We start from the raw sequence: 108,851 nt of genomic DNA, 5'->3' as shown, positions 1-108,851 counted from the left end.
TAGTACTGCAACGGCAGTTGGCGGTGTTGTGGTAGATCATCCCGGTGGTGGTCGATGTGGTGATGGATCAGCTGGACCGGGTGCACGAGCGGATCGCGGGCCGGTTCGGACGGTCTGAACCGCGGAATCGGGCTAGGGAGTACGTATCGGGCCTGGTCGCAGGGTTGGAGCGGAAGAACGGCTGGACGCTGGCCGAGCAGGCCGGGGAGGTGTCCCCGGATGGGATGCAGCGGCTGCTGCGCTGGGCGGACTGGGACATCGACGGGGTCCGGGACGACGTTCGCGACTATGTCATCGAGCACCTCGGCGAGCCCGGTGGCGTGCTGATCGTGGACGACACCGGGTTCCTGAAGAAGGGCACGCGCTCGGCCGGGGTGCAGCGGCAGTACTCGGGAACAGCCGGTCGGATCGAGAACTGCCAGATCGGCACGTTTCTTGCCTATGCCTCGTCTCGTGGGCATGCGCTGATCGACCGGGAGCTGTATCTGCCCGAGCCGTGGATCGCCGACCAGGACCGGTGCCGGCGGGCAGCGATCCCGGAGGGCACCGAGTTCGAGACCAAGCCGCGTCAAGCCATGGCGATGCTGGCGCGGGCGTTCGCCGCGAAGGTGCCGTTCGCGTGGATCACTGCTGATGAGGCGTATGGGCAGGTCAAGTACCTGCGGTTGTGGCTGGAAGCCCACGATGCCGCGCACGTGCTGGCCACCAAGGTCAACGACACCCTGGTCACCACCGGCGGTGGCGAGGCCCGAGCCGATGAGCTGATCGCGGAGTTGCCCGCTCGGGCGTGGCGGCGGTTGTCGGTCGGGGCCGGGGCACACGGGCCACGAGAGTATGACTGGGCGCGGGTGCCGATCCGGATCGGCTGGCAGGCCGGGCGCGGGCACTGGCTGCTCGCCCGCCGCTCGCTCTCGGACCCGACCGAGATCGCCTACTACGTCTGCTACGGACCCCGCCGCTCCACCCTGCTGGATCTGGCCTGGATCGCCGGAGCTCGCTGGCGGATCGAGGAGTGCTTCCAGCAAGCCAAGAACGAAGCTGGACTCGATCAATATCAGGTCCGGTCCTGGCGAGCGTGGTATGCCCACATCACCCTGTCGATGCTCGCCCACGCCTGGCTCGCCGTCTCCCGATCCCTCGCCACAAAAGGGGAGCTGACGTCGCTGAGCCGGGCATGATCGGGTTCACGCTACCGGAGATCCGGCGCCTGCTCACCAAGTTGGTCTTGCGTGTCACCGACACCGCTCACCACGTCTGGGCCTGGTCCCGCTGGCGCCGCCGACGACAACACCAAGCCCGGCTCAGCCACTACAAACGCCGCGGCCACCCACTCACCTAACTGCCGTTGCAGTACTAGCCTAGCCGCCGAACACCAACGGCAACGCCACGGCGGCGATGATCAGGGTGACCCCGCTCAGCAGGTCCGAGCGGATCCGGATGAGGCGCGCCGCGAACCGCCCGATCAGCAGCCCGCCCAGTGACAACACCGCGGTCATGACCCCGAAGACGGCGGCCGAGAACCACGGCGAGAGCCCGAGAATCCCCAGGCTCGCGCCGGCGAGCAGATTGTCCAGGCTCAGCGTCAACGGGATGCCGAACAGCGCCCACGGGTGGTCCAGCTCGTCCGGCTCGGGGTTACGGACGGCCGAGATCACGAGGTAGAGACCGTACGCGCCGAGCGCGGCCGCGCCCACCCACTCGGCGACGTCCCCGACGGACTCCCCGATCTCGCGACCGATCAACAGCCCGGCCAGCGGCATGATCGCGTCCCAGAGCCCGAAGGTCAGCGCGACCTGCAGGGCGCGCTTCAGGCCGAATGGGACGGTGCCGAGCGCGATCGAGACCCGGAAGTTGTCGAGACTCAGCACGAAACCGAGCACCAGCACTTCCCAGATCATGGCGACATCGCTGCCCGGTGACGACCGACTCCGGCAGTAGCGGCTGTGTCCCGGCGACCCTCCGCCATAGTTGCCGATAATAGCTCAGAACATCCACGAGACAAACGGGTCAAATTGAATATCGGAATTGCATGATGGTAATCCTCCCTTTCGCCAATCGAACATCGAAAAAGGTCCGGCTGTTCCGCGTGGACGCGGTTTCCGGGAGAGGCGTCAGCGATTCCTCGCCAACCCGGAGTGTGCGAGTCCGGTGCGCTCGAGCTTGTGCCACGGCAACTGGGCGCCCGCCACCGCGGTCACGAGGGACTGGATCACCACCAGGTACATCAGCTGCCGGTAGACGAGCTGCTGGAACGGCAGGACGAGCAACGGACGCAGACGCTCGCCGTCGAGCTTGAACGCGAGCACACCCGGCACCAGCTGGAGCAGCAGGAAACCGAACCACGTCACCGCGAGCTCTGCGGCATCCGCCGTGAACAGCCCGAAGAACGCCACAATGTCGATGACCGGCGCGAGCACCTGCATCAGCACCTGGAACAGCAGCAGGTACGGCAGGCCACGCCGCCCCAGCTTGCCCGCCGCGCCGCGTTCCACCACGGCTCGCCGGTGTTTCCACGCGGCCTGCAGCGTTCCGTAGCACCAGCGGTAGCGCTGCTTCCAGAGCTGCCCGACCGTCGCGGGCGCCTCTGTCCAGGCCACCGCCCTCTCCTCGTAGACGGCTCGCCACCCGGCCCGCTCCAGCGACATGGTGAGATCGGTGTCCTCGGCGAGGGTGTCGTGGGAGATTCCGCCGACATTCAGCACGGCCGAGCGCCGCCAGGCGCCGATCGCGCCCGGCACGGTCGGCATGCACTGGAGGACGTCGTACACGCGGCGATCGAGGTTGAAGCCGAGCACGTACTCGATGTGCTGCCACCGGCCGAGCAGTCCCTTCCGGTTACCGACCTTGGCGTTGCCCGACACCACACCGATGCTCGGGTCCGTGAAGTGCGCGACGAGCCACCCCACGGCGTCGCGGTCCAGGATCGTGTCGCCGTCGACCATGACCACGATCTCCGAGCGGGCCGCGGCAAGGCCCGCGTTCAACGCCGCCGCCTTACCCGCGTTTTCGCCCCGGATGAGCCGGATGCGGGGATGCAGCCGGCGAAGCCGCCGCACCACCTCCACCGTCCGGTCCGTGGAACCGTCGTCGACGACGATCACCTCCGCCGGGTAGCGGGACTCGAGTGCGGACCGCACGGTGGCCGCGATGCCCGCCTCCTCGTTGTAGGCCGGGACGATCACGGTGACCGGTTCGCCGGTCGGCCCGGAGAGCCGCCGGCGCCGAACCCGCCGCACGTGGATGGGGGTGACGATCAGTACTACCAGCGTGCGAAGGATCGCCAGCGCCCCGGCGACCACGAGAAGCATCCGGAGCGCGCCCGCGAGCCACCCGGCGGCCTGCACCGACCAGCCGAGCAGCAGTCCGGTGACCCGCTCCAGGACACCGGCCGGGTTGGTCGCACCGGACACACCGAACGCGCCGCCGACGGAGTCGACCCGCCAGCCCCTTTCCGCCAGCGACCCCAGCAGGCGATCGAGTGCGGTGACGGTCTGCACGCCCGCGGAATCGTGCATCAGGAGCACGGCACCGCGATCGTCGGGGGGTGTGGAGTTGGCGACAATCGCCTCGGCGCCCGGTTGCCGCACGTCCCGCGAGTCGAGATCGGCGACCACGACCTGCCTGCCGTGGTTGCCCGCGCGGAGCATCGCCTTCCACGCCCCGGAGTCCAGCGAGCCGGTGGTCGTGTAGGGCAACTGCACGAGGTTCGTCGTGATCCCCGCGGCACCGGCCAGCACCAGGTCGGTGGCCTGCAGTTCGAGCTGGACCCGGGTGTCACCGGCCTCCCGCAGGTCCATCCGGGTCATCGTGCGGTTACCGATCTCGTGCCCCTCGGCCAGGATCCGCCTGACCAGCTCGGGGTGCCGCGCCGCATGCGCCCCGGTCACGAAGAACGTGGCGCGCACCCGGTGTTCGGCGAGTACGCGCAGGATCCGGGGTGTCCAGCGCGGATCCGGCCCGTCGACGAAGGTCAGCGCGATGGTGCGCGCGGGCAGGTGCCGCACGGTTGGCTCACGAGGGTCGACGACCGAACCGCCGGAGTACACGGACTCGGGCACGAACTCGCGGGACCCCGCCGTCCGGCTCTCTCCGTTGTCGAGCTGACCGGAGACCAGGATGTTCACCGTGAGCAACGCGCTGATGCCGGACAGCAGGAGGCCGAGTAACAGCCAGTGCGCGCGGGGGGATTTCGCAGGTTTGCGGCGGCGGGACACTGCCGCGCCTCAGCGTTGTTGCCCTGGCCTGTCAGGACGTGTGCGCGTTGGTTGGGTCGGCCGCGCCGGGACCTCCGCCGTGGTGACCAGCACCGACAGGACGGGCGGGTTCTGGATGGTGGTGCGGATGTCATTCGCCGTCCCGGCAGGCTCCGCCGGTGCGAGCGGCGGATGGGGGCGGCTCGACGCAGGCAGCGGTGCGGAGGCCGAGGTGACGGGCGAGGCGGGCGCGCTGGGCGGGCGGGGAACGGAGGGTTGCGGTCGCGTCACCAGGGGCGGTCTGCTGTCCGCACCGAACATCGCGGCGATGAGCAGGAATACGCCGCAGGTGAACACGAAGCTCGTGAACAGGGCGAACCGACGGACCAGGCGCCGCCTGCGGCCGGTGGCGTCGACGAAGACCGGGCGGTCGCCGCGGCGCGGCAGGCCGAATCCGGGGCCCAGGAAGATCGGTGTCGTCTCGGCTGCGCTCAGCGCGGAGGCGCGGGAGCCATGCGTCCGGGGCAGTGCCCGGTTGCGGGTGGGCGCCCGTCGTTGACCCGTCCGCGCGTGGCGGCCGTGCCTGGGCCGTGCTGGGCTGGTTCTCCTCGTCGCGGCTCTGCGGCTGTCGAGGCGATGGCCAGGCAATTCACTACTCCCGGTGGTTGAGTCGGACGTCTTCACCCACAAGGCACTCACTCATTGGGGCCAGATGGGCACAGTACGATAACCATGCGGTCACTATTGAGACAAGAGTGACTGATGGGAAGCATGTGGGTTACTTAACGACTGAGTAGGTAAGGGAAATCTTGCGATCGTTCGCTCGCCGGATTGGCAGGCTGTTCCTGATCACGGCGGTGTCACTGGTGTTCGTCGCGTGCGCGACCACCGTGTACCTCGACTTCTCGTTGCAGCGCGTGCCTGCTTTCATGAATTACTCCGGACGGCCCAGTGAGGCCGAGGGCACCAACTGGTTACTGATCGGCACCGACAGCCGGGAGGGATTGTCCGCGGCGCAGCGGCGACACCTCAACACCGGCAGCGAGGCCGATGCGGGCGGAACCCGTACCGACACGATCATGGTGCTGCACATCCCGTCCGGAGCGGCGCCGCCCAGCCTGATCAGCCTGCCCCGCGACTCACTGGTTCCGATCCACGGCCACGGCCAGAACAAGCTCAACGCGGCGTACGCCCTCGGCGGTCCGACATTGCTTTCCAGAACGGTGCAGGACATGACCGGCCTGCACATCGATCACTATCTGGAAATCGGTTTCGGCGGATTCGCCGGAATGGTCGACGCCGTTGGCGGCGTGCGGGTGTGCCTCGCCGAACACGTGTGGGACCCGAAGATCAACCTCGATCTCCCCCGCGGCTGCCAGGAACTCGACGGCGCCAGAGCGCTCGGGTACATGCGCACCCGCGCGTTCGCCGATGGCGACCTGGAGCGAGCCGACCACCAGCAGGATTTCCTGTCGGCCCTGATCTCGAAATGCGCCAGCCGTGCGGTCCTGCTCAACCCGGTCAAACTTGTCCCGCTGACGGGACAGGCCCTGTCCAGCACCTCGTTCTCCGACGGCGACCATCTGCAGCACCTCGCCCAGCTGGCCCTCGCGTTACGAGACCCGGGCGAGGGCGGCCTGATCACCAGGACGGTGCCGGTGAACGGCTCGTCGACGGTGCCCGGCATCGGCTCCGTTCTGTTGTGGGACAAGGAGAGGGCGAACGCCCTCTTCGCGCGGCTGCGCGCCGAGTGAGGCCGCGGGCCAGCGGCGGAGCCTGTTGAGCTGGGCGGGCGGATCGCGTTGCGCAGGGTCGGTCGGTACGCCGCCCTCACGGCGTCTTGGAGACCCCGCGACGCCGGACGCGGTCCGCGACCGTCGAGAGCGCACGCGAACCCGAGTTCCCGTGCCGGCAGCGAGCTTCCGGTTGCCAGGCCGGTCGCAGCGGCGGGGTGTTGTCAGGAAGCGGTTCCCAGACCTCGCATCGAGCACGGCGACCTGATGGCGATCCTCGTTCACGAGGTCGCGGCCCTGCCCGAACGGTATCTCCCGCCCGCACGCGCCGGCCAGCAGGAATACGTCGCCGAACTCGTCCATCTGCTCCGCCGGGCGAACCCCGAGGTGGACGAAGCGGGCGGCAGGCTCCGCATCCACGGCGCCCTCGCCCTGGTCAACGAATTCACCCGGACCCGCCGCTACGCCGGCAGGCCACACCTCGTCGACGAACTCTCGGCGATCGCACTCGATCTCTGCGGCACAGCGCGCTGACGCGCTGGCGGCGCCCGCACGGTGGTCGCGCGGGCGCCGCAAGGCCGTCTCTGCAGCGGCGGTGACTACCGCTTCGGGGCCTCTTCGGAGTGTTCGAGCACAGTGGACTTCGCCCTCACGGCGGCAGCCGCGGTGGTGGCCGCCCAGTTGCGCGGGGCGACGCGGGCGATGCCGAATGCGACGAGGGCGCCGACGAGCAGGCAGAAACCCAGGACGTAGAGCCCGCTCGCGGCGTGTCCCTCGGTGGCGACGAATCCGACGATCACCGGGCCGACGACACCGCCGAAACTGCCCATCAGATTGATCATCCCGCTGGCCTGGCCCGCCTGTTCGGGAGCGATGTACTGCAGGGCCCATGCCCACCACGGTCCGAACGCCGCGTACACACCGATTCCGGTGACGACCATGAGCGTCAGCTGGACGCCCAGCGTGGCAGGCAGGAACTGCTGCAACAGCAGCGCGACGCCACCGACGGCCAGTGGCGGAATGACGAACCAGGACTTCGGGCGCGTCGAACGATCGGCGGCCCGCGAGTTCAACAGCATGGCCGCGCCGGCGATGGCGAATGGAATGACGGACAGGAGCCCGACCGCGCCGATTCCCCGTGAGGACAGCTGCCCGACCACGGTGGGCAGCCACAGGCCGAAGCTGTAGAAACCGGTCAACCACAGGAAGTACACGAGGCAGCAGGCCCAGACGGCCGGTGACCTCAACACCGTCCAGAACGAGGCGGCCTCGGCGCCGGTTGCGCGCTCGGCACGGGTCGCGAGGATGTGGTCACGTTCGGCGTCGGACAGCCTGGCGTCCTGTTCCGGCGAGTCCTTCAGGTACCGCAACACCACGAACGCCAGCACGAACGCGGGCAGGCCCTGCACCACGAACATGACACGCCAATCCCAGGTCTCGATCAGCCAGCCCGCCGAAGGGACCATGATGATCGACGACGCGGGGAGCGCGAAGAGCGAGAGACCTGCCGCACGAGCTCGCTCCCGCAGCGGGAACCAGACGACGAACATGACCGCGAACGCCGGCCAGACCACGCCCTCGGACAGGCCCATCAGGAACCGCCAGACGATCATCGCCGTGGTGGAGCCGGAGAGTGCCTGTCCGATCGAGACGACACCCCAGCAGAACAGTGCGCCTGCGATGACCTTGGTCGGGCCGATCTTTCCCGCGAGCCAGCCGCCGGGGACCTGAGTGAGGATGTAGCCCCAGAAGAACGCCGACAGCACCACGCCGATCGTCGTCGCGGCGAGGTGGAGGTCGGCGCTGATCGCGGGTGCGGCGACGCTGATGTTCGCCCGCTCCGCGAAGGCGACCAGGTAAACGAGGAAGAGCAGCAGACCTGTTCGCCGCCAGCGGGCGGCCGGCGGTGTCGTCGACGTTGACGAGTTGCTCACGGGAACCTCTTTTCGATCGGTTGCCGGTGGAGGAGGCCGGTTCGGAGGGAATGTTCAGTCGGGCGCGGTCCAGCCCGCGGCCATGAGCTGATCACGGATGGTGCGCTTGACGATCTTTCCGTAGCCGGACTTGGGCAGCTCCCGCCAGCGGATGAACTGGCGGGGCAGCTTGTACCGGGCCAGCTTGGGTTCGAGCCAGTCGCGCAGCTCGGCGTCGCCGGTGTCGTGACCGGGCTGGCGCACCCAGACCGCGACCCCGATCTCGCCCCATTTCGGGTGTGGCATGCCGAGCACCGCGGCCTCGGCGACCGCGGGGTGAGCGACGAGCTTCTCCTCGATGTCGCGGGGGTGCACATTGGACCCGCCCGAGATGTACATGTCCGATGCGCGCCCGGTGATGTAGAGGTAGCCGTGCTCATCGACGGCCCCGAGGTCGCCGGTGTGGAACCAGCCGCCGTCGAACGCGGCCGCCGTCGCCTCCTCGTTGCGCAGATAGCCTGCGCACACGGCGGGGCCGGCCACGCAGATCTCCCCGATCTCGCCCGGCCCGAGCTCGGTCCGGTCGGCGTCGAGGATGGCGATCTGCATGCCGGTCCGGGGCCGGCCACAGGTTCCGATCTCGAACTCGGGTGGCTGGGGCCTGCCGTGGTCGGCAGGCGTGAGGACGGTGATGTTGCCGGTGACCTCTCCCAGGCCGTAATACTGCACGAGAACCGGTCCGAGGACGTCCAGCGCGTGGTCGCGGTCGGCGTTGAGCATCGGGGCACCCGCGTAGATCACGTGCCGTAGCGAGGAGTGGTCGAACTTGTCGGCCGAGGGGTCCCCGGCGAGCATCTTCAGAATGGTCGGGACGGTGAACATGTTGGTCACCCGCTCCCGCTCGACCAGCTCCCACACCTCCTCCGGCCGCAGCCCCGGGCCCTCCGGAAGGACCGTCGCCGCGCCGCGGGCGACCTGGGGCAGGAGATGCACGCCCGCGCCGTGCGACAGCGGAGCCACAGCGAGCGAGACATCGGTCTCGGACAGGCCGGGCATCAGATCCGCGGCGTGGTTGGTGGTGACGAACCCGAGCTGGTCGTGGGTCAGGATCGCGGCCTTGGGCGACCCGCTGGTGCCGGAGGTGAAGAAGTACCACGCATGATCGCCCACGTAGACCGTTTCCGGAGCGGGTGACGCGGCAGGCAGCGCGGCGACGGTATCGGCGGAGGCCTCAGCTCCGAGCCACAGCACGCCGCCCGGCAATCCCGTCACGTCGCGCACGGCCTCCACGTGCGCTTCCACGTCCGCCGCGGCGATCATGGTGACCGGCCGGCACACGTCGGCGATCACCGCGACATCCGCCGGGGTGAGCCTCACGTTGGTGGGCGCCACCGCCGCGCCCGCGCGCCAGATCCCGTACAGGGACTGGATGTACTCGGGATGGTTGTGGCCGTGCAGCAGGACGCAGTCGCCGCGGCTCACGCCCCGGCGCCGAAGCTCGGCGCACACCCGGTCGGCGGCCTCATCGAGCATGCGCCAGGTCCACCGGGTCCGGCCGTGCACCACCGCGGTGGCCTCGGGCAGTCGGCGCGCGGTCTGCGCGAGCATTTCCGCCACGTTGACGGCACGAGTCGGGGTGTTCATCGGCCGGCCTCCAGGACGGTCGCGTAATTGGCGACGGCGGCGCCGCCCATGTTGAACACGGCAGCCCGTCGCGCCCGGGGCAGCTGCATCCCGCCCGCCTCACCGACGAGCTGCATCGCGGCGAGCACGTGCTGGGACACCCCGGTGGCCCCGATGGGATGCCCCTTCGCCTTGAGCCCACCGGACACGTTCACCGGGAACGCGCCGTCACGGTCGGTACGACCTTCGGCGGGCAGCAGGCTTCCCTTGCCCGGTTCGGCGAGCCCGAAGGCCTCGTACTGCAGGAGCTCGGCGACGGTGAAGCAGTCGTGTGTCTCGAGCAGATCGAGCTCGGCCAGACCGACATCCGCCTCGCGCAGCGCGCCGCGGAAGGCGGCGGCGGCCGCGTCGAACGCGAGCGGATCCGGCCGCGAGGTGAGCGGCATGGGGTCGTTGGCCTGCGCCCGCCCTCGCACCGCGACCGCCCGGCGGGCGGCGCGCGCCACGTCGGCCGTGGTCACCACGATGGCGGCGGCACCGTCGGAGACCATGGAGCAGTCGGTGCGCAGGAGCGGATCGGCGACGACCGGGTTGCGTTCCGATGCGGTCACGCAGAACTCGTAGCCGAGGTCGCGTCGCAAGTGGGCGTAGGGATTGTCCACGCCGTTGCGGTGGTTCTTGGCGGCGATGCGGGCGAGCGCGTCACGGGGGTCGCCGTAGCGCCGGGCGTACTCGCGGGCCAGCCAGGCGAACACGGCGGGAAAGCTGCCGTATCGCCCTTCGGTGGGCAGGTAGGCGGCGCCGAGGAGGACGTCGGTGACTGTCGCAGCGGGGGCACGGGTCATCTTCTCGGCCCCGACGACGAGTACCGCGCGGGCCCGGCCGGCCTCGATCATGTCGAGCGCGGCGTAGAGCGCGGCGCTGCCCGTGGCGCACGCGTTCTCGGAACGCACGGCGGGGACACCGGCGAGCTCGGGCGTGCCGGTGCCGACGAGTGCGGCCTCGAACCGCTGGTTGGTCGTGTCGGTGCCGTAGACCCCGACGGAGACGGCATCGATGTCGTCGGGCGTGAGCCCGGAGTCCTCGACGGCGGCGGCGCTGACCTCGGCCATCAGCGACTCCACGTCCGGTTGCTCGGACTTGCCGAACCGCGTGTGCGCCCAGCCGGTCAAATGCGGGTGCTGTGTCATGGAAACCTCCAGGTGGGGGCGGGAGTTCAGAGCCTGATTCCGCCGTTGACATCGAGCACGGCGCCGGTCATGAACGACGAAGCCGGCGACCACAGGTACAGCACGGACTCGGCGATGTCCTCGGGGCTGGCCAGCCTGCCGACCAGCGAACGTTCGACGAACATCGCGTGGACGTCCGGGTCGTCGCCGATCATCCCGGTGGCGGTGGTTCCCGGGGCCACACAGTTGACCCGGACCTTGCGCGGTGCGAGCTCCCGGGCCGCACCCTTGGTCAGGCTGATGACGGCGGCCTTGGAGGCGCCGTAGACCGGTCCACCGATGTAGCCACCGCCGGTGTAGGCGGCCACGGACGCGCAGAGCACGATCGAGGCGTCCGGCGCGAGGTGGGGCGCCGCCGCCTGGATCGTGTTGACCGCCCCCATGATGTTGATCATCAGGCAGCGCTGCGCGTCCTCCTGGCGCACCTCGAGCAGCGGGGCCGGCAGCGTGATGCCCGCCGGAACGAAGACGCTCGTCACCGGCCCGCGTTCGGCGGCCAGCGCGAAGCCCTTCTCCAGGCTCGTGGGATCCAGTACGTCGGCACACTGGTACCGCGCGCCCGGAAAGGCTTTACCGACCTGTGGAGCCTCCTCGGGCAGGTCGAGCACGGTCATCGCGGCGACGCGGGAAGCGGCGAGGCCTACGGCGGCGAGCCCGATTCCGCGGGCTCCTCCCACGATCACGGCCGACCCGGCCGGTGTGCTCGTCTGGTCACTCATGTCAGCGCACTCCTTCGTGCAGTGGTTTTGCGTTTTCCGGCCGGGGTCACAGGTCGAGGACGAGGCGCGGGGTGAGTGACCGCGAGCAGCACGGGGTCATCACTTCGTTGCTCACGCGCTCCTGCGGGCTCAGATAGGAGTCGCGGTGGTCGGGAACGCCGTCGAGGACGACCGTCTCGCAGGTACCGCAGGTCCCTTCGCGGCACGAGGTCGGGACCGCGATGCCCGCCGCGGCGAGCGCGTCGACGATCGTCTGCCCCGCGGCCACGCCGACGACCATCTCCGAGTAGTCACAGACGACCTCGAAGGCGGTGTTCCGCCCGTCGAGCACGTTCTCGGCGGCGCGGAACCGCTCGACGTGCAGCGTCCCGTCCGGCCACGCGGTGCAGTACTCCTCGACGGCGCCGATCAGCGGAGCCGGTCCGCAGCAGTAGACCGCGACCCCGTCCCGGGGTTCGCCCAGCGCCGCCGCGAGGTCGATGTGCCCGTACTCGTCCTGTGGACGCACGGTGACGCGGTCGCCGTAGGGCGCGAGCTCGTCGAGGAACGCCATCGAAGCGCGGGTGCGTCCGCCGTACACGAGACTCCACGGACGGTTCCGCGCCGCGCAGCGCGCGATCATCGGCAACATCGGCGTGATGCCGATGCCGCCCGCGACGAAGACGTACTCGGCCGCGTCGACGAGGGGGAAGTTGTTACGGGGTCCCCGGCAGCGGATCTTGTCGCCGACCTGGACGCGGTCATGGACGTGCACCGAGCCGCCGCGGCCGTCGGCTTCCCGCAGGACGCCGATGCGCCAGGCGTCCGGCTTCTCCGGGTCGCCGCACAACGAGTACTGGCGCACGAGATCCGGCTCCAGCACGAGATCCAGGTGGGCCCCGGGCGTCCATGCGGGCAGCCGCTCCCCTTTCGCCGGCTCGAGTTCCACGACGGCGACATCGTCGGCGACGATGTCCTTGGTGGCGACGACAGTGACGAGTTCGCGCGGCTCGCCGGTGGGCCCGGCTGGGTTGGCGATCATGACTCCTCCGCTGAGATCGCTCAGGCCGTGGCGGCGGGACGGCGTTCCGCGGCCTGTTCGCGGGTACGGCCCGGCCGCCGCCGGCTGGTGTCGACGACGACGACGTCCCCCTCGACCGACACGGCGTAGCCCTCGAGGACCAGTGGCCCCTCCTGACGGCCGCCGTCCGGGCCGGCCACGTCCTGGGGCGAGCCGGGGACGACGTCCACCTCGTACTTGCGCACCCTCGCGTTGCGGGGGTCGTAGAACGACACACCGGTGCGGATGTCGAATTCCCACGCGTGCCAGGGACAGCGCAGCGAACGCTGCCGCTCGTAGTCGATCGGCTTGTCCGGGCTTTCGGCCGACGAGACGCCGAAGACGGTCCCGTGCTCGCAGAGCGGCGCGCCGGCGTGGGGGCATCTGTTCAACAGGGCGTAGTACTCGCCGTCGAGGTTGAAGATGCCCACCGAGCGGCCTTCCAGCTCGACGATCTTCCGCTCGCCCGGCGCGATGTCCGTGGCGTTGGCGACGATGTAGCGGGTCACGCGCCGTCCTCCAGGCCGAAGAAGCGCACGGCGTTGCCGCGCAGGATCTTGTCCTTCAGTTCCGCCGGGAACGAGGGCGGGAAGACCGCGTTCGGCGCGTCGAAGTCGAAGTGCGGATAGTCGGAGGCGAACAGCACGTTGTCGGCGCCGAACTCCTCGATGTACTCCTCCAAGTGGGCGGGCTTGTCGGGCTCGTCGATCGGCTGGGTCGAGACCCAGACGTGGTCGGCGAGGTACTCCGAGGGTTTGCGCTGCAGATCGGGCACCTCGCTGCGCAACGTCTCCCAGTGGTAGTCCAGGCGCTGCAGCAACGGCACGAAGTGCGCGACATTCCCCTCCACGAACATGATCCGCAGCTCCGGGTAACGGTCGAACGTCCCGGACAGCACCAGGCTGAGGAGCTGCGACTGGAAGCTCTGCACCTGCCCGACGTGGTACTCGGTGTGGTAGGACGCCCAACCGGTGCCGGTGCTGGGATTTCCGCCGCCCTGCGAGAGATGGACCTGCATCGGCAGCCCGTTGTCGATCATCGCCTCGTAGATCGGCCAGTACCGCCGGCTGCCGAGCGGATCGCGGGTCTTGCTGAGCCCCAGGACCGCGACCACCCCGGGATGCGAACCCAGCCGGTCGATCTCCGCGGTCGCGAGGTCGGGACTTTCGAAGGCGACCGAGATCGCGGCACGCAACCGGGGCTCCGGCCGCACGAGGTGCTCGAGCTGCCAGTCGTTCACCGCACGGGTGAGGGCGTCGGCGAGCTCGGGACGCAGTGCCTGGGATGCCGGATTCAGGGCCTGCCCGCCGGGCGAGATGCATTGCAGGACACCGAGTTGGACGTCGTAGAGATCCAGCAACTGCTTGCGAATCAGGTCGAGATCGGAGCCGGGGAAACCGGTTTCCGGCCAGGTGTCGGCCCGCATGGCGCCGCCGTAGAGCTGCGGGTACTCGCCGAGGTTGAACAGGCCGTTGGTGGTGCGGACCCCGTACTCGCGCACGATCTCCCGCCAGCGACGCGGAAGGTACGCGGTCAGCGCGTCCGCCGGCGGCACCGGATGGATGTCGACGTCGGCGATGCCGGTGGTCACCCTCGGAACCGGCAGGTCCACTGTGTACGGCCGCTCCTGCAATGTGGTCATCGTGGTCACCTTTCCGTCGGTTCAGAGGTCCGAGGGGACGCTGAGGCCGTAGAGGTCGAAGGCGTTGGCGCGCCGGATCCGGTCGATCAGCGCGGGATCCGAGCTGCCGTTCTCGATCTCGCGCGGCGCGGAGTGATGGCGGTGCGGGTAATCGCTGGAGTAGACGAGCATGTCCTGCGAGCCCAGCCGGTCGACGAGGCGATCAAGCGCTCCCGGCTGCTCGAAGCCGTCGGAGGGGGCGGTGGTGAAGCGGACGTGACGGCGGATCAGGTCGGAAGGCCGCTCGGTCAGCCACGGCACATCGGGCCGGTAGCTCTTCCAGAGCTTGTCGAACTTCCACAGGAACGGCGGAACCCAGCCGAACCCGAGCTCGCTGACCACGATCCGGGTCGAGGGGAACTTCTGCAGCACGCCCTCGGAGACGATCGAGGCGAGCTGTGCTTCGAGGTTGGACTGCTGCCCGACGTACCACTCCAGGTAGGTGCTGGGCCAGCCGACCGAGGTCGGCGCTTGCCGGAACACCCCGCCGATGTGCAGGGCCACCGGCAGACCGTGACGCTCGGCGGCTTCCCAGATCGGCCAGTTGATCTGCCTCCCGTAGGGCAGCTCGGACTGGCCGAGCAGCAGCACCTGGGCGAACCTGCCGTCGGCCGCGCACCGGTCGATCTCCTCGGCCGCCGCGTCGGGGGTGCCCTGCGGTACGGCGATCGAGGCCCGGAGCCGGTCGTCGGCGTCCAGCCACTCCCGCGCGATCCAGTCGTTGAGAGCGCGGGCGTGGGCGATCTCCCGGCGCGGCTGGTGGATCTGCTGGACGCCGTAGAGACAGTTCAGCACGGCGAAGTCGGGTCCGCCGTCGGTGAAGACGTCCGCGACGAGTGCGTCGACGGCGGTGCCGGCGCGCCCGTCCGGACCGGGCGTGGCCCCGGGTCGCTCCGCGATCGGTGAGGCGGGCGGGTGGTAGCCGGGCTCGTAGTACGGAGCCAGCTGCGCGACCAGTTGATCGGCCCAGTAGTCGTCCAGGTAGGGCAGCAGGTTCCTGGCCGAAGGAAGGACGGCGTGGACATCACAGTCCACGACGGCCGCCCTACGGCCCTCTGGCACGGAACGGTTCGTGCCTGCACCGCCGGTCGTCATGGCGGGAGCACCCATGGAGTTCTCCGTTCGTCGTTGAAGCAGCTCCTCAGCGCCACCGACGGTGCGAGGCCAGGCCAAACCCCGTCAATCAACCGACGCGAATGCCCAGTTCGTAGTTCCATAATGTGGAGCTTGACAAGCTCGTGGCACCACTCTTAGCTTTCGCCTGTGATAATGCAGCAGAATTCGTTCCATAACATGGAACGACAAGGTCGGCGGGCAGGCGCGGAGGCACTGCAGGGATCGCAGAGCGTGCGGCGTGCACTCGATCTGCTCTCGCTCATCGCAGCCTGGGAGCGACGCGGCGGATTGTCCGTGGCCGCGGTGGCCGAGGAGACCGGCCTCGCCAAATCCACGACTCATCGGTTGCTCTCCGAACTGCTGCAAGCCGGCTACCTCGAGCAAGGTCCCGACCGGCGTTACCGGATCGGCCCCGAGGCCTACGTCGTGGGCGTCGCCGCCGAACCGCGCTACGGCGTCCAGCAGCAGTCACTCGCGGCCGCCACCCGGTTGGCGGCCGTCTCGGAAGACGTCGCCTTCGTCTCGATCCGCCGCAGGCACCACCATGTCTGCGTCTACCGGGAGGAGGGGCGGTGGCCGATCCGCAGCCACGTGCTCCAGGTCGGCGACCGGTTGCCGCTGGGAGTCGGCGCCGCCGGCCTGGCGTTCCTGGCCGCGATGGAACCGGACGAGGCCGCCGCGATCGTCGAGGCCAACGAAACCGAGATCGAGCAGGGGTACCGGCCGCTGTCCGCCTCGGTGATCCTGGAGCTCGTCGCCGACGCCCGGGCACGCGGCGGCGTCGCGATCAACCGCGGGATGGTCGTCGACGACTCCGTCGGCATCAGCATGGCGGTGCCGGCTCGTGCTGGTCAGCCGGTCGTGGCCCTGGGCATCGCGACCATCGCGTCCCGGATGGAAGCCGAACGGGAGAAATGGCTGGAGTCCTTGCTACGGCGGGAAACCGACCACCTCGCCGGACGAAAGAGGAGCCGATGACCCCGGCCGCCGAGAGCGGGCCCGAGTCGCTCGCGTGGCTGCGCGGCGCGGTACGCGACGACACCGCGGTCCGCGACCGGTTGACCGACCGCCTCGCCTACGCCCACGACGCGTCACATTTCCGCCTGACACCGCGCGCGGTCGTCATGGCGTCGACCGCCGGAGAAGTGGGCCGCGTGTTCACCGCGGCCGGCGAAGCCGGTGTGCCCGTGGCCTTCCGCTCCGGCGGGACGAGTCTGTCCGGACAGGCCGGCACCGACGGGGTTCTGATCGATACGCGGCGGCATTTCCGCGACATCGAGGTGCTCGACGACGGTGCCCGCGTCCGGGTCGGTCCCGGAGCGACCGTCCGCCAGGTCAACGCGCGACTGGCCCGGTGGGGCCGCAAGCTGGGCCCCGATCCCGCCAGCGAAGTGGCCTGCACGGTCGGCGGCGTCGTCGCCAACAACTCCAGCGGGATGGCCTGCGGCACCTGGGCGAACAGCTACGCCACCCTGGAATCCCTGCGGCTGGTGCTACCGAGCGGCACGGAGCTGGACACGGGGGCGCCCGACGCCGACGAGCAGCTGCGGGCCCGGGAACCGGAGCTGCACGCCGGCCTGCTGCGGCTGCGGGACCGGCTTCGCGGCGACTCCGTGCTCCGAGACCGGGTGGCGCGGCAGTTCTCCATGAAGAACACGATGGGCTACGGGCTGAACTCGTTTCTCGACCACGACAGCGCGAGCGACATCCTCGCCCACCTGGTGGTCGGCAGCGAAGGCACGCTCGCGTTCGTGTCGTCGATCGTCCTGCGCACGGTTCCCCTGCTCGGGCACGCGCGCACCGGACTCCTCGTGTTCGAGGACCTGGCGGCCGCCACCGCCGCGTTGCCCGAGCTCGTGGCGACCGGGCCGGCCACCGTCGAACTGCTCGACGCCACCTCGCTGCGCGTCGGCCAGCGCGCCGACCGCGCCGACGCGACGCTCAAGGCCCTCGCGGTCGACCGGCACGCGGCCCTCCTCGTCGAATACCAGGCCGATACCGCGGCCGAAGCCGACGGCCTCGTGGACGCCGCGCAGGGAACGCTCGGGCTGATCCCGACGATCGTTCCGGCGGCGCTGTCGGCCGATCCCGCGCAACGCGCCGCGCACTGGCACGTCCGCAAGGGGCTCTACGCGATGGTGGCCGAGGCGCGGCCCGCCGGGACGACCGCACTGCTGGAGGACATCGTCGTACCGGTCCCCGAACTCCTGCCGACGTGTGAGGCGCTGACCGCACTGTTCGACCGGCACGACTACCGCGACAGCGTGATCTTCGGACACGCGAAGGACGGCAACATCCACTTCATGCTGACCGAGCGGCTCGGCGACGGCGTTCCGCTCGACCGGTTCGCGCGGTTCACCGACGACATGGTGGACCTCGTTCTCGGCCGGGGTGGCTCGCTGAAGGCCGAGCACGGGACGGGACGCATGATGGCGCCGTTCGTCCGCCGCCAGTACGGCGACGAGCTGTACGAGATGATGCGCGAGGTCAAGCGCCTGTGCGATCCGCGCGGGCTGCTCAACCCGGGTGTCGTGCTCTCCGACGACGCCGACGCCCACCTGCGGGCCCTGAAGTCGGCACCGCCCGTGGAGGACGAAGTCGACCGGTGTGTCGAATGCGGGTTCTGCGAACCCGTCTGCCCCAGCCGTGACCTGACCACCACGCCGCGCCAGCGCATCGTGCTGCGCCGCGAGATCGAGCGCGCCCGCCGCGACGGCGACCGGGAGACGTACGAGGCGCTGGTGGCCGAGTACGACTACGACGCGACACAGACCTGCGCCGTGGACGGGATGTGTCAGACCACGTGCCCCGTCACGATCAACACCGGCGACCTCGTCAGGCGGTTGCGCGCCGAGCAGACCGGACGAGTCGCGGACAGCGCCTGGGCCGCGGCGGCTCGCCACTGGGACCTCGGCACCCGCACGGCCGCCCGGGCCCTCGACGCCGCCGCCCGCCTGCCTCTCCCCCTGGTCACCAAGGCCAACCACGCCGCCCGTTCCCTCGCCGGGCCCGACACGGTGCCGCTGTGGTCGCCCGAACTGCCCGGAGGTGGCCAGCGCCGTCGCATCGTGCGTGACCCGGACCGATCACCGTCGGCCATCCTGTTCTCCTCGTGCACCGGCACGATGTTCGGCAGCGCGGGGCTCGGCTCGGCCGAGGCTCTGCAGCGACTGTGCGAACGCGCCGGGCTCGCCCTCGGCACGCCGGACGATCTGCCGCAACTGTGCTGCGGCACCCCCTGGAAATCGAAGGGACTCACCCGCGGCTACGACACGATGGCCGCCAAGGTGCTCCCCGCGCTCTGGGACGCGTCCCGGCAGGGAGAGCTTCCCGTGGTGTCCGATGCCGCGTCCTGCACCGAAGGGCTGCGCCACCTGGTCGCCAACGCCGGCGAGCCCTACCGGCGGCTCCAGGTGGTCGACGCCGTCGAGTTCACCGCGACCACGCTGCTGCCCCTCCTCACCGTCACCGCCAAGGCCGGGTCCGTCGCGCTGCACCCCACGTGCTCGGCGACGAGGCTCGGCATCGACACTCACCTGCGCTCCGTCGCGGCCGCGGTGGCCGGAAACGTCGTCGTACCAGACGAATGGAACTGCTGCGGCTTCGCGGGCGACCGAGGGCTGCTCCATCCCGAGCTCACGGCGTCGGCGACCGCCCGGCAGGCGGCGGAACTGGCGGAGGGCGCCGGACAGTCCGGCGGTCACGACGCCCACGTCTCTTGCAACCGGACGTGCGAGCTCGGCATGACCCGCGCCACCGGTCACACCTACGAGCACCTCATCGAACTCGTCGAACGAGCCACCCGGCCGGACACCGAATGACGCGCAGCGCACGACCGCGGGCCAGACCGCAGTGAAGGCCACCTTCACTGCGTTGAACGCAGGCAAGGTGGCCTTCACTGCGGGCACGACGGGCTCACCAGCCTCCGCGCAGGACGAGGAGCCGCACCTGTAACTCGAGGGTGAACCGCTCCACCGCGTCGTCGAGGTCCACCCCGCAGAGCTGCTCGATGCGCTGCAGCCGGTACCGGAAGGTGTTGCGGTGCACGCACAAGGCAGCGGCCGCTCTGGTGGCGTCACAGCCGGCGTCGAACCAGCTCAACAGCGTGTCCAGGTACTCGGCGTTGCGGGGCGACTCGTTGCGGCGCAGCACGTCGAGCGCGCCGTTGAGCAGCCCCGGGTATTCGGTGGCCAGGCCGGCCAGCTCGGCGATCACCACATGGGAACGGAGTCCCGCCAGGTCGGCCGTGGCCGCCGACGGACGCGCGGCCAGCACCGCCACGGCCTGCCTGAGCAGGCGGCCTTCGGCCCGGGCCTCGTCACCGGTTGCCACCGCCCGGCTGAAGCAGGCCACCAGCGGCGCCCCGGCCGGTGTCGCGGCGCGCCGGCGCAACCGCTCGGCGAACACCGACGAGCCGGAACCGGGCGAGTGCGGGACCAGCACGTACGCCACTGCGCCGAGGACGGCCGTGGCCGCGCTCGGGTTCAGCATCCGCGCGCAGCGCGCCAGCAACCGTTCGATGTCGGGGGTGACACCGCGGGCCGCGCCGGCTCCCCTGGTCTGCCCTTCGCCGTGCGCGCTGAGGCTGATCAGACACCAGTGCGCGGCAGCGGGCCGGCCGAGTCGCTCGGTCAGCGCCTCCAGTGAGCCCGTTCCGGTCAGCAGCCCGCGCAGCAGTTCGGCACGGACCATGTCCTCGTCGTCGGGCCCGGCCTGTTCGTCGAGGAACCACGCGGCGGCAGCGGCCGCGACGTCGCCGAGCACGCGCGGCGCGCCATCGGGAGTGTCCGCGCCGGGCGCCAGCACCACGTAACCGGCGACGAGGTCACCGACCAGAATCGGAGCGACGAGCCGGGAGCCGGCGCCCTCCACCTCGATTCTCGTGACGTTCCGCCTGTACCCGTCGACGAAAAGCTGTTCCCGCAGCGGCTCAGGGGCGCGCCGGGCCAGGATCGTCCTGCTGGTCAGATCGTCCACGGTGTCCCCGCAGGCGAACGCGAGCACGCGCAGGCAGGCGTCGGTGAGCACGACCGCGCCGTCGAGCGCGAGCGCCGCGCCCTCGGCGAGTTCGTACAGGCCACCGGCGGTGGGTGTCGCTCCCCGCACTCCGAACCGGGCGGCGGACACGAGGGAACGGGCGAGCGCTGCGACCTCCTCCCAGCCGACCCGGCCGGCGACGGCCAGTACCGGCACCCCCGCCCGGTCCGCCGCCAGGCCCACATCGAGCTCCGCGGGAAGGCAGCCGCTGCGCACCACGACCGCGCAGGCCTCGGCCCTGCCCGCCTCCGCCAGGACCTCGGCGAGCTCGTCGCCGGTCGGGTGGGGCGAGGTCACCAGCAGCAGCTGGTGGCGGCCAGGTGCCCGATCCGCTTCCCAGGTCATGACCCCTGCCAGCGGCCGGTCGATTCCCGTGGCCGGTGCCACCACCATGAGCCAGCCACGGCGGGCCCCGATGAGCTGCCGCAACCGCACCGGCCCGGACGCACCCGCGGCGGGAAGCGGAGGAATTCCGGCGACAGCCGGTTCGCTCGCCAGGTTGTCCACGACCGTCATCGAGCCACCTCACCTTCCCTGCTACGGGACCGGAAACCGCGATGGAGCAAGGGTAGGTACCGCGCCCGGTGCCGTCAGTGGGCTCAGAGCACCGTGACGCCCGCGGGACCGTGCGATGAGCACCGAGTGAACCGTGCGGTAACAGGTCGTGGCACGGCCGGTGCGGCTCAGCCGAGGGCCCGCAGCCGGGGCAGCAGGTCCTTCCCCGCCAGCTCGAGGAACCGGGCCTGGTCACCGCCGGGCGCGTGCAGCACCAGGTCCGTGAACCCGGCGTCCACATAGGGGCGGACCCGCTCGGCGACCTCGTCCGGGTCCGTGGAGACGATCCACCGGCCGGCGATCTGCTCGATCGGCAGCTCGTCGGCGACCCTCTCCATGTCGACGGGGTCGGAGATGCCGTGCTTCTGCTCGGGGGTCAACGACAACGGAGCCCAGAACCTCGTGTTCTCGGCGGCCGCCCTCGGATCGGTGTCGTAGGACAGCTTGATCTCGATCGAGCGCACCACGTCGCCCGGCTTGCGGCCGGCCTGCCCGGCGCCGGAATCGACCGCGGGCTGGAGCTTCTCCGTGTAGAGGTCCATGCCCTTGCCGCTGGTGCAGATGAAACCGTCCGCCACTCTCCCCGCGTACTTCGCCACCAACGGCCCACCCGCCGCCACGTAGACCGGGACCGGCAGCGGCGGCCGGTCGTAGACCGTCGCGTTCTCCGTCCGGTAGTAGTCTCCTTCGAAGGTCACCCGCTCCTCTGTCCACAACAGACGGATCAGCTCGACGGCCTCGCGGAGCCGGGCGAACCGCTCCCGGAACTCCGGCCACTCGAGCTTCGCGACCGCGACCTCGTTGAGCGCCTCGCCCGTGCCGAGGCCCAGCACGACCCGCCCCGGGTACAGCGCGCCGAGGGTACCGAAGGCCTGAGCCACCACCGCGGGGTTGTAGCGGAAGGTCGCGGTCAGCACGCTGGTGCCCAGCCGGATCCGCTCCGTGCGCTCCCCCACCGCGGCGAGCCAGGCCATCGAGAACGGCGCGTGCCCGCCCCGGTGCCGCCACGGCTGATAGTGGTCGCTGACCATGACCGAGTCGAACCCTTGCCGTTCGGCCAGCACGGCCAGTTCGACCAGCTCGCGCGGCCCGAACTGCTCCGCCGAGGCCTTGTAGCCCACCGTGATGTGCGCGTTGGCGCCGTGTTTTCCGTTCATGTCCGCGAGTCAACCGGCCCGCCGGGGCCGGGTCATCGTGCTCGGTGGCCGAAAGCGGAGCGCCCGCGCTGTGCGGCTCGTCAGGCGGGATCGTCCCACTGGACGTCGACGGCGCGTGCCGCCAGGTGCACGGCCAGCCGGTCGTCGGGCTCGTCGAGGTCCGCGGGCAGCAGCTGCGCGACCCGTTCCATGCGCTGCATCACGGTGTTGCGATGGACGCCGAGCACGGTCGCGGCGGCCTTGGCCGAGGACTGGCAGTCCAGGTAGCACCGCAGAGTCCGCACGAGCTCGCCGGACGGATCGGCGTCCTGCAGCGGCGCGAGCAGGTCGGCCGCGGCACCACGCAGCGGGGCCGAGCCGTACCAGCCCGCGAGCAGCCTCCTGGTGCTCACGGCGTCGATGTGCTCGACGGTGGCGGGGCGGCGGGTCGTGCGGGCGAGCAGTACGGCCTGCCGTGCCTGGTCCGCGGACCGGCCGATGCCCGCCGTGCCCGCGTGCGCGCCACCCACCCCGGCGCACAGCCGCAGCCCGGGATGCTCCGCCTCCGCCGCCGCGAGCGCCGCGGCGACCCGCTTGGTCAGCGGCCCCGGGTCCCCGGCATCGGCCTCCGCCTCGGTCGTCGACCAGAACACCCAGCCCTCGGCCCGTTCCACGAGTGCCACGCTCAGGCCATGCTCGGCCAGGTGTTCCTCCAGTTCGGTTCCGAGCGCGGAGAGCCGGACCGAGGAGGGGGCGTGCGACACCTGCACCTGCACGGCGGTGTGCCAGCCGGCAAGGCGCCAGCCGAGGGCGCTCGCCCGCTCGGCCGTACGGCGGCCCAGATCGCCGGGCTGTTCGAGGATCTCGTTGAGCAACAGCGACCGGCGCCGGTTCTCCCGCTCCGACCTCACGGCGTCGCCCGCCACGTGCACGGCGAAGGACAGCGCCGCGATCGCCACCGCCTGCCGGACGGGTTCGAGCAGCACCCCCGCCGCCGATCCGGGCAGGCGCACCGCGATCCAGTAGACCGCGAGCCCCGCGGGGTCGACCTGCACCGGTTGCAGGAGAATGTCCGCTTCGCCCGCGCGAACCGTCACGGCGACCGGGTGCGGGCCGCCCAGCTCGTCGGCGGCCGGGTGCGTCCCGAGCAGTGCGTGCACCGCCGGATCGCCCGCGACGAACCGCGACTCCGCGTCGACGAGCGCGACGGGCTCTCCGAGTGTCGCCGCGAGCGAGGAGGTGAGCGCGTTCGCGTTGGCGGGCGGGCGCTGGAATCGGCGGGCCGCGTCGCCCAGCACCCTCAGCCCCGCGATCTCCGGGGCGCGGACGTACGGGTCGAAGGCGGCCACGACGCCGGCCGGGCCGATGTCGTCGACGCCGATGAGCGGCAGGGCGAACCGGTCCGCCAGCCGGCGGGTGACGAACGGAACCTGGCGGGAGGTCCTGGCGGCGATGATGCCCGACAGTCCCGCGCTGCCTGCCCGCCGGATGGCGAGATCCATGGCGAGGTCGTCGAGGGCGAGCTGCTCACGTCCGAACACCACGACGCTGCCCGCAGCGAGCTCGGAGATCTCGTGGACGGTGGAGCCGACGACGACCACGCGGACGGGCCGCCGCAGGCCTGACTCACCACCGAGCACCTCGTAGCGTTGCAGCAGGCCGAGGTCCAGCAGTTGCCCGAGGGTGACCGACGGCGAGGCCATCACGGCTCCACCGCTGCGACGTCGGCGAGTTCGAGCAACGGCCCCACGGCGGTCACCTGGAGACGTGCGGCAGGCACGGGCACGTAGGTCATCAGCGCCTCCCTCACCGGAGTCTCCCGCAGCTTCCGCGGATCCGCGCCCGCACGCAACGCGGCGTCCAGCGCCAGCATGCGTGCGCGGGTCACCGAGTCCTGCCCTCCACCGGTGCCCTGCCAGAAGATCCGGTCGACGGAGCCCGCCGCCTCGGCGGCCGCGGCGCCGAACGCGGCGGCGAGATCGCCGTCCTCGGGCCTGATCGGCGCGATGCCAGGGAGGGCGGGCAGGTCGTCCGGCGCCTCGCCGACGAGCACGACCGGTAGCTCGTCCGGCCCTCCTCCCGCGCGGGCGAGCGCCGCGTGCAGCCGTCCTGTGAAGGCGGCGTCGCGCCGCTGGATCACGGTCAGCCTGGGCGCCCTCAGCCCCGTCCGGACGCCGTCGATCTCGCGCGGGAGCCCGGAATCCGGCAGCAGGCCGTCGATCGTGGTTCCGACCACCGCCCGGTCGGCGGTCACCTCGACGACGATCGCCGACGGCACGCCCGCCAACCGCGCCGCCCCGTGGAGCAGCCCGCCGAGGGCGGCCCCGCGCCATGCCGTCGCGTGCCGGTACCCGTCGAGCGCGGGCAGCACCGTGCCGTCACCCCGGACCAGATACAGGGCCGCGCCAGGGGCGTGACCGCGGACCGACGCGCTCAGCTCGTCGATGTGCGCGCGGGCAGCGCGGGCCAGCGCCGCGTCCAGTACCGCCGTGTTCTCGCGCTCCAGCAGCCCGAGCGCCTCCGTCTCCGCGCCGCGGACCACGGGGACGTCCGGCCCGAGTTCCTCGGCGATCACCGCGGCGGCCAGCTGTTCGTGCTCGGGGTTCTCGAGCGCGTTCACCCCGGTGAGCGCGATCGCGTCGACCTTTCCCGCACACGTCCGCGCGAACGCCGCCACCGCGGGCACGTCCAGCGGCGCCGCGACCCGCCCGTCGTACTCGTGTCCACCGCCCACCATCGCCACCGGTCCGGCGAGACTCGCCCGCTCGGTGGTCCAGCCGGCCAGCGGCGGCACAGCGGTCGCGGCGGGCGCGCCGATGCGCAAGACGCCGACGCGTGCCCGCCGGGCCGACCCGGCGAGCGTCAGGTCCGGCAGGATCGCCACCACCCGGTCCGTCGACGCCGTGCCGGCACCACGGCGGAACAACGCGTCGAGCACGCGCGCGGGCGAGTCGCCTCGCCGGCCCCGGTGGACGGCGACGAGCCGGCCTTCCCCGTCGACGGCCACCGCGCGGGCTCGGACACCGTCGACACCCACCCGCAGCCGGGTTTCCGCAGGCCTCGTCATCGTGGACCGGCCGAGACCAGGGTGGCCGTGCCGTCGAACCGAACCGGATCGACGGCGTAGCCGAACGCGCGCGGTCCCACCAGGTCCAGCCCGGCCGGCGTGTGCCAGCGTTCGTCGACGGGGCTGGTGATGACATGGACATCCTGACCGAGTGCGAGGTCGGTGGTCTGCAACAGGATGCCCGTGTCGGCGTCCGCCAGGGAGATCAGGTCCGGCACGGTCGCCAGCACCGTGCCGGACCTGCTGACGATCAGGTTCTCGTTCTGGAAGTCGATCCGCACGAAGTCTTCCGACGTGTTCAGGGAGACCACTCCACGTGGCCAGCCGTCGGTGGAATGCTGCACGAGCTCGGCCACCGTCGCCGTGCACACCATGCGGCCGCCGCACGCGTGCAGGAACGGCGCGTACCCCTCGTCGCTTCCCGGCGTGACGGCGGCGAGCGCCGCGCCGATCCTGGCGCAGTCGCTGATGGATCCGTCGACCCCGAGCCGGGCGCAGTCTCCCGCGGTCACCCCGTACGCGCTGGCGAGCGCGACCAGTCCGAGACCGGGCATCACGGCGCGAAGCAGCTCGCTGAGCACAGCGCTGTCACCGCTGCTGAACTCCACCTGGGCACCCGTGCAGCCGACCAGGGTGACCGGCGGCACCGGGTGCCCCAGCAACCTCAACAGGGTCATGTCGATCGAGGGAAGCGTGCGCCGCATCAGGTCGGCGTCCAGGCAGGGCAGCCCGAGCCGGGCCGCGACGGCCAGAGGCACGGCCACGTTGGCGCTGCCGAGCTGCACCGGCAGCACCGCGGCGCACTCCCGCCCGGCCCTCGCCTCCACCGCCGCACGCAGGGCCTCCGCCTCGTGGACGCTGTGCGCCTTCTCCAGCAGGGCATACGGCGCGCCCGCGGAGACCACGGGCAGCACGAGAGCATCGGGGGCGAGAGCCTCGGCCCGCACGAGCGGAACGGGCCCGTACTGGCGGACGGCCGCGGTCAGCAGCTGCCCTCCCAGGTGGGGGTCACCGCCGCCCCCGCTGCCGAAATGCACGGCCCCGCGCACGATGTCGCCGATCGCGCTCTCGGTCACCCGCTCCATCCGGGAACCCTAACCGCCACCGCCGAAGGTCGCGTACAACCTGGCGAAGGTGCGGGCCGCGGTGACCAGCTCGGCGACCGGGACATGCTCGTCGGCGGCGTGCGCCACGGTCATCGAGCCCGGCCCGTACACGACGGCCGGGATGCCGAGCTGGTTGCGGAGGAACCGCGCGTCCGTCCCCAGATACAGCCCCCGGACCGGGGCCTGACCTGCCGCCTTCCGCACCTCGGACACGAACGGGTGCGCGGCGTCCAGCTCCGACCCCTCGGCGAAGGCGAGAACGTCGATGTCGTAGTCGAAGTCCCCCTCGGCGTCGATCGACTCGGTCAGGGTCCGCAGCGCCTCCTCACGCGTCTGGCCCGGCAGCACCCTGCGATCCGCCCGCAGCCGGCACTCTGAGGCCACGATGTTGGCCGCGGTTCCACCGCGAACGATGCCGACGTTGCAGGTGGGCGCGCCGAGCAGCGGATGCGCCTCCACACCGAAGTCGGCCAGGTGCAACGCGGACACCAGCCGCGCCGCGTCGGCGACCGCGGAGTGCCCGGCGGCGGGGTCACTGCCGTGCGCGGCCCGCCCGCGTACGACGATCTCCACCAGCAGCGAACCACGCTCGGCCACGCACACCTGCAACTCGCTGGGCTCGGGCACGACCGCCGCGTCGGCCCGCACGAGCCCCGCGGCGACCAGTGCCTCGGTACCCACCCGGCTGCCGGTCTCCTCGTCGGCCACGAGGTGGAACACGAGGTTCGCCGCGGGAACCACACCGGCGTCACCGCAGGCCCGCACCCCCTCCAGCGCGGCGGCGATCCCGCCTTTCATGTCGCAGGCTCCCCTGCCGTAGAGCAACCCGTCGCGTACGTGCCCGGCGAACGGGGGCACCGACCATTCCGACTCGACCACCGGAACGACATCGACATGCCCGTTGACCAGCAGGGTGGGTCCGTCGCCGGAACCGATGCGGGCCAGCACCGACGGCCTGCCCGGCTCGGGCTCCACGATATCGACCTCGGCACCCAGCTCGCGCAGCACCGCCCGCAGCGGCTCGACCACGGGCCGTTCGTCCCCGGGGGGATTGCGGGTGTCGCAGCGGATCAGCTCGGCCGCCAGCTCCGTCACCCGCCCGGCGTCGACGGCCGCGGCGGCCGCCTCGGCGCTCATACCCGCTCCCCGGCGCGCGAGGTGAGCCCGGCCAGCGCCTTGTCGTCGAGGAACCCCAGTGGCGCGAGTCCCTCGGCGAAGCGCAACAACGCGGGCCGGAACGCGACGACCTCGGCGAACAGGCCGGCGGCCTCCTCGTACCGCCCGGCACGCGCGAGGAGCACCGCGCGCCAGAAGTCGGCTTCTCGGTTCTCCGGACCGATGACCTCGGCCGCCTGCGCGAGCTCGCGCAGCCGCTCCTCCAGCTCGTCCGGTCCGACCCCCTCGAAGGGGCCGAGAGCCAGGCCCCGCGCGAACATCACCCCGCCGACGGCCGCGAACGCGCGGGCACGGGGCAGCAGCCGGGACAGCTCGGCGAGCGGATCCGCGTGGTCGTCGACACGCAGGTCGACGACCACTTCCGTCCACGGGGTCGTGCTGCGCCTGCCCGAGACCACCAGCAACGCTGCCGACTGTCTGCCGCGCACGTCGCCTCCCCGGGCCTCCGCGGCGTGCAGTCCAGCGAGGATCCGGTCGGCGAGGTCACCGTCCGCGGACTCGAACGCCGCGAGCGCGGCACGGCACACGTCCGGGCCGGCGAGCATGTTGCCCTGCACTGTCACCTGCTCGCCCCGGGCGCTGCCTGCGTGGGGCGCGCAGGACGCGCCCGTGTGCGTGCCGACCCGGCCCTGTGCGTCGACAACGCCGAGCTGGCGATAAGCGCAGTCCGGGTCCCCCTCCACCAGAACGTCCACAGTGGTGGGAGCGGAAGCCCCCGCTCGCAACAGCTCCAGGCCATGCGGCCCGTGACCCACGTTCACGAAGGCCTGGGTGGCGACCGCGCCGACACCCGCCTCCGCCCAGGGCAGCAACGCGCCGACCCCGAAGAAGTGGGTCTGCGTGCCGACGCCGAGTTCCCCGGTGCCGGGATCCCGCGCGACGATCGAGTAGGTCACGAGGCCGCTCCCGTGACCGTCGCGATGTTTCCGCGCAGGATCTCCGCGACGCGGTCGGGCTCCTCCAGCATCGGCAGGTGACCGACCCCGGCGAGGGTCGTGGCGGTGCCCCCTGTGGTCTCGGCCAGTTCCCGCGACATCGCGGGCGGACAGGTGACGTCCTCGGTGCCCGCCACCGCCACGACGGGGATGCCGGTGGCAGCGACCTTGCCGGCGAGATGCCGGATGTCGGCCCCGAAGGCCCCGTGGAGGATCTCGGCGATCACCGCTTCCGAACGAGCGCCGACCGCCTCTGCCATCACCTGCAGCACTCGCGCGGACCCGCGATGAGCTGACCCCACGACCTGTGGGACGAGGTCGGCGAAGTAGCCGGCGGTTCCCTTGGCCCGCAGCTCGGCGACCATCGCGTCGATCTGCTCGGCGGGCACCCCGGTGCCGAGCGTCGAGCCGAACGTCGTCACGCTGAGCACCCGCTGCGGGTACAGCGCGGCCAGCGCCACGGAGATCGTGCCGCCGAGCGAACCGCCGCCCAGATGCACCCGGTCCAGCCCGAGGCCGTCGAGGACCGCGAGCACGTCCGGCACATACCCCTCCTCCACGGTGAACGGGCCCTCCGCCACGGAGCCGCCGTGCCCGCGAAGGTCGACGGCCACGACGGGCCGGTCGAGGCGAGCGGCGACATCGGTCCAGACCACTGCGGCGGAGTTGATGGGATGGAGGAGCACGAGCGGATCGCCGTGCCGGGCGTCGGTGGTGCGCAACACCGAGAGCCGGCCCGCAGGCCCGTCGACGCTGAAACCTTCCAGCGCCATCGTCATTCCGTCCCGTACTTCGGCATCACCTTGTCGGCGACGCTGGCGTGCATGTGCCAGATCCGCCACTCCGGCTTCCCGTTGCCGTCGTCGCGCCGGTAGAACTCGGTCGCCCGGAACGGCGTCTGGGCCGGCTCCGACAGCCCGCCATCGGGGGTCGGCAGCACCATCTCCGCCACTCCCTCGGCCGTCAGCAGCGCCACGTCGCCGAAGATCTGCACGTCCGGGTCGGCGACGTCCTTGATCGCGGTGATGTTCACGCCCAGCTTCTGCGCGTTGACCCACAGCCGGTGCTTGTCCATGACGCCGTGGTAGGTGTGGCCGTTGGTGTTGAACTGGTGGTAGCCGTCCCCGGAAGGGAAGTACGGCAGCATCGAGTCGGCGACCAGCCCGACGTTCGACTCGTACCAGCCACGGTGAACGGCGAGGATCTGTTCGAGGTCAGTGCTCATGTCGTGCCCTTTCATTTGCAGTAGGTGAACTCACTGGTCAGCTCGCCGACGGCGGCGAGGGTCTCGTCCGCTCCTTCGGCGACCACGGTGGCGATGGAGACGTTGTCGGCACCGGCGTCGAGGTACTCCGTGAGGCGGGACCGCGCCGCCTCCTGGTCACCGACGACGCCGAAGATGTCGAGCCACTCGTCCGGCATCTCGGCGGCGACGACCTCCGGGCCGCCGCGGGAGAGCATGTCCGCGAGCTGTTCGTTGGCACCGACGGCGCCGAACAACGGCGCGGGACCCGTCGCGGCGAGATAGAAGGCCAGCACCGCCTTGAGCGCGTCCCTCGCGGCGGCCACCTGGCTCGGGTCCCTCGTGACGTTGGCGGCGGCCAGCACGCTGATCGTGATGCGCTCCGTGCGCCCCGCCGCAGCGGCGGCGGCGTCCAGTTTCCGCCGCGCGGCACGCACGTACTCCACCGGCGCGAGCGCGCTGACCAGCAGGCCGTCCGCGAGCCGTCCGGTCAGCTCAAGGCCCTTGTCCCCGAGCACCCCGGTGAACAGCGGCACGGGCTCGGGAACCGAGTGCGTGAGTGCGACCTGCCGGAAGCTGGCGAACCGCCCCTCGTCGTCGACCGTCTCCCCACGGAGCAACGCCCTGACACCGGTCAGCGTTTCGCGCAGGGCGCTCATCGGGGACTTCTGGGTCAGCCCCATCTGTGCCGTCCATCCGGGAACACCGTGCCCGATGCCCGGCATCAGCCTGCCGGGGTAAGCCCGCGCCAGCGTCGCGATCTCCATGGCGAGCAGCGCCGGATGGCGGACCACCGAGGAGACGACGCCGATACCCACCGGAATCCTCGTGGTGGCACCGAGAGCGATCGCGGCACCGGCGACCCCGCCGAGGAAGAAGTAATCCTCCGGGAGCCACAACTCGCCGTACCCCGCGGACTCCGCGTCCGCGGCGAGCTTGCCGATCTGTTCTGGCGGTGTGGTGCTGCCGAGCAACACCCCCAGCCGGCTTCGGACGGGGTAGGTCATGAGAGAGACTCCTGTCGTGTGGGGTGGCCTGGTGAACCCCCGGGAATCCGGACTGGCCTGCACCCAACGTTAGGAATCAGCCCCGTTTCCTCGCATCGGTCACGACGACGAACCTGCGAACGGACCACTGTGCACGGTGCACCCGTACGTGGCGTCGACGGACAAGACCTACGTCGATCGCGAAGCCGCCTTGCGCAAGCGTTCCTCGGCGATCCGGCGCGCGGCCTGGCCAGGGGTCACGGAGTCGGCGGCAGCCGTGCGGAGGATCTCGCCCACGAACCCGGTCAGCTTTCCGATGCGCGACCTGGCCTGTGCGAGCGTGCCGCCTGCACGCTCGACGGCGACTTGGACGAGACCTCCGGCGTTCGCCACGTAGTCGGGCACCCAGACGATGCCGCGGGCGGCCAGCCGGGGCTCGACGCCGGGGTCCGCGAGCTGGTTGTTCGCGGCGCCGCAGACGATCCGCGCGGTGATGGCCTCGGCGGAACCGGACGTCAGCGTGGCTCCGAGTGCGCAGGGCGCGTACACGTCGACGTCCGAGTCGAGCACGGACTCGGTGTGCACGATCCCGGGGTGCCTTTGGAGCAGTCTCGTCCGTGCCTCGCCGTCGGGTTCGCTGAACAGCACGGAGGCACCGTCCTCGAGCAGGAGGCCCACCAGCTGGGAACCGACCTTGCCCGCTCCCTCGACACCGACCCGGACGCCGTTCAGATCCCCTTGTCCCGTCGAATGTTCGACGGCCGCGCGCAGGCTCGCGAAGACGCCGTACGCGGTGGAGTACCCGCTGTCCCCCAGCCCGCCGGCCGCCTCGGTGCGTGCGACGACGTGCTCGGTGCTTCTGCTGATCACGTCCATGTCCTGCGACGTCGTCCCGACATCACAGGCCGTGATGTAGCGGCCGTCGAACGAGCCGACGAACCGGCCGTAGGCCTCCAGCAGCCGGGGCGTTCTGGCGGTCGCTGGATCGCCGATGACCACCGCCTTGCCGCCGCCGAGGTCGAGGCCTGCCACCGCTGCCTTGTACGTCATCCCCTCGCTGAGCCTGCGCGCGTCCTCGAGCGCGCTCTCGACATCCGGGTAGGGCCGGAACCGGGTTCCGCCCAGCGCGGGGCCGAGCGTGGTGTCGTGGATGGCGATGATGGCGCGCAATCCGCTGCGCTGGTCGTGACAGTAGCGGATCTCCTCGTGGGTGGCGGACTCGATCCGCGTGATCGACATGTCCTCGGGCGAGGTCGTGGCTGTCATGAAGGCCTCCGTTGGGAGTTTCAGGGCTGCGCCGGTCCGGTTGCGGCGGGTGCGCCGGCGATCTGTCGCAGGAGGGTCGCCGCGCGGTCGCGGAACACGGCCACGTTGCGGAGCTTGATGTCCTCGTAGCCGCGGACGACATCGGGCAGCTCGGCGAGCTCGACGACCAGGTCGACGTTGTGTTCGTCGAGAGTGGACAGTGCCTGATCCATCAGCTCCCGGTACTCCTCGACGAGGCGCCGTTCCACGCGGCGGACCCGGGCATAGCCGAACGGGTCGAGCCGCGTGCCGCGAAGCCTGCGGGCGGCACGCAGCGCGCGGAACGCGGGACCGGACGTGCGGGTGAGCCGGATCTTGCGCGTGACACCGAGTGCGCGCAGGACTGGTGGGTACAGCAGCACCGAGACCTTGGCGTCGGGGCCGAACTCGGCATCGCGGCGCGCTTTCTCCACGGTGTCGAGGTGCAGCCGGGCGACCTCGTACTCGTCCTTGTAGGCGAGGAGCTTGTGCAGGCCGCGTGCGTAGGCCAGGCCGATCCGCTCTCCGGCGCGCGGCCCGGCCACCCGCGTCGCCCGCTGCAGCACCCGGTCGACCTCGTCGGCATAGCGGCGGGCGTGGGCACGGTCCTGGTAGCCGGTCAGGTCGGCGACCCGGGTCGCAAGTGCGTCCGCCAGCTCGCCGCGTGCCGCGGTGCTCTCGACGATGGCCCTCGAGGAAGCGTCGACCTCGACGGTCGCCTGTTCGGATGGTGTGACCGCGGCGGCCACCGCTTCGGCGTCGAGGACCGCGGCGCGGCCCCAGCGGAAGGCCGCGAGAGTGGTGTCCACCCCGGCGCCGTTGAGGCGGATCGCCTGCTCGATCGCCTCGGCGGCGATCGGAATGCACCCGTGCTGATAGGCGGCACCGATGAGCAGCATGTTCGTGGGCATGTGATCTCCGAACAGGAGTTCCGCCAGCCGCTGTGCGTCGAGGTAGAGGTTGCGTTCGTGCCGGGTGGCTTCGGCGATGCGGTTCACGGCGTCGTCCGGCGACCCGGGCAGAGCCACCCGGTTGGTGACCATCGCCGCCGTCGGCACCAGCGAGGTGCTCACCACCGCGATCGTGCGGTCCGGGGACGCGGTGGCGAGGTTGCTCTCGTCGGCCGCGCCGAGGAGGTCCAGCCCCAGGAGGACGTCGACCGTGCCCCGGGCCGCGCGGACGGACCCGCGGATGGGTTCCTTGGCGATCCGCACGTCCGACACCACGGGTCCGCCCTTCTGCGCCAGCCCGGTCTGGTCGAGGCCGGCGGCGAACAGGCCGTCGAGGTGGGCGGCCATCTGCAGGATCTGGGACACGGTCACGACACCGGTGCCGCCGATTCCGGGCATCCGAATCAGAACGCCCTCCTTGCCGAACCGCTGCTCGGGTTCCAGCAGCCGTACCGGAAGCTCGGGAACCACCCGCGACACGGGACTTCGGGGCTCGACGAGCAGGAACGAAGGGCAATCGCCCTTCAGGCAGGAGAAATCGGAGTTGCAGGACGCTTGATGGATGCGGGTTTTGCGGCCGAAGGCGGTCTCGACGGGCTGGACCGACAGGCAGGTCGACACGTCGCCGCAGTCGCCACAGCCCTCGCAGACCCGTTCGTTGATCACCACCTTCTCCGCGGGGGTGGGCAGCCGGCCGCGTTTGCGCAGCCGGCGTTCCTCGGCCGCACACCGGTCGTCGTGGATCAGCACCGTGACACCGTCGAGCTCGGCGAGTTCACGTTCAGCGGCGGCGAAGTCGTCGCGGTGGCGGACGGTCGCGATCGGATCGAGCCGGACACCGCGGTAGCGGGCGGGGTCGTCCGTCGTCACCACGACGCGCCGGACCCCCTCGGCGGCCAGCAACCGGGTGAGCTCGGGAACGGCGAGCCGGCCTTCGGCGCGCTGGCCGCCGGTCATCGCGACAGCGTCGTTGTAGAGCAGTTTGTAGGTGATCGTGACTCCGGCCGCGACCGCCGCACGGATCGCCAGGGAGCCCGAGTGGTGGAACGTGCCGTCACCGAGGTTCTGCACGAAATGGCGGTCGTCGGTGAACGGCGCCAGCCCGATCCACTGCGCGCCCTCACCCCCCATCTGGGTCAGCCCGATCTGCCTGCCTCGTCCGCTCTGGTCGAGGGCGATCATCGTGTGGCAGCCGATGCCGACGCCGACCAGCGTTTCGTCGTCGGTGCGGGTGGACGTGTTGTGCGGGCAGCCCGAACAGAAGTAGGGCGTGCGCGCGGCAGAGACGGTCGGCAACGCGATGCGCGCGCGCCGCCGCCGCATCGCGGCGAGGCGGGAGTGCGCACTCGGGGGAAGCGCGTCCGGTCCGGCGACGGTGGTCACGCGCGTGCTCAGGGCCCGTGCCACATCCTCGGCGCCGAGGGTCCCCCGCGCGGGCAGCAGAGGCCGGTCGCGCTCGTCACGGCGCCCGACGACGCGCGGCGCGTCGGGCCGCCGGTACAACGCGTCCTTGAGCTGGCCTTCCAGGAACGGCGTCTTGTCCTCGACGACGAGCACCTCCTCCAGTCCGGAGGTCAGCTCGGCCAGCGCGCCGGCGTCGACCGGGAACGGCATCGCCAGCCGGATCAGCCGCACTCCAAGTGCCTCCAGTTCCGGCTCCCCCAGCCCGAGGTCGTCGAGCGCACGCTGGACGACGGCGTACCCGGTGCCCGACGCCAGCACTCCCAGCCGGGCTCGGCGCGCGGTGAACGTGACCTGGTTGAGCCCCGTTTCCCGGGCGTAGGCCCGCGCGAGGTCGAGCCGGCGGGTGAGCATGTCGTGCTCCGCGTCGAGCGATGCGGGGCCCACGAGCGTCGGTGGAGCATCCCTGCCCGTGTTCGGCGGGTGCGGAATTCCGTGCCGCAGCGCGTCGACGCTGATGGTGGCCGAGGCGTCCGCGACATCGGCGACGATCTTCAGTCCGCTCCACAGGCCTGTCGCGCGGGACATCGCGACCGCATGCAGGCCCAGCTCGACGATCTCCGGGATCGTGCCCGGCGCCAGCAGCGGCATGGACAGGCTCTGCGCCATCGGCTCACACGAGCTCGGCACCGTCGACGACTTGCTCGCCGGGTCGTCGCCGATCCACGCCACCGCACCGCCGAGCGCGGCCGTGCCGGCCACGTTGCCATGCCTGATGGCATCCGCCGCACGGTCGAGGCCGGGATTCTTGCCGTACCAGAAGCCGGTGACGCCGTCGTAGCGCCGGCCCGGCAGCTGCCCGAGCAACTGGGTGCCTGCGACCGCGGTCGCGGCGAGCTCTTCGTTGACCCCCGGACGGAACACCACGCCGGCCGGGTCGAGGAATCGCTTCGCGCGTCCCATTTCCAGGTCCACTCCCCCCAGAGGTGAGCCCTGGTACCCCGACACGAAGACGCGCGTGTTCAGGCCCCGCGCGTCGTCGAGCCGCCGTTGTTCGAGTGCCAGCCGGATCAGCGCCTGGACTCCGGAGAGCAGGACACGACCGTTCTCGGCGACGTACTTGTCGTCGAGGCTCACCTCAGCACGCGCAGTGCTCACTTCGGACTCCGTCCTCACGCCGTGGTGGTTGGTCGATCGATCACACCCGGAGCAGCGGCGGAGACGCAAGCAATCAGCTAGCGATCCAGCAAACCATGCAAAGAAATTGACAACAGAGGCCTCGTCATTGAACATCTTTGCGTACGCGCCGCGGAGCGGCCGGAAGGAGATCGACGCGATGGTCGAGGTGGACGACGCCGATCGTCAGCTACTGAAGCTGCTGCAGGAGGACGGGCGGCGGAGCTACTCGGAGATGGCGCCGATACTGGGGCTGTCGGTCGCCGCCGTCAAACGGCGCGTCGACCGGCTCCGCGAGAACGGCGTGATCACGGGCTTCACGGTGCAGATCGACCACGCCAAGCTGGGCATGGGCGTGGAGGCCTTCACCGAGGTGCGCTACGTCGGCACGACCAAGGTGAACGAGATCGTCGCGACCACCGCGAAGATGCCCGAGGTGCAAGCCATTCACACCATCGCCGGTGACCCCGACGCCCTGATCCAGGTCCGCGTCCGCGACATCGCGCACCTCCAGGAGGTGATCGACACCCTTCGCCGCACCGGGACCGTCACGGGCACCAAGACCCTGATGGTCCTCGGTTCCTGGGTACGCCGAGGCTGAACTCGCTCGCGCCTGAGCCCCGGCACCCTAGTACAGGTGATGCTTGTAATGGTCGTCGATGACGTCGTGAAGGCCACCGGCGACGAGCTCCCCGAGGTTCTCCGCCATCTTCCGAGCGTTCTCGGCGATGGTCATCGTGTAGAAGTCACCGCCCAATGTCACGGCGTCGGCCAATTCCCGCCGGTCGCCTTCCCACAGCTTCGAGCGGATGACCGCCTTGCCGCATTGCCCGAACACTTCGCGGATGCGGACGATGGTCGCCAGCACGGCTGGTTTCCCGTCCGCGCCCAGCATGTCGAGCAGTTCCGGATCGTCTGTGATGAACGCGTCGCCGTTGACGCGGATCACCTCTCGAAGGCCCGGAACGAAGAACACGAGGCCGACCGCCGGATTGTGGCTGATGTTCTCGAAGGTCTCGGCGAGCTTGTTTCCGGGCCGGTCCGGTATCGCAAGCGTGAACTCATCGAGAATCCTGACCGAGCCGGGAGGATCTCCCTTGGGGCTGGCGTCCAGCCACCCGTCGGCACCGACGGTCGCCATACAGAAGAACGGGCTGTGGGCGATGAACCGAGCCGTGAACTCTCCCAGCTTCGGTTCCTTCTTCTCCGCGATGAACCGCTCCGGATATCCGATCACCTCACGGACTCGCTCCATCGTGATCGGCGAGTACGAGTCTGCGGCTGTACGGGGCGGGCTCGGCGGGTAGTCAGGGGTTCGGACCGCGTGCATCTCGGCTCTCCTTGGGTTGACCTGACCGGGAAAGAGGGACACGACATGGACGACAGCGACTAGAGATCGAGCACGAGCCGCGGTGTCCGTGCACGCGAGACACAGATGAACATCCGGTCACCGGCGGCACGGTCGTTCTCGGCGAGAATCTCGTCGCGATGGTCGGGCACGCCCTCCAGCACGGCGGTCTCACAGGAGCCGCAGAGCCCGGATCGGCACGACGCCGCCGACCGGATTCCCGCCTCCTCCAGTGCCGTGAGGATGCTCCGGCCGGCCGGTACCTCCACGGTCCTGCCCGAAGCCGCACACACCACGTCGAAGGGCTTGTCCTCGGTGCGCACCCGCGGACGCGGTTTGAAGCGTTCGACGTGCACGGAACCCGCGGGCCAGTGCGCGGTGGCCTCGTTGAGGGCGGAGATCAGCGACTCGGGGCCACAGGCGAAGATCTTCAGGTCCGGCCGGACCTGTGCGACGACCTCGGCCAGCGGTATGCGCCCGACCGTGTCCGAGGGGTAGGCACGCACACGCGAACCGAACTCGCGAAGCTCGTCGAGGAACGGCATCGAATCCGCGGTGTGACCACCGTAGAGCAGCTGCCACTCCGCGCCCCAGTACTGCGCTTGCCGCACCATCGGCAGGATGGGCGTGATCCCGATACCGCCGGCGATGAACAGGTAGGCCGCGGCCCGCCGGAAGCCGAAGTTGCTGCGCGGCCCCTTGAGCAGCAGTGGCTGTCCTGGACGCAGGAACGCGTGCACGTACTCCGATCCACCGCGGCTGGTCCGTTCTCGCCGGACACCCAGCTGGTAGCTCGATCGGTCTTCGATCGGGCCGCACAAGGAATACTGCCGCTCGATCCCGGTCGGCAGGATCAGGTCGACGTGCGCTCCCGGCTCCCACCGGGGAAGCAGTTCCCCCGTGCGCGACCGGAGCCGCAGTGAGACCACGCCTTCCGCCTCCCACCGGAGCTGGGAGACGACCACCGGAAGCTCGGAGGAGGCCGACGAGTGCGGTTCGGGGATTCCAGCTGTCAGTTCACTGAGCTGCGTCATCAGATGCTCGCTTCGTTAACAGTGTTACTGGATAGGCCCGGGAGTGTAGTGATAACATCGTTAACGTGTCAACGGAGGCGAAACGCCGCGGGCGAGACGGGGTGGCCGCGCTGCGCGCCGACCGGGTGGTGCGGGAGGCTCTCGAGCTGGTCGACGCGGGTGGCCTGGAATCGCTCACGATGCGCCGGCTGGCCACGAGCCTCGGCGCCCACCTTCCGACGATCTACCGCCTGTTCGACAACAAGGACGCACTCATCGACGAGCTGGCCGAGGCGATTCTCGGCAGGGCCTTGACGAACGCCGGCCCCGACACCCCTGATTGGACGGACCGGGTCCGAAACCTCGCCACGGGACTACGGTCGGCTTTGCTCTCACAGCGCGACGGCGCTCGCATCGTCGGAGGCAACTACGCCGCGAAGCGAAACAACCTGACGTACATCGACACTCTTGTCGGTTGCATGCAGGACGCCGGTTTCACCCGGGAACGTGCGCTGTGGGCCACCAGTTCGGTTTTCTGCTTCGTACTGGGCGAGGCACTCGAACAGCAGGGCGCCTCCGGTGGCGAGGCCGGCACCCTCACCGATGTCCTTCGCGCGGACGAGCATCCGCATCTGCGGGCAAGCCCGGCTGAACGCCTGCTCGACTTCGACGCGCGATTCGACTTCGGACTGGAACTCCTGCTGGACGGGATGCGCTCGCAGCTGAAGGCCGCCAAGGCGGCGACGAACAGGACCGCGCCCCGCAAGGATCGCGGCCGGGTACGCACCCGGCGATAGTCCACTACGGACCGTCGACGCCACGGGGACCAGTGTCGACCGGCGTGTGCGCGGTGCACAAGCGCGGGTGTCCCACGTTGGCGCTTCCGTCAATGCGCCGGAAGTGTCGCAGATCATACGTTCGCAACCGCGCCGGCATCGCATGGACAGGTGCCAGGTCGAAACCCAGCGTGTTCTGACCTATTCGACGAAAGGCGAGCACATGCGACCTGATCTCCCGACGAGCGACAGTTCTGATCGACCCGTTTCCACGCAGCAGCCGGCCTCGCTCGAACGCGGCGCGATCGGCGCGACTGGTGTGGCGATCATGGTGCTGGCGGGCACGGCACCGCTCACCAGTCTCAGCTCCAACATCGCGATCAGCCTCGGCGTGGGTGTCGGCACGAGCACCGTCCTCGTGATCGTCCTCATCGCCGTACTGCTGGCACTCTTCGCCACGGCGTACACCGCACTGAGCAGGATCGTGGTGGATGCTGGAGCCTACTACGCCTATATCTCGCACGGACTCGGTCGCACGATCGGTGCCGCTGGCGCCATCATCGCTACCATCCTGTACAACGTCGCCGCCGCGGCATTCGCCGCGATGGGTGGACACTTCATCGCGATCGGCCTGGCCACCTATGCCGGTGTCGACCTGCCGTGGTGGTGCTACACGGTGCTCATCCTGGCGCTCGTCGCAACGCTGTCACTCCGCGGAATCGCGACCCTCGCCCGCTTCACCAGCGTCATCTGCGCGGCGCAGTTCGCACTCTTCGTCATGCTGATCATGGCGGTTCTCGTGCGGAACCCTGGCGGGTTCTCGCTCGAGGTCCTCTCGCCCGGAGGTCTTGCAAGCGAAGGGGTCTACCTGTCGATCGCCCTGCTTCTCCTGATCTTCACCGGCTACGAATCGGCGGCGGCGTACGGAGAGGAGGGGAAGAAGCCATCGCGACTCGTTTCCCGAGCGACCTATCTGGTGCTGTTCACCTTGACGGTGGCCTACGCCGCGGGCACCTGGGCGGTCACGGCCGCGGTCGACGATGTCGGGGCCGCCGCTCGCGCCAACCCCGATACGCTCCTCGGCACGGTGTTCGTCACCTACCTCGGACGTTGGTCCGGCCCGGTGCTCTATTTCGTTGTCGCGGCAAGTCTCGTCGGGGCGGCGATCTCCATGCACGCGGTGGCGACGCGGTACATGTTCTCGTTGGGGCGCTCGTCCCTTCTCCCCCGCTCACTGTCCCGGACGCACGGCCCGAAGCACTCCCCTCGCGTAAGCATCGGCACGCAGATCGCCCTGTCGATGCTGATTCTCGCACCGTTCGTGCTGACCGGAACGTCGGTGTTCGCGGGGCTGTTGCCCGCGGTCGCCGGTCACAACTCTCTCGGCATCGTGCTGCTGATGACGGCGGTCTGCGTCAGCGTGATCGTCGCCGCTACCCGAGGACGGCTGAACGGCTCGCTGTGGGCGACTCGTATCGCACCATCGATCGCCGGGCTGGCGCTCATCGGCTGCGAGGTACTGATCGTTCTCAATTTCAGCAGCGTTACCGGCACTGAGGAGCCCTGGGTCAACTTCCTTCCGCTCCTGCTCGTCGCCGGCGCGGCATACGGCGCCTGGCGCCAGCGCACCCTGGCGAAAGACGCGGACACGGCGTGATCGAGGTGACGCCATGTGGAACGTGGTCGTACCGCTGAAGGAGCTGGACCGCGCGAAAAGCCGGCTGCGCCGAGGTGGTCTCGACGCGAAGGCCTACGCGCGGGCCTTCGCCCTCGACACCGTGGCCGCCGTCAGGGCCTGCGCAGGCATCGGCGAGCTCCTGGTGGTCACCGACGACACGGAGCTACGGCGGGTTCTCCGCCCGTTGGGCTGTCACTTCTGCGCCCAAGGCTCCCTTCCCGGCCTCAACGCAGCGGTTCGCCTCGGCCGGGACCGCCTGCGGCAGCTGTCCGACGACGGTCCGTGCGCCGTACTCGTGGGTGATCTACCCGCGCTACGGCCGGGGGAGCTCGACGACGCGCTTCGCGCCGCCGCGGAGACCGGCGGGCAAGCGTTCGTCGCTGACACCGCCGGTAGCGGAACGACCCTTCTCGCCGCGGCGAACCCCGTCCTGCTGAACCCCGCCTTCGGCAGGGATTCGGCAGCGCTGCACGAGAAGGCGGGCGCGGTGCGGCTGGCCGGCGAGTATCCCTCGCTCAGGCTCGACGTCGACACTGCCGCCGGGCTGGAGTCGGCCGCCGCCTACGGCCTCGGCGTGCACACCACTCGGCTGTGGCGGCGAAGGCCCGTTCCACGATGAGCAGGACGCTCCGGTCACCGACGCGAAAGGACCATTTCGTGCACACCGCGTCGCAGGGCACCTCGCGCCTGCCGACCCCGCCCTCGTCCTCCGCGCTGCGTCGCGCACTCAACGGCACCACGAACGGCGTCGCACTGGACGTCACCGAGTCCGCGGTGTTGTTGCACGCCCCGGGGAGAGGACCTGGAGTCGCTGCTGGCCGTCACCTACAGCCGCAGGGTGTTCATCCCGTTGACCCCGGCTCTGCCGGGACCGCTGTCACTACTGCACGCGCTGGCCAGGTGTGCGGAACCTGGTACGGCGCGGTGGCCCGGACGGCGGGTGATCCGCCCCGGCCCCGTGCCGCCCCCGTGACGAGGGCGACCTTGCCTGCAGGCGCCCGGTCACCGCCGGGCCTCAGGGTGCAGGTCGAGCGACGGGTCGGTGGCGTAGTCGACGATCTGCGTGAGCGCGATGGCGTTGTTGTCGCGCGCCATGTAGTAGTGCAGCCGGGCGTCGGCGACGACCCCGAGTCGCCCATCGGGCAGGTAGCCCGCGATGGGCCCCTCGACGAAGGCCAGCATCGTGGTTCCCTCCGGCGCGATCGGCTGGTGGACGGCGCCGGCGACCTCGCAGGTGTAGGTTCCGGCCCGGCCCGGGTCGTCCTCGTGGTAGTGGAACCCTCCGTCCAGGATGTACGCCTGCACGTTGCCCATGTGCCAGTGCGGGGTGGCCCGCACTCCCGGGTCCACCCGCAGAATCAGCGTGAAGCCACCGGTCACGAGGTTGACGTAGAGCAATTTGAAGCGTGTCCCGGGCATGAGCCAGTCCGTCCACGGGATGTCGTGGGGATCGACGAACTCTTTCCGGGCACCCTTCGGGGTGTTGCCCGGGTTCGTCATCCAGAACGCAGGGCCGGCAGGAGCTGGGACCGTGCTGGTCATGAAGTCGTTCCTCTTTCTGTCTGAACGGGGCGGATCGGGGGCTCTGTGCTCAGGTGAGAACGACGCCGCCGTCGACCGAGATGGTCTGACCGGTCACGTTCCCGGCCCGATCGGAGAGCAGGAACGCGACCATGTCGGCAATGTCCTCAGTGGTCTGTGGCCTGCCCATCGGAACGAGCGACTCCACGAACCCCATGAAGATCTGCTCGGCGGATGACCCGGCGTGGGCGGGGTCGTTCTCCAGCAGCCACTCGCTGGTCTTCTGCCACATGTCGGTCCAGATCAGACCCGGCATCACCGCGTTGGCGCGAAGGCCGGTCGGCGCACCGACCCGGGACACGACATGGGTCAGTTCGATCACCGCGGCTTTGGAGGGACCGTAGTCGGCCAGAACGTCCATGCCGAGCCGGGCACCGATCGAGGCGATGTTGACGATCGCCCCTGGCCTGCCTGCGCGGCGTCGACACAGCTCCTGGCACGTCAGGAAGGTGCCCCGGGTGTTCACCGCGAAGGTCTGGTCCCACTGCCGCGCGGTCAGTTCGCCGAACGGCACGAACTTTCCGACACCCGCGACGTTGGCCAGCAGGCTGACCTCGCCAAGCTGGGCCTCGGCGGTTTCGAACGCAGCACGAACCGAGGCGTGCTCCGAGACGTCGCACACGGTGTGCGCGAGCCTGGCGCCGTCCGTCGCGAGCTGTGCCGTGACGTCCGCCAGCCGCTCGGCATCGACGTCGGTCAGCAGTACCGCATGGTCCTCGGCGAGACGGGCCGCGATCGCGGAGCCCAGTCCACCGGCCGCACCCGTGACCAGCGCGACGCTCACGGCAGGACCTTGTCGATCTCCGGAGCGAGCAGCTCCGCCGCCCGCTCGGCGGTGATGACGTCGGCCGGGTCCGGCTTGGTGATCTCGCGGGAGGCGCCGTCCTCGTACACGTGCTCCCCGATCAGCCGGCCCCGCTCGTCGTACGGCCAGACAAACGCGAGCGTGCGCTTGAGCAGGTACATCTCGGACGGATCGTCTCCGGCGCGCACGTTGCCGAAGGCGCTCTCACCGAGCATGGGCGCCGGAACGAAGGCGTTGAACACGACCTCGCCGGAGAAGCCGTGGTCGTTGACCGCGATGTCCTGCTCGGCCACCCACATGACCAGCGCGTTGGCCGCGACCAGTGATTCGTAGAACGCCGTCACCTCGGCCATCCCGTCCAGCACGAGGGACTGGCCGCCCTCGTGGAGCCGGTACTGCGGATGCTCGACGGTCATGTCCGGCGCCAGCAGTTCCCGGTAGCGCCCGGACACCTCCAGCAGGCCATGACGCCGGTAGTTCTTCAAGATCGCCCGGTGGCGCGGGTTCTCGATGTCCGCGAGCTGTTTCTCCAGCCCGGCGAACATCGTCACGAACTCCTGCTCGTATCGGCTCATATCGCGGTGCCTCCGTCGTTGGTGGTGCCCTCGAGGCTGGTCCCCGCAGTCCCCGGCGTCCAGGACACATCGCCGCCACAGCATTAACCATCCCGTTATCACTGCTGGCCTCAGCGATCGGTTGGCGATGACGTGCCACACTGGCCACGGGAGGAGTCACCGTGGACCTGAACCTGCATCTCGTGCGCTACCTCGCGGCCGTGGTTGACGAAGGTCACTTCGGCCGGGCAGCCGCCAAGCTCTTCGTCAGCGGTCCGGCACTGAGCAAGCAGATTCGGACTCTCGAGCGCAAGCTCGGTGCCGAACTCGTCGACCGCAGCGCACACCCTGTCGTTCCCACCGAAGCGGGCCGGCGCTTCCTCCCGGAGGCGCGCGCGGCACTGGCCGCGGCCGACCGGGCCGTCGCCGCCATCGAGGCCTACCGTCGCGATCTCCACGGCGTCCTGCGGCTTGGGTTCATGAGCGCGGCGACCGGCACGCACACCCGGAGAATCCTCGACCTGCTGCAACGCGGCGCCCCCGCCGTGACCGTCCAGCTCATGCAGCTGGCTTGGCACGAACAGGCGACCGCGGTCCGCGACAGAACCGTCGACGCCGCGCTCGTGCGTCCGCCGATCGCGGACGCCGACGGATTACAGCTCGATCCGATCCGCCGCGAGCCCCGTGTCGTGGCGCTCCCGGTCGATCACCCGCTGGCGGCACGCGCCAGCGTCGTCCTGGCCGAACTCGACGGCGAACCCCATGTCACGGACGACAGGAGCGACGAGCAATGGGTGCGATGGTGGGCCTGCGACCCGCGCCCGAGCGGAGAACCGGTCCGCTACGGACCCACCGTGCACACGATGGACGAGCTCCTCGAGGTGGTCGCACGCGGCGAAGCGATCGCGATCACCGGTGGTTCCGTCGTCGACAGCTACCGTCACCCCGGCGTCGTCTTCGTCCCCGTCGTCGATGTCGAACCCTGCCCGGTCTCGCTCTGCACCCGCGACGGCGAGCAGTCCGCGCTGATAGCCGCGTTGCGCAGCACCACCCGCGCCGTGCGGGAGGCGTTCGCGGCCACCACCGAGGCATGATCCGATCACGGCACAGCCGCGGCGGAAAAAGCCGGCACGTGCGTTGCGCGGACTCCCGCTGGGCCGCCGACCGCGCAGCCGGGTCCACGCACGGCGAGTGACCGAACTCCTTAGCGCCGGTCCCGGCCGAGCAATCCGTCCACGATCAGGTCCGCGAGCTCGCGCGCGGTGCGTTCCTGGCTTTCCCGGGTGACCGGCTGGGCCCGGCCGAGCCGATGTGCCAGGGGCAGTTGTACCAGGCCGGCGACCGGGCTGATCACGGCGAAGAAGAGCACATCCAGGGGCACGGCGGGCATGCGGCGCGCCGCCATGAGGCGTTCGAGAGCCGGGACCAGCGGCTCCAGCGTCGGCGCCACGTACTTCTCGTACAGGTAGTCCAGGCGCTCGGACTCACGGGCGAACTCGTCGGCAAGCAAGCGGCCGAGCAGCGGCGCCTCGACGGCGGCCTGGTAGAAGTGGCCGATCACAGCGCGAACCCGCTCGGCGTCGTCCACGTCGGCTTCGAGCAGCCGCTGCCGCTCCCGCTGGTCGGTTTCGAGCATCGAATCCACCACCGCCCGCCAGAAGTTGGCTTTGGACCCGTAGCGGTCGTTGATGAAGTTGTGGCTGACGCCCAGGCGTCTCGCGAGCTCTCTCGCCGAGGTTCGGTCGTAGCCGAGTTCGGCGAAGGCCTCCATCCCCCGCCGGAGAATCTCGGCTTCGGTGGGCACCGGGCGCGCGCTCGCTCCGGGACGTCCCGGCCCGCGCGCCGCCCTGGTCAGCGGCTCCTCCACCGTCATGCGCTCATTCTCCCCACGACTCCGGATCTCGTCCCACCTGGATGACAAAATTTGACACGCGTCAGAATAACCCTAACCTGACAGGTGTCAGGAACTAGGTGGATGGAGCTGGCATGACCCAGGCAACGCTCGGCGCGAGACCGAGGGAATGGCCGACCGCCCGCAGCTCGAGGCAGGGCATCCTCGCCCAGTTCGGAGACGGTCGCGCCGACCTGGCGGGCTGGGCGCTCACCACCGGAGATCCGCTCGCGGACGCCGTCGTCGAGGAACTCCACTCCAGCGGCCATGAGGCGCGCGCGAAGCTGCACCACGGCATCGAGCACGGCCTCGCGAGCGTCGACGATCCCCCTCCCGGCGTCGCCGCGTTGCTCGAGCAGACCGAGACCGCGCCCGCCTACGTCGACGACACGCTCCTCGACGAGGCCTCGCTCCCCTTCTTCAGCGCTCCGCCACCCGTTCACATCGTCAGCCTGGCCGCCGGCGCGCTGGTACGTACCTATCAGTCGCCGTCGATGGCGACCGTCCTCGCGATGACCGGGCGCCTGGTGGACGGAGTCCCCCGGCGGCTGCGGGAGACCGGGCGATGGGTCAACACCGCGATGCTCCCCGGCTCGCTGCGGCGCGGCAACGCCGGATATGTCGCCACACTGCAGGTCCGCATGATGCACGCGCACATGCGCAGGCTCGCGCGCCGCCGCGGATACGACGAGGCGGCCTACGGTGTGCCGGTCAACCAGGTCGACCTGGCTCGCACGTGGATGGATTTCACGCTGGCCAGCTACCGCGCCGAGGAGATCATGGGTTTCCCGCGCACCTCCGCGGAGCTCGCGTCGCTCTACCGGTACTGGTCGTATGTCGGGCACCTGCTGGGAGTGGATCCCCGGCTCATCGAAGGCATCAGCGGCCACGACGACGCCCAGCGGGTCGACGATCTCATGCAGGCGGTGACCGGGCCGGCCATCCCGGAAACCGCGGTCCTCGCCGCGGCGACCCTGGAGACCATCGCGGGAACGCTGAACGAGGTGGCCCGCGTCCCGCACGGCATGGCTCGGCAGGCTTTGCGCGCGCTGGCCCGCCGTTTTCACGGCAACACCGTTCTGGACGAACTCGGGCTGCCCGGGGGTGCCGTCACCGACGCACTGCTCTCGCCGGCGTTCCACGCCATCAGAATCCGGCGCAACCGGTTGCGCCGCGACCGGCCGCCTGGCGGAAAGCCCAGCAGACCAACATGGCCGCCGCGCGCGAACTGGCCGGGGACGCCGAGGAACCGCAGACCTACGAGCACGCCACCAGGCCCGGTCTCGAACTCTGACTCACCATACGACGACAGCAGGAGGAACAATGGCGAAGACCACGCCGGACATCCCGGTTCCCGATCTCACCGGCAAGCTCGCGGTGGTCACCGGAGCGAGTGACGGCGTCGGCCTCGGCCTCGCGACCCGGCTCGCCGCGGCGGGCGCGGAGGTCGTCATGCCGGTCCGCAACCCCCGCAAGGGCGAGGCCGCGCTCGCGACGATCCGCCGGCAGCACCCCGGTGCCGAGCTCTCCCTGCGGGAGCTGGATCTGTCCTCGCTGGCGTCCGTCGCCGCGGTGGCCGATCAGCTGACCGAGGAGGGGCGGCCGATCCACCTCCTGGTGAACAACGCCGGAGTCATGACGCCGCCCGACCGGCAGACCACAAAGGACGGTTTCGAGCTGCAGTTCGGCACCAACCATCTCGGGCATTTCGCCCTGGTTGCCCGGCTTCTTCCGCTCCTGCGCGCGGGGAAGGCCCGGGTGACCTCGCAGATCAGCATCGCCGCCAACCAGCACTCCATCAACTGGGACGATCTCCAGTGGGAACGGAAGTACAACGGCAACGGGGCCTACAGCCAGTCGAAGATCGCGTTCGGCCTGTTCGGTCTCGAGCTCGAGCGGCGCAGCCGCGACGGCGGCTGGGGCATCACGAGCAACCTTTCCCATCCCGGGGTGACGCCCACGAACCTTCTCGCCGCGCGCCCGGAGGTCGGCCGCAGCCGCGACACGACACTCGGTCGGTTCATCCGCGCGCTGTCCGCGCGCGGCATCCTGTTCGGGACGGTGGGGTCGGCACTGCTGCCCGCGCTCTATGCCGCGACCTCGCCCAGCGCCGAAGGCGGCCGTCTTTACGGCCCCAGCGGCCTCGGTCACCTGTCCGGCCCGCCGGCCGAACAGAAGCTGTACTCACGCCTGCGCAGTGAAGACGACGCGCGCCGAATCTGGAAAGTCTCCGAGGATCTCGTCGGCTGCCATTTCCCGACGGTGTGAACCCGACGCCGCTCTCGTCCGCCCGGCGCTTCCAGCCGGAGCTTCGCGTCCACTGTGTCCGATCCCTCGTCCTGGGGTCCAACGCGCCGTCGTCACGGCTCGGTTCTCATTGGCCGAAGGCGATTTCACTCGCCCGGGCGACCGGGCAACGCCCCGCGCCAGCCGAAAGTTGATCACTAATAGTCGCCGCGCCGGCAGCGAAAATGGCGTTCTCACCCGCTCCAGCTACCCGAACCGGATGACGAGTCGCATTCTCCGTGCCCGGTGGGTGCCATGTCCGACGACTGAGGGAGATCAACCGGTTGACTATGCCGAGTTGATCTTGCGAGCTCCACCATGTTGTCTGAACCTATACATGCGACAGTGCGAGGCGCGGCCAGAACGCCGGGCTTCTGCGTTGTCCACCGAGGCATCACGCGGTCGGAGACGACCGGGATGCCGATCAGGAAACGAAGAATCACTGAGGAGACCTACATGCGTAAGACCCTTGCCCGCACCGCTACCGCCGCCGTGATCGGCGTGGCCGCGCTGGGGCTTGGTGGCGGAGTGGCTTCGGCCGACCTGGTGACGCCGCCCGAGGTTCCGTCCAACCCGACCGGCGCCGACTACGTCAACGCCTGGAACGAGTCCGGTACGCACCTCGGCGCGGGAGTGTTCGGCGCGGTCAGCTCGGCCTGGGCCGGTGCGATCCCGTCGATCGTGCAGGGTGCGCTGGGCTCCGTCCCGGCGTAGCGAGAACCGGTAGCGTCGCACACACATTCCTTCTTCGGTTCAACGGGCTGGGTGGGTTGTCACGGGACGGGGAGGTCCGGGCAACCCACCCACTCGCTACGTGTCCCGTCTCCGCGATCCCCCGGCGCGCCGCGTCACGACCGCTCGGGGACGATCACGAGCTTGCCCTTGATCCCGCCGTCCTTGACCGCCTGGAGCGCGTCGCCGGTCTTGCTCAGCGGGAACACCGCGTCGACCGGGATCGTGAGCCTGCCTTCGACGTAGAGCTGGAGCATCTCCTCCATCGTCGAGCGCATGAGCGCCGGCGTGCGGTCGCGGTAGTCGCTGCTCTGCAGGCCCAGCACCGCGATGTTCTTCACCAGCAGGTGCCCCGGCTTGATCGGGTTCTGCGTTCCGGCCGCGAAGCCGACGATCACCACGCGACCCTCCCACGCGGTGGCCCGCACGATCTGGCTGAAGACGTCACCGCCGACCATCTCCAGCGTGACGTCCACGCCGTGGCCGTCGGTCACGCGCAGCAAATCGTCCCGCAGTGTCGTGACGTCGGAGATCAGCGCGACGTCGGCGCCCTGGGCCCGAGCCAGCTCCGCGCGCTCCTCGTCGCGGGCGAGCGCGATCACCCTCGCGCCGAGCGCCTTCGCGAGCTGCACACCGGCCGAACCGACACCGCCGCCCGCCCCGGTGACGAGCACCCACTCCCCGGCCCGCAGCCGCGCTCTGCGCACCAGCCCGAAGTGGGCAGTGCTGTAGACGAGGCCGAACGCGGCGGCCTCCTCGAACGAGATCGCGTCCGGGATCTCCACCACCAGTTCCTCGGGCACGAGCAACCGCTCGGTGAAAGCCCCGTACTCGACGAGCGTGAGCACCCGCTGCCCCACGGTCAGCCGCTCGACCCCCTCGCCGACCGCGACAACGGTGCCCGCCGCCTCCTTGCCGGGGCTGAACGGCCGCTCCGGCAGGTTCTGGTACGTGCCCTCGACCACGAGGATGTCGGGGAAGTTGACCCCGGCGGCCGCGACCTCGACGACGACCTCTCCTGGCCCCGGCTCGGGATCGGGTACCTCGGCGACGGTGAGGCCGCTCGGCGGGCCGAACTCGGTGACCTGTACTGCGCGCACGGACTGTCCTTTCAGGATTCGGTTGACCAGAGCCGCCCGGCCTCGGTGGGCAGCGGTTCCAGCGCGGGATAGCCGAGCGCGCATGGTTCGCCACGCAACGCCGGATCGACCGGACTGCGCAGGGTGCCGACGTCGAAGCCGGGCCCGGTGAGCCGCTCGGGCCGGTCCGGCTCCACCAGCCCGGCCTCGACCGCCTCGTCGAACGTCGCGACCACGGTGGTGCAGACGTCCTCGCCGTCGAACACCTTGCGCCAGTGCTCGGCGGGGTGGGCACCGATGCGCTCGGCGACAGCGTCGATCACGGCCCGCTCCTGCCCCTCGTCGGCGGCGAAGCGCGGCGGCAGGTCGATGAGCTCCACCAGGCGGTCCCAGAACTTCTGCTCCAAGGCCGCGACGGCGACGTGTCGTCCGTCCGAAGTGGAGTAGACGTGGTAGCGCGGGCTGCCTCCGGTGAGCAGTTCGGCGCTCGGCTCCGGCCAGCGTCCGCTGCCCTGGTGGGTCGCGAAGTAGCCGTAGGCGAGCACCTGGAGGTTGTGCGCCATCGAGACGTCGAGGTGCGAACCCTCGCCGGTGAGGTCCCGCTGCCGCAGGGCGAGCAGGATGTTCACCACCGCAGGGTAGGTGCCGCCCGCGATGTCGGCGAGGACGGACACGGGCAGCTGCGGCGCGCCCGTGCCGTCGGTGACCACGCCGAGGAGCCCGGACTCGGCCAGGTAGTTCAGGTCGTGCCCTGCCCTGGCCGCGTGGGGGCCGCGCTGGCCGTACCCGGTGATCGAGCAGTAGACGACGCCCGGGTTCAGCGCGCGGACCTGGTCGTAGCCGAGGCCGAGGCGCTCGGCCACGCCCGGCCGGAACTGCTCCATCACCACGTCGGCGCGGGCCGCGAGCGCGAGCACGCGGTCACGGTCGGCCGGGTCCTTGAGGTCCGCGGCGAACGCCCGCTTGCCGCGGTTGAGCACGGCGTAGTTCGCGCTCGCCTCACCGAGTTTCGGCTGGTAGGAACGCATCTCGTCACCCGGGCCGGGCCGCTCGATCTTGATCACGTCGGCACCGGCCTCCGCGAGCAGGAGCGTGCCGAGCGGCCCCGGCAGCAGCGTCGAGAGGTCGAGCACGCGCACGCCGGCGAGCGGCCGCCGGTCGGCGGTCGTTGTCATGTCGTGCCCCTCAGTCCCCGCTCGCCGAGGTGACGAGCTCCCGGAGCTTGAACTTCTGGATCTTGCCGCTCTGCGTCACCGGCAGCTCGTCGAGCAGCACGAGCCGTTCCGGCAGATAGTGCTTCGACAGTCCCTGCGCGAGCAGGTGGTCGCACAGCCCCGGCAGGTCCAGCGTCGCGCCCTCGCGCAACACGAGCACCGCGCACGCCCGCTCACCGAGCCGCTCGTCGGGGTAGGCCACCACCGCCGCGTTGAGCACGTCGGGGTGGTCGAAGAGCAGCGTCTCGACGTCCGTGACCGGGATGTTCTCCCCGCCGCGGATGATGATGTCCTTGCTCCGCCCGCGCAGCGAGAGCCAGCCGTGCTCGTCGAGGCTCGCGGTGTCGCCTGTCCTGAACCACAGTCCGGGAAGGAACGCCGCGTCCGTCGCATCCGGACGGTCGTAGTAGCCGAGCGTCATGCTGGGGCCCTTCACCAGCAGTTCACCGGTCACACCCGGTGGTACGTCCTTGCCCTGCGCGTCCACCACCCGAGCCGCCGAGCCCGCGAACACCGAGCCGTCGGTGAGCTGGATGGCGTCGGGTTCCTTGGGAGTGCAGGAGATCGTGATCCCGCATTCCGTCATCCCCCAGGCCGGGGCGATGTAGGCGCCGAACGCCGCGCCCGCCTTGGCCGGGAGCGTCCTCGGCACGGGCGAGCCCGCGATCACGAGGCATTCCAGCGGGCAGTCGGGGTCGCCCACGAGGTCGGTGCGCATCATGTCCTGGAGGAACGTCGGGGCGCCGAAGAACGCGGTGATGCGTTCCTCGCGGATCACCTCGGCGCCCCACGTCGGGTCCCACCGGTCGACGTGCACGCCGGTGCCCGCGAGGTGGACGGTGAACAGCACGCCCCACATGAAGCCGGTGTGGTGGCCGACCGGCGAGGCGACGAGCTGCACCATCGGGTCGCCGAACGTCGAGTGCCCGAGGTGGTCGGCAAGGGCCTGCGCGTCGTGCAGCAGCGTGTCGTGGTTGTGCATCGCGCCCTTGGGCTCTCCCGTGGTGCCCGAGGTGAAGCCGAGGTAGCAGATCTCGCCGGGGTCCGGCGGTTCGATCTCGCGAGACTCGACCTCGGCGAGCGACGACCAGAGCACCTCGCCGTCCCCGAGGCCGGCGGGGTCGTCGTCGAGGACCACCACGGTCTCCAGGTGCGGCAGCTCGGCGCGCAGCGTGCGGGAGAGCCCGAGGTGGTCGGTGCTGCGCCACGACCGGGGAATCACGAGTACTTTCGCCTTGCTGCGCCGCAGGATCGCCGCCGCCTGCCGCTCGCCGTAGGACACGGGGATCCCGGCGTAGATCGCGCCGAGTTCGTTGATGCCGAACAACAGTGCGGCGTACTCGATCCAGTTCGGCAGCATCAGCACCACCGCGTCACCGCGGCCGACGCCGAGGCTCGCGAGCGCGGCCGCGGCGTGGTGCGCGGCCGCGTCCAGCTCGCGGTAGCTCTGCCGCGCCACGGGCTTGCCGGTGCGGTACCCGACGAGCGCGGTGCGCTCGGGGTACCGGTCGGCGACGTCGGTGAGGACGGAGCGCAGGGTGCGGTTCTGCCACAAGCCGGCGGCGCGGAACGCCTCGGCGTCGGCGTCGGTGAGCGGTGTGTGCTGGCCGCCCAGCAGCTCGGCGAGTGAGGAGCTCATGCTTGTCCTTTCGCGGAACCGGCGAGGTCGAGGGCTCCGGCCCGGCGTGCCGACGCGGTGTCGGTCGCCGCCCGCAGCGACACCGCGTCGCGCAGGAGCCGCTCGACGGGGTACTCGGTGAGGTAGCCGTAGCCACCGTGGGACTGCACCGCCCTCGCGGCGGCGTCGACCGCCGACTCGCACGCGGTGTCCAGCACGGCCGCGGCCTGCCACGGCGTCGCGGGGGTGCCCTGGCACACCTGCCGCAGCAGCACCGCGGCCGCGCCGGACGAGGCGAACAGCGAGTCCCTGACGGTGGGCAACGCGGTGAGCGGGCCGCCGAACTGCTGCCGCGTGGCGCTGTAGCCGAGCGCGGCCCCGGCGGCGGCGTCGGCGATCCCGGCCGCGACCGCCGCGGCGCCGAGCCACAGGCGCACCCTGGCCCCGGCGACGTCACCGTCCAGCGCCCTGCCCGCGCCCACGAGCTCGACGGAGCGGGTGAGCGCACCGTCGAGACCGGTGCGGCGCAGGGGCCGGTAGGTCAGCGAGTCCGGTTCGTACAGGCGTGCTCCATCACCGGTGAGCACGACGACGTGCGGGGTCTCCCCCGCGGCGTCCACGCGCGCGCCCTCGGTGACCGCGATGGCGATCTCCCCGGTGTGGACGCGGGCCCGCAGCTCCGGATTCCCGACCAGCAGTTCCGCCGCGGCGTGCGCCTGCACGGCGGCCCAGCCGAGTGCGGCGTGCCACCGGCCGAGCCGGGCGAAGGCGGTGGCCGCGAGCACGTCGTCGGCCCCTCCCCCGCCCAGTTCCTCGGCGACCCCGAGCGTCCACACGCCGAGCCCGGCGAGTTGCCGCCGCAGCGCGGCGACCTCGGCGGGCCGGTCGTCACCGACCGATGTGTCCACATCGGACATCAGCGCGTCGAGCATCGCGACCAGGTCGGCCTGTTCCTCCGAGTGGGCCGGGCTCATTTCCAGAACCTGTCGGGGTCGGGCTTGCGGCGCTCGGCGAACGACGCGCTCACCTCGTGGGCCTCCTGCGTGGTGAGGTAGACGCTCAGCAGCTGGTCGTGCGCCATGCGCGCCTGGCCGGAGACGCCGTTGTGCTTGCCGGAGAACGCGGCCTTGAGGCCGCCGAGCGCCAGCGGGCTGCGGGTGGTCAGCTCGCGTGCCACCTCGGCCGCCCGCTCGCGCAGCTGCGCGGCCGGGACGACCTCGTTGACCAGTCCCATCTCCAGCGCTTCCTTGGCGGAGTACTTGCGGTTGAGGTACCACATCTCCTTGGCGCGCTTGCGGCCGATCGTGTCCTCGAGGTACCAGCTGCCGTACCCGGCGTCGAAGCTGCCGACCATCGGGCCGACCTGGCGGAACACGGCGTTGTCCGCCGCGATCGAGAGGTCGCACACGGTGTGCAGCACGTTTCCCCCACCCACGGCGAAGCCGTTGACCGCCGCGACGATCGGCTTCGGGATGGTGTCGATGGCCTGGTACACGTCGATGATCGGCAGCACCTGCGACTGGTCCAGCGAGGTGCTCTCCTCGTGCTCGCCGCCGATGCAGAAGAACTTCTCGCCCGTGCCCGTGAGCACCGCGGCCCGCAGGGCGGGGTCGAGCCGGAACCGCTGGAGCGCGTCGGAGAGCTCGAGGCACGTCTCGTGGCGGAACTTGTTCCCCGCGTCCGGCCGGTTGATCGCGATCGTCACCACCGGGCCGTCGCGGTCGACGGTGATGTCCGTGTAGCTCGTCACTGAGCGTTCCCCTTCCCCGTGCGGAATCCCTGGCCGTTCTTGTTGCCGTGGTAGCCGGCGGCCACCATCTGCTGGAGCAGCGGCGGCGGCGCGAACCTCGGGTCGAGCGTCGCGTCGTAGGCGCTGCGCGTGGCGTGCTCGTGCACGTCGAGCCCGATCAGGTCGAGCAGCTCCAGCGGGCCCAGCTTGTAGCCGAGGCCGAGCCTGATCGCGGTGTCGATGTCCTCCGCGCTCGCGAGCTCGGCGTCGTACTCGGCGATGACGTCGTTGAGGTACGGCATGAGCAGGTGGTTGACGAGGAACCCCGGCCGGTCCTTGACCACCACCGGGTCCTTGCCGATGGCCTCGACGAACGCCACGAGCCGGTCGACGACCCCCGGACCGCTCTGCAGCGCCCGCACCACCTCGACGACCTTCATGAGCGGAGCCGGGTTGAAGAAGTGCAGCCCCGCGAACCGCTCCGGGTTCGACACGGCTCCGGCGAGGTCGGTCACCGACAGCGCCGAGGTGTTGGTGACGATCAGCGCGTCCTCGGCGACCACGGCGGCGACCCTGCCCAGCAGTTCCCGTTTGACGTCGGCGCGCTCGGTGACGGCCTCGATCACCAGGTCGCTGCCGGCCAGTGCGGTGACGTCGGTGACCGGGTGGACGCGCGCCAGCACGGCGTCGCGGCCGGACTCGGTGAGCTTGCCCCGCTGGACGCCGCCGTCGAGGAAGGACCGCAGGCGGTCAAGCCCGGCGTCGGCGCGGGCCTGGTCGGCCTCCAGCACGGTGACCTCCCGGCCGGAGGCCGCCACGACCTGCACGATCCCGGCGCCCATCGTGCCGAAGCCCAGCACTGCCACGTTGTGGATGTCGGACATGGGTCTCTCCTCAGGAACCGAACAGGCGGTTGTCGTCGTAGGTGTAGAAGCCGCGCCCGGTCTTGCGGCCGAGATCGCCCGCCGCGACCATCCGGTCGACCATGGGCGGCGGGAAGAACTTCGGGTCGCGCAGCTGCTCGTAGAGCCTCGTCGCCACCTGCTGGTGGATGTCGAGCCCCACCACGTCGAGCAGCTTGAACGGGCCCATCGGGTGCCCGAGCGCACCGGTGACGGCCGCGTCGATCGACTCCTTGGTGCCCAGGCCGTTCTCCAGCGCCTGGATGCAGCTGTTCTCCCACGGAATGAGGAAGCGGTTGACGATGAAGCCCGGCCGGTCCTTGGTGACCACGGTGGTCTTGCCGACGGAGGCGAGGAACTCGATCGTCGCCTCGTGCGCCCAGCTCGCCGTGTGCCTGCCGTCGGCCACCTCGACGAGCTTCATCAGCGGTGCCGGATTGCAGTAGTGCGTGCCGACGACGCGCTCGGGCAGCGCCGAGCCCGCCGCGATGCCGGTCACCGACAGCGTCGAGGTGTTGGTGTGGAAGAGCGTGTCCTTGCCGACGATGTCGTCGAGCCTGCCGAAGAGGTCGCGCTTGGCGGCGAGGTCCTCGAAGATCGCCTCGATCACCACGCCCGCACCCGCGAGGTCCTTCAGCTCCGTGGTGCCCTCGACGCGGGCCGAGGCCTCCGCGGCCTGCTCCTCGGTGAGCTTGCCGAGCTTCGCGCTCTTGGCGAGGAAGCCGCGCACGGTGTCCACACCGCGGGCGACGCGCGCGTCGTCGAGGTCGTGGATGAGGGTCCGATAGCCTGCCCGCACCGTCACGGTGGCGATGCCGGACCCCATGGTCCCGGCACCGAGCACCGCGACGGTGCGCTCCTGCGAAGTCACGTCGTTGTCTCCGTTCTCTGTGCTTGGGCGTCCTTATCGGACGGTCTGGCCGCCGTCGAGCACGATGTGCTCGCCGGTCATGAAGTCCGACTCCGGGCCGGCGAGCAGCAGCAGCCACGGCTTGATCTCGCCGGTCTCACCCATCCGTCTCGCCGGGATCGCCTTGAGCACCTTCTCGGTCGCCGCGGCGTCGGCGCGCATGTCGGCGTTGAGGTCGGTGGCGAAGTAGCCGGGTGCGATGGCGTTGACCTGGATGCCGTAGCGGGCCCACTCGATCGCCATCGACCTGGTGAACGCGAGCACCCCGGCCTTGGACGCCGAGTAGGCGGCGTGGTGGGCGACGCCCTGCAACGCGAAGTTCGACGCGATGTTGACGACCTTGCCGGACTTCTGCGCCACGAAGTGCCTGCCCACCGCACGGGTCGCCAGGTAGACGCCGCGCAGGTTGGTGGCGATCACGCGGTCCCACTCGCCGGGTTCCTGGTCCAGCAGCGGTGTGGTGGCCACGATCCCCGAGTTGTTCACCAGGATGTCGACCTGCCCGAACCGCTCCACCGTCGCCTCGGCCATGCGCTCAACGGCGGCCGCGTCGGTGATGTCGGTGGGGCAGGCGAGCGCCTCGCGGCCCGCCTCCCGCTGCTCGGCCACGAACCGGTCCAATTCCGTCGCCGTACGGGCGGCCACGGTGACCCGGGCTCCCGCCTCGGCCAGCGCCTCGGCCATGGCCCGGCCCAGGCCGCGGCCGGCTCCGGTGACGATGGCGACTTTGCCCGTCAGCGAGGTCATGCCTGCTCTCCTACCTTCCGTGCGGTGTCGCGCGCGATCAGCAACCGCTGCACCTCGTTGGTGCCGTCATAGATCTGGGTGACCTTCGCGTCGCGCAGGCAGCGCTCGACGCCGAGATCGGCGAGGTCGCCGTAGGGGCCGAGGATGCGCATGGCCTCGCGGGCGGTGTCGAAGCCGAGATCGGTGCAGCTCTGCTTCATGATGCCGATCTGCCCGGCATCCGGCGCACTGGAGCGGTCGACCTCGCGGGCCACGGTGAACAGCAACAGCCGGCCCTGCAGGATCTTCCCGCGCAGGGTCGCCAGCGCGAACGCGGCCTCGTCGGGCAGCTTGGCGCCGTGGATCCGCGTCAGCGCCCGCAGTGTGCGCCCATAGGCGGCACGCGCGAGACCGACGCCCTGCGCCGCCGCGCTGATCCGCGATTTGATCACGGAGTTCATCACGATGCGCCAGCCGCCACCCTCCTCGCCGAGGCGGTGGTCGGCGGGGATGTGAACCCCGTCGAAGAACAGCTCCGCGGTGCTCGACCCGTGCATGCCCATTTTGGACAGTGGCGTGCCGCGGCCGAGCCCGGCCCACCCGCCGTCGAGCACGAACGCGGTGATGCCCTTGCGGCCGAGCGAGCGGTCGACGGTGGCGAAGCAGATGATCACGTCGGCGCGGTCGCCGGTGGTGATGAACGTCTTCGACCCGCGCAGCGTGTAGCCGCCGTCGGCGGGCTCGGCGACGGAGCGCAGGCTCGCGACGTCGCTGCCCGCTCCCGGTTCGGTGATGCCCAGTGCGCCGTAGGCGGTGCCGGCGAGCAGGCCGGGGAGGTAGCGCTGCGCGAGCTCCTCGGACCCGGCCATCATGATCGGGTACGCGCCGTGCATCTGCGTCATGTAGACGAGGCTCGTGGCCGCGCAGCCCGCCGTGATCTCCTCCATCGCCGCGGCGTAGGCGACGTTGGTGTCCTCCGTGCCGCCGAACCGCCTGGGGAAGATCAGCCCGGCGAGCCCGGCCCGCGCGAGCGCCTGGTAGCTCTCGTGCACGAACTCGTGGGTGCGGTCGGCCCCGGCCGCCCGTGGCGCGACCTCGTGGGCCACGACGTCGCGGACCTCGGCGCGCACCCGCAGCTCCCGCTCGTCGAGTAGCGCGTCGGCCGCCGACTCGTCGAGGCTCTCGTGGTGCGCGAGGTAGGCCTTGGGGTCGAGGTCGATGTCCAGCGGTGCCGTGTTCATGCGAGCCCCTCGAACTTCGGTGCGCGCTTCTCCTTGAAGGCGGCCACACCCTCGGTGGACTCGCTGCCGCCGATGGCGAGCGCGGCGAGCCCGGTCTCCAGCGCCAGCCCGGCGTCGAGCGGCATGTCCCGGCCGCGGTCGACGGCGTCGAGGATCGCGCGGCACGCCTCCGGGCCGCGGGCGGTGATCGTCTCCGCGATGCCCAGCGCCGCCGCCAGCAGCTCGTCCGGCTCGGTCGGCGGTGTCACGGCGAGGCCGAGCTGGTAGGCGCGCTCGGCGTCGATGCGCTCGCCGGTCAGCATCACGTGCCTGGCGACGTACGGCCCGACGACCTTCGCGAGCCGCTGCGTCCCGCCGTAGCCGGGAATGAGCCCGAGGCCGGACTCGGGCAGGCCGAACGCCGCCCTGCGCGACACCACGGCGAACGAGCACGCGAGCACCAGCTCGAACCCGCCGCCCAGCGCGAGCCCGTTCACGGCCGCGATGACGGGCACCGGGCTGCGCTCGATGCGGCGGATCACCTCCTGCCCCGCGCGCATGACCACGTGGGCCGCCTCGGCGTCGAGCGTCGCCAGCTCGTCGAGGTCGGCCCCGGCGCTGAAGGCCTTCTGTCCCGAGCCGGTCAGCACGATGGCCCGCGTGCGGCCGTCCGCACCGAGCGCGGCGATCTCGTCACCGAGCGCGCGCAGCAGTGCGGCGTTCAGCGCGTTGTGTACCTGCGGCCGCTCGATCCGGACGACGGCCACGGCTGCGTCGCCGGGCCTGCCGACGGTCACGAACTCTTCACTCACCGACCCTCACCTCGGTCCCATCTTGCACGGCGCCGCCGGCGACGAGCGCGTCGATGTCCTCGCCCGTGAACCCGAACTCCCCCAGCACCTCCCGGGTGTGCGCGCCCAGTGCCGGAAAACGCACGTTGCGTGGTTCCGGGATGGACGCGAAGCGGAACGGACTGTGCACGCTGTGCATCGCTCCTTCCGTTCCCGGCACGGGAAGCAGGCAGCCACGGGCCACCACCTGGGGATCTTCGACCACTTCGGACAGTCGCTGCACCAGCGAGCACGGGATCCCGGCCTCACCGAAGATCTTCAGCCACTCGGCGGCCGTCCGGTCGGCGAGCTTCTCGGTCACCGCCGCGACCAGCCGCTCGCGGTGGGCCCTCCGCCCCGCGTTGTCCGCGAGTGCGGGATCGGCTCCCAGCTCGGCAAGCCCGATGATGTCGCAGAAGCGCCGCCACATCGGGTCGTTGCCGATCGCGATCGCGAGATCACGATCCGCGGTGGGGAACGACTGGTACACGGCCAGCACGGAGTCGGTGCCGCCGCTCGGGGCGGGCTCGGGCTCGCCGGCGAGGTAGGCCGCGATGCGCGGTGCCATCACGGCGAGGTCCGAGTCGAGCAGGGACACGTCGATGAGCTCGCCGGCGCCGTGCTCCCGCTGCCGTACCACCGCGGCGCTCACCGCGAGCGCGGCGCACATCCCGGTGATCACGTCGGAGAGCGCCGACGACACCCGCTGCGGGGAGCCGCCCTTCGCGCCGGTGACCGACATGATCCCCGAGCGGGCCTGCGCGGCGAGGTCGTAGCCCGGCAGCGCGTGGTCGGGCCCGTCGAGGCCGAAGCCCGACATCGCGCAGTAGATGAGTCGCGGGAACTCGGCACGGAGCGTGTCGTGGTCGATGCCGAGCGACTTCAGCTTGCCGGGGTTGAGGTTCTCCATGAACACGTCCGCCGACCCGATCAGCCTGCGCAACGTGGCGAGCCCCTCGGGCTCCCGCAGGTTGATCACGACCGAGCGCTTGTTGCGGTTCGCCGAGGCGAACCACGCGGAGGTGTCCTGCACGAACGGAGGGCCCCACGACCGGGTGTCGTCACCGACACCCGGCCGCTCGACCTTGATCACGTCCGCACCCAGGTCGGCCAGGTACATCGATGCCGTGGGACCTGCGTAGGAGGTCGTCATGTCGATGACCTTCAGCCCCGCGAGCGGCCCTGCGACGGGCCCCCGCTGATCCTGGTCGTTCATTACCACGTCCTCATATTGTTGGACATTAGCCTGTTCGTCAAGCCGTGTTCACGACGCGGGACTCGGTTCACGCCGGGCGTCGTCCTCCTTGCCGCTCTCCGCGATGTCGTCGCGATAGGACTCGCGGGCGACGTACACGGCGCCGAACGTCAGCACCCCGCCGACGACGATGTAGAGCGACAGCGGCCACGCGCTGCCCGCGGCCGAGAAGAGGGCGGCCGAGACGAACGGCACCGGCCCACTCATGATCATGCCGCCGACCTGGTAGCCGATCGCGGAACCGCTGTAGCGAAGGCGGGTCTCGAACAGCTCCGGCACGAAGCTCGCCAGCGTCGAGTACGTCAGCGAGTGGGCGATAGGCAACGCGATCATCATCGCGGCGATGATCGCGATGGTGCTACCGGTGTCGATGAGCCAGAAGAACGGGAACCCGGCCAGAGCCGTGATCACACAGCCCACCAGCAGCACCGGCCTGCGGCCGTACCGGTCGGCGAGGATCGCCGCGACGGGAATGGTGAAGATCTGCACGAACGAGGCGATGCAGACGGCCAGCAGCACCGTGCCCCTCGTGATGCCCTCCTGCTGGGAGCCGTAGCTCAGGGCGAACACCGTGGCCATGTAGAAGGGAATGTTCGCCGCGGCCATCGAGAAGATGGCGATGAGAATTCCCTTCCACGACTTGCGGATGACCTCGCCCGCGGGGAACCGCGACTGCTCCCCCTTGTCCTGAACGGACTGGAACGCCGGCGACTCGGAGATCTTCATCCGGATGTAGAGACCGAGCAGCACGAGCACCACGCTGGCGAGGAACGGAATGCGCCAGCCCCACGTCATCATGGCGTCCTCCGGCAGCTGCTCCACCAGGTAGAACGACGCCGTGGCGAGCACGAGACCCGCGGGCACACCGCACTGCGGCCAGCTCCCGTAGAAGGCGCGCTTGCCCGGCGGGGCGTGCTCGACGGCCATGAGCACCGCGCCGCTCCACTCGCCACCGATCGCGACACCCTGCAGCAGCCGCGAGAGCACCAGCAGCAGTGGCGCCCAGATTCCGATCTGCGCGTAGGTGGGCAGCACGCCGACCATCGCGGTGCCCACGCCCATCAGCACGAGGCTCAGCACGAGCATCGTCTTGCGGCCGAGCCGGTCGCCGAAGTGCCCGAACAGCACGCCGCCGAGCGGACGCGCCGCGAACGCGACACCGAACGTCGCGAACGAGGCGAGCGTGCCGGCGAGCGGGTCGAGTGCCGGGAAGAAGATCTTGTTGAAGATCAGGGCCGAGGCGGTGCCGAAGATGAAGAAGTCGAAGAACTCGATCACGGTGCCGATGAAGCTCGCGAATGCGATCTTGCCGATGGACACCGGAGGAGCCGAGGCCCGGTTAGCCATGCTGCTGTCTCCTGAGTAGGTCGCCCATGCGCCCGGAACGACGCGTCTTTGCGATGGGAGCAACCGTAAGCCAGAAAGTCCGCTTGTTCAAGGTCCAACTTTTGAAAGTCGGCTGGCCCCCTTGTGATCGCGTTTGCGCACGTCAAAGCGCCCGTCGCGCGAGGCACGACGGGCGCGAACTGCCGGATTCAGCGCTTCACGTGGGCGGCGAGGTGTTTGCGCAGGTACGTCAGGTGCTTGACGATCGCGTCCTCGGCGGCGTCGGGATCCTGTGCGGCGATGGCGTCCACAATGGCCTTGTGCTGCCGCACGGTGGCCCGGCCGACATCCGGCGAGAGATCGAGGTAGTGCACCGGCTCCGTCTCGTGGTGCAGCGCGGAGACGAACGAGGCCAGTACGCGGTTGCCGGACGCCTGCGCGATCAGCGAGTGGAACTGCTCGTCGAGCTTGGGCACCTCGGGATCGTCGACCGACGCCGACTTCTGCCTCCGCACGATGTCGCGGAGTCGCTCGAGATCCTCGGCGCTGCGGTTGGCCGCGGCGAGCCGGACGGCCGGCACCTCCAGATGCTGCCTGACCTCGGCGACCTCCGTGAACTCGATACTGCCCAGCGTCAGCAGGTTGTGCACGCTGTCGATCACCGCGGTACCGAGCGAGTGATGGTCGATCAACTGCACGAAGTTGCCCCCGCGCGAGCCCGGCACCTTGTAGATCAGGCCCTGCGTGGTCAGCGACCGCAGCGCCTCGCGCACGGTGGTCCTGCTGACGTTGAACTGCCGCGCGAGCTCCACCTCGGGCGGCAGCAGGTCGCCGGTCTTGAGCTCACCGGACAGGATCGCGACGCGGATGCGCTCCTCCACCTGCTCACGCGGGCGCAGCACCTTCTGGCCGATCACCCGGCTCTGCTGGGTGTCCCGAAGCTCTACCACTACGCACCTGCCTGTGGAGTAGGTTCTTGATCGAGCCGAGTATAGCGGTTCATTGTTGGACAATGTCACGGCTACGCACCGGCGTGGCGGGAGGCCGGCGCGCCGCGGGCGCGCCGAACGTCGGGTCGAGGCGACTCACCCGCTTGCGGCCTATGCTCGGGACGTGTCCTCGCTCGACCGGTCGCCATCCTTCACGTTGCGGCAGCTCACGGCGTTCGTGGCGGTCGCCGAGACCGGCACGATCAGCGCCGCCGCCGAGCGCATGCTCGTCTCGCAGTCCGCGGTGTCGCTCGCGATCAACGACCTCGAGAAGGCACTGGGTGCCCAGCTGTGCGTACGGAGGCGGGCGCACGGGGTACAGCTGACCCCCACCGGCGAAGCCATGCTGGTGCGTGCGCGCCTGCTGCTGCAGCAGGCCGCGGAGATGCAGGCCGAGTCTGCCAACAGCTCCGGAGAGCTGACCGGGCCGCTGTCGCTCGGCTGCTACCCGACCGTCGGGCCGACGATCCTGCCGCCCCTGCTCGCCAGGTTCACCGAGCGGCATCCCGGCGTCACGATCCGCTTCCGGGAGGCGATGGCCGACGAGCTCGCGCACAAGCTCGACAGCGGCGAGCTCGACGCCGCGATCGTGTACGACCTCGAGCTCCCGTCGTCATGGCAGAGCACGACGCTGCTGACCCGTCACCCCGCGCTGGTCGTCGCCCGCGACCACCCGCTGGCCGACAGTCCCGGGCCGGTCACGCTCAAGGACCTCGCGAGCGAGCCGATGGTGCTGTTCGACACCAACCCGAGCGCCAACCACGCGATGCAGGTGTGCGCGGCGGCCGGGTTCACGCCGAGGATCGGCTACCGCTCCGCGAACTTCGAGACGGTCCGCGCGTTCGTCGGCTGGGGGCTCGGCTGGACGATCATGCTGCAGCAGCCGCAGGTGAACACCACCTACGGCGGGCTCGAGGTCGTGTCCCGGCCGATCGACGATCCGGTGCTCGAACCGGTGCGGCTGCTGATCGCCTGGAAGCAGGACGTGATGCTCAGCCGGGTCACCCGGGAGTTCATCCGGTTCGTCGTGCACGCGACCGAGGAGCCCATTCCGTAGTTCTGCTCATATAGTTCCCTCGGTTTCTGTGCTTTTTCAGAGGTTCTCCAGCGGCGATGCTGAGTCGGCAGTCACCACAGAGACCGAAGGACTCCACCGATGCCCGCGTCGTTGCCGCCGCCCGTCTTCTTCGCACCCGACTACGACGAGTTCGCCCGCTGGGTGCGCGACTTCGCCGCACCGTTCGCCGACGGGTACCTCGCCCGCGCCCACGGTGAGGAGTTCCCATGGGACCTCGCCGGGAAGATGGCGGCACAGGGCCTCCTCGGGCTCGGTGTCTCGGAGAAGCTCGGAGGGCAGGGCCGCATCGGCGACGAGCTGACCAAGGTCCACCTCGGCATCGCGCACGAGGAGCTCGCGTACGCGGACTTCTACCTGTCGCAGCTCGCCTACACCGACAACCTCACGGGCCCGCTGCTGGAGCGCTTCCTCGCACCGGAGGTGGCCGAGCAGTGGGTGCCGGGCATCGTGGAGGGCAAGCACGTCGTGGCGCTCGGCCTGACCGAGCCGGGCAGCGGCTCGGACGCGATGGCGATGCGGATGCGGGCCGAGCGCGCCGACGGCGGCTGGACGCTCTCCGGCGAGAAGACCTCCATCACGTTCGCCCCGCACGCCAAGGCGATGATCACCTTCGCCAAGGTCCGCGGGGAGGCCAAGGAGACCAGCGGCGTCACGGCCTTCCTGGTGCCGCTGGACGGGCCGGGCGTGAGCATGCAGAAGTTCCACGACCCAGGGTGGAAGCCGCTTGGCCGGGCCGGTGTGTTCCTGGACGACGTTTTCGTGCCCGACGAGTACGTACTCGGCGGGGTGGGCAACGGTTTCCGCCTCGTGATGGCGGAGTTCGACTACACGCGTTCGGTGATCGGCCTGATGTCCACCGGGGTCGCCCGCAAGGCACTCGATCTCACCATCGAGCACGTCACGAGCCGGCACGCGTTCGGCCGCCCGGTCGCCGCGAACCAGGGCGTGTCGTTCCCGATCGCCGAGCACGCGACCCAGCTGGAGGCCGCGCGCTGGCTCACCTACCGGGCACTGTCACTGGCCGACGCGGGCAGGCCGTTCACCAAGGAGGCGGCCATGACCAAGCTCATGGCCACCGACGTGTCGCTGCAGACCATCCGCGACTGCATCGTGCTGCACGGCCACCTCGGCTACTCCGAGGAGCTTCCTCTGCAGGCGATGCTGCGCGACGTGTCCGGCCTGGAGATCGGCGAGGGCACGCCGCAGATCCAGAAGGTGGTCATCGGCCGGGCGCTGCTGGGCCGCGAGGTGTCGAGGTGAGCGGGGCGCTGCGGGGCGTGCGGGTGGTCGACCTGACGCAGGCGCTGTCCGGACCGTTCTGCACGTCGCTGCTGGCCGACCACGGCGCGGACGTCGTGAAGGTCGAATCGCCGCGCGGTGACTTCCTGCGCAACACCGGGCCGTTCGCGGCCGACGACGAACACCGGCCGTACGGCGGGGTCTTCGGCTCGGCCAACCGCAACAAGCGCGGCATCGTCCTCGATCTGAAGACGGCCGAGGCGCGCGAGGTGCTGCTTCGGCTGGTCGACACGGCGGACGTGCTGGTGGAGAACTTCAGCGCCGGGGTGATGGAGCGGCTCGGGCTCGGCTACGACACGCTCGCCGCGCGCAACCCTCGCCTGGTGTACACCTCCATCCGCGGTTTCGGCGACGCCGTGGGAGGCAAGAGCCCCTACCGCGACTGGCCCGCGTTCGACATCGTGGCGCAGGCCATGGGCGGGCTGATGAGCATCACGGGCCCGGACGCGGACACTCCCGTGCGCGCCGGCTCCGGCCTCGGGGACACCGTTCCCGGGCTGTTCGCGGCATTCGGCACGATCGCCGCCCTGCGCGAGGCCGAGCGAACCGGCAAGGGCCAGTACGTCGACGTGGCCATGGTGGACAGTGTTCTGGCGGTGTCCGAAGTGGTCGTCAACACCTACGCCACCGCCGGAGTCTCCCCCAGGCCGATCGGCAACCAGCTGCAGGGCTTCGCGCCGTTCGACACGGTCCGCGCCAAGGACGGCAAGGTGACGCTCGGCGCTCCTCACCGGCCACAGTGGACAAAGCTCTGCGACGTCATGGGCAGGCCGGAGCTGGTGACCGACGAGCGTTTCGCCACCGACCACGCCCGGTGGGTCAACCGCGACGCGGTCTACAAGATCGTCAACGCGTGGACCGAACGACACACCGTGGCCGAGCTCGTCGAGCTGCTGGGCGGCAAGGTGCCGCTGGCACCGATCATGGACGCCGAGGCGATCTTCGCCGACCCGCACTTCGCCGCCCGCGACATGCTGCCGACCGTCGAGCAGCCCGGCACGGGCAGGCGGGTCGCCGTCACCGGTGTGCCCGTGAAGCTGTCCGGCACACCCGGCGAAGTCACCCGGCGCGCGCCGCTGCTCGGCGAGCACACCGAGGAGGTCCTGCGAGAGGCCGGATTCGACGACGCCGCCATCGACTCGCTGTGCGCCGCGGGCGCCACCATCCGCAGAGGGGAAGCCGAATGAAGATCGTCAAAGTCGAGGCGCTACCGGTGTCCACACCGCTGAAGCGGCCCTTCCTCATGCCGGGCACCAGGATCACCCACATCCACAGCGTCCTGCTCAAGCTCACCACCGACGACGGGCTCGTCGGCTTCGGTGACGGTGGCGACACCTCGACGTGGTACCGGGGCGAGACGCAGGACTCCATCATCGCCATGATCTGCGACCACATCGCGCCCCGGTTCCTGCTCGGCGCCGACCCACGCGACATCGAGCGGATCGTCGGCCGGCTGGACACCTTCGTCCGGGACAACAACCAGGCCAAGGCACTGGTGGACTTCGCGCTGCACGACCTCAAGGGCAAGGCGCTCGGGGTGCCGGTCTACCAGCTGCTCGGCGGCAAGTGCGCGGAAGCCTCGGAACAGGGGTGGGTGGCCTCGGCCGGCCCGGTGGACCAGGTCGTCCGCGAGGCCGTCATCGCACACGAGCAGGGTTACTCGCTGATCAAGCTCAAGTCCGACGGCAACGCCGACCACGACGTCGACAACGTGCGCGAGGTCCGCGCCGCGCTGGGCGACTCCGCGCGGATCGTCGTCGACGCCAACGGCTTCTGGAACTACGAGCAGGCCCTGCGGACCATGCGCAGGCTCGACCGCTACGACATGTACTGCATCGAGCAGCCGGTGCCGTACTGGGACATCGAGGGAATGGCCCGCCTGCGTGCCCGCATCGACACCCCGGTCTTCGCCGACGAGTCCGCGCAGGAGCTGCACGATCTCAAGGAGATCATCGACCGGCGCGCCGCGGACGGATTGTTCATCAAGATGCAGAAGGCCGGTGGCCTGCTGAAGGCGCAGCGCTGGCTGACCCTGGCACGGCTCGCCGACCTGGCCGTGATGAGCGGCTGCATGATCGGCTCGGGGCTGGAGGCGAGCCCCTCGGCGCACCTGATGATCGCGAACCAGTGGGCGTCGCAGTTCACCCACGAGAACCTCGGCCCGCTGATCATCCACGGCCAGTGGGAGAACGACAAGGAGCCGATCGAGCACGACATCGCCAGGAACGTCCCGGTGTTCCGCGACGGCAAGCTCTATCCGAACGAGGGCCCCGGGTTCGGGATCGAGCTGAACGAGGAGTTCATCGCCGCGCACGGCACGCCCGGCAAACCAGCCCGCACGGTCCGATGACGGGCCCGCTCGCGGGGCTGCGGGTGGTCGAGCTCGCCGGGCTCGGCCCCGCCCCGTTCGCCGCGATGTTCCTCGCCGACCTGGGCGCCGACGTGGTCCGGGTGGAGCGGCCCCACGCCGGGTTCACCATGCCGATCGACCCGCGATTCGACACGCTGCAACGGGGAAAGCGCACGATCGAGGTCGACCTGAAGCACCCTGGCGGCCCGGCCGCCGTGCTCGCGCTCGCCGCGCACGCGGACGTCCTCCTGGAGGGATACCGGCCCGGCGTGGCGGAACGGCTCGGGATCGGGCCGGACGACTGCCTGTCCCGCAACCCGCGGCTGATCTACGGCCGGATGACCGGCTGGGGCCAGAACGGCCCGCTCGCGCAGCGTGCCGGGCACGACCCGACGTACCAGGCGATCACCGGTTCACTGCACGCCATCGGACGCGCGGGTGGACCGCCGCAGCTGCCACTCAGCCTGGTCGGCGACTTCGGCGGCGGAGCGATGTACCTGGTGGCGGGTGTACTCGCGGCCCTGCACGAGATCACGCGCTCCGGTCGCGGCCAGGTAGTGGACGCGGCGATCGTCGACGGCGTCGCGCACCTGATGGCCAGCCCGTACTCGCTGCTGGCCGGCGGCGCGTGGAACGACGAGCGCGGCACGAACCTGATCGACAGTGGAGCCCCGTTCGTCGACGTCTACGAGACGGCCGACGGCAGACACGTCGCCGTCGCCGCGCTGGAGCCGCCGTTCTACGCTCAGCTGCTCGGCCTCCTGGGCCTGTCCGATGAGGACCTTCCCGGACAGTGGGACCGCGCGGGCTGGCCATGCCTGCGCGCCCGGCTCGCCGAGGTGTTCGCGACCCGCACCCGTGACGAGTGGGCACAGGTCTTCGACGGCACCGACGCCTGCGCCGCACCGGTCCTGTCGATGCGCGAGGCACCGCGTCACGAGCACCTGGCCGCACGGGGAACCTTCATCGAGCGCGACGGGAACGTCGAACCGGCGCCGGCGCCCCGATTCAGCCGCACCCCGGCCGGCTTCCCTCCCCCACCGGCGGCACCTGGCGACACCGACCCGGCGACGGTGCTGTCCGACTGGCAGGTTCCCGAGGCGGCGAGCCTGCTGGCAGGCGGCGCGATCGCGACACCGGACTGACCGGTCCCGAGACCACCTTCATTGACAAGGGAGTTAGTGATGGCTGCTACCGACACCCGCGATGTGATCGGGTCCGTTCGCGGCGCCCATACCGATGAGCTGAACCTGATCCCCGGCCTCCCGCAGGAACCAAGGAGTTGATGATGGCCTTCCTCGACGAGGCCCGCTGGCAGGGCAAGATCTTCGACGGCCGGTGGCGCGCGGGTGGCGCCGGCGAGACCAAGGTCGTCGAACCGGCCACCGGAGGCACGCTCGGCAGTGTGGGCGTGGCCGACGTCGGTGACCTCGCCGACGCGGTGGCCGCTGCCGTCGACGGGCAGCGCCGCTGGGCGTCGCTGCCGCACACGGAACGCGCCGCCGTGCTGCGGAGGGCGGGTGCGCTGTGGGAACAGCACGCCGACGAGATCGAGACCTGGCTCATGCGCGAGTCGGGCTCCCTGCGGGCGAAGGCCCAGCTGGAGACCCACATCGCGGCGCAGGAGTGTTACCAGTCGGCCGCGCTCCCCGCACACCCTCTCGGCGAGGTCATCCCGAGCGAGGCGCCGAGGTGGAGCTACTCCAAGCGCGTGCCCGCCGGCGTGGTCGGAGTGATCTCCCCGTTCAACTTCCCGCTCGTGCTGGCCATCCGGTCGGTCGCGCCGGCGCTCGCCCTGGGCAACGCCGTCGTGCTGAAGCCGGACCCGCGCACCGCCGTCTCCGGCGGGGTGACGCTGGCCAGGGTGTTCGAGGAGGCCGGCCTGCCCGAGGGGGTGCTCTCGGTCCTGCCGGGCGGCGCGGAGGTGGGCGGGGCGCTGGTGGACGAGCCGCGCGTACCGGTCATCTCGTTCACCGGCTCCACGGCCGCGGGCCGCGCGGTCGGCGCGGCCGCGTCGCGCCGGCTCAAGAAGGTCCACCTCGAACTCGGGGGCAACTCGGCGATCATCGTGCTGGAGGACGCCGATCTGGAGGCCACGGCGTCAGCCGGTGCCGCCGGGTCGTTCCTGCACCAGGGCCAGGTGTGCATGACCACCGGCAGGCACCTGGTGCACGAGTCCCGCTACGACGAGTACGTCGCCAAGCTGGCGGCCAAGGCCGACGCCCTGCCGGTGGGCGACCCGATGACCGGCCAGGTCGCGCTCGGACCGATCATCGACCGGAACCAGCTCGACAGGATCCACGCTCTGGTCACCGCGTCGGTCGAGGCCGGCGCGCGGCTGGCCGCGGGCGGGACCCACGAGGGCCTGTTCTACCGGCCGACCGTGCTGGCCGACGTGCCGACCACCGCGCCGGCGTACGCGCACGAGGTGTTCGGTCCCGTCGCACCCGTGGTCCCGTTCTCCACGGTGGCCGAGGCGGTCGCGCTGGCCGCCGACTCCGAGTACGGCCTGTCACTCGGCATCTTCACCCGTGACGTCGGCAAGGGGCTCGAGCTCGCCGAGGCCGTGCCCACCGGGATCGCCCACGTCAACGACCAGACCGTCGGCGACGAGCCGAACATCCCGTTCGGCGGCTTCGGCGCCTCCGGCAACGGCACCCGCTTCGGCGGGCTCGCGCACAACATCGACGCGTTCACCGAGACCCGGTGGATCACCGCTCGCCGGGACGTCGCCGGCTATCCCTTCTAGAACCTTCTCCCCCAAGGAACAACCGTCATGACTCTCACCGACGAGAAGCACGGCGCCGCGCGCCGCAAGGACGTCCGCCGGGTGGTGGTGTCGAGCTACCTCGGCAGCACGATCGAGTTCTACGACTTCATCCTCTACGCCACCGCGTCGTCGGTGGTGTTCGGCCCGGTGTTCTTCACCAACCTCAGCCCCGGGGTCGCTCTCATCGCCTCCTACGCCACGTTCGCGATCGGCTATCTCTCCCGCCCACTGGGCGGCATCCTGTTCGGCCACTTCGGCGACCGGATCGGGCGCAAACGGATGCTGATCCTGTCCATGACCATCATGGGCGTCGCGTCTTTCCTCGTGGGACTGGTGCCTGCCATCCCGACGTGGGGTGCCCTGATGCTCATCGTGTTGCGCGCCGCGCAGGGCATCGCGGTCGGCGGCGAGTGGGGCGGCGCCGCGCTGATGTCCCTCGAACACGCCGATGGCCGCAACCGCGGGCTCGCGGCGGCGTTCGCCAACGCGGGCGGCCCCACCGGCGCGCTGCTGGGCACGGTCGCCCTGTCGCTCGCCGCACTGCTGCCGAAGGAGGATTTCCTGTCCTGGGGCTGGCGAATCCCCTTCCTGCTGTCCGTCGTGCTGCTGGTGATCGGCCTGTTCGTGCGGGCGAGGGTGTCGGAGAGCCCGCTGTTCGAGCAGGCGCTGGCCCAACGCGAGGCGCAGCGCACCGAGAAGAACCGCATGCCGCTCGTGCGGATCCTGCGCAGGCCGAAGAACCTGCTGCTGGCCGGGCTCGTGGTCACCGGCGGGTTCGTCATCCAGGCGCTGTTCTCGACGTTCGGCGTCAACTACGCCGCGGCTCACGGCGTGAGCGAGTCCATGGGGCTCAGCGCGTTCGCGATCAGCCAGTTCCTCGCGATCTTCGCCATCCTCGGCGCGGCGTGGCTCTCGGACCGCATCGGCAGGCGGCCGGTCATGCGCTTCGGGCTCATCGGCATGATCGTGCTCGCGTACCCGGCGTTCCTGTTGATCGGGTCGGGCAACGCCGTGCTGGTCGTCACGGGCTTCGTGCTGTCGTTGTCGCTGTGCCAGTCACTGACCTTCGGGCCGATGGCCGCGTTCGTCTCGGAGCAGTTCGGCACCGGCGCCCGCTACACCGGCGCCTCGCTGGGCTACCAGATCGGCAGCCTGCTCGGCGCCGGGTTCACCCCGGTGATCGTGGCGTCGCTGGCCGCCGCGGCGGGCGGATCGCCCGGATACGTCATCGGCTACCTCGTGGCGATGTGCGTGGTCAGCCTGGTGACGCTGGCCTTCGTGGCGGAGACCAAGGACAACGACCTGGGCAGGGCGTGAGGATGAGCACCTACTACCGCCCCGAGAAGTACCCGGCGTCGGACGTCCCCTGCACCGACGAGGTCCTGCCCGTGGTGATCGCGGGCGCAGGCCCCGTCGGTATGGCGGTCGCGCTGGGACTGGCCCGCCGCGGCGTTCCGGTGACGCTGCTCGAGGCGGCCGACCAGGTCTCCTTCGGCAGCCGGGCCATCTGCGTCTCCCGGCACAGCCTCGAAGTGGCCCACCGGCTCGGCTTCGGCGAGCGGCTGGAGAAGATCGTGCTGCCGTGGGTGGGAGGCCGGAGCTTTCACCGGGACACCGAAGTACTGCGGTTCGCGATGCCGTACGCGGCGCATGCCGTCCGGCCGCCCATGGTCAACGTGTCACAGTCCGAACTGGAACAGGTGATGGTCGAGGCCATCGAGGACCAGCCGCTGATCTCGCTGTACTGGGGAGCCGAGGTCGTCGCGTGCGGGCAGGACGACGAGGAGGTCCGGCTCGACGTCTCGACCGCGGCGGGTACCCGGCGGCTGCGCGCCCGGTGGGTGGTCGCCGCGGACGGCGGCCGCAGCCGGCTGCGGTCCCTGCTCGGCCTGCGGATGACGGGCACGAGCTACGAGGGAAGTTACGTCATCGCCGACATCCATTGGCCATCGGCGCTGCCTGCGGAGCGCCTGGTGTGGTTCGACGCGCCGAGCAACCCCGGGTCGACGATCATCATGCACCGGCAGCCCAGGGACATCTGGCGAATCGACTACCAGGTCGACGCCGCCGCCGACGCGGAAGCCGAGACGGAGGAACGACGCATCCGCGACCGGATCACCCGGCATCTGGAGTGGCTCGACAACGACGTGCCGTGGACGTTGGAGTGGCACGGCTTCTACCGGGCGCACGCATTGGCGCTGCCGGACTTCGCGCACGGCCGGGTGGTCTTCGCCGGAGACGCGGCACACCTCGTTCCGATCTTCGGGGTGCGCGGCCTCAACTCGGGCATGGAGGACGCGGAAACCCTGGCCTGGCAGCTCGCCGCCGTCGTACACGGCTCAGCGGACGCCGAGTTGCTGGAGGCCTATTCGGCGGAGCGGCACGACGCGTGGCAGCAGAACGTCGCCAACGCCGGGAAGTCGACCATGATCATGTCGCCGGGAGGCCACGGCTACCGGATGACCCGGGACGCGGTACTGGTGCTGGCGGAGCGTCGTCCCGAGTTCGCCGGTCTGCTCAATCCCCGGCAGTCCAGCGCCACCCACGCCCACCGTTCACCGCTGACCTGGCCCACCGAGCCGGGCGTGTCCGGGTTGCTTCCGGGAGATCCGCTGGAGGACCGGCGGGTGCGGGTACTCGCCGAGAGCGGCGTCCGGGTGTCGTCCCTCTCCGCCGAGCGGGGATCCGGCTTCACGGTGCTGGCCGCCGGGGTGAACGCCGAACGGGCGGAACAGGTGGCGTGGTGGGCCGAACGGCTCGCCACGGAGCTGGCTCCCGAACCGGTCCGCGCGGTGGTCGCGCCTGCCGCCGGGACGGCGGTCACCCCGACCGGCGAGCTGCGAGTGCTCGACGATCCGGACGGCGACCTCGCCACCGCACTCGGCTCCCGTGCCGGGGAGGTGTTCGTGATCCGGCCCGACGGGCTGGTGCTGTGCCGGGTGACCGACCCCGGCCGGCTGGCCGACATCGTTGGCCACCTCGTCGCGGGGACACGCCGGAGCGGCCGGCCTTCCACGGTTCCTCCGCAGCCCGTGGAGGTGGACGACCGGGAGCGTAACTGGCTCGCGCTCTCCAGCGCCCTGGACGAGGTCGGCGCGGACGACCGCGAGGGATTCCTGACCCGCCTGGCGCTGCTGCTGGGTGAACACCGCGGCGAGTTGTTCGAGGAGGCGATCGCCGGGGCCCGGCTCTCGGGACGGGCCCCGTAGCACCGACGGCGGAACCTCGCCGGCTCCGCCGTCAACGCCGCGACCGGAGCCCGGCCCGGCTTCTCGCTAAGGCGTGCCGGCCCGCTCGCCCCGATCCACGTGGTAGTCGGCCAGGTCGGCCTGTCGCGTCGCGGTCCAGTAGTCGACGACACGGAACGGTGTCGTCGACACCACCCGCCCGTGCGCGTTGCGGTACCAGTTCTCCATCCCGCGGTGCGACCAGATCATCCGCGAGTGCGCAGCATCCACAGCGGACTTGAACTTGTCGTAGATCTCCTCCCGCACCTCGGCGGCGGCGATGCCGCCGTCGACCAGCTGGCACAACAGATCCATGATGTAGTTGACCTGGCACTCGGCCATCGTGATGTGGCTGCCGCCGTGCCCGAGGATGGTGTTCGGGCCGGAGGTGAGGAACAGGTTGGGAAACCCGGGAACCGTGATGCCCAGGTACGCCGCGGCGTCATCCGGGCCCCACACGTCGGTCACCGCCCGTCCGTCCCGTCCGACCACGGACATCGGGTAGAGCATGCGGTGCGCGTGGAATCCCGTCGCCAGCACGAGGACGTCGCATTCCCGCTCGGTCCCCTGATCACCGCGCACCCCGCCTTCGGTCACCTCGGCCACGCCCTCCGCGACGAGCTCGACGTTGGGCCGCTTGATCGCGGCGAACCAGCCGTTGTCCAGCAGCATCCGCTTGCCGAACGGCGGATAGTCCGGCAACGCCTTGGCCCGGAGATCGGGCCGGTCAGCCAGCTGCCGGTCCAGATACCGGGTGAACGCCCTGCGGTGCCCGTCGTTGACGGCGTTGACCGACCGCTCCGGGTGCTCCCATTCCGGGTCGATCCGCAGTGTCGGATGCACCTTGTCGTTGAAGGTCCAGGCCAGCCGGGCGCGGTACCAGTCGAGGTAGAACGGCACGTTGTCCATCAGCCAGTGCTGGGCGGACGTGTAGGGGCGGAACACGTCGCGCGCCTCGGCGATCCACTGCGGGGAGCGCTGGAACACGGTCAGCTCACTCACCTGGCCTGCGATGGCGGGCACGATCTGCATCGCGCTCGCGCCGGACCCGATCACCGCGACCCGCTTGCCGGTCAGGTCCAGGTCTTCGGGCCACTCCGCGGAGTGGAATGCCGGCCCGGCGAACGAACTCAGACCAGGGATGTCCGGCACCTTGGGCCGGTTGAGCTGGCCGACCGCGGTGATCACGGCGTTCGCGACGAACTCGTGCCGTGCGCCCCCGGCGTCGACGGCACCGACCAGCCAGTGCCGCCCGTCCTCGTCCCACCGCGCGTCGGTGACCTCGTGGCGGAACCTGATCGCGTCCCGCACCCCGAAATGGTCGGCCACGTCGCACAGGTACCGCTGGACCTCACCCTGCCTGGCGTAGTGGCTGGTCCAGCTGCGGGGGAAGAACGAGTACGAGTACAGGTAGCTCTTGGTGTCCACCCCTGCTCCGGGGTAGTCGTTCTCGTACCAGGTGCCCCCCACGTCGTCGTTCTTCTCCAGCACGACGTGCCGGATTCCGGCCTCCCGCAACCGGATCGCGGCGAGCAGGCCCGAGATCCCGGCACCGATGACCACGACCGAGAAGTCCTCGGGAACCGCCCGCTCGGGACGTTTCGGTGCGGCGGAACGGAAACCCAGCGTCTCGGCCATCATCGGCTCGAAGTCGGCGGGCACCGGCTCGCCCATGCACACGCTGAGCAGCTCCACCAGGTCGTCGCCGGTGGGTGCAGGTACCGCGGGGGGACGACCCTCCGCCCACGCCCGCACGGCGTCGACCGTCGCGGCGCGGATCTCGTCCTGCACCTCGTCCGGCAGTCCCCCGCTGTCGTTGTCGTCCATCCCCCGCCCGCGCTCCGGTGCGTACGGCTTCTCCAGCCACGACCGATCCCCGGTCAGCTGGAAGAGCACGGCGACGAGCGTCGGGATGTTGGCGGCACCGACCGCCGAGCGCAGCTCCTCGACGTCGACGTCGGCGGGGGGTCGGGGAAGGGCCATCCGGGATCTCCAGTCTCGAGTCACCACACCGCGAACGATGTCTACTATGTGTCATACTATGACACATTATGGCTATCGGGACACAGTGATCCCCGCCTCGGAGGAGATGTCGATGCCCACCGGCCCACTGGACGGCGTACGCGTGATCGAGCTCGCCGGGCTCGGACCCACCCCGTTCGCGGGGATGTTGCTCGCCGAACTCGGCGCCGACGTGGTGCGGATCGACCGCCCGCCGTCGGTACGCCAGGTGAAGGTCGACCCGAGGGTGGATCTGCTCAACCGGGGGAAGCGCTCGGTCGTCCTCGACCTGCGGGCCCCCGACGACAAGGAAACGCTGTCACGCCTGATCGATCAGGCTCAGTTGTTCATCGAGGGCTACCGGCCGGGTGTCGCCGAACGGCTCGGCGTCGGCCCCGACGAGTGCTTCCGGCGCAACCCACGGCTGGTGTACGGCCGGATGACCGGGTGGGGCCAGGACGGACCGCTGGCCTCCGCCGCGGGCCACGATGTGAACTACATCGCCATCACCGGCGCGCTGCACGCGATCGGCGACGCCGGGAACCCGCCCCAGATCCCGCTGAACCTCGTCGGCAACTTCGGCGGTGGCGCGACCTATCTGGTGATCGGCCTGCTCGCCGCATTGCACGAAGCACAACGCAACGGCACCGGCCAGGTCATCGATGCGTCCATCGTGGACGGAACCGCGCACCTGCTGGCCTGGGTGCACGGCAAGGTCGCGGCAGGCGAATGGAGCGACGAACGCGGCACGAACCTGCTCGACGGCGGCGCCCCGTGCTACCGGGTCTACGAGACCGCCGACGGCAAGTACCTCACGGTCGGCGCACTGGAGGCACCGTTCTACGCGCAGCTGCTGGACATCCTCGGACTCGACGAGGACCCCAGCCGACAGCGGGTGGAAGAGGACTGGCCGCGCGCCTCCCAGCGCATCGCCGCCGCGTTCCGCACCCGCACCCAGGCCGAATGGCTGGCGGCGTTCGCGGACAGCGACGCGTGTGTGGCACCGGTCGCCGGGCTGCGCGAGGCGGCGGAGCATCCGCACATCCGCGCGCGCGGCACGCTCGTCGAACGGGACGGAGTGTTGCAGGCCGCGCCCGCGCCCCGGTTCTCCCGGACCACCACCGCCGTGCGCGCGCCCGCCCCGCAGCCGGGTGCCCACCAGCACGAGGTGCTCCGCGACTGGCTGGGCGCGGCAGGCACCCACTGACCACGGCGGTCAGTCCGGGAACACCGGGAGGTAGGCGTCGTGGATGGACGCGAACCGGGCGTCCATCGCCTCCGGGCCGCCGAACGTCTCCGGGATGAAGCGCTCGTCGATCGCCTCCACCACGGCGGGATCGGTGAGCGCGGCTCCCAGCGCGCGCACCAGCTCGTCGCGAACGGGAGCGGGCAGGTTCGCGGGCGCGGCAAGGCCGATCGGTGAGCTCGCCTGGTACAGCTCGGGAAAGCCGAGCTCGACGAGCGTGGGCACCTGCGGCAGCCAGTCCAGCCGCTGCCGGGGCGAGGCGGCGAGCGGCACGATCGTGCCCGCCTCAAGGTTCTTCACGACGTCCGCCGCGACCGGCACGAAGATCGCGTCCACATTGTCCCCGAGCAGCATGGTGAGCACCTCGGCGTTGCTGTCGAAGGGCACGCCGGTGGCCTCCACGCCGTACTCGCGCGCCAGCCTCAGCAGCTCGATCGCGCCCGGCGTCGACGCACCGGGCACCGCCACGGTCAGCGTTCCCGGATTCCGCTTGGCCTCGGAGAAGAACTCCCGCGCGGTGCGGAACCGCGAGCCAGGGCCGACGGCCAGAATGGACGGTTGTTCGAGCATCAGCCCGATCGACGTGATCGAACGGCGGTCGAAGTCCAGGTCGTTCTGCATCGGCACCAGCACCGCGGTCGACCCGGTGACCAGGCCGATGGTGTAGCCGTCGGGTGCGGCCGTGATGAGCGTCTGCATGCCGACAGCGCCGGACGCACCCGGCAGGTTCTCCACCACGATCGTCTGGCCGAGTTCGTCGGACATCGCCTTGGCCACGGCGCGGGAGACGAGATCGGTGTTGCCTCCCGCGCCGTAGGGCACGATCCACCTGATCTGCCCCGCGGGATACGCCCCCTCCGGTGCCGTGCCGGACCGTTCCCCGGTCGAACACGCCGTGGTGGACAGGGCGAGCGCAGCCAGGGCGAGTACGCGTCGCCTGCTAACCGGTGGCATGTGGCCTCCTCGTCGAGGCCGTGCGGCACGAACCGCACGACGCTGATGTCTACTCGGTACTCGTGCTTTCGTCGTCCTGCCGGGCGAGCAGGTCACGTACCTCGCGCTTGCGGATCTTGCCCTGCGCATCCTTGGGCAGCTCGGCGAGCACGACGATTCGTTTGGGACGCTTGAACCCGGCCAGCCGTTCACGGCAGTGCGCGGTCAGGGCGGCAACATCCATCCGGGTGCCTGGCTTGCCGACGACCGCCGCGGTGACCGCCTCCGCCCAGTACTCGTCCGGCATGCCGACAACGGCCGCCTCGAGCACGTGCTCGCTCTCCAGCAGCACCGACTCGACCTCGGCCGACGAGACGTTCATGCCGCCGGTCTTGATCACGTCGCCGAGCCGGTCGAGGAAGTACAGGTTGCCCTCGGCGTCGATCCGCACCACGTCGCCGGTCCGCAGCCAGCCCCCGGTGAGAACCCGCTGCGTCCGTTCCTCGTCGCGGTGGTAACCGGCCATCAGCGACGGCGACCGACAGATGAGCTCGCCGACCTCGGCGTCGGTGCCGTGCTCGTCGACCACGCGCACGTCCAGGTGGCTGGTCGGCCTGCCGATCCAGCGCAGGTCTCCGCCGGGGATGTCCTCGAGCCGGGCGAACCAGCCGATCGCGCCGAGCTGCGCGAGCTCGGACTGACCCCAGTAGCTCGCCCAGCGCACGTGCGGCGCCTTGGCGATGAACCGCGCCAGGGTGTCCCTGGACAGCACCCCGCCGTAGCTGTGCAGCTGCTCCACAGTGGAGAGATCGGCGGACGCGAAGTCCTCGTGCTGCGCCATCGCCGCGAAGAACGTCGGCGTCTGGGCGAACTTGGTGACCCGCTCCGCGGCGATCGCGCGCAGTACGTGGTCCGGCTTGCGGCTCCCCGGCAGCACGATCGTCGCACCGGTCATCAGCAGCGATGTGAGGCTGCCAAGCCCGGCCAGCGTGTAGAACGGCTTGATGAACATGTACCGGTCGTGCGGTCCGATGTAACCGGCCAGCAGCAGCGCCGGCATCGTCGAGAGCAGGTAGCTGCGGTGCTTGATGCGCACGCCCTTCGGCCTGCTGGTCGTTCCGCTGGTGTAGGACAGCAGCGCGAGGTCGTCCTCGCTGACGTCGGTCTCCGGCTCCGGCCCGGCGGGCAACCCAGCCACATCCAGCAGCCGCCAGTCAGCTCGAGGATCCGCGGTGTCCCAGGTGAACCGCACCGCCGGGTGCCCGGCCAGCGCGTCGCGCACCTCGGGGTGGTCGCCGTGCACGGCGATGATCCTGGCGCCGGCGTGGTCGATCTGCCAGCAGACGTCGTCCACCGACTGCGCGGGGTTGACGCCGGTGGTCGCGAGACCGAGTTTGAGCGCGGCCAGGTACAGCACGATGTAGACCTCGCAGTTGGGCGCCACGATCGCGAGCACGTCCCCGCGCCGCGCACCGGCCTCGGTCAGCCAGCGCGCCACCTGGTTGACGCGGTCGTTGAGTGCCCCATAGGTCCACTCGCACCGGTTTCCCTGCTTGTCCAGCACCACGATCGCAGGCTTGCCGGGGCGCCGCTCGGCGTTGCGACGGAAGGCGTCACCGATCGTGGCCCGGCCGATCCTGGCGTGGAGGTGCGCGCTGGTGGTCATCTGCTGCCCATCGCTCCGCTCTACGTGTTGACTACTATATGTCGAATCATTGCACATTGTGGCCAAGTTGCCTAGCGGGTGTTCCCAGTATCGGCGGGCCGATGTCCGAATACGCCTCTCGCGCACTAACCTGACGAGTGCCGGCAACGGGCAGCGTCCCTGCCCCGACAGGACAGGAGATCGGATCGAGGTGGCCGCAGATTCCGCTGTCCAGGGAGCGCGCACGGTCGAGAAGGCGCTCGAGATCCTCAAGCTGTTCGGGGGCAACGAGTCGACCCTGTCCCTGGCCGAGATCGCCTCGCGCACCGATCTCCCGGAGGCCACGGCACGCAGGCTGACCAAGGCACTGCGCGTACACGGCTTCCTGGTCACCGACTCCAGCGCCCGCCAGTACCACCTCGGCCCCGCCGTGGCGCAGCTGTTCAACTCGATGGTGCAGAGCCGTGACCTGCAGACGGTCGCGCTGGCGGAGATGGAGGAGCTGCGCAGGCTCACCAACGAGACCGTGGCGCTGTACTGGCTGTTCGAGCGGCAACGGGTGTGCATCATGGAGCTGGTCAGTGAACAGCCCATCCGCATGGGCTCGGGCATCGGGCACGCGTTCCCGCTCTACGCGGGCGCGCCCGGCAAGGCGATACTGGCCACGCTGACGAAGTCCGTTGTGGACGCCGAGCTCACCACGATGACCGAGAAACCCGCGGCGGGCGCGCAGCCGAAGACCGCGAGCGAACTACGCAGGGAGCTCGCGGAGATCCGCAAGCTCGGCTACGCGCGCAGCCACGGCGAGACGGTCGCGGGCGCCGCCGCACTCGCCGCACCGGTCCGCGGCCCGAACGGACGTGCGGTCGCGAGCCTCAACATCGCGGGACCGATCGGCCGCGTCACCGACGAGGTGCTCGACAGCTGGGTCGAGCCACTCCTGAAGGCCGCCGCGGCGATCGAGTCGGCCACGCGCTGACGGGAGCCCGGCTCACCGGGACGGCGTCGGCTCCCGCTCGTCGTCCCGCGCGGAGCGCCTCCGGCGCAGCGCACCGGCGACGCTCAGTACCACCACCAGCGCCACCACGACGAGGATGCCCGCCGACACCGGACGGCTGACGAAGATGTCCGGGCTGCCACCCGACATCAGCATCGACTGCCGGAAGCACTTCTCCAGCAACGGTCCGAGGACGAACGCCAGCACCAGCGGACCGGGCTCGAAGTTCGCCTTGCGCATCAGCCAGCCGAGCACGCCGAACGCCAGCACCACCCAGATGTCGAACACGTCGTTGCTCACCGAGAACACACCGACCAGAGTCACCAGCATGGCGAAGGCCACGAGGATCCCGGTACGCACCTTCAGCAGCCGGACGAACACCCCCACCAGCGGCAGGTTCAGCGCCAGCAGCATCACGTTGCCGATCACCATCGACGCGACGACACCCCAGAACAGCTCGGGCTTGTCGGTGATCAGGTCAGGGCCCGGGGTCACCCCCTGGATGAGCAGGGCACCGTAGATCAGCGCCAGCACCACGTTGGGCGGGATCCCCAGCGTCAGCAAGGGAATGAACGACGAGGACGACGACGCGTTGTTGGCCGACTCCGGCCCGGCGACGCCCTGGATCGCCCCCTTGCCGAACCGGCCGGGGTCCTTCGCGACCCGCTTCTCCACCGCGTACGAGGCCAGCGAGGAGATCACCCCGCCGCCGCCCGGCAGCACGCCGATCACGAACCCGAGCAGCGATCCCCTGCCGATCGCGCCCGCCGAGTCCCGCAGGTCTCGCCTGCTCGGCCAGACATTCTTGATCTTGGCCTTGACCTGCTGACCGCGTTCGCTGTTCTCCAGGTTGTACAGGATCTCCCCGACCCCGAACAGGCCCATCGCGACGGCCACGAAGTCCAACCCGTCGAACAACGACACCTCACCGAAGGTGAACCGTTGCGTCCCGGTGATCGGGTCCTGCCCGACGCTGGCGAGGAACAGGCCCACCGCCGCCATGCACAGGTTCTTGAGCACGGACCCCTGCCCGAGGTACACCACGAGCAGAATGCCGAGCAGCGACAGCGCCGCGTACTCCGGCGGGGCGAAGCCGACGGCCACGGTCGCCATGAGCGGGGCCAGCAGGACCAGGCCGAGCACCGAGAGGATGCCACCGGCGAACGAGCCGATCGCCGCGATCCCCAGTGCCGGACCGGCATGCCCCTGCTGCGCCAGCTGGTAGCCGTCGAACGTCGTCACGACCGACGCCGCCTCGCCGGGCAGGCGCAGCAGCACGGAGGTGATCGTGCCGCCGTACATCGAGCCGTAGTAGATCCCGGCGAGCAGGATGATCGCCGAGGTGGAGTCGAGCGCGTAGGTGATCGGCAGCAGCAGCGCGATCGTGGCGGTCGGCCCGAGCCCGGGCAGCACGCCGATGATCATGCCGAGCAGTACGCCCACGAGGACGTACAGGAGGTTCGTCAGCGAGAACGCCACCGAGAGACCGGTGAGCAGGCCATCGAGCATGTGTGTGCTCCCAATCCCTAGAAGAGCCCGAACCGCGGTCCGGCGGGCACCGGCACGCCGAGCACCTCGACGAAGACCAGCTGCAGCACGACCGCACCCGACGCGGCCAGGATCAGCGCCTTGAAGAGCCGTTCCCGCGCGAAGAACCGCAGCCAGAACGCCAGCAGCAGGAAGCCTGCCGGCAGCAGGCCGGTGAACTGGAACAGCGGGATGAACGCCACCACGCTCAGCACCGCCACGCCGACCCGTGCCGTACCCCTGGTCCACCGCTCGTAGTCGGCGGGGTCCTCCCTGAACAGCAGCAGCGCCGCGACCGCCACGAGCAGCCCGGAGGCCAGCAGGGGCCACAGCCCGGGGCCGGGACGGCGGGCCTCGCCGAGCGCGAGCGTGCACGCCAGCACGGCGGCCACGATTCCCAGGCACAGCAACACAAGTGGACCGATCCGGTACGCCAGGCGGCGACGGACCGGAGGGTCGGACACGTCGTCAGGCGACAGCGGCACGCTCATCGGCTCCCCGTTCAGCTATCAACATTGATGCGGAGCGCACATTAGCACTAAATGGCGTCGACCGACACATATTGACTTCTGAGCGAGCGGTCCGGCTCGATCGAAGCGCACCGGACCTCACGCCGACTCGCCGCGGGAGACTGGCCGTGGCGGCGCTCGCACCGCCGATTTCGCCGGTCAGCGACCGCGGAAGGTGGGCTCGCGACGTTCCCGTGCGGCCGCGACTCCTTCGGCGCAGTCCTCGGTGGCCCCGAGCCGCGCCTGCTCCGTGAGCTCCCGCTCCAGCGCCTGCCCGACGGCGTCGGCGAGTCCGGCCCGTAGTGTCGCGCGGATGGAGGCGACGGCCAGAGGTGCGGAGGCCGCGATCGCCCTGGTGAGGGTCAACGCGGCCTCCCGCACCCGGCCCGGCTCGGCGAGCCGGCCGGCCAGGCCGGGCCGCAGTGCCTCGTCGCCGGGGCTCCTGCGTCCGTTGCAGAGGGGTTCGGCCGCCGGCTGCGCGCCCACGATCCGAGACAGCGTGACGCTGAGCCCGAATCCCCGATGGAACCCCAGTGTGGCGACGTTCGCCACGAACCGGCTGGACGGCTCGGCGACGAAGGCACCGCCCAGCTCCTGCGCGGGGGCGCCAACGACATCGGCGGCACCCTCAGGAAGAAACCATCTCCCGCATGGCCGACTCCGAACACGGCTCCTCCCGCACCATCGCCGAACTCGACCACCTCGCCGTCCCCGCCGGACGCCCCTCCCGCCAACGCACCACCACCGACGGCCGGAGCGTGCCACCGATCAGAATGAGGTGAAGTCCGGCCGCCGTCCGTTGGAGAAGGCCGCGATGGCCTCGGCATGCGCGGGGCTGCGCATCGTGAGCGTCTCATAGGCGATCGACGTGTCCAGGATCGAATGAGCGAGCTGTTTGAGGCCGATATTCACCGACACCTTGCTCCACCGGATGGCTTCCTGCGCCCCCGACGCAAGCCGCGCGGCCAGCTCATCGACAATCCGGTCCAAGTCCTCGGCGGGAACCGCGTAGTTCACGAGTCCCATGTCCGCGGCACGCGTTGCCGGGATCGGGTCGCCGGTCAGCAGGAACTCCTTGGCTCGCGCGTATCCGACGAGCTGTGGCCAGATGATCGCCCCGCCGTCGCCGGCGACAACACCCGCGGACACATGAGGATCGCCGATCCGGGCATCGTCGGCCATATAGATGAGGTCGCAGAACAGGGCCAGCGTCGCACCGAGGCCGATGGCGTGACCGTTGACCTTCGCGATGATCGGCTTCTCCAGGTCAAGCAGGGAGAAGATGATCCGCTTGGCCGATCCCATGTCGAGGTAGTGGCCCGCGCGGCCCTTCTCCTCGGCATCCGCTGCGAAGGCCTTCAAGTCGCCGCCCGCGCAAAAGGCGCGCCCCGCGCCGGTCAGGACCACCACAGACGTCGCGTCGTCGACGGCGACGTCGGTGAAGATGCGGCTCAGTTCCTCGTGGAGTTCGTGGTTGACCGCGTTGAACCGCTCCGGACGGTTCAACGTCAGGGTCAGCACGGAACCTGCGCGGGTGGCGAGGATGTTCTCGTACGAGCTGTAGTCGATCACGGACGTTCATGGCTCCTTCGTGTCGCGGTCGGTGGCCCGTGCCGCAGCAAGACGGACGGCCACCATCCGCCTAACGGCTCAAGATCGTCACTGTCGCCGCGGCGGCGTCGGGTCCGAGGTATCCCCCGGCGTTCTCGGCGAGACCCGCCTGGGGCTCACCAACCTGCCGCGCCCCGGCGCGGCCACGGAGCTGGTCCGCCAGCTCGACGACCTGGGCCAGACCGGTGGCACCGAGCGGATGTCCTCGGCTCTGCAGTCCTCCGCTCGGATTGACGGGCAGTTCTCCACCGATGTGAGTCGCCCCGTCGCGTAGTGCCGCCACGGCCTCGCCGGGCGCACAAAGCCCGAGTTCCTCGAGCACGATCAGCTCCGCCGGCGCGGCCGCATCGTGACACTCGACGACGTCGATGTCCTCGGGGCCGATCCCGGCTTGCTCGAACGCGCTGAGCGCGGCGGCCGGGAGCAGTTCGCCGAGTGCTCCACGGCGCCCTGCGCCGACCACCACGGCACGCAGGCGAACACCATCGGCCCCCCAGCGCCGGGCCAGTTCCGGTGCGGCGACGAGCACCGCAGCCGCACCATCGCTCATCGGAGCACACATCGGAACGGTGAGCGGGCCGCTGACCGGGCGCGCCGCAAGCACCTCATCGACCGTGAGCTTCCTGCTGTACTGGGCCTTCGGATTGCGCGAACCGTGCTCACTGTTCTTGACCGCCACCCTCGCGAAGTCGTCCCGGGTGGCTCCGGTCTGTTCCATGTAGCGGGTCGCCGCACGGGCGTAGAAGTCCATGAACACCGACCCACCGCCGGCGGCCCCGAGCTCGGCGAGCACTTCCGGAAGACGTTCCTGGTCGAGAACGGAGGTCAGCGCGGCGAGCGCCTGAGCCTTGTCGTCGGTGTGCAGCTTCTCCACTCCGACGGCGAGTGCGGCATCCACCTGACCGGAGGCCACCGACAGCCATGCCTGGTGCAGCGCGGTCGAGCCGGAAGCACACGCGTTCTCCACGTTGATGAGCGGGACGCCGGCCACCGCGGTACGGGACAGCGCGTGCTGGCCTCGCACCGATTCCTGCCCCTGGAGCAGTCCGGACAGGACATTGGCGTAGTAGATCATCCCCAGCCCGTCCATGTCCTCGCCGTGGAACCCGGCGTCCGCGAGCGCCGAATCGACGGCTTCGGTGGCCAGCCCGGAGAGGGAGCTGTCCGGCTGCTTGCCGAATGCGGTCATCCCCACCCCGGCTACGACGACGTCCCGCACGGTTGTTCCTCCCTCACCGGAAATCAAAACTAACTGGACAGTATAGTGTTAAGAGCGAAGAACGAAAGACCCCGCCCGTGACCACGCCACGAACCAGTGAGGCGATCCGGGTGGGCTAGGCTTTCGCGCGAGGAGGCGGGATGGCACGAAAGCGCGCCACGAGCGTGCAGCAACTGGTCGACGCGGCTGCGCGCGTCTTCGAGCGCAAGGGCTTCGTCGAAGCGACGATCAGTGACATCGCCGCCGAGGCCGGCGTCAGCAAACCGACCGTCTACCAGTACGTCACGTCCAAGCGATGGTTGCTCGAGACCATCGTCGAGCAGATCATCTACCCGCTGCGGCACAGCATCGAGGAGATCGTCGCCAGCGACCTCCCTGCGCGGGAGAAGCTGATGCGCTACCTGCAGGTGCAGGTGAATTCCGCGATCCGCTACCGGACCTACTACGCGGTGCTCCACGCCGACCAGCACCAGCTCTCACCGAAGGCGCTGCGCAACTACAACTCCTGGGCCCGCGAGGTGAACCACACCGCGACCAGCCTGTTCAAACTGTGCGCAGAGGAAGGTGTCGTCCGCGCGGACCTCGACGTGATGACGGTGGTCAACCTGGTCAACGGGATGATGCTGTCGATCTCGCGCTGGTACGACAGCAAGGGACGCTTGAGCCCCGACGAGCTGCTCGAGCACGCGACGCAGTTGCTCACGGGCTACATTCTCCCTCCCGCGACCGACTGAACCGGGTCCCTCACACCCGGAACACCGGGCCTGCTCCCGTCCGCACGGCGGCATCGCCCACCCTCGGCCTGACCGTTGACGCCCCGACCGCACGCCTCTAGCATCCGTGAATCAAACCTAACCAGACAGGCAAGTTTGGCACTGTCCGCTTGCCGACCAGGTCCACGGAGGCCGTCATGAGTTCCTCTGTCACGTCGCTCAGCCGCACCCAGAACATCGTCGTGGTGCTCTTCCTCGGGTGGGCCGTCGTGGCCTTCCTTCCCGCCGTGGGAGACGTGCGACTCGCCGGGGTGAGCCTCACCGCATGGCTGCTCGCCGCCTACATGTTCTGCGTTCCAGTCGTGTCGCTCCTGACCACTGACCGACAGGACGACTGAGTACGTGCCTCGAGCGCGACATCACGTTCCAGGGGGCCTAACCAAGGAGATTCCGCAATGACGCTGATCATGGTGCTCGGCTACTTCGTGGTCACGGTGCTGCTCGGCTGGCTCGCCAAGCGACGCGTGCGACAGTCGACAGACCAGTTCTTCATCGCCGGACGCGCGGTGGGAACGTTCACGAACTCCTGGGCGTTCCTCGCAACACTCGCGAGCGGTGGCACCATCATGGCCGCGGTGGGAATGACGCTGTTCCTCGGGCTGCCCTACACGGTGAGCCTCGCCGCGGGTGCAACCTTTGGATTCGCCGTGGCGGCCTTGCTCGTGGCCCGGCCTCTGCGCCGCGTGGGAAAGTACACCGTTCCGGACTTCTTCAACGAACGCTTCAACAATCCGCTGATCAAAGTGACCGCGCCGATCATCATCGTCATCGCGAGCGCGGCGTACATGGTCGCGCAGCTCACCGGCTCCGGGATCGTCGCGAGCGCCATCCTTGGCTGGGACTACAAGCTCGGGGTGCTGGTCACCGGCGTCATCTTCGTCCTCTACACCTCATTGGGCGGCTTTCTCTCCGTCACGTGGAACGACGTGCTGCAAGGCGTCCTCATGGTCGTGATGGTGGTGACCTTCGCGGTGGTGGCCTACTTCTCGGTACCGAGCTTCGGCGACGTCTACGTACAGGCCACCAACGAGTTTCCGTCCTATGGTGCGGTGGGCGGCGCGCTGTCGAGTTGGTCCTACATCGGCGGGTTCGTGACCTCGGCGACCAGTATCTGCGTGCTGCCGCACGTCATCATGCGGGTCTACTCGGCACGCAGCACCCGATCGGCTCGACTTTCGTTGAACTACGCGATGATCCTGTACGGCGTGATCGTGCTGTCGGTGGCGTTCGTGCTCGCACCCGTGGCGGCCACCCTCCCGAACATCGCGGAGCTGAAGCCGGATGCGGTGTTCTTCGCGCTCTCCGCGTCGGTGCTGTCGCCGGCGTTGCAGGGACTCATGGCAGCCGCCGTGCTGGCCGCGGTCATGTCGACCACCGCCGGGCTCCTGATGGCGTGCAACTCCGCGATCGGCAACGACCTCTATGCCCGGGTGATCAACCCACGGGCTTCGTCGAAGCAGGTTGTCCGGGTGGCCACGATGTCGACCTGGGCGATCGGGATCATCGCCATCGTGCTCGCGTTGAACCCGCCCGAGTTCCTGGTGGTGCTCTACGTGGCCGCCGTCGGTTTCCTGGCATCGGCGTTCTTCGCGCCGATGATCCTCGGCATCTGGTGGCGTCGATGCACGTCGACCGGTGCGGCGGCCGGCATGGTCGCCGGGGCGGGGTCGTTCCTGGCGTGCTACCTCAGCCTCGATCTGCCGGACTCCTCCGAGGTTCTCATCGGCATCCCGGTCTCGATCGCTGTCACGGTCCTCGCCAGCCTCACTCGTCGACCTTCAGCCCAAGAGCAGGCAGTGGTGGCCAAGGTCCGCGGAACCGCCACGAACGCCACGGGCGGCGACCACTGAGCCGACGCTGGTAACCGCCGCGACCCCGGCAGGAGGCGTCGGATGGGGTAGGGCTTCGTCGAAGCCCTACCCCATCCGACGTCTCGGCCTCCGTGATACGGAGCTCGGCCTCCGTGATACGGACCCGTTGTACGGTCAGCCGACGTCCACAGCCCCCACCGCCGAACCGTGGCTGGGAGACCAGCGCACGAAAGACTCCCCGCGTGGAGCACCACGCGGGGAGTCGGATTCAGGGCCGGGACCCTATTGCGCCGCCAACCGGGTGGCCGCGTCGAGCCGGATGCACTCGCCATTGAGGTAACCGTTCTCGACGATGTTGCGCACCAGCTGCGCGAACTCAGCGGGCCTGCCCAGCCGGCGAGGCTCGGTGATCATCCGGACCAGACCGTCCTGGACCGGCGTGGGCAACCCTGCCGCCATCGGCGTCTCGAACAGCCCCGGGGCGATCGCGTTGACCCGGATCCCATGACCGGCAAGGTCGCGAGCGGCAGGCAGAGTGAGCCCGATGACGCCGGCCTTGCTCGCGGCGTACGCCGCCTGTCCCGACTGGCCTTCGTACGCCGCGCCCGACGAGGTGTTCACCACCACGCCCCGCTCGCCGTTCTCCGGTTCGTTGCGGAGCATGGCGGCGACAGCGAGCCGCATCACGTTGAAGGTGCCGCACAAATTGGTCCTGATCACCCGGTCGAAGTCTTCGAGGGCCGCCGGGCGGCCGCCGCGAGAGACGATCTTCGCGGCATCGACGATACCCGCGGTGTTGACGTTCAGGTGGATGGCACCCAACTGGCGCACGACCTCGTCGACGGCACGCTCGACATCGTCCGGATCCGTGACGTCCACGGCCAGGGCGAGTCCGCCACCGATGTCGCGGACGGTCTCCTTGGCCTGTGCCTCGTCCCGGTCCAGCACCGCGATCGCGGCGCCGTGCGTTGCGAGGTCCGCGCAGACGGCACGCCCCAGGCCCGAAGCGCCACCCGCGACGAGCGCCACCTTGTTCGCAAGTTTCATGAAGTCTCCTCAGTCGTTTGTCGGCTGCTCAGCGACCGGTGAACCTCGGGGTCCGTCGTTCCGCGAAGGCCCGCAGTCCCTCGTCGAAGTCCCCACTTCCGCCGGCGTACCGTTCACACTCGGCGAGCTCGAGTGCGAGCGCCCGGTCCATCGGCTGATCCAGCCCCTGCTCCACCACCCGCTTCATCGCGGCGAGGCCGGCGGCACTGTGCGTGGCAAGCTGTTCGGCCAGCCCTTGCACCCGCGCACGCAGCTCGTTCGCGGGAACGACCTCGTTGACCACGCCGCAGTCGCGCATGCGCGCCGCGTCCCAGGACTCAGCGGTGAACAGCAGATACTTGGCCCGGTTGCTGCCGATCTTGCGCGGCAGCCGGATCGCGCCACCCCCGCCGGGAAACATCCCGTACCTGGCGTGGCCATCGGCGATCGCGGCGTCCTCGGACGCGAGCACAAGGTCGCAAGCGAGCATCAGCTCGAACCCACCTGCGACGACGTTGCCGTGTACCGCGGCGATCACCGGCAGTGGGTGCCGGGTGATCGCGGCACAGAGATCGGAGACGGAGCGCAGAAACGCGGAGAGCTGCCGCGCTCCGGCCGCATCCGGGTCCCGGGCCAGCACCATCTTCAGGTCGGCGCCCGCGCAGAACGAAGGGCCATTCCCAGCCAGGACCACCACACGGGCTCTCCTGTCTTCCCCAGCCTGCCGTAGCCCGTCCGCGATGCCCGCGACCACCTCGGCCGACAAAGCGTTGTGAGCGGCGGGCCGGTTGAGCGTGATCCACGCCGCCGAGCCACGGAGCTCGTAGAGAACGGGCGGCTCGGCGTTGTCGGAGTTGGAATCGGACACGATGCAGCGCGCTCCTCACTCCCCGACAACGACGCGCTGCCGGGGCGATCGATCGATGTCTCCGGTCGAGGTCAGGCCCGGCCCAGTCCGTCGGTGACGGCGAGAAAGCTGTCCCGTACCTCGCGGCGCAGCACCTTGCCGATCGGGGTTTTGGGCAGCGCGTCGGCGAACCGGACAGCGGTGACCTTCTTGTACGAGCCAACCCGGTTCCGGGTCCACTCGATCAGCTCCTGCTCGGTCACCTCACTGCCTTCACGGACCACGACGACCGCGTGCGGGGTCTCGCCCCACTTCGGATGGGGCACGCCGACGACGGCGGCCTCCTGTACGGCGGGATGGGCGGCCAGCGCGTTCTCGAGCTCGGCGGGCCAGATGTTGAACCCACCGGAAATGATCAGGTCTTCCTTGCGGTCGGCGAGGTAGAGGAAGCCGTCCTCGCTCACATAGCCCATGTCCTTGGTCCGTACCCCGCCGTCGGGGGTGAACCGGGCCGCGGTCCCGGCCTCGTCTCTCCAGATGGCCGACATCGTGCACGGTGCGTGCGCGACGATCTCTCCGACTTGGCCGGGTGGCAGTGCGTTGCCGTTCTCGTCCTCGATCCGCACCCAGGCGTTCGGGCTCGGCCGGCCTGCCGAGGAGAGCCGGTTCCGTTCCTGCGGGCCGTCCACCCGGTGGTGCCGGGGCGTGAGCACCGCTATCGGGACGACCTCGCTCTGACCGTAGAGCTGATACATGATGCTGCCCCACAGATCGAGGGCCTTGACGAGCGTGGTCTCCGATATCGGAGCCGCGCCGTACATGACCGCTCGCAGGCTGGTGAGGTCCTTCGTACCCGCGTCGGGGTGGTCGGTGATCATCTGGATCATCGTGGGCACCACCAGGGTGCAGGTGACGCCTTCCCGCTCTACGAGTTCGAGGAAGCCTCCGGGGTCGAAGCCCGGCATGACGACCGTGGTCGACCCCGCGGCCAGCAACGGATAGATGAACATGCCGGCAGCGTGCGTGAGTGGCCCGGCGGCGAGGTAACGATCCTCCTCGTCGAAGCTGGGCAGCACCATCGCGAACTCGTTGCCCATGCCCATCGTCGCGCGGACCGAGATCACGATTCCCTTCGGCAAGCCCGTGGTACCGGCGGAGAACCTGATGACGTGCGGATCGTCGTCTTCCAGCCGCACGTCGGGTTGCTCGGGGGACGCCCCCGCGAGGACGTCGTCGTACCGGCTGACCCCTGGCGCCACGTCGGTGTCGCCGAGCACGATCACGTGGCGCAGGCCGGTGATGTCCTCGAGCTGGCCCGCCATCCGCTCGTAGTGGCGCGATTGGATGATGAGCGCCTTGGCGCCGGTGTGCTCGATCAGGTAGCGATGTCGCTCGGGCGCGTCGTGGGCGTGCAGCGAGCATCGGACGAAGCCGCCGATGGCCGTCCCGACGATCTGCTCGAGCGACTCGAGGCAGTTGTCGCCGAGCAGAGCGACCCGGTCGCCCTGCTCGAGACCACGGTCGGCCAGCGCGTTCGCCAGCCGGCTCGCCCGTTCGGCGAGCTCGGCATAGGTCAGTGCACGGTCGTCGCACTTGACCGCGATCCGGTCGCGGTAGTCCTGCGAGACCCTGCGCAGTAGCCGTGCGGGATCCATGCCGTCTCTCCCTAGCTGTCGCCGCCGACCGGCACATCGACCGTGGTCGCCACCAGCGAAGCCGTCCCGGTCAGCCCCTGTGCGGCCTCGAAGAACCCCTCGGCGACGGCGAGCAGCAGTTCGGTGCCACCGACACCGCCGAGAGCGCACGAGTAGAGGTTGGCGCTGCCTGGCGCCGGGACCTCGTCGGTGATCCGGCCGTCCGGCGAGACCCGGACGCATCGCCGGCCTGCGGCGTCGGCCACCCATACGTGGTCGTCGCGGTCGATGGTCAGCCCGTCCGGAGCCAGCTCGAGCGCGCCGAGCATTTCGGCGGCACCGCCCGGCTCGGGCATGTCGCCGAACTGCGCCAGGGTGCGCCGGCCGGTGAGCGATCCGTCGTTCTCGATGGTGAAAGCGGTGAGCCTGCCCGCGAACGTCTCGGCCACGACCAGAGTGCGCCCGTCACCGGTGACCACAATGCCGTTGGGACACCAGAGGCCGGACGCCGCGACCCGCACGGCCCCGTCAGGGTCCGCACACAGCAGGTCACCGGGCACAGGGTCTGCTCCCTCGACGATGGCGAAGCCGATGCTGCCCACCCACGCCCGCCCCGCCCCGTCCACGAACATGTCGTTGATCCAGTGTTCCGACAGCCCGGAAAGGTCAGCGTGCTCGGTCACCGCTCCGTCCGGACTACGCCGCAGCAACCGGCGGTCCTTCATCGAGACCACGAGCAGCGAATCGTCCGGAAGCCAGCCGAGGCCTGAGCACAGCGCGTCGACCTGCATGACCTCGGAGGTCCGCCCATCCCGATCCAGGCTGAGCACAGCGCCGCGGAAGGCATCCGACGCGTACCAACGACCGTTATGCCAGCGCACGCCCTCGAAGTAGTCTCCGCCCTTGGCCAGCGTGCGGAATTCCTTACCCATCACCATGTCCTTTCGGTTCGAACGGCGGGACGAGCGCCGCCGCGGCAACACACGCCCGCACCTGGTCGCGCCTCGTACTCACAGGCCGTACGACCTGCCGATGATCTCGCGCTGAATCTCGCTCGTACCCGCGTACACGGTGCCCGCCACCGACTCGCGAAGGTGGCGTTCCATGTCGTGTTCCTTGGTGTAGCCTGCACCGCCCAGCAACTGCATGCCCTCAATGGCCAGCCGCTTGGCGGTCTCGGTGACCTTGAGCTTCACCATCGAGGCCTCGCGAGGCACCTGCCGGTTCGGATCCGCATCCAATTTGGACGCCAGCTCATAGACCAGCAGGCGGCAGCACTCCAGTTCGGTAGCGAGGTCGGCCATCCGGTGCCGGATCGCCTGGAAGCTCCCGATCGGCCTGCCGAACTGTTCCCGCTGGCGCACGTACTCCAGTGCGTCGTCGAAAGTGCGTCGCGCACGCCCGAGGAACATCGTCCCGCACATGAGCCGGTCAGTGTTGAGGCAGCTCATCATCTGCCGCCACGCGCCGCCGACCTCACCGATGACGCGATCGGCCGGCACCACCACGTCGGTGAAGTAGACGTCGTTGACCTCGTCGCCGCCCAGGGTGGGGATCGGCCGCACCGTCACCCCCGGAGCGTCGGCGGGCACGTCGATCATGGTGATGCCGCTGTGCTGATCCTCGCCCTGGGCGGTCCGGCACAGCACGAAGATTCGCGAAGCGAGGTGCGCGCACGAGATCCAGGTTTTGTGCCCGTTGATGACGTAGTCTCCGCCGCGCAGCTCCGCCTTGCACCGCAGTGATGCCGCGTCGGAGCCGGTGTCGGGTTCACTGATCGCGGTCGCGAGCAGCTCTCCGCGGCACACCGACCCCAGAATGTCCTGCTTCTGCCGCTCGGTGCCGAATCGTTCGACGACGGAGGCGCTCACCAAGGCGATCACCAGTCCGTACAGCGGCGCCTGGCCGTACGCCAGCTCCTCCACCAGGTGACAGGCATCGGTGACGCTTCCGCCACCCCCTCCGTACGCCTCGGGCAGGGCGCAGCCCACCCAGCCCAGATCGGCCACCTCCTGGTGCAGCGGCTGGCTATGGACCAGCCGGCCGCCGTCAGTCAGCGCCAGCCGCTGCTCCCGGGTTCCGCACTTGCGTTTGGTGAACTCGCGCACGGCGGCGACGAACTCCTGTCGCCCCGCGTCACCGGCTGTGACAGCCTCCATATTCGATCCTCTCGTACTGGTGTGGGCCTCCGTCGCACACGTGCTCAGGTGCCGCCACGACACCTATGCGGTGCCGCCGTTGTCGATCCGGTAGAGCAGGCCCGACGTGAACGAGGCCTCGTCGCTGACGAGGTGGACGGCCACGGCGGCGACCTCGTCCGCGGTTCCCCATCGGCCCTGCCTGGTGGCGAAGTACTGGTCGACGCTCATCCCGAGCCCGCGTGCCAGCACCTCCGAGCCCTGCTGGGCCGCAGCGGTCTGAACCAATCCTGGAACGATGGCGTTCACCCGGATCCCGTTCTCCCGGAGCTCGACCGCGGCCGTGCGGGTCAGCGCCTCGATGCCGGCCTTGGCCGCCGAGTAGGCGGCCATCCCCCGCATCGCCCGGCCGGCGGCAATCGAGGACAGGTTGAGAATCGCTCCTCCGCCACCTCGCCGGATCGCGGGCGCGGCGTGCTTGATGCCGTGGAAGGTGCCGTCGAGGTTGACCTGAATGACGCGCCGCCACTGCGTCTCGTCCATCTCGACGACACTGGAGGCGGCGCCGACGCCGGCGTTGTTGACCATGACATCCAGCGCGCCGAACTCCGCCACGGTCGAGTCGACGGCCCCGGCCACCGCAGAGCTGCGGGTGACGTCGCACGGGACGAACCGGCACCCGGGCCCCAGCCGTTCGGCCAGGGCCCTGCCTTCCGTCTCCTCGACGTCCGCGATGGTCACCGAGGCACCCTCGGCGACGAACCTGGCGACGATCGCGGCTCCGATGCCGTGTGCCCCACCCGTCACCACCGCGGCCTTGCCCGTCAACCGGCGGGTCATGAGCCTGCCCTGATGATCGGCCGATACTCCGGCTTGCCCTTCTCTCCCGCGTACACGTCGTGGACCACGAAGGAGTGCGGATTGCCGAGGAAGAGCGAGTGGTTGGTGACCAGGACGCGGTCACCCAAGAACGCCACCGAGGCCGGATCGTCGAAGGGAACCTCCTGGAGCTGGTTCTCCAGGAGGTTGGCCGGATTGCGACCGATCTCCCGGCCCTGCGGGGAAACGACGACGACCGACTTGGCGAGCGCCATGGCGATGTAGATGTTGCCCGACTCCGCGATAGCGAAGCCATCCATGCCGTCCAGCGGCCTGCTCTGCCAGAACGTCTCGAGTGCCCCCGGACTGCCGTCCGGCCGGATGTCGAGGGTGTACAGCTTGCTGGTGTCGACCCGGGGCAGTGGTCCGTCGAATGGCCCGGTGAGAGTCTGGGCGAACATCAGCGTGTCCTCGTCGACAAAGGCGATGCCGTTGGCGCCAAGGATGCTTTCGATGCGCGGGTCGGAGAACCAGACCTCGGCCTCGCCCCCGCCGGGCGGAACTCGCCAGATCAGGCCCTGACCGACATCGGTGACGTAGAGCGAGCCGTCCGGGCCGAAGGTGAGCCCGTCAGGTACGACGCACTGGGTGACCAGCACCAGGGCTGGAAGGGACACACAGAGATCCTTCACCTGACGGAAGGTCGCGTAGTCCCGCTGCTCGCCGGTCGTCGGATCGAGTGCGATGACCCGCTGCGGGTACCGATCCAGCGCGTAGATGACGCCGTCGCCGTCCTGAGCGAGACCGACGATCCCGGCACCACGATTCGGATCCTGACCTTCGATCACATACTCGCGGGTCAACTCTCCGTCCGGGGTGTAGGCGAAGATCTTGGAAGGCCCCTCGGGAAGCTCGGTGATGTGCTGCTGGGTGCCGACGTAGACGGTGCCGTCATCGGCAACAGTGATGCCCTCAGGATGACCGGGCTCCGGCACGTCGGCGAATACCCGGATGTCCAGCCATTCGCGTTCGGGCGCCTCCGTTTCGCCCCCAGCGACAGCGCTGGCCGAGCCCCCTGACAGGGCAACCGTGGCGACCATCGCGATCGTCAGCGCAACCGCAGATCGTCGCCGCCTCCACCCCTTCGCAGAACACATCATCGTGCCTTCCTCGTCATGGTTGTCCAGGACAGTAAAATAACCTTACCAGTTAGTCAAGATATTGTCCGGAACCACAGCCGTCAAGCTGGATCGGCACCACGGCGTCGCGGCCCCGAAAGGCTGCCAGCGAGCGTGCCCGTTCGGCCGTGGCCGAACCGAAGGAGACTGACCATGGCTGCGCGGAGCCGAGTGGGTGCGCGAGAGCGCGCTTCCGCCTAGTCATCGTCGCGAGGACCGCCCGGCCTGTGGTCACGTCAAGAGGCCATGCCGGCTACCGAGGCGCACGTGCGCTCGGACGGGCTTCACCGGCTCGCTGTGGACGGCGTAGGTGACCGCGTCCTGATCGAGAACCGCGTAAACCGCGGTCTCGTCGAGCTCCTCGCGCAAGCGGTCGGCGTGCTCACGGGCAAGCCCCGAGATGCCGACGGCGGAGTTGACCGCGCAACCCAGGCGCCACATCAGCATCGTCGCCCGCCACGCACGGTCGCGCTGCTGCACGACGAATCCCTCGTCGGCGTCACTGGCGGAAACAGCGGGATCGGACGCGCCGCCGCCCGAGCGCTGGCCGCCAAGAGGGCCCGTGTGGTGCTCGCCGTGCGCGATCCCGGCAAGGGCCGCGAGGCCGCCGCCTCGATCACCGGCGACGTCGACGTCCGGCAGCTCCACCTCGCCGATCTCGCCTCGGTGCGGGCGTTCGCCGAGGACTTCGCCGAACCCATCGATCTGCTGATCAACAACGCCGGCGTTATGATCCCGCCCTTCTCCCGCACGGCTGACGGCTTCGAGCTGCAGTTCGGGACCAACCACCTCGGGCATTTCGCCCTCACGAACCTGCTCCTGCCACGCCTTCGCGACCGCGTGGTCACCGTCTCGTCCAACGGGCACAGGTTCGGCTCGATCGACTTCGACGACCTCAACTGGGAACACAGGCCATACCGGGCGATGCCCGCCTACGCGGAGTCCAAGCTCGCCAGTCTGCTGTTCACCTCGGAGCTTCAGCGACGCCTCACCGAGGCAGGGTCACCGGTGATCGCGACCGCCGCACATCCCGGCATGGCGGCCACAAACCTGTTGAGATTCGACGGCCGGCGACGCGTGCGCCACGTCGTGCAGAAGGCGGTCGCGAGCCTCCTCGCGCAGAGCGACGACGACGGCGCACTGCCGACCCTGTACGCCGCCGTTGCCGACCTTCCCGGAAACAGCTATGCGGGCCCCAGCGGCTTCCTGGAGGACGCAGCGCGCCGAAGCTGGTCCAGCGCGCGGCCAGGGCGCGGGACGCCGACGCGGCATGTCGCCTCTGGGATGCCTCCGAGGGATTCACGGGAGTCGCCTTCTCCTGGCGCTCCGTCGGGTCCAGCGCGTGACCATTGTGGACGTTGTCCGCCAACCGGATGGGGCCGTCGATCCGGGCGTGCGCGGCCCGATCTCGCCGCGCCGGACGCGTTCGCCCTCAGCAACACGTGTCGAGCTGCCAGCCAGAGCGAATCAGCGTTCGGTGCGCCCTCTCCAGACAGACCGCGTGCACCTCCCTCCGGTCGTTCACCGGCGACCCGGCCGCGTCAAGGCTTGGTTCGTACCTCGCGGAGACGTCGCGCTCAGTGGGCTCCGCGTTCTCCCGATCCTTCCTCGGTGCCACCCCGCACACCCTTCAACTCGTCAGCCGGGCCTGCCCGCCATGACCGGGTCGCCGCTGAGGCGGCCGATCTGCCGCAGGCTCGCCGCGATCAGCTCCGCGGCAGGGCACCGGTGTTCGACCAGCCCCACGGTCACCGCCGTCCTCGCGCAGTAGGACACCCCGCTCCGAGGTGAGGGCTGGAGGAATCCTCCGGACATCACCCGGACGTCCGCGGCCTCGGCCAGCAGGTAGCCGGCGCCCACCGCGTCGCCGTTGACAGCGGCCACCACAGGGAGCGGATGGGCGCGCAGCTCAGCAAGCACCCGCCGCAGGCCGGCCCGTGCCCGCGTTCGGCCGGGGCCGGGCACCGGGTCCAGGTCGGGAGCGAACACGCCGCCGGCGCCCGTGAGGACGATCGGATGGACCGTTCCGACATAGGTGAGGGCCGCGCTCAGGCCCTCGAGCAGCTCGGAGGTCAGCACCGGCCCTGTCCGGGTTCGGATCACGATCGTTCCCGCCCGGTACTCCAGGTCGATCATGAACGGCCTCCTTCGGCGGTCCAGTGGCTTCCCGCGCCTGGTACCAGGCGCGGGAAGGCAGCCACGGCCTAGTAGATGTTCGACGGACGCACCATGCCTTCGGCGAGGTCGCCGAAACCGGGATCGATGATCGCACCGGGGTTCACCAGCACCTCCTCGACGACCGCGGTCTCGGTGGTGATCAGCAGCGCCGCGATGGACGCCGCACTCTCCAGCGCCGAGCGGGTCACCTTGAGCGGATCGACGACACCGGCGTCGAAGAGGTCGCGGTACTCGCCGGTGAGCGCGTCGAACCCGCCACCGTTGTCCATTGCGGACACCCGCTCCACGACCTCGTCGCCGTCGTAGCCCGCGTTGGACGCGATCCACCGCAGCGGTTCCCCGAGTGCCCGGCGCACGATCTCCCTGCCCTGCGCGGCGTCGCCGTCGAGACCGACCAGGTCCACACAGCGCGCGGCCTGCGCGAGCGGTGCGCCGCCACCGGCCACGACGCCCTCCTCCAGCGCCGCGCGCGCGGCCGCCAGCGAGTCCTCGACCCTCAGCATCCGCTCCTTGAGCTCGACGCTGGTCGCGCCGCCGACGCGCACGACGGCGATCCGGCCAGCCAGCCTGGCGATGCGCAGCTTCAGGCTGTCCTGGTCGTGCTCGATCCGGGCTCGCTGGAGCTGCTTGTCCAGCTGCCCGATCCGGGCCCGCACGGTCGCCTCGTCACCGGCGCCGCCGATGATCGTCGTCGTCTCCTCGGTGACCGTGATGTGTGCACAGCGCCCGAGATCCCGCTCGGTGACCTCGGTCAGCGTGACACCGGAGTCCTCGCTGACCACCCGCCCACCCAGCGCGGCGGCGAGGTCCTCCAGCTCCGCCACGCGCCGGTGACCGAAGCCAGGGGCTCGCACCACGACGGCCGGGCAGGTGCCGTGCACATTGCCGCTGACGATCATCTGCAGGGCGGGGCCGTCGACGTTCTCCGCGAGGATCACGAGCGGCCGGTCGAGCCGGCGGGCCGCCTCCACGGTCGGCATCAGCTCCTGCACCTGGCTGATCTTCTTGTTCGTCAGCAGGATCACCGGGTCGTCGTAGGAGGCCTCCATCCGTTCCCGGTCGGTGACCATGTACGGCGAGGTGTAGCCGTGGTCGAACTCGATCCCGTCGACCAGCTCGACGCTCAGGCCGGTCTCGTCGGACTCCTCCACCTCGACGACGCCCTCACGGCCGACCGCGGCCAGCGCCTGCGCGATCACGCGGCCGATCCGCTCGTCGTCGCTCGCCGCCAGCGTCGCGATCCGCTCCAGCTCCGTCTCGCCCGCGACCTGGGTCGCCGACTTGCGGAGCCACTCGACGACGGCCTCGACGGTCTCCTCGATGCCCCGGCGCACCCGCATGGGGTTCGCCCCCTCACCGAGCGCGGCCATGCCCTCCCGCACCATCGCCTGCGCGAGCACCGTCGCGGTGGTGGTGCCGTCGCCGACGGCGCCGTTGGTCTTCATCGCGACTTCCTTGACCAGCTGGGCGCCCATGTTGGCGAACGGCTCGCGCAGCTGCACCTCCCTGGCGATGGTCACGCCGTCGTTGGTGATCGTCGGTGGCCCCGTCAACTTCTCCAGCACGGCGTTGCGCCCCTTGGGTCCCAGGGTGACCTTCACCGCGTCGGCCAGCGTGTTGACGCCCAGCTCGAGCTGGCGCCGCGCATCGACACTGAACCGCAGCTCCTTCGCCATGATTGCTTCCTTCCTGATCAGGGGATGAGAATCGCGCGGCCACGCACCTTGCCCGCGTTCAGGTCGTCGATCGCCCGTTGGAACTCGTCCAGCCCGTACCGGGCGGTGTGCAGCTTCACCTTGCCCTGCGCGGCGAGCGTCATCAGGTCCTGCAGGTCGGTGTACGAGCCCACCAGGTTGCCGATGAAGTTGATCTCCGTCGAGATGATGTCGATGGTGGGGACGTCGATGTTCTCGCCGTAGCCGACCACGTAGTAGTTGCCCGCGCGGCGTAGCATCCGCACGCCCTCGGAGGTCGTTCCGCCTTCGCCGACGAAGTCCAGGACCGCCTCCGCACCGTGCCCGCCCGTCAGCTCGAGGACCTGCTCGACGTGCGTACCGTCGGCGACGACCGTCACGTCGGCGCCGACCTGCTGGGCCAGCTCGAGCGCCCCGCGGTTGCGGTCGACGACGACAAGGGTGGCCGCGCTCATCGCCTTCAGGCACTGGATGCCGATGTGGCCGAGGCCGCCAGCGCCGATGATCACGCAGACGTCGCCGGGACGCAGGGCACGGGCGGCCTTGGCGGCGGCGTGCTGCGCGGTCAGCCCGGCGTCGGCGAGGGCGGCCACGTCGGCGGGTTCGAGACTGTCGTCCAGCTTCACGCACGACCGGGCCGACGTGAGCAGGTACTCGGCGTAGCCGCCGTGGGTGTCGATGCCGGGGAACCGCGAGTTCTCGCAGTGCACGTCGTCGCCGAGGCGGCAGGCCCGGCACAGGCCGCACGTCATGAGCGGGTGGAGGATCACCTTGTCCCCCACCGCCACGTTGGTCACCGCGTCACCGACCGCGTGCACCCAGCCCGCGTTCTCGTGCCCGATCGTGTAAGGCAGGGTGACTCCCGACTTCTCCGCCCACTGGCCTTCGAGAATGTGGATGTCGGTGCGGCACACCCCGGCGGCGCCGACCTTCACCACGACGTCCAGCGGCCCGGTGATCTTGGGTTCGTCGACGTCGCGCAGTTCGAGGTTCTGGTGGTACCCGGTGACCTGTGCGGCTTTCATGCGTGGCTCCTGGAGTTGGTGACGACCGGGGTGGCCTGGTCGGTGCCGGCGTAGCGGGTCGCGAGCAGGCCCCGGCAGAAGTGGGCGTTGCCCTCGATGGACACGCGGGTGGCGGCGGCCAGCCGCAACCGCAGCGCCACGTCGGACGTCGCGATCGGCGTGCCGTCGTGGTCGACCAGCACGCGTGCGTGCGGATGGCTGGGCAGCCCGATGGCCTCGCGCCGTCGCACCAACGCCGACTTGAGCGGGTTGACGGGCAGGTCGAACAGCTCCAGCAGGGGCAGTTCCTCGATCGTCCAGGCACCGCTGGCCAGCGCCGAACGGCAGCACCGTTCCATCGCGGCCAGGTGCGCCTTGCGCTGGAACGTGCGGCGGAGCTCGTCGAGGCTGTCCTCAGCCTCGACGCCGAAGGTTCCGACGTAGCCGAGCCCGGCGGCCGTCCCCTTGTTGATCTTGTCGGAGTCGTGGTGGTCGTCGAGCAGCACCCGCACCCGGCCTGCCTCCGGCACCTCCGCCAGCGCGTCGTAGGCGTCGGCGACCATGAGGTAGGCGAAGTTGGGGGCACAGAACGAGGTGGGCAGCCGCAGGTGCACCTCCACGCCGTTGTCGTCGATGGTCACCGACCGGACGAAGCCCAGTTCGGTCACGGGTTCGTCCAGTTCGGGGTCGATCACCGTCGCCAGCGCCGAGAGCACCTCGGCCTCGACGGACCGGACCGTACTGGTCATCACACACCCGCCCCCGTCACCTCGCCGGGCAGCCGGAACTGCCGGGGCACGTCGAGGCCGTACAACGCGGCCGCGTTGAGCCCGAGGATCTTCTTCTTCTGTTCCGGCGTGATCGCCGGGTACTCCGGCAGGTCCTCGGGGATCTGGAAGTCGACGAACTGCTCCACGAGCCACTTCGGCGTCCACAGTGCGTAGTCGCTGCCGAACAGGATCCGGTCCTCGCCGATCCAGTAGAGCAGCTCACCGATGATCTGGGCGAAGTAGCGGGGCCGCGTGTGAATGAACGGCATCGCGACCGCGAGTCCACCGTAGACGTTCGACTCCTGCGTCGCGATCCAGCAGAAATCCTCCAGCCGCGGCAGGCCGACGTGCTCGACGATGAAGTTCAGGTCGAGGTAGTCGGTGGCGACCTTGTCGATGTCGGCGACGTCGAACGCGTCCCGGTCGAGCGGGCGGATCGTCGGTCCCTTGTGGACGTGGATGTTCCTGATGCCCAGTTCGAGGCACTCCTCGAGGTACCGGCGCGACCACGGTTCGTCGAGCTTGTAGCCCCGCGAGTCGCCGTGCCACTCGGCGGTGTAGAGCTTGACGCCCTGCAGGTTCATCCGCTCGGCGTCGCGGCGCAGCTGCTCCAGGCCCGCCTTGCCGTCACGGGGGTCGTAGGCGTGGTTGTAGGTCAGCTTGCCGGGGTGCCTCCTGGTGAGCTCCAGCGCCTCCTCGGTCTGGCCGAACCCGTTCTTGTAGAAGTCGCGCAGCAGTGTCGCCTGGAAGATCGCGTGGTCGACGTAGCCCTCCTGGAACAGGTCCTTCATGAACCGCTCGGCGCCGTAGTAGGTGTAGGTGTCGTAGTCCCAGACGACCTCTTCGGGGCTGAGGTTCCTGTGGTAGTCGTAGAAGCAGTCGATGAACTGCTTGCCGTGCACGTTCCTGTGGTTCGACGCGCGGCCGTCCCAGATGTGGACATGTCCGTCGACGACGTAGTACCGCTCGCCATCCTTTTCGTACATCAGAGAGGCTCCTCACCCTGTGCTGTGGTCGTGTGCTGGGGAACGGTGGTGGCGGGACTCCCCCGCGAAGGTCCCGCCACCACCCGGATCGGGCCGTCCGGCGTCAGCCGTGTGCGAGCAGGTCGAAGCCGATGTACTCGGCGGCGTCCTCGGGGTTGGCGAACAGCAGCGTGCGGTCGTCCAGGTGCACCATGCGCCCGTAGTGCGTCGAGCTGATCTCCTCGAAGATCGAACCGTCGAAGGACTCGCCGAGCGCCTCGGTGAGCTCGTCGTAGTCGAACTCCAGGAGCCTGGTGCCGTCCACGCGGATCATGGACGGGTACTCCACGAGCGAGACGCCCTCCTTGGTCGCCATCACGTCGGCGACGACCCGTCCCACGGGGGTGTTCATGAGGGTGACCCCGCACATGTTCGAGGATCCGGCCTGGGAACCGAACTGCATGCTGCCGCTCACTTCTCCAACTCCTTCGGCACGTCGAGCCCGATCTCCTCGAGCAGCTGGGTGAACTTCTCCTTGGTGGCGCCGAGCGAGTCGGCGAACGTGAGTGTCTTCTCCGCCGGCTGCGACCAGATCGGCTGCAACGCGTGAGCGGCGTCGAGGCACGGCGGCACCCATTTCGCGAGCCACCGCCCGAACAGCTCCCTGTTGCTCTCGCCGAACTTCTCGTCCCTCGTGAGCAGCCGGAACAGCGCGCGCGTGTAGCCCAGGTCGCGGCTGTAGTCGTGCTCCCCGGTGCCGACGATCGTCGGCGTGATGTAGTCGCCGTTCTTGGCGGCGATCTGCATGACCAGCTCCGACCGGAAGAGCTGGCCGACGAGCTGCTCGAAGACGACGTTGGTGCCGAACAGCAGCTCGGCCCAGTCGCCGACGGCCGTGAGCTCCTCGACGACCTTGCGGGTCGGCTGCCACTCCTCGGCCGAGGCCCACACCTGCTTGTGCACCGATCCGTCGAAGGTGTCGAGCGACTCGGACAGGTCCAGGTTGAACAGCGCGAGGTCCTGGGCGAAGCGCATCTTGTGCGCTGCGTTGACGGCCACCGCGGTGTTGATCATGTTGGTCGGGCCGGAGCGCTGGATCGACGTGAACACGTGCAGCGCCATGCCGTTCTCGGCGTGCATCCAGGCGCCGAGGTTGCTCGCGATGAACTTCTGCCACGCCGTGTTCCAGTTGCCGTAGGCGCCGGCGCGCTTGGCGTTCTCGAGGCACAGGGCGACCTGGCGCACCACCGCCGAGTTGTTGCGGTAGATCGTCTGCTCCCATTCCTCGTTGGGGTCGAGGAACGCGTGCCAGTTGGACGACTTCGCCGCCGTCCACTCCTGCGGGTAACCACCGGGGCCGTCACCGAAGCCGTAGATCCAGCCCTGGCTGAGGTGCCGCTCCGGGTCCGGCTGCACGTCGACGGTCACGTCCTCGTACACGGTCGCCCGCAGCTTGGCCGGCGTGAAGTAGTTGTAGGTGCGGCTCTTGGAGCTCGGGAACTCCAGTGCGCCTGCCTCGGAGTCGGTGAACTCCACCTTCGGGAAGCTGCGCACCTTGGGCGCAGCCGTTGCGCTGTTCGCCATGCGATATCTCCTCTGATATCTACTCGTCAGAAACCGACGTGGTGAACTTGTCGTAGAACACCTGGTCGTCCGGCACGCCCTGCCGGGAGGCCAGCTCCAGCGCGGCGTCCACCATCGGCGGCGGCCCGCACAGGTAGACCTCGGACCGGTGCAGCTCCGGCTCCCGCGCCTCGACGACGTCGGTCACCATGCCGTGCTCGGCGGTGAGGCCGAGTTCCTCGGCGCCGGCACCGGACTCGGACAGGGCGACGACGAACTCGAAGTCCTGAAGCCGGTCGCCCAGTGCGCGGATCTCGTCCAGATAGAACAGATCCGCGGGGGTGCGGGCGCCGTAGTAGAAGCGGATCCGGCGGGTGTCGCCGGTTTCGCTCAGGTGCCGCAACAGGCCGAGGACCGGCGCCATCCCGGCCCCGCCCGCCAGCAGCACCAGGGGCAGGACGTGCCCGTTCTTCAGGGTGAAGTTGCCGTAGGGGCCCGTGAGGTCGATCGGGTCGCCGACCTCGATGCCGTCGTCCAGCAGCGCCGAGAACCGGCCGCCGGGGTACTTCTTGATCACGAACTCGATGTGGTCGCGTGTGGACGGTGTCGTCGCCATCGAGAAGGACCGGTGCTCGTCCGTTCCCGGGATGGTCAGGTCGGCGTACTGGCCCGGCTTGAACTCGTACGCCGGCGGGTCGACCGGCCTCAGCTTGAGGCCCACGATGTCGTGCGTGTGGGGCACGATCTCCACGACCTCGGTCCGGATCTCCTGCAACGGGGCGGAGTTGAGCAGCTCCTCCTCGTCGAAGTTGAGCAGCTCGATCGTGCAGTCGCTGAAGGCGTGTGCCCGGCACAACAGCACGTAGCCCTCCTCCACCTCGGCGTCGTTGCAGGCGAACGTCGAGTAGCGCTCCATCTGGATCTCGCCGTCCAGGACATAGGACTTGCATGCCGAGCACTGTCCCTCGCGGCAGCCGTGCATGAGGTGGATGCCCTGGCGGAACGCGGCGTCGAGGATCTTCTCGTCCTCGCGGACCTCCATCTCGATGTCGACCGGTTCGAAGGAGATGCGATGTTTGTCGGCCATGGGTCACTCGATTCTCGGGAGCGGACGGCGGCGGCGCCTCAGGCGGCCGCCACCGCCGTCCGCTGGTCCTGGCGGCCGTCAGGCAGCGGTCACGTTGGGGTTGGCGCGGTACGCCGCCGCCCACTCCTCGCGCTCGGAGTCGGTCATCTCGTTGAGGGTCACGTTCGGGCTGGCGAACCGGATGCCGCGGAGGTCGTCAAGGGTCCACAGCTTCTTCGGGTCGTCGAGGTCCAGGTGCGGCTGCGGGATGAGCGTCTTGCCGTCGTCGCGGACGTAGCCCAGGTCCTTCACGATGTCGGCGAGGTCCCGGTCGTGGTGCAGCGTCTCCCACTCGCGCTGCCCGGTGAGCCTGCCCATGTTCGGCGTCTCGCGACCCTCGTACTCGGGGCGGAAGGCGACCTTGTCGGTCCAGGCGCAGGTCTCCGAGCAGTAGGTCCGCCACTGGTCGTCGACCTTGTCGACCACCAGGTCCTCGCGGACCAGGCAGGGCACCATGCACGTCCAGCACCGGTGCGGGTACTCGTACCCGACCTCCTCGAACGCGATGGGCTTGTTCCGGCCCGGGTAGCGAAGCCGGTTGTAGGCCTCCCACCACTTGCCGAACTGGTTGTACCAGCCGGGGTACTTGTCCTCGAACCACTCGAAGTCGGCGTCGGTCATCCCGTCGATGCGCCAGTAGTTCACCGGCCAGCCCGTGGCGAAGAACTGCGCCACGCGGTGCACGTAGAACTTGTTGGTGATCCGGTTCCACGCCTCCTCGACGAGGTCGTGCGGGATCACCAGCCCGTACTTCTCCAGCGGGAGCAGGTAGCTGCGGTAGTAGTCGTCGTAGATCCAGCGGCGCCACATCTCGGCGTAGCTCTCGCGGTCCTTGCGGCGGTCCTTGGTGCCGTACTCGATGAACGTGCCGATCGCGGCGTCCACCACGCAGTGGTTGTTCCACCAGGCGTAGCGCAGGTCGCGTTCCAGCAGCGGCCGGTTGCGCTCGTCGGCCAGCGCCATCAGCAGGATGGAGTAGCCGTTGCTGATGTGGCGAGACTCGTCGGACTGCACCGAGTGGAAGACGGTGGGCAGCAGGTAGTCGCCATTGGCGGCGGCCTCGTCGGGCATCGCGACGAACAGCGTGTTGGTGAAGGCGGTCTCGGCGACGACGGTCAGGTAGATGTTGGCCGCGGTGATCGCGTCACCGGTGATGAACCCCTCACCGAACTGGCGGCCGATGGTGCCCGCGTAGTTGTTCGCGAACGCCTTCTCCGTGATGTCGAAGCCGGCCGGGTCGATGTAGTTGTTCATGTACAGCTTCTTGAGGTTCATCTGGATCGTCGAGTGCCGGACCTCGTCGATCATCTGCACCGCGAGTCCGTTGTGGATCTCCGGGTTCGGGACGGCGTCGATCGCCATCGGCATCGCTCGCGCCGCGGAGATCTCGGGGAACGGGATGATGGAGAGGAACAGCTTCTGCCACTCCAGCCAGCGCTGCTGCACCTGCCGGAACATGTTCCCCCGGATCGCACCGTCCATGGCCCCGAAGACGCGGTTGTCCTTTTCCTCCTCCATCGGGAAGTACGACCGCATGATCTGCTTGAGCGGGTCCTTCTTCGGTGCCTTCTCGAATGTGTAGTCGGTGCCGAAGCGCGTCGCCGGCGTCGCGAACGTCGGCTCCCAGGACAGCTCCGTGATCTTGTTGTGCGCCTTGGTGAGACTCTGCCTGCTCAATTCAGCCTCCTCGAAACCGGGGTCAAATTGCCCGGCGGTCGTCACTGACGAAGGAGAGTGTGTTGCGCATCGCAGGTAAGTTCTGTCTCAATGTGAGACTGCGCGGCCTAGCGGTGCCCGCCACGATGGGCCTGGAGGCACAGCGCCCCGGCAACCGACGTCAAAGGAGACGGTGGTGACGACGCACGGACACAGGTCGGACTCGCAGGTCAGCGCCCTGCGGGAGAAGTTCCTCGAACGTCCTCTGCCCGAGCTTCCCGGCGTGCGGGACATCATCTCCGCTTCCTGGCGACGCGCCCTCGAGCACCAGGTCGACGCCGACGAGCCGGATCCCGTCTTCGTCGCCGACCGCGACGAGGAGAGCATGCTGGTCCGCAGCGCCACGCCGATCCTGGACAACCTGTGCAGCGAGCTCGCCGCCCATCCGGTCGCCGTCCTGCTCACCGACGCCGACGGCCTGGTCGTGCACCGGTCCAGCATGGACCGATCGCTCGACTCAGGCCTCGACCGCATCTCGCTCGCACCCGGCTATAGCTATGCGGAGGAGTCGATCGGGACGAACGGGATCGGCACCACCCTCGAATGCCAGGAGCCCGTGCTCGTGTCGGGATTCGAGCACTTCAACAGCCGCCTGGCCGACTTCGAGTGCGCGGGAGCGCCCATCTACCACCCGGTGCGCGGGCAGCTGGTCGGCGTACTCGACCTGACCTCCTGGGCCGGCACACCGGGCCCGCTGCTCCTGACGCTGGCGCGCCGGACGGCCAAGCAGATCGAGGAGGCGATGCTCGCCGGTACCGGCGCCCGGGAGCTCGCACTGTTCCGTGAGTACCTCGTCTCGTGCCGGCGAGGATCGGGCGCGATCCTCGCCGTCAACGAGGACGTGGTCATGGTCAACAACCACGCCAGGGAGCTTTACGACGCGGCCGACCGGGCGGCGCTGATCACCCACAGTGCCGATGTCGCCGGATCGTCCACACCGGTCACCGTTCTGGCCGATCTTCCGTCCGGTGTGGTCGCCCGGCTGGAGTACCGGCCCGTGTACAGCGGCTCCGTGCTCGCGGGCGGGGTGTTCCGGGTCAAGAGCCAGTCCGCCTCGCGGCGCACGGCAGGCCACGCCGATCCGCAGCTGGCCGGCGTCGTCGGCGGCAGCCCGGCCTGGCGGCAGGCGTGCTCCGCCGCGCAGGCGAGCTTCACCAGCGGCAACTGGCTGGTGCTGACCGGCGAGCGCGGCACCGGGAAAGCAGCGCTCGCGCAGGCCGTCGCCCGCCACCACTCACCCGGTGGGCACCTGATCGTCCGGGACTGCGAGGGCGTGGACGACTACGAGGCATGGGCGGCCGCCCTTGCCGAGGAGGTCGCGGGAGGAAACTCGCCGGCGGTGGTCCTGCGGCACGCCGACACACTCGGCACCGAAGGCATGCGGCGCCTCACCGACCTGTTCACCACGTGGCAGGCCGCTCCTCCGGCCGAGGTGCCCTCGTGGGTCGCCGTCACGCTCAGCGGCGCACCACGCGACGCCGACGCCGCCGGATGGCTGATGCCGTTCTTCGCGCACACGGTCGAGGTGCCACCACTGCGGCACCGGACCGAGGACCTGCGCCGCCTCGTTCCGCACCTGCTGGCCCGCCACGCGAAAGGCCGCGACCTGGCGCCCTCGGACGGGTGCCTGCGCCAGCTCATGCGCCTGCCGTGGCCGGGGAACATCCGCCAGCTGGAACGCGTGCTGGCCGAGGTCTCCCGGCACCACCGCTCCGGCACGGTCGAGGTCACCGACCTCCCCGCCGAGTGCCGCACCATCACGCGACGTCGGCTCACCCAGCTCGAGTCGATCGAACGCGACGCCATCGTCCGCAGCCTCGCGGCCAACCACGGCAACAAAGAGCGGGCCGCGGCCGAGCTCGGCATGTCGAGGGCCACCATCTACCGCAAGATCCGCGCCTTCGGCATCGTTCCCGGCCACTGAACCAGCGCCCGAGGGCCAATATCGCTGTGAGCACCGACTCGTGGGGCTGGCCACTGGTGCTCAACGAGCATGCCACTCACAAGGGTGAGACCCGCCGCCCGATCGACGGATCCGACGTACCGTCGGAGGTCCGTTATCGCCAACCGAGCACAGGTGGTCGTGGGGCGAGACACCCCTGGGGAACCTCGACCTGCGTGGCCGGATTGGACGTCGCCATGCCGGAACACAACCCGCATCCGTGCCCTGTCCAGGCCGATTCGGGTGCGCTTTCTGCCACGGTCGTCCGCCTTGGCACCTGCTGCGTCGTGACACTCGCGGGAGACGTCGACATGGCTACCGTGGGCCGGTTTCACAGCGCGGTGGGCGACGAGCCGACCGGACCGACCGACGCGCTGATCGTCGACTTCTCCCTGGTCACGTTCTGTGGGTGCAGCGCCGTGAGCTACCTGCTCCAGCTGGCCGAAAGGGCTCGGGCGCGCCATGCCCGACTCGCCGTCGTCCCGTGCCGTCACCTGAACCGGGTACTCGAGATCGTGGGCCTCGAGCGGACAATGCCGACATACGAGACGTGCACGGAAGCGATCGCGGACACCGGTTGCGCCGAGCCTCGCGTCGGGTAGGGGTGTTTCACCGATCCGCCAGATCGGTGAAGTGCCACGGACCGCACCCTCGGGTACGACTTTCGCCCGCGACACCACGGATACCGATCGCTGGGCCGTCGTCCCACGAACGAGTTCGCGATCAACGCAGAGCATCGCCGACTGCGGGCGCGCTGAACGCGGGCACCCGAACCGCTACTGCCGTACGGGCTCCGCCGGCGTCGCGGCAGCGGCGGATACCGCCACCTGGCGCTGGTCGTCCACCTCACCCACGTCGGCGTCCGGCTCGGACTCGTCAGCAAACGGCCAGCCGTGGCGGCCGACGATCTGATCGAACAACGGCGTCGACTCCCCTGCGCCGTCGGGCCTCGCCTCCGCCGCATGATCGCCACTCATGGCGCCCCCTCGACATCCACAATTCGTTCCGCCTTTACCCAGCTCGGTTCGCGATCCGCGGCTGAATCAGGCGCTTTCACCGGAACCCACCACGTGGTCGTGTAACGATCGAAAACGGGCTCGGCCACCACTGTCGCCCGGCGGCAAACACGACTCCAATCGCGACGACGGGCAGCCAGATACGTCACTCGATCACCGATCCGCCAACGGCCGTGTCCGTGCCCGGTCATGTCCCCTCCCACACAAGCTCGACAACCAGCGGGAAACGGCCACGCGAGACTAACAGCTCGCCCCGGGGACGGAAAACGACTCACTTGCCCGGGGGATACCGGGCGATCAATTGACGTCGCGAATCCTGGACGGCAGGCACCCCAGACAAGATCACACCGGTAACCGGTGTGGGGCTTCAGCCATGCCCGCCGCAGAGTTCGCGGGAAACGCCGTCCTCTCGGCCGGCACCCGGCGAGGACGGATCATCGAGCCCCTCCCCGATCGGGCAGGCCGCGTCTGACATGGCC

95 protein-coding genes and 2 pseudogenes are annotated in these 108,851 nt (G+C 69.8%); 31 read left to right on the top strand and 66 right to left on the bottom strand.

Annotated elements, in window-relative coordinates; genetic code table 11:
- Window positions 1-44: 44 nt before the first annotated feature.
- Entirely contained in the window at window positions 45-1,178 is a 1,134-nt protein-coding gene (locus BA062_RS35385) for an IS701 family transposase (RefSeq protein ID WP_110337431.1), read from the top strand.
- Between the two features lie 180 nt (window positions 1,179-1,358).
- On the opposite strand, the gene BA062_RS35380 is transcribed toward BA062_RS35385, so the two are convergent.
- Window positions 1,359-1,898, bottom strand: coding sequence for a manganese efflux pump MntP (locus BA062_RS35380; protein WP_110343512.1), 540 nt, complete (start codon window positions 1,896-1,898; stop codon window positions 1,359-1,361).
- A gap of 213 nt (window positions 1,899-2,111) precedes the next feature.
- A complete protein-coding gene (locus BA062_RS35375; RefSeq protein ID WP_110343511.1) occupies window positions 2,112-4,214 on the bottom strand; it encodes a bifunctional polysaccharide deacetylase/glycosyltransferase family 2 protein in 2,103 nt (700 codons plus the stop codon).
- An 82-nt stretch (window positions 4,215-4,296) separates the two neighbouring features.
- On the opposite strand from BA062_RS35375, the gene BA062_RS35370 reads away from it, so the two are divergent.
- The 3 genes from BA062_RS35370 (at window position 4,297) to BA062_RS35360 (ending at window position 6,460) form a co-directional block, all read left to right on the top strand.
- The gene (locus BA062_RS35370; RefSeq protein ID WP_146240126.1) at window positions 4,297-4,752 is read left to right on the top strand and encodes a hypothetical protein; all 456 of its coding nucleotides are present in this window, start codon (window positions 4,297-4,299) and stop codon (window positions 4,750-4,752) included.
- Between the two features lie 250 nt (window positions 4,753-5,002).
- Window positions 5,003-5,947, top strand: a complete 945-nt coding sequence (locus BA062_RS35365) for an LCP family protein (RefSeq protein WP_245960166.1) — start codon at window positions 5,003-5,005, stop codon at window positions 5,945-5,947.
- Between the two features lie 246 nt (window positions 5,948-6,193).
- Window positions 6,194-6,460 carry a hypothetical protein gene (locus BA062_RS35360; protein ID WP_110343509.1) on the top strand — a complete coding sequence of 89 codons (267 nt, stop codon included), beginning with the start codon at window positions 6,194-6,196 and terminating at the stop codon, window positions 6,458-6,460.
- A gap of 65 nt (window positions 6,461-6,525) precedes the next feature.
- Here the strand turns inward: BA062_RS35360 and BA062_RS35355 are convergent, their stop codons facing one another.
- From BA062_RS35355 to BA062_RS35320, 8 genes are read right to left on the bottom strand one after another with little or no spacing between them, the layout of a single operon-like run.
- A complete protein-coding gene (locus tag BA062_RS35355; protein WP_110343508.1) occupies window positions 6,526-7,860 on the bottom strand; it encodes an MFS transporter in 1,335 nt (444 codons plus the stop codon).
- A 54-nt stretch (window positions 7,861-7,914) separates the two neighbouring features.
- Complete coding sequence (locus BA062_RS35350) at window positions 7,915-9,483, bottom strand: AMP-binding protein (protein ID WP_110343507.1); 1,569 nt, start codon at window positions 9,481-9,483, stop codon at window positions 7,915-7,917.
- A complete protein-coding gene (locus BA062_RS35345; RefSeq protein WP_110343506.1) occupies window positions 9,480-10,652 on the bottom strand; it encodes a thiolase domain-containing protein in 1,173 nt (390 codons plus the stop codon). Before BA062_RS35345 ends, BA062_RS35350 begins: the two co-directional genes overlap by 4 nt.
- 26 nt (window positions 10,653-10,678) lie before the next feature.
- Complete coding sequence (locus BA062_RS35340; protein ID WP_110343505.1) at window positions 10,679-11,410, bottom strand: SDR family NAD(P)-dependent oxidoreductase; 732 nt, start codon at window positions 11,408-11,410, stop codon at window positions 10,679-10,681.
- 46 nt (window positions 11,411-11,456) lie between these two features.
- Window positions 11,457-12,431 carry a PDR/VanB family oxidoreductase gene (locus BA062_RS35335; RefSeq protein WP_110343504.1) on the bottom strand — a complete coding sequence of 325 codons (975 nt, stop codon included), beginning with the start codon at window positions 12,429-12,431 and terminating at the stop codon, window positions 11,457-11,459.
- A gap of 20 nt (window positions 12,432-12,451) precedes the next feature.
- A complete protein-coding gene (locus BA062_RS35330) occupies window positions 12,452-12,958 on the bottom strand; it encodes a Rieske (2Fe-2S) protein (RefSeq protein ID WP_110343503.1) in 507 nt (168 codons plus the stop codon).
- Complete coding sequence (locus BA062_RS35325) at window positions 12,955-14,091, bottom strand: amidohydrolase family protein (protein ID WP_110343502.1); 1,137 nt, start codon at window positions 14,089-14,091, stop codon at window positions 12,955-12,957. Before BA062_RS35325 ends, BA062_RS35330 begins: the two co-directional genes overlap by 4 nt.
- A gap of 21 nt (window positions 14,092-14,112) precedes the next feature.
- Window positions 14,113-15,192 (bottom strand): amidohydrolase family protein, encoded by a 1,080-nt coding sequence (locus tag BA062_RS35320; protein WP_245960165.1) that lies wholly within the window; start codon window positions 15,190-15,192, stop codon window positions 14,113-14,115.
- A 231-nt stretch (window positions 15,193-15,423) separates the two neighbouring features.
- Here BA062_RS35320 and BA062_RS35315 point away from each other — a divergent pair, with 231 nt between their 5' ends.
- Both BA062_RS35315 and BA062_RS35310 read left to right on the top strand, forming a co-directional pair.
- Window positions 15,424-16,224, top strand: coding sequence for an IclR family transcriptional regulator (locus BA062_RS35315; RefSeq protein WP_210407092.1), 801 nt, complete (start codon window positions 15,424-15,426; stop codon window positions 16,222-16,224).
- Entirely contained in the window at window positions 16,221-19,067 is a 2,847-nt protein-coding gene (locus BA062_RS35310) for an FAD-binding and (Fe-S)-binding domain-containing protein (RefSeq protein ID WP_110343499.1), read from the top strand. The genes BA062_RS35315 and BA062_RS35310 overlap by 4 nt, the downstream gene beginning before the upstream one ends.
- Window positions 19,068-19,161: 94 nt before the next feature.
- Here the strand turns inward: BA062_RS35310 and BA062_RS35305 are convergent, their stop codons facing one another.
- The 12 genes from BA062_RS35305 to BA062_RS35250 form a co-directional block, all read right to left on the bottom strand.
- Window positions 19,162-20,799, bottom strand: coding sequence for a PucR family transcriptional regulator (locus BA062_RS35305; protein ID WP_110343498.1), 1,638 nt, complete (start codon window positions 20,797-20,799; stop codon window positions 19,162-19,164).
- A gap of 167 nt (window positions 20,800-20,966) precedes the next feature.
- Window positions 20,967-21,995, bottom strand: a complete 1,029-nt coding sequence (gene fgd / locus BA062_RS35300; protein ID WP_110343497.1) for a glucose-6-phosphate dehydrogenase (coenzyme-F420) — start codon at window positions 21,993-21,995, stop codon at window positions 20,967-20,969.
- An 80-nt stretch (window positions 21,996-22,075) separates the two neighbouring features.
- Complete coding sequence (locus tag BA062_RS35295) at window positions 22,076-23,677, bottom strand: PucR family transcriptional regulator (protein WP_110343496.1); 1,602 nt, start codon at window positions 23,675-23,677, stop codon at window positions 22,076-22,078.
- Window positions 23,677-25,041, bottom strand: coding sequence for a hydantoinase/oxoprolinase N-terminal domain-containing protein (locus BA062_RS35290; protein WP_110343495.1), 1,365 nt, complete (start codon window positions 25,039-25,041; stop codon window positions 23,677-23,679). The genes BA062_RS35295 and BA062_RS35290 overlap by 1 nt, the downstream gene beginning before the upstream one ends.
- Window positions 25,038-26,126 carry an S-methyl thiohydantoin desulfurase family protein gene (locus BA062_RS35285; protein ID WP_110343494.1) on the bottom strand — a complete coding sequence of 363 codons (1,089 nt, stop codon included), beginning with the start codon at window positions 26,124-26,126 and terminating at the stop codon, window positions 25,038-25,040. Before BA062_RS35285 ends, BA062_RS35290 begins: the two co-directional genes overlap by 4 nt.
- A 9-nt stretch (window positions 26,127-26,135) precedes the next feature.
- Window positions 26,136-27,284 carry a M20 family metallopeptidase gene (locus BA062_RS35280; RefSeq protein WP_110343493.1) on the bottom strand — a complete coding sequence of 383 codons (1,149 nt, stop codon included), beginning with the start codon at window positions 27,282-27,284 and terminating at the stop codon, window positions 26,136-26,138.
- Entirely contained in the window at window positions 27,281-28,219 is a 939-nt protein-coding gene (locus tag BA062_RS35275; protein WP_110343492.1) for a DUF1028 domain-containing protein, read from the bottom strand. The genes BA062_RS35280 and BA062_RS35275 overlap by 4 nt, the downstream gene beginning before the upstream one ends.
- Window positions 28,216-29,031, bottom strand: coding sequence for an alpha/beta fold hydrolase (locus BA062_RS35270; protein WP_245960164.1), 816 nt, complete (start codon window positions 29,029-29,031; stop codon window positions 28,216-28,218). The genes BA062_RS35275 and BA062_RS35270 overlap by 4 nt, the downstream gene beginning before the upstream one ends.
- A 2-nt stretch (window positions 29,032-29,033) precedes the next feature.
- Window positions 29,034-29,483: a nuclear transport factor 2 family protein gene (locus tag BA062_RS35265; protein ID WP_110343490.1), complete on the bottom strand. Its 450-nt coding sequence runs from the start codon at window positions 29,481-29,483 to the stop codon at window positions 29,034-29,036.
- An 11-nt stretch (window positions 29,484-29,494) separates the two neighbouring features.
- Window positions 29,495-30,508, bottom strand: coding sequence for an LLM class flavin-dependent oxidoreductase (locus BA062_RS35260; RefSeq protein ID WP_110343489.1), 1,014 nt, complete (start codon window positions 30,506-30,508; stop codon window positions 29,495-29,497).
- A gap of 168 nt (window positions 30,509-30,676) precedes the next feature.
- Complete coding sequence (locus BA062_RS35255) at window positions 30,677-31,753, bottom strand: Glu/Leu/Phe/Val family dehydrogenase (RefSeq protein ID WP_110343488.1); 1,077 nt, start codon at window positions 31,751-31,753, stop codon at window positions 30,677-30,679.
- 20 nt (window positions 31,754-31,773) lie between these two features.
- A complete protein-coding gene (locus tag BA062_RS35250) occupies window positions 31,774-35,280 on the bottom strand; it encodes an indolepyruvate ferredoxin oxidoreductase family protein (RefSeq protein ID WP_245960163.1) in 3,507 nt (1,168 codons plus the stop codon).
- 178 nt (window positions 35,281-35,458) lie between these two features.
- On the opposite strand from BA062_RS35250, the gene BA062_RS35245 reads away from it, so the two are divergent.
- Window positions 35,459-35,899 (top strand): Lrp/AsnC family transcriptional regulator, encoded by a 441-nt coding sequence (locus tag BA062_RS35245; protein WP_110343486.1) that lies wholly within the window; start codon window positions 35,459-35,461, stop codon window positions 35,897-35,899.
- A gap of 27 nt (window positions 35,900-35,926) precedes the next feature.
- Here the strand turns inward: BA062_RS35245 and BA062_RS35240 are convergent, their stop codons facing one another.
- Together BA062_RS35240 and BA062_RS35235 are read right to left on the bottom strand one after the other, a co-directional pair.
- Window positions 35,927-36,535, bottom strand: a complete 609-nt coding sequence (locus BA062_RS35240) for an MSMEG_1061 family FMN-dependent PPOX-type flavoprotein (protein WP_245960162.1) — start codon at window positions 36,533-36,535, stop codon at window positions 35,927-35,929.
- A gap of 152 nt (window positions 36,536-36,687) precedes the next feature.
- Entirely contained in the window at window positions 36,688-37,680 is a 993-nt protein-coding gene (locus BA062_RS35235; protein ID WP_110343484.1) for a PDR/VanB family oxidoreductase, read from the bottom strand.
- Between the two features lie 101 nt (window positions 37,681-37,781).
- Here BA062_RS35235 and BA062_RS35230 point away from each other — a divergent pair, with 101 nt between their 5' ends.
- The 3 genes from BA062_RS35230 to cofC all read left to right on the top strand — a co-directional run bounded on the left by BA062_RS35230 (window position 37,782) and on the right by cofC (window position 40,732).
- The gene (locus BA062_RS35230) at window positions 37,782-38,456 is read left to right on the top strand and encodes a TetR/AcrR family transcriptional regulator C-terminal domain-containing protein (protein WP_245960161.1); all 675 of its coding nucleotides are present in this window, start codon (window positions 37,782-37,784) and stop codon (window positions 38,454-38,456) included.
- A gap of 67 nt (window positions 38,457-38,523) precedes the next feature.
- The gene (locus tag BA062_RS35225; RefSeq protein WP_146240125.1) at window positions 38,524-40,092 is read left to right on the top strand and encodes an APC family permease; all 1,569 of its coding nucleotides are present in this window, start codon (window positions 38,524-38,526) and stop codon (window positions 40,090-40,092) included.
- A gap of 13 nt (window positions 40,093-40,105) precedes the next feature.
- On the top strand, window positions 40,106-40,732 hold the full coding sequence (cofC, locus tag BA062_RS35220; protein WP_110343482.1) for a 2-phospho-L-lactate guanylyltransferase: 627 nt from the start codon (window positions 40,106-40,108) through the stop codon (window positions 40,730-40,732).
- 383 nt (window positions 40,733-41,115) lie between these two features.
- Here the strand turns inward: cofC and BA062_RS35210 are convergent, their stop codons facing one another.
- Genes BA062_RS35210 through BA062_RS35200 form a run of 3 tightly spaced genes read right to left on the bottom strand, consistent with a single transcriptional unit; the run spans window position 41,116 to window position 43,074 of the window.
- The gene (locus tag BA062_RS35210) at window positions 41,116-41,655 is read right to left on the bottom strand and encodes a 2,4'-dihydroxyacetophenone dioxygenase family protein (RefSeq protein WP_110343481.1); all 540 of its coding nucleotides are present in this window, start codon (window positions 41,653-41,655) and stop codon (window positions 41,116-41,118) included.
- Between the two features lie 49 nt (window positions 41,656-41,704).
- A complete protein-coding gene (locus BA062_RS35205; RefSeq protein ID WP_110343480.1) occupies window positions 41,705-42,478 on the bottom strand; it encodes an SDR family NAD(P)-dependent oxidoreductase in 774 nt (257 codons plus the stop codon).
- Window positions 42,475-43,074 carry a hypothetical protein gene (locus tag BA062_RS35200; protein WP_110343479.1) on the bottom strand — a complete coding sequence of 200 codons (600 nt, stop codon included), beginning with the start codon at window positions 43,072-43,074 and terminating at the stop codon, window positions 42,475-42,477. Before BA062_RS35200 ends, BA062_RS35205 begins: the two co-directional genes overlap by 4 nt.
- A gap of 161 nt (window positions 43,075-43,235) precedes the next feature.
- Here BA062_RS35200 and BA062_RS35195 point away from each other — a divergent pair, with 161 nt between their 5' ends.
- Window positions 43,236-44,147, top strand: a complete 912-nt coding sequence (locus BA062_RS35195; RefSeq protein WP_110343478.1) for a LysR family transcriptional regulator — start codon at window positions 43,236-43,238, stop codon at window positions 44,145-44,147.
- 110 nt (window positions 44,148-44,257) lie between these two features.
- On the opposite strand, the gene BA062_RS35190 is transcribed toward BA062_RS35195, so the two are convergent.
- Complete coding sequence (locus BA062_RS35190) at window positions 44,258-44,926, bottom strand: TetR/AcrR family transcriptional regulator (protein ID WP_110343477.1); 669 nt, start codon at window positions 44,924-44,926, stop codon at window positions 44,258-44,260.
- A gap of 113 nt (window positions 44,927-45,039) precedes the next feature.
- On the opposite strand from BA062_RS35190, the gene BA062_RS35185 reads away from it, so the two are divergent.
- From BA062_RS35185 to BA062_RS35175, 3 genes are all read left to right on the top strand, one after another.
- A complete protein-coding gene (locus BA062_RS35185) occupies window positions 45,040-46,341 on the top strand; it encodes an oxygenase MpaB family protein (RefSeq protein WP_210407091.1) in 1,302 nt (433 codons plus the stop codon).
- The gene (locus tag BA062_RS35180; protein WP_245960160.1) at window positions 46,322-47,212 is read left to right on the top strand and encodes an SDR family oxidoreductase; all 891 of its coding nucleotides are present in this window, start codon (window positions 46,322-46,324) and stop codon (window positions 47,210-47,212) included. The genes BA062_RS35185 and BA062_RS35180 overlap by 20 nt, the downstream gene beginning before the upstream one ends.
- 474 nt (window positions 47,213-47,686) lie before the next feature.
- On the top strand, window positions 47,687-47,944 hold the full coding sequence (locus BA062_RS35175; RefSeq protein ID WP_110343475.1) for a hypothetical protein: 258 nt from the start codon (window positions 47,687-47,689) through the stop codon (window positions 47,942-47,944).
- Between the two features lie 134 nt (window positions 47,945-48,078).
- Here BA062_RS35175 and BA062_RS35170 read toward each other — a convergent pair whose 3' ends face one another.
- The 13 genes from BA062_RS35170 to BA062_RS35110 all read right to left on the bottom strand — a co-directional run bounded on the left by BA062_RS35170 (window position 48,079) and on the right by BA062_RS35110 (window position 61,721).
- On the bottom strand, window positions 48,079-49,062 hold the full coding sequence (locus BA062_RS35170) for an NADPH:quinone oxidoreductase family protein (RefSeq protein ID WP_110343474.1): 984 nt from the start codon (window positions 49,060-49,062) through the stop codon (window positions 48,079-48,081).
- A gap of 11 nt (window positions 49,063-49,073) precedes the next feature.
- Window positions 49,074-50,216 (bottom strand): CaiB/BaiF CoA transferase family protein, encoded by a 1,143-nt coding sequence (locus tag BA062_RS35165; protein WP_110343473.1) that lies wholly within the window; start codon window positions 50,214-50,216, stop codon window positions 49,074-49,076.
- A gap of 10 nt (window positions 50,217-50,226) precedes the next feature.
- Window positions 50,227-51,894 carry an AMP-binding protein gene (locus tag BA062_RS35160; protein WP_110343472.1) on the bottom strand — a complete coding sequence of 556 codons (1,668 nt, stop codon included), beginning with the start codon at window positions 51,892-51,894 and terminating at the stop codon, window positions 50,227-50,229.
- Window positions 51,891-52,847, bottom strand: coding sequence for an acyl-CoA dehydrogenase family protein (locus BA062_RS35155; RefSeq protein WP_110343471.1), 957 nt, complete (start codon window positions 52,845-52,847; stop codon window positions 51,891-51,893). Before BA062_RS35155 ends, BA062_RS35160 begins: the two co-directional genes overlap by 4 nt.
- Window positions 52,844-53,623 carry an enoyl-CoA hydratase-related protein gene (locus BA062_RS35150; protein ID WP_110343470.1) on the bottom strand — a complete coding sequence of 260 codons (780 nt, stop codon included), beginning with the start codon at window positions 53,621-53,623 and terminating at the stop codon, window positions 52,844-52,846. The genes BA062_RS35155 and BA062_RS35150 overlap by 4 nt, the downstream gene beginning before the upstream one ends.
- The gene (locus tag BA062_RS35145) at window positions 53,620-54,486 is read right to left on the bottom strand and encodes a 3-hydroxyacyl-CoA dehydrogenase family protein (RefSeq protein ID WP_110343469.1); all 867 of its coding nucleotides are present in this window, start codon (window positions 54,484-54,486) and stop codon (window positions 53,620-53,622) included. The genes BA062_RS35150 and BA062_RS35145 overlap by 4 nt, the downstream gene beginning before the upstream one ends.
- Window positions 54,487-54,496: 10 nt before the next feature.
- A complete protein-coding gene (locus BA062_RS35140; RefSeq protein WP_110343468.1) occupies window positions 54,497-55,375 on the bottom strand; it encodes a 3-hydroxyacyl-CoA dehydrogenase family protein in 879 nt (292 codons plus the stop codon).
- A 33-nt stretch (window positions 55,376-55,408) separates the two neighbouring features.
- Complete coding sequence (locus BA062_RS35135; protein WP_110343467.1) at window positions 55,409-56,161, bottom strand: SDR family NAD(P)-dependent oxidoreductase; 753 nt, start codon at window positions 56,159-56,161, stop codon at window positions 55,409-55,411.
- Window positions 56,158-57,381: an acyl-CoA dehydrogenase family protein gene (locus BA062_RS35130; protein WP_110343466.1), complete on the bottom strand. Its 1,224-nt coding sequence runs from the start codon at window positions 57,379-57,381 to the stop codon at window positions 56,158-56,160. Before BA062_RS35130 ends, BA062_RS35135 begins: the two co-directional genes overlap by 4 nt.
- Window positions 57,378-58,172 (bottom strand): enoyl-CoA hydratase/isomerase family protein, encoded by a 795-nt coding sequence (locus BA062_RS35125; protein WP_245960159.1) that lies wholly within the window; start codon window positions 58,170-58,172, stop codon window positions 57,378-57,380. The genes BA062_RS35130 and BA062_RS35125 overlap by 4 nt, the downstream gene beginning before the upstream one ends.
- Window positions 58,165-59,406, bottom strand: coding sequence for a CaiB/BaiF CoA transferase family protein (locus tag BA062_RS35120; protein ID WP_110343465.1), 1,242 nt, complete (start codon window positions 59,404-59,406; stop codon window positions 58,165-58,167). The genes BA062_RS35125 and BA062_RS35120 overlap by 8 nt, the downstream gene beginning before the upstream one ends.
- Before the next feature lie 48 nt (window positions 59,407-59,454).
- On the bottom strand, window positions 59,455-60,792 hold the full coding sequence (locus BA062_RS35115) for an MFS transporter (protein WP_110343464.1): 1,338 nt from the start codon (window positions 60,790-60,792) through the stop codon (window positions 59,455-59,457).
- 188 nt (window positions 60,793-60,980) lie between these two features.
- Window positions 60,981-61,721 (bottom strand): FadR/GntR family transcriptional regulator, encoded by a 741-nt coding sequence (locus BA062_RS35110; RefSeq protein ID WP_110343463.1) that lies wholly within the window; start codon window positions 61,719-61,721, stop codon window positions 60,981-60,983.
- A gap of 163 nt (window positions 61,722-61,884) precedes the next feature.
- On the opposite strand from BA062_RS35110, the gene BA062_RS35105 reads away from it, so the two are divergent.
- The 8 genes from BA062_RS35105 (at window position 61,885) to BA062_RS35070 (ending at window position 72,466) form a co-directional block, all read left to right on the top strand.
- Window positions 61,885-62,817, top strand: coding sequence for a LysR family transcriptional regulator (locus BA062_RS35105; RefSeq protein WP_110343462.1), 933 nt, complete (start codon window positions 61,885-61,887; stop codon window positions 62,815-62,817).
- Window positions 62,818-62,916: 99 nt separating this feature from the next.
- A complete protein-coding gene (locus tag BA062_RS35100) occupies window positions 62,917-64,098 on the top strand; it encodes an acyl-CoA dehydrogenase family protein (protein WP_110343461.1) in 1,182 nt (393 codons plus the stop codon).
- Complete coding sequence (locus BA062_RS35095) at window positions 64,095-65,324, top strand: CaiB/BaiF CoA transferase family protein (RefSeq protein ID WP_110343460.1); 1,230 nt, start codon at window positions 64,095-64,097, stop codon at window positions 65,322-65,324. The genes BA062_RS35100 and BA062_RS35095 overlap by 4 nt, the downstream gene beginning before the upstream one ends.
- Window positions 65,321-66,487 (top strand): mandelate racemase/muconate lactonizing enzyme family protein, encoded by a 1,167-nt coding sequence (locus tag BA062_RS35090; RefSeq protein WP_110343459.1) that lies wholly within the window; start codon window positions 65,321-65,323, stop codon window positions 66,485-66,487. The genes BA062_RS35095 and BA062_RS35090 overlap by 4 nt, the downstream gene beginning before the upstream one ends.
- A complete protein-coding gene (locus tag BA062_RS35085) occupies window positions 66,484-67,632 on the top strand; it encodes a CaiB/BaiF CoA transferase family protein (protein ID WP_110343458.1) in 1,149 nt (382 codons plus the stop codon). The genes BA062_RS35090 and BA062_RS35085 overlap by 4 nt, the downstream gene beginning before the upstream one ends.
- Before the next feature lie 143 nt (window positions 67,633-67,775).
- Window positions 67,776-69,236: a benzaldehyde dehydrogenase gene (locus BA062_RS35080; RefSeq protein ID WP_110343457.1), complete on the top strand. Its 1,461-nt coding sequence runs from the start codon at window positions 67,776-67,778 to the stop codon at window positions 69,234-69,236.
- A gap of 27 nt (window positions 69,237-69,263) precedes the next feature.
- Complete coding sequence (locus tag BA062_RS35075) at window positions 69,264-70,574, top strand: MFS transporter (RefSeq protein WP_110343456.1); 1,311 nt, start codon at window positions 69,264-69,266, stop codon at window positions 70,572-70,574.
- Window positions 70,575-70,576: 2 nt separating this feature from the next.
- Window positions 70,577-72,466: an FAD-dependent monooxygenase gene (locus BA062_RS35070; RefSeq protein WP_110343455.1), complete on the top strand. Its 1,890-nt coding sequence runs from the start codon at window positions 70,577-70,579 to the stop codon at window positions 72,464-72,466.
- A 66-nt stretch (window positions 72,467-72,532) separates the two neighbouring features.
- Here the strand turns inward: BA062_RS35070 and BA062_RS35065 are convergent, their stop codons facing one another.
- The gene (locus BA062_RS35065) at window positions 72,533-74,467 is read right to left on the bottom strand and encodes a flavin-containing monooxygenase (RefSeq protein WP_110343454.1); all 1,935 of its coding nucleotides are present in this window, start codon (window positions 74,465-74,467) and stop codon (window positions 72,533-72,535) included.
- A gap of 112 nt (window positions 74,468-74,579) precedes the next feature.
- Between BA062_RS35065 and BA062_RS35060 the strand changes: the two genes are divergently transcribed.
- A complete protein-coding gene (locus BA062_RS35060; RefSeq protein ID WP_110343453.1) occupies window positions 74,580-75,692 on the top strand; it encodes a CaiB/BaiF CoA transferase family protein in 1,113 nt (370 codons plus the stop codon).
- A gap of 9 nt (window positions 75,693-75,701) precedes the next feature.
- Here BA062_RS35060 and BA062_RS35055 read toward each other — a convergent pair whose 3' ends face one another.
- Together BA062_RS35055 and BA062_RS35050 are read right to left on the bottom strand one after the other, a co-directional pair.
- Window positions 75,702-76,685, bottom strand: a complete 984-nt coding sequence (locus BA062_RS35055) for a tripartite tricarboxylate transporter substrate binding protein (RefSeq protein ID WP_110343452.1) — start codon at window positions 76,683-76,685, stop codon at window positions 75,702-75,704.
- A gap of 49 nt (window positions 76,686-76,734) precedes the next feature.
- Window positions 76,735-78,330 (bottom strand): class I adenylate-forming enzyme family protein, encoded by a 1,596-nt coding sequence (locus BA062_RS35050; RefSeq protein ID WP_110343451.1) that lies wholly within the window; start codon window positions 78,328-78,330, stop codon window positions 76,735-76,737.
- 190 nt (window positions 78,331-78,520) lie between these two features.
- Between BA062_RS35050 and BA062_RS35045 the strand changes: the two genes are divergently transcribed.
- Window positions 78,521-79,288, top strand: a complete 768-nt coding sequence (locus tag BA062_RS35045; RefSeq protein WP_168214181.1) for an IclR family transcriptional regulator — start codon at window positions 78,521-78,523, stop codon at window positions 79,286-79,288.
- Window positions 79,289-79,300: 12 nt separating this feature from the next.
- Here BA062_RS35045 and BA062_RS35040 read toward each other — a convergent pair whose 3' ends face one another.
- From BA062_RS35040 to BA062_RS40800, 3 genes are all read right to left on the bottom strand, one after another.
- The gene (locus tag BA062_RS35040; protein ID WP_110343449.1) at window positions 79,301-80,815 is read right to left on the bottom strand and encodes a tripartite tricarboxylate transporter permease; all 1,515 of its coding nucleotides are present in this window, start codon (window positions 80,813-80,815) and stop codon (window positions 79,301-79,303) included.
- 17 nt (window positions 80,816-80,832) lie between these two features.
- The gene (locus BA062_RS35035; protein WP_110343448.1) at window positions 80,833-81,324 is read right to left on the bottom strand and encodes a tripartite tricarboxylate transporter TctB family protein; all 492 of its coding nucleotides are present in this window, start codon (window positions 81,322-81,324) and stop codon (window positions 80,833-80,835) included.
- Between the two features lie 177 nt (window positions 81,325-81,501).
- Window positions 81,502-81,894, bottom strand: coding sequence for an enoyl-CoA hydratase/isomerase family protein (locus tag BA062_RS40800; RefSeq protein ID WP_245960158.1), 393 nt, complete (start codon window positions 81,892-81,894; stop codon window positions 81,502-81,504).
- Window positions 81,895-81,906: 12 nt separating this feature from the next.
- On the opposite strand from BA062_RS40800, the pseudogene BA062_RS40795 reads away from it, so the two are divergent.
- Window positions 81,907-82,124: pseudogene (locus tag BA062_RS40795) on the top strand (hypothetical protein); the annotation flags it as partial.
- On the opposite strand, the gene BA062_RS35025 reads toward BA062_RS40795, so the two are convergent.
- A complete protein-coding gene (locus tag BA062_RS35025) occupies window positions 82,111-82,914 on the bottom strand; it encodes an enoyl-CoA hydratase/isomerase family protein (RefSeq protein WP_210407090.1) in 804 nt (267 codons plus the stop codon). The pseudogene BA062_RS40795 and the gene BA062_RS35025 sit on opposite strands and share 14 nt — an antisense overlap.
- A gap of 70 nt (window positions 82,915-82,984) precedes the next feature.
- Entirely contained in the window at window positions 82,985-84,172 is a 1,188-nt protein-coding gene (locus BA062_RS35020) for a thiolase family protein (RefSeq protein WP_110343446.1), read from the bottom strand.
- 140 nt (window positions 84,173-84,312) lie between these two features.
- On the opposite strand from BA062_RS35020, the gene BA062_RS35015 reads away from it, so the two are divergent.
- The 3 genes from BA062_RS35015 to BA062_RS35005 all read left to right on the top strand — a co-directional run bounded on the left by BA062_RS35015 (window position 84,313) and on the right by BA062_RS35005 (window position 86,795).
- On the top strand, window positions 84,313-84,906 hold the full coding sequence (locus BA062_RS35015; RefSeq protein ID WP_110343445.1) for a TetR/AcrR family transcriptional regulator: 594 nt from the start codon (window positions 84,313-84,315) through the stop codon (window positions 84,904-84,906).
- A gap of 176 nt (window positions 84,907-85,082) precedes the next feature.
- Window positions 85,083-85,283 carry a hypothetical protein gene (locus tag BA062_RS35010; protein WP_110343444.1) on the top strand — a complete coding sequence of 67 codons (201 nt, stop codon included), beginning with the start codon at window positions 85,083-85,085 and terminating at the stop codon, window positions 85,281-85,283.
- A 72-nt stretch (window positions 85,284-85,355) separates the two neighbouring features.
- A complete protein-coding gene (locus BA062_RS35005) occupies window positions 85,356-86,795 on the top strand; it encodes a sodium:solute symporter family protein (protein ID WP_168214180.1) in 1,440 nt (479 codons plus the stop codon).
- Between the two features lie 243 nt (window positions 86,796-87,038).
- On the opposite strand, the gene BA062_RS35000 is transcribed toward BA062_RS35005, so the two are convergent.
- From BA062_RS35000 to BA062_RS34970, 7 genes are all read right to left on the bottom strand, one after another.
- A complete protein-coding gene (locus BA062_RS35000) occupies window positions 87,039-87,785 on the bottom strand; it encodes an SDR family NAD(P)-dependent oxidoreductase (protein ID WP_342768974.1) in 747 nt (248 codons plus the stop codon).
- A gap of 46 nt (window positions 87,786-87,831) precedes the next feature.
- Entirely contained in the window at window positions 87,832-88,650 is an 819-nt protein-coding gene (locus tag BA062_RS34995; RefSeq protein ID WP_110343441.1) for an enoyl-CoA hydratase/isomerase family protein, read from the bottom strand.
- A gap of 71 nt (window positions 88,651-88,721) precedes the next feature.
- Window positions 88,722-90,284 (bottom strand): class I adenylate-forming enzyme family protein, encoded by a 1,563-nt coding sequence (locus tag BA062_RS34990; protein WP_110343440.1) that lies wholly within the window; start codon window positions 90,282-90,284, stop codon window positions 88,722-88,724.
- Window positions 90,285-90,295: 11 nt separating this feature from the next.
- Window positions 90,296-91,195, bottom strand: coding sequence for an SMP-30/gluconolactonase/LRE family protein (locus BA062_RS34985; RefSeq protein WP_168214179.1), 900 nt, complete (start codon window positions 91,193-91,195; stop codon window positions 90,296-90,298).
- A gap of 78 nt (window positions 91,196-91,273) precedes the next feature.
- Window positions 91,274-92,422: an acyl-CoA dehydrogenase family protein gene (locus tag BA062_RS34980; protein WP_110343438.1), complete on the bottom strand. Its 1,149-nt coding sequence runs from the start codon at window positions 92,420-92,422 to the stop codon at window positions 91,274-91,276.
- A gap of 63 nt (window positions 92,423-92,485) precedes the next feature.
- Window positions 92,486-93,241, bottom strand: a complete 756-nt coding sequence (locus BA062_RS34975) for an SDR family NAD(P)-dependent oxidoreductase (RefSeq protein WP_110343437.1) — start codon at window positions 93,239-93,241, stop codon at window positions 92,486-92,488.
- Window positions 93,238-94,320 carry an SMP-30/gluconolactonase/LRE family protein gene (locus BA062_RS34970; protein WP_110343436.1) on the bottom strand — a complete coding sequence of 361 codons (1,083 nt, stop codon included), beginning with the start codon at window positions 94,318-94,320 and terminating at the stop codon, window positions 93,238-93,240. The genes BA062_RS34975 and BA062_RS34970 overlap by 4 nt, the downstream gene beginning before the upstream one ends.
- Window positions 94,321-94,644: 324 nt before the next feature.
- Here BA062_RS34970 and BA062_RS34965 point away from each other — a divergent pair.
- Window positions 94,645-95,553 (top strand): annotated as a pseudogene (locus BA062_RS34965) (oxidoreductase); the annotation flags it as partial.
- A gap of 483 nt (window positions 95,554-96,036) precedes the next feature.
- On the opposite strand, the gene BA062_RS34960 reads toward BA062_RS34965, so the two are convergent.
- The 9 genes from BA062_RS34960 to BA062_RS34920 all read right to left on the bottom strand — a co-directional run bounded on the left by BA062_RS34960 (window position 96,037) and on the right by BA062_RS34920 (window position 105,375).
- On the bottom strand, window positions 96,037-96,534 hold the full coding sequence (locus BA062_RS34960) for an enoyl-CoA hydratase/isomerase family protein (protein ID WP_110343435.1): 498 nt from the start codon (window positions 96,532-96,534) through the stop codon (window positions 96,037-96,039).
- 68 nt (window positions 96,535-96,602) lie between these two features.
- Window positions 96,603-98,252 (bottom strand): chaperonin GroEL, encoded by a 1,650-nt coding sequence (gene groL, locus BA062_RS34955; RefSeq protein ID WP_110343434.1) that lies wholly within the window; start codon window positions 98,250-98,252, stop codon window positions 96,603-96,605.
- A gap of 17 nt (window positions 98,253-98,269) precedes the next feature.
- Window positions 98,270-99,295 (bottom strand): NAD(P)-dependent alcohol dehydrogenase, encoded by a 1,026-nt coding sequence (locus BA062_RS34950; RefSeq protein ID WP_110343433.1) that lies wholly within the window; start codon window positions 99,293-99,295, stop codon window positions 98,270-98,272.
- A complete protein-coding gene (locus BA062_RS34945) occupies window positions 99,292-100,023 on the bottom strand; it encodes a metal-sulfur cluster assembly factor (protein ID WP_110343432.1) in 732 nt (243 codons plus the stop codon). The genes BA062_RS34950 and BA062_RS34945 overlap by 4 nt, the downstream gene beginning before the upstream one ends.
- Window positions 100,023-101,030, bottom strand: a complete 1,008-nt coding sequence (locus BA062_RS34940; RefSeq protein ID WP_110343431.1) for an amidohydrolase family protein — start codon at window positions 101,028-101,030, stop codon at window positions 100,023-100,025. Before BA062_RS34940 ends, BA062_RS34945 begins: the two co-directional genes overlap by 1 nt.
- 103 nt (window positions 101,031-101,133) lie before the next feature.
- Complete coding sequence (mimD, locus tag BA062_RS34935; protein WP_391353069.1) at window positions 101,134-101,484, bottom strand: propane 2-monooxygenase effector subunit MimD; 351 nt, start codon at window positions 101,482-101,484, stop codon at window positions 101,134-101,136.
- Window positions 101,481-102,593: an aromatic/alkene monooxygenase hydroxylase subunit beta gene (locus BA062_RS34930; protein ID WP_110343430.1), complete on the bottom strand. Its 1,113-nt coding sequence runs from the start codon at window positions 102,591-102,593 to the stop codon at window positions 101,481-101,483. The genes mimD and BA062_RS34930 overlap by 4 nt, the downstream gene beginning before the upstream one ends.
- Window positions 102,594-102,612: 19 nt before the next feature.
- Complete coding sequence (locus tag BA062_RS34925; protein WP_110343429.1) at window positions 102,613-103,659, bottom strand: 2Fe-2S iron-sulfur cluster-binding protein; 1,047 nt, start codon at window positions 103,657-103,659, stop codon at window positions 102,613-102,615.
- 78 nt (window positions 103,660-103,737) lie between these two features.
- The gene (locus BA062_RS34920; protein WP_110343428.1) at window positions 103,738-105,375 is read right to left on the bottom strand and encodes a ferritin family protein; all 1,638 of its coding nucleotides are present in this window, start codon (window positions 105,373-105,375) and stop codon (window positions 103,738-103,740) included.
- 175 nt (window positions 105,376-105,550) lie between these two features.
- Here BA062_RS34920 and BA062_RS34915 point away from each other — a divergent pair, with 175 nt between their 5' ends.
- Together BA062_RS34915 and BA062_RS34910 are read left to right on the top strand one after the other, a co-directional pair.
- A complete protein-coding gene (locus BA062_RS34915) occupies window positions 105,551-107,338 on the top strand; it encodes a sigma-54-dependent Fis family transcriptional regulator (RefSeq protein WP_245960157.1) in 1,788 nt (595 codons plus the stop codon).
- 194 nt (window positions 107,339-107,532) lie between these two features.
- Complete coding sequence (locus BA062_RS34910) at window positions 107,533-107,958, top strand: STAS domain-containing protein (RefSeq protein WP_110343427.1); 426 nt, start codon at window positions 107,533-107,535, stop codon at window positions 107,956-107,958.
- Window positions 107,959-108,132: 174 nt separating this feature from the next.
- On the opposite strand, the gene BA062_RS34905 is transcribed toward BA062_RS34910, so the two are convergent.
- Window positions 108,133-108,333 carry a hypothetical protein gene (locus BA062_RS34905; RefSeq protein ID WP_110343426.1) on the bottom strand — a complete coding sequence of 67 codons (201 nt, stop codon included), beginning with the start codon at window positions 108,331-108,333 and terminating at the stop codon, window positions 108,133-108,135.
- Window positions 108,334-108,851 lie beyond the last annotated feature (518 nt).

It is taken from the genome of Prauserella flavalba, from assembly GCF_003202235.1.
Classification (GTDB): domain Bacteria; phylum Actinomycetota; class Actinomycetes; order Mycobacteriales; family Pseudonocardiaceae; genus Prauserella_A; species Prauserella_A flavalba.
The sequence above is the reverse complement of the archived record's forward strand: the minus strand, read 5'-3'. Positions and strand labels throughout refer to the sequence as shown.

Excerpts from the sequence above, each read along its gene's own strand:
- BA062_RS35310 (WP_110343499.1), top strand. The coding sequence starts at position 16,221 with ATGACCCCGGCCGCCGAGAGCGGGCCCGAGTCGCTCGCGTGGCTGCGC.
- BA062_RS35290 (WP_110343495.1), bottom strand. The coding sequence starts at position 25,041 with ATGACGAGGCCTGCGGAAACCCGGCTGCGGGTGGGTGTCGACGGTGTC.
- BA062_RS35165 (WP_110343473.1), bottom strand. The coding sequence starts at position 50,216 with ATGACAACGACCGCCGACCGGCGGCCGCTCGCCGGCGTGCGCGTGCTC.
- BA062_RS35155 (WP_110343471.1), bottom strand. The coding sequence starts at position 52,847 with ATGAGCCCGGCCCACTCGGAGGAACAGGCCGACCTGGTCGCGATGCTC.
- BA062_RS34980 (WP_110343438.1), bottom strand. The coding sequence starts at position 92,422 with ATGGAGGCTGTCACAGCCGGTGACGCGGGGCGACAGGAGTTCGTCGCC.
- BA062_RS35200 (WP_110343479.1), bottom strand. The coding sequence starts at position 43,074 with ATGAGCCGATACGAGCAGGAGTTCGTGACGATGTTCGCCGGGCTGGAG.
- BA062_RS35160 (WP_110343472.1), bottom strand. The coding sequence starts at position 51,894 with ATGAGCTCCTCACTCGCCGAGCTGCTGGGCGGCCAGCACACACCGCTC.
- fgd (WP_110343497.1), bottom strand. The coding sequence starts at position 21,995 with ATGAACGGAAAACACGGCGCCAACGCGCACATCACGGTGGGCTACAAG.
- BA062_RS34925 (WP_110343429.1), bottom strand. The coding sequence starts at position 103,659 with ATGGCCGACAAACATCGCATCTCCTTCGAACCGGTCGACATCGAGATG.
- BA062_RS34905 (WP_110343426.1), bottom strand. The coding sequence starts at position 108,333 with ATGAGTGGCGATCATGCGGCGGAGGCGAGGCCCGACGGCGCAGGGGAG.
- BA062_RS34940 (WP_110343431.1), bottom strand. The coding sequence starts at position 101,030 with ATGTACGAAAAGGATGGCGAGCGGTACTACGTCGTCGACGGACATGTC.
- BA062_RS34985 (WP_168214179.1), bottom strand. The coding sequence starts at position 91,195 with ATGGGTAAGGAATTCCGCACGCTGGCCAAGGGCGGAGACTACTTCGAG.
- BA062_RS35130 (WP_110343466.1), bottom strand. The coding sequence starts at position 57,381 with ATGAACACGGCACCGCTGGACATCGACCTCGACCCCAAGGCCTACCTC.
- BA062_RS35345 (WP_110343506.1), bottom strand. The coding sequence starts at position 10,652 with ATGACACAGCACCCGCATTTGACCGGCTGGGCGCACACGCGGTTCGGC.
- BA062_RS35065 (WP_110343454.1), bottom strand. The coding sequence starts at position 74,467 with ATGGCCCTTCCCCGACCCCCCGCCGACGTCGACGTCGAGGAGCTGCGC.
- BA062_RS35325 (WP_110343502.1), bottom strand. The coding sequence starts at position 14,091 with ATGACCACATTGCAGGAGCGGCCGTACACAGTGGACCTGCCGGTTCCG.
- BA062_RS35120 (WP_110343465.1), bottom strand. The coding sequence starts at position 59,406 with ATGAACGACCAGGATCAGCGGGGGCCCGTCGCAGGGCCGCTCGCGGGG.
- BA062_RS35055 (WP_110343452.1), bottom strand. The coding sequence starts at position 76,685 with ATGCCACCGGTTAGCAGGCGACGCGTACTCGCCCTGGCTGCGCTCGCC.
- BA062_RS35035 (WP_110343448.1), bottom strand. The coding sequence starts at position 81,324 with ATGAGCGTGCCGCTGTCGCCTGACGACGTGTCCGACCCTCCGGTCCGT.
- BA062_RS35070 (WP_110343455.1), top strand. The coding sequence starts at position 70,577 with ATGAGCACCTACTACCGCCCCGAGAAGTACCCGGCGTCGGACGTCCCC.
- BA062_RS35380 (WP_110343512.1), bottom strand. The coding sequence starts at position 1,898 with ATGATCTGGGAAGTGCTGGTGCTCGGTTTCGTGCTGAGTCTCGACAAC.
- BA062_RS35060 (WP_110343453.1), top strand. The coding sequence starts at position 74,580 with ATGCCCACCGGCCCACTGGACGGCGTACGCGTGATCGAGCTCGCCGGG.
- BA062_RS35315 (WP_210407092.1), top strand. The coding sequence starts at position 15,424 with ATGGAACGACAAGGTCGGCGGGCAGGCGCGGAGGCACTGCAGGGATCG.
- BA062_RS35305 (WP_110343498.1), bottom strand. The coding sequence starts at position 20,799 with ATGACGGTCGTGGACAACCTGGCGAGCGAACCGGCTGTCGCCGGAATT.
- BA062_RS34960 (WP_110343435.1), bottom strand. The coding sequence starts at position 96,534 with ATGATCGACCTGGAGTACCGGGCGGGAACGATCGTGATCCGAACCCGG.
- BA062_RS35255 (WP_110343488.1), bottom strand. The coding sequence starts at position 31,753 with ATGACAGCCACGACCTCGCCCGAGGACATGTCGATCACGCGGATCGAG.
- BA062_RS35295 (WP_110343496.1), bottom strand. The coding sequence starts at position 23,677 with ATGGCCTCGCCGTCGGTCACCCTCGGGCAACTGCTGGACCTCGGCCTG.
- cofC (WP_110343482.1), top strand. The coding sequence starts at position 40,106 with ATGTGGAACGTGGTCGTACCGCTGAAGGAGCTGGACCGCGCGAAAAGC.
- BA062_RS35335 (WP_110343504.1), bottom strand. The coding sequence starts at position 12,431 with ATGATCGCCAACCCAGCCGGGCCCACCGGCGAGCCGCGCGAACTCGTC.
- BA062_RS35075 (WP_110343456.1), top strand. The coding sequence starts at position 69,264 with ATGACTCTCACCGACGAGAAGCACGGCGCCGCGCGCCGCAAGGACGTC.
- BA062_RS35050 (WP_110343451.1), bottom strand. The coding sequence starts at position 78,330 with ATGACCACCAGCGCGCACCTCCACGCCAGGATCGGCCGGGCCACGATC.
- BA062_RS34975 (WP_110343437.1), bottom strand. The coding sequence starts at position 93,241 with ATGACCCGCCGGTTGACGGGCAAGGCCGCGGTGGTGACGGGTGGGGCA.
- BA062_RS35350 (WP_110343507.1), bottom strand. The coding sequence starts at position 9,483 with ATGAACACCCCGACTCGTGCCGTCAACGTGGCGGAAATGCTCGCGCAG.
- BA062_RS35280 (WP_110343493.1), bottom strand. The coding sequence starts at position 27,284 with ATGAGCGCCGAGGCGGCCGCCGCGGCCGTCGACGCCGGGCGGGTGACG.
- BA062_RS35085 (WP_110343458.1), top strand. The coding sequence starts at position 66,484 with ATGACGGGCCCGCTCGCGGGGCTGCGGGTGGTCGAGCTCGCCGGGCTC.
- BA062_RS35235 (WP_110343484.1), bottom strand. The coding sequence starts at position 37,680 with ATGACGCAGCTCAGTGAACTGACAGCTGGAATCCCCGAACCGCACTCG.
- BA062_RS35090 (WP_110343459.1), top strand. The coding sequence starts at position 65,321 with ATGAAGATCGTCAAAGTCGAGGCGCTACCGGTGTCCACACCGCTGAAG.
- BA062_RS35135 (WP_110343467.1), bottom strand. The coding sequence starts at position 56,161 with ATGACCTCGCTGACGGGCAAAGTCGCCATCGTCACCGGAGCCGGCCGC.
- BA062_RS35210 (WP_110343481.1), bottom strand. The coding sequence starts at position 41,655 with ATGACCAGCACGGTCCCAGCTCCTGCCGGCCCTGCGTTCTGGATGACG.
- BA062_RS34930 (WP_110343430.1), bottom strand. The coding sequence starts at position 102,593 with ATGGCGAACAGCGCAACGGCTGCGCCCAAGGTGCGCAGCTTCCCGAAG.
- BA062_RS35010 (WP_110343444.1), top strand. The coding sequence starts at position 85,083 with ATGAGTTCCTCTGTCACGTCGCTCAGCCGCACCCAGAACATCGTCGTG.
- BA062_RS35015 (WP_110343445.1), top strand. The coding sequence starts at position 84,313 with ATGGCACGAAAGCGCGCCACGAGCGTGCAGCAACTGGTCGACGCGGCT.
- BA062_RS35245 (WP_110343486.1), top strand. The coding sequence starts at position 35,459 with ATGGTCGAGGTGGACGACGCCGATCGTCAGCTACTGAAGCTGCTGCAG.
- BA062_RS35080 (WP_110343457.1), top strand. The coding sequence starts at position 67,776 with ATGGCCTTCCTCGACGAGGCCCGCTGGCAGGGCAAGATCTTCGACGGC.
- BA062_RS35340 (WP_110343505.1), bottom strand. The coding sequence starts at position 11,410 with ATGAGTGACCAGACGAGCACACCGGCCGGGTCGGCCGTGATCGTGGGA.
- BA062_RS35260 (WP_110343489.1), bottom strand. The coding sequence starts at position 30,508 with ATGACCTACCCCGTCCGAAGCCGGCTGGGGGTGTTGCTCGGCAGCACC.
- BA062_RS35175 (WP_110343475.1), top strand. The coding sequence starts at position 47,687 with ATGCGTAAGACCCTTGCCCGCACCGCTACCGCCGCCGTGATCGGCGTG.
- BA062_RS34945 (WP_110343432.1), bottom strand. The coding sequence starts at position 100,023 with ATGACCAGTACGGTCCGGTCCGTCGAGGCCGAGGTGCTCTCGGCGCTG.
- BA062_RS34970 (WP_110343436.1), bottom strand. The coding sequence starts at position 94,320 with ATGGTCGCCACGGTTGCCCTGTCAGGGGGCTCGGCCAGCGCTGTCGCT.
- groL (WP_110343434.1), bottom strand. The coding sequence starts at position 98,252 with ATGGCGAAGGAGCTGCGGTTCAGTGTCGATGCGCGGCGCCAGCTCGAG.
- BA062_RS34950 (WP_110343433.1), bottom strand. The coding sequence starts at position 99,295 with ATGAAAGCCGCACAGGTCACCGGGTACCACCAGAACCTCGAACTGCGC.
- BA062_RS35190 (WP_110343477.1), bottom strand. The coding sequence starts at position 44,926 with ATGACGGTGGAGGAGCCGCTGACCAGGGCGGCGCGCGGGCCGGGACGT.
- BA062_RS35100 (WP_110343461.1), top strand. The coding sequence starts at position 62,917 with ATGCCCGCGTCGTTGCCGCCGCCCGTCTTCTTCGCACCCGACTACGAC.
- BA062_RS35270 (WP_245960164.1), bottom strand. The coding sequence starts at position 29,031 with ATGGCGCTGGAAGGTTTCAGCGTCGACGGGCCTGCGGGCCGGCTCTCG.
- BA062_RS35285 (WP_110343494.1), bottom strand. The coding sequence starts at position 26,126 with ATGGAGCGGGTGACCGAGAGCGCGATCGGCGACATCGTGCGCGGGGCC.
- BA062_RS35040 (WP_110343449.1), bottom strand. The coding sequence starts at position 80,815 with ATGCTCGATGGCCTGCTCACCGGTCTCTCGGTGGCGTTCTCGCTGACG.
- BA062_RS35115 (WP_110343464.1), bottom strand. The coding sequence starts at position 60,792 with ATGGCTAACCGGGCCTCGGCTCCTCCGGTGTCCATCGGCAAGATCGCA.
- BA062_RS35185 (WP_210407091.1), top strand. The coding sequence starts at position 45,040 with ATGACCCAGGCAACGCTCGGCGCGAGACCGAGGGAATGGCCGACCGCC.
- BA062_RS35360 (WP_110343509.1), top strand. The coding sequence starts at position 6,194 with ATGGCGATCCTCGTTCACGAGGTCGCGGCCCTGCCCGAACGGTATCTC.
- BA062_RS34990 (WP_110343440.1), bottom strand. The coding sequence starts at position 90,284 with ATGGATCCCGCACGGCTACTGCGCAGGGTCTCGCAGGACTACCGCGAC.
- BA062_RS35265 (WP_110343490.1), bottom strand. The coding sequence starts at position 29,483 with ATGAGCACTGACCTCGAACAGATCCTCGCCGTTCACCGTGGCTGGTAC.
- BA062_RS35145 (WP_110343469.1), bottom strand. The coding sequence starts at position 54,486 with ATGTCCGACATCCACAACGTGGCAGTGCTGGGCTTCGGCACGATGGGC.